We start from the raw sequence: 115343 nt of genomic DNA, 5'->3' as shown, positions 1-115343 counted from the left end.
GCCTCGGCGCTGCGCCGCACCGGGTCGCGGTCATAGCCGTCGAAAGCGATCGAGGGGATGCGCACGAGGTCCTTCAGGTCCTCGACCGCGGCCGGCAGCAGCGTCTCCAGCCGCGCGCGCAGCGTCTCCACCTCCTCGGCATCACCGAGTGGAACGAGGTCCTGGCGGGAGGGATCATGAGTGGTCATGCCCGTCACGGTACCGCCGGGATGGGCGTGCGCACGGTCGGCGCGACGTCGGCGAAGCAATGTCTCGGCTCACGCCGGAACCCGCCTTCGACGGAGTCCCAGGACCCGTCACCTAGACTGCCCTGGTGATCTTCCGCAAGTCCGAGACCCCCAGAACCCTGAGCCCGAGCTGCAGCCTGCGCGCCCCGGCTCCAAGGGACGACCCACCCGTACCCGCAAAGAGGCCGAGGCGGCCCGTCGCAGGCCGCTGGTGGTCGACGACCGCAAGGAGGCCCGCCGCCGGGACCGCGAGAAGGCGAGCCAGGAGCGGATGGAGGCCCAGCAGGCCCTGATGACGGGCGATGAGAAGAAGATGCCGCTCCAGCATCGGGGCCGGGAGCGCAGCTTCGTGCGCGATGTGGTCGACTCCCGTCGCAACGTCGCAGAGCTGTTCTTCCCGCTCGCCCTGATCTTCATGCTCGTCGCGCTGGTCCTCCCGCTGATCCGCCCGGACCTCACCACCCTGCTGAGCACCGGCATGATCATCGTGCTGTGGGGCGGCATCGCACTGTGCGTCGTCGACAGCATCTTCCTGCGCAAGCGCCTGCGCCATCAGCTCACCGAGCGTTTCGGTGGGGTGCAGCAGGGCCTGGTGGGCTACGGCATCATGCGGGCGATCCAGATCCGGCGCTTCCGTCTGCCCCGCGCGCAGATCAAGCACGGCGAGTCGCCCCGCTGAGCAGACCCGCGGCCCCCGCCCGAGCTGAATTCCGGGGATGACAGAACGGCCGACGCGAGAGATCGCGTCGGCCGTTCTCGTCTGTGGGGAACCGGTCAGGCGCCGGAGCCCTCGCCGGCGGCCTGCTTCGCCGCCTTCTCCTCGCGAGTGACAGGCTTGGCGTCGACCCCGGCCTCCTTGCGCTGCTGGGGCGTGATCGCCGCAGGCGCCGCGGTCAGCGGATCGTAGCCGTTGCCGGTCTTGGGGAAGGCGATGACCTCTCGGATCGACTCCTCCTTCGCCAGCAGGGCGACGATGCGGTCCCAGCCGAAGGCGATGCCACCATGCGGCGGGGCGCCGAACTGGAAGGCATCGAGCAGGAAGCCGAACTTCTCCTGCGACTCCTCCTCTCCGATCCCCATGACCTTGAACACGCGCTGCTGCACGGACTGGTCGTGGATACGGATCGAGCCGCCGCCGATCTCGTTGCCGTTGCACACGATGTCGTAGGCGTAGGCCAGCGCGGAGCCCGGGTCGGCGTCGAAGGTGTCCATGAATTCGGGCTTCGGGGAGGTGAAGGCGTGGTGGACCGCGGTCCACGAACCCTCGCCCACCGCGACGTCACCGGCGGCACGGGCATCAGCCGCGGGCTCGAACATCGGGGCGTCGACCACCCACACGAAGGCGAAGGCGTCATGGTCAATCAGGTCGAGGCGTTCGGCGATCTCGTTGCGGGCGGCGCCGAGCAGGGCACGAGAGGCCTTCGCCTCGCCGGCGGCGAAGAAGATGCAGTCGCCGGGGCTGGCACCGGTGGCCGCGAGCAGGCCGGCCTTCTCCGCGTCCGAGATGTTCTTCGAGACGGGGCCCGTGAAGGAGCCGTCCTCCTGGACCAGCACGTAGGCCAAGCCCTTGGCACCGCGCTGCTTGGCCCATTCCTGCCAGGCGTCCAGCTGGCGGCGGGGGCTGCGAGGCTCCGCCGGCCATCACGATCGCGCCGACGTACGGGGACTGGAACACGCGGAACGGCGTGTCCTGGAAGTACTCGGTCATCTCGACCAGTTCGAGGTCGAAGCGCAGATCCGGCTTGTCGGAGCCGTAGCGTCGCATCGACTCTGCATAGGTGATGCGCGGGAACGGCGTCGTGACCTGATGGCCGCCCTTGGCCCACACCGCGGTGAGGATCTCCTCGGCCAGGGAGAGGACGTCCTCCTGGTCCACGAAGCTCATCTCGACGTCGAGCTGGGTGAACTCGGGCTGACGGTCGGCGCGGAAGTCCTCGTCGCGGTAGCAGCGGGCGAGCTGGAAGTACTTCTCGACCCCGCCCACCATGAGCAGCTGCTTGAACAGCTGCGGGGACTGCGGCAATGCGTACCAGGAGCCGGGCGCGAGACGCGCGGGCACCAGGAAGTCGCGGGCGCCTTCGGGCGTGGAGCGGGTGAGGGTCGGGGTCTCGACCTCGAGGAAGCCCTGGTCCAGGAGGGTGTCGCGGGCGGCGCGGTTGACCTCGGAGCGCAGGCGGAGGGCCGCGGCGGGGCCCTGACGACGCAGATCGAGGTAGCGGTAGCGCAGTCGTGCCTCCTCACCGACCTCCGAGTGCTCGTCGAGCTGGAACGGCAGCGGCGCGGAGGCGCTCAGCACCTCGACCGTCTCGGCCGTGACCTCAATCTCACCGGTGGGCAGCAGCGGGTTCTCATTGCCTTCGGGGCGCTTCCCGACGATGCCCACGACCTTCAGCACGTACTCGTTGCGCAGGTGCATCGCCTCGTCCTCGCGGACCACCACCTGGGTGACGCCGCCCGCATCGCGCAGATCGAGGAACGTCACGCCGCCGTGGTCACGGCGACGGCCGATCCAGCCGGTGAGGGTGACGGTCTGTCCGATGTGCTCCTGGCGGAGCTCACCGGCGGTATGGGTGCGCAGCACGAGGTGTCCTTCTGAAGGGTTCGATGGGCACGGCTCTCCGGGCGCGGATGCGCTCGGCGGCCGTCACGCGGGTCGCGTGGAGGATCCAGCCTACCGCGCAGGGTGAGGGATATCGCCACCGTGGCACTGTTGCGGGGGCCATCACGCCCGTAGACTCGACAACGGTCCGACCTGCGAGATCGCAGGTCCGTTTCCGCCCGAGTTCGCCCGAGGCGCATCATGCCACCGCATGATCCTCGTTCCGCGAGATGTATGGGCGCCCACGCCCAATGACTGGGCAATCACGCCCTGCGACACGTTAGGGCTTGTTCACCCCCTGACTGTCGAAGGACAACATGACTGATTTCTCCCCTGCCTCCGATCCCGACACCAGCGTCGACGTCGACAGCACTGTCGCCCCCGACGCCGCTGTCGCTCCCGAGTCCGCTGTGACTCCTGAGGCCACCGCCGCTCCGGAGGCCACCGACTCCCCCGAGCCGGAGGCGCCCGCCGAGCCGGAGGCGCCCCTGCAGGCCCCAGCTTCGACGACATCGCTCTTCCCGCCCCGCTGCGCCGGGCGGTCGACGAGCTCGGCTTCACCACCCCGTCGGCGATCCAGGCCCAGGCCATCCCGCCGCTGCTCGAGGGTCGCGACGTGATCGGCGTCGCCCAGACCGGCACCGGCAAGACCGCCGCCTTCGGGCTCCCGCTGCTGGCCGCGATCGACCCGTCGCTGCGCCAGGTGCAGGCCCTGGTCCTCGCCCCCACCCGTGAGCTCGCGATGCAGGTGGCCGACGCCATCGCATCCTTCGCCACATCGATCGGCGGCCTCGACGTGGTCGCGCTCTACGGCGGCTCCCCCTACGGCCCGCAGGAGCGGGCGCTGGCGCGCGGCGCCCAGGTCGTGGTCGGCACCCCCGGCCGCGTGATGGACCACATGCGTCGCACGAACCTGCGCCTGGACACCATCCGCTTCGCCGTCCTGGATGAGGCTGATGAGATGCTGCGGATGGGCTTCGCGGAGGACGTCGAGGAAATCCTCTCCCACTCCCCGCCAGCCGTCAGGTGGCCCTGTTCTCCGCCACCATGCCCTCGGCCATCCAGCGGGTCGCCCAGACCCACATGAAGGACCCGGTGCGTGTGAGCGTGTCGCCGCAGTCCTCGACGGTCAAGAGCGTGACCCAGACCTACGCCGTGGTGCCGTTCCGGCACCGCACCGGTGCCCTCGCACGCGTGCTGGCGACCTCCAAAGCAGAGGCCGCGATCGTCTTCGTGCGCACCCGTGCCGCGGCGGAGGAGGTCGGCTCGGCGCTCGTCGCCCGCGGCCTGATCGCTTCCTCCATCAGCGGTGACGTGCCCCAGAAGGAGCGCGAGAAGATCGTCGAGCGGCTGCGCGACGGTTCGCTGCAGGTGCTGGTCGCCACCGATGTCGCCGCTCGCGGCCTCGACGTCGAGCGGATCGGCCTGGTCGTCAACTTCGACGTGCCCAAGGAAGCGGAGTCCTACGTCCACCGCATCGGTCGCACCGGCCGCGCGGGACGCTCCGGTGAGGCGCTGACCTTCATCGGCCCCCATGAGCGGCGGCAGCTGAAGAACATCGAGCGCGCCACCAAGCAGACGCTTGCCGAGGCGGTCATCCCCTCGCCCCGCGACGTGTCCAAGCACCGCCTAGCCGAACGCCTGGCACAGGTTCCGGACCGGATCGAGCGCGGCCGTCTCGAGCTCTACCGCGAGCTGATCGGCGAGTTCGTCACCGAGCAGGGTCTCGACCCGGCCGAGCTGGCCGCTGCGCTCGGCGCGATGATGGTCGGCGACGAGGGTCCCGGCACCGCGACCGAGGAAGAGGAGTTCACCGCGAAGCTCTCGGGCGATGACCGCCAGAGCGACCGCGGCCCGCGCGGCGAGCCGATGCAGACCGAGCGTGGATACACCTCGTACAAGGTCGGCGTGGGCCACACCCACGGCGCCCGTCCCCCGGCATCGTCGGTGCGATCACCGGCGAGGGCGGCCTGACCGGCAAGGACATCGGCAAGATCCAGATCTTCCCGAACTTCGCCCTGGTGCAGATCCGCGGGTCCCTCTCGACCGAGCAGATGGACCGGATCTCGCGCGCCAAGGTGGGCGGCCGCGAGCTGCGCATCGGCCCGGATCAGGGACCGCGCGGAGGCAAGGGCCCGCGCCGGGACGGCGATCGTCCGTTCCGTCGTGACGACCGCGGGAGCCGCCCCGACTCGAAGCGCCGCCCCTTCCGCCGCAACGAGGGCTGAGCCCGCGCGCTCCCCTGACAGAGAACGACCCCGCCACCGAGATCGGTGGCGGGGTCGTTCCGCGTCGAGCGGGTGGTTCAGTCCTGCTTCTCCTGGGCCTCGGCGTAGGCCTTGCGGACCTCGTCCATGTCCAGGTTCTTCACCTGGCCGATGAGGTCCTCGAGTGCGGACTGCGGGAGGGCGCCGGCCTGGGAGAACACCGGGATGCCCTCGCGGTAGGCGACCAGGGTCGGGATCGAGGTGACGCCGTAGCGCATCGCCAGATCCTGCTGGTCCTCGGTGTCGACCTTGGCGAAGGTGACGTCCTCGTGCGAGTCCGAGGCCTCCTCGAAGATGGGGGCAAAGCGCTGGCACGGCACGCACCAGCCCGCCCAGAAGTCGATCAGGACGATGCCGTCCTCGACGGTCGCGTCGTGGTTCTCAGTGGTCAGGGTGAGCGTAGCCATGACCGGTGGAACGCTGCGGCCCCGCGGAACATTCCCGCACGGCCGCAGCGTGACTCAGCTCACCGCCGGTTCACGGGGTCGCGGTCTGCTCCGCGGCTAGGACCCGCACGGTCCGATCCTCCGCCGGCGGCTCCCAGACCGTCGCCTCCGCGGCGGTCTGCTCGCCGCTGCGGATGTCTTTGACCTCGTCGGCCGCTCCTTCGCCGCCCGGGAACCAGATGAAGGGGATGCCGCGACGGTCCGCGTACCGGATCTGCTTGCCGAACTTCGCCGCGGTGGGCGCCACCTCGCAAGGGATCCCCCGGCTGCGCAGCGAGCGGGCGACGGCATCGCTGAGGTGGCGCTGCTCCTCGTCGGCGACGGAGACGAGCACGCAGGTGGGCACCTTGCGGCTCGGCCTGGCGAGACCTGCGGACAGGAGCCGGGAGACCAGGCGCGACAGGCCGATGGACAGGCCCACGCCCGGATAGGTGTGGCGGTTGTCCACGGCCAGCGAGTCATAGCGCCCGCCCGAGCAGATCGAGCCGAGCGATTCATGGCCGGTCACGAAGGTCTCGAAGACGGTGCCGGTGTAGTAGTCGAGCCCGCGTGCGATCGAGAGGTCGGCCATGATCACGCCGGGCACCGCGGCCTCGACCCGCTCGAGCACAGCGGTGAGCTCAGCGATGCCCTGCTCCACCATCTCGCCGCTGCCGCCGAGCTGCCTCACCTGCTCGGCGAAGGAGCCGTCGCGAGTGCGGATCGCGGCGAAGTCGAGGCAGGCCTGCGCCTGCTCCGGGGTCGCTCCGGTCTCGGCCAGCAGCAGCTCGCGCACCGCCTCCGCGCCGACCTTCGGGAGCTTGTCGAGGCTGCGCAGCACCGCGGTCTGGTCCTCGAGGCCGATAGAGCGGAAGAATCCCTCGGAGAGGCGGCGGGTGTTGGCGTGGATCGTGAACTGCGGCATCGGGAGCCGGTCGAGGATCTCGGCCATCACCGTGGCGACCTCGGCCTCGATGTGCCCGGGCAGGGTGTCCTGGCCGATCACGTCGAGGTCCGCCTGGTAGAACTCGCGGAAGCGGCCGTCCTGCGGGCGCTCGCCACGCCAGACCTTCTGGATCTGGAAGCGCCGCAGCGGGAAGGCGAGGTCGTTCTGGTGCTCGAGGACGTAGCGGGCCAGTGGAACGGTGAGGTCGAAGTGCAGCCCCAGGGTGCGCGACTGGTCGTTCCCGGTCTGTTCCGGGGCGTCCTCGCCCTCGGCGTGGAGGCGGCGCAGCACGTACACCTCCTTGTCGATCTCTCCCTTGCGCAGCAGCTGCTCGAGCGGTTCGACGGCGCGCGTCTCGATGCCCGAGAACCCATGCAGCTCGGCCACCTCGCGGAACACGTCGATCACGTGCTGTTCCACGAGACGCTCCGCGGGGAGCCACTCCGGGAAGCCTGACAGGGCGGCGATCTTCGCCATGCGGTGCACATCCTTCTGGTTCTTGGGCTGAGTGCCGGGGTCCATTATCCCCCCTGGGGTGCTTCGGGTATCGGGGGCAGGACCGGTCTGACGAGATGCGCCGGTCACTGTAGAGTTCCGTGACGTGGTTCTCCCCGTTCCCGGGGCAGTCCACGTGCCAGCCCGACCGCCGATCATGGCGGCAGTGTCCCGCCCTGCAGCGGATCCCTCCGAAGGAGCTCAATCGTGAGCGAGTCCGAGACTCCCGTCCCCGCGTCGATTTCCGCCGATCAGTCCCCTGAGACGGCCGCCGATCAGGCTCCTGATCAGGCCTCGACGCCCCCGACCGACTCCGCCCCCGAGCCGGCGGACGCCCCCACGGGCGCCGACGCCCCGACGGACGGCGCAGAGGCCGCCGCGCCGGCAGAGCAGGCGGAGGCCGAGCCTGCGCAGCCCGAAGGGGACGCCGGAGCATCCGACGCCGCCGCGGTGCCGAGCACGCCCGAGGCCGGCTCCGCCACGGACGAGACCGCGACGCCCGGTCCCGGAGCCCCCGCTCCGAAGCCGACGCCGGGGACGGTCCCCAAGCCCTCGATGCCCTCCCCCGCCGTTCTGGCGGCGAAGAAGCCCAGCGCCGCGCTGCTGCCGGTCGCTCCCCGGTCACCGAGTACTCCGCCGAGGAGCTCGCCACAGCGATCGCCTTCGGCACCGTCGCCGAGGACGGTGCCGTCACGGTCCAGGACGGGACCCAGGTGCGGACCGTCGGCACCACCACCGAGACGGATCACAGCAAGGCTCTGGAGCCCTTTGCGCGCGGCTATCTCGATCTGGTCGCCTTCCTCGACCTGACGCAGACCACGCTGAACGCTCCCGAGCACACGCAGAACGAGCTGAACCGCCTGCTGGAGAATCTGCGGAAGAACCTGAAGGAGCCCCAGGTCGTCGGGGATATCCCGGCGCTGCGGGCGCGGGCCGCGGATCTTCGCGAGCAGGCCAAGGAGAAGATCAAGGCACTCGAAGCCGAGCGCGCCGCCGGTCGCGAGGAGGCGTCCCGCCGTCGCACCGAGTTCGTCGAGTCCATCGAGGCCCTGGTCGCCACGGATCCGGAGCAGATCTCCTGGAAGAACGCCGGCGACACCATGCGCCAGATGGTGCCCACCTGGAAGCAGATGCAGAAGGAGGACGTGCCCCTGGACCGTCCCACCGAGGAGGCTCTGTGGAAGCGGCTCTCGGCGGCTCGCGCCACCTTCGACCGGATGCGCAAGCAGTTCTTCTCGCAGCTGGACTCCAAGCATTCCGAGGCCGCGGCGGTCAAGGAGGAGCTGATCACGCGCGCCGAAGCGATGCAGGAGTCCACCGACTGGGGCCCCACGGTCCGCGCCTACAAGGATCTGATGGCCGAGTGGCGCACCGCACCGCGCGGCAGCCGCAGAAGGATGACGCGCAGTGGAAGCGGTTCAAGGCCGCCCAGGACACCTTCTTCCAGGCACGCAACGCGGACCTCCACGAGACCGAGGAGGAGCAGCGCAAGAACCTCGAGGTCAAGGAGACGCTGCTGGCGGAGGCCGAGGCGATCGACCCGGCCAAGGACCTCGATGCGGCGAAGAAGGCCCTGCATTCCGTCCAGGACCGCTGGGAGGAGGCCGGCAAGGTCCCCCGGGGGACATGCGCCGCGTCGATGATCGTCTGCGCTCCGTGGAGCGTGCTGTGAAGGATGCCGAGCAGGACGAATGGCGTCGCACCGATCCGCGGACCAAGGCCCGTGTGGAGGGCGCCTCCTCGCAGCTGCATTCCGCGATCGCCTCCTACCAGGAGGCGTACGACAAGGCGGTCGCCGGCGGGAACCCGAAGAAGATCGCCGAGACGGAGGCTGCCCTCGAGGCCCGCAAGGAATGGCTCGCGGTGATCGAGCGCTCCGCGCGCGACCTCGGCTGACCTCCTGGAGTCCGCGGCCGCGCACGTCGTGGTCGACTTCTCCTCCACCGCCCCGTCTGTCCACAGTGGCAGGCGGGGCGTTTGCCATCCGGTCCCGGCCCGATCAGAGTCGGGACATGGAACAGCTCATCGCTCCGCGCCGCATCGTGCCGCTTCAGGCCACGGTGCCGCCACAATCGGAGCGGGCACAGGCGCAGGAGCTGGAGCTCCGTCACGTCGGCCCTCACGTCCCGTCGGATCCCGCGTCCGTCGGGCTCTGCGCGGTGTGGTCCCGTCACGCGGCGGAGCTCGCCGTCCCGCTCGGCGCCTCGCTCCAACGCTGGGACGAGACCCCTTCCACCCACGGGCTGGTCGTCGACGGCTATCTCCACCGGATCCTGCCAGGGATCTTCCTGCCCCCGATCTGCTGCGCAGCGCGGTGCAGCGGGCGCTCGCCCTGGGCTGCGCGCTCGGCGCGAATCTGCAGGCCCATCACGTCATCGCGGGTCCATCCGCGGCGTGGGTGGTGCTGGGAGGCATGCCGCCTCCGTACGCGGAGCTGCTCTCCCCTGCCCACCGGGGCGACCTGGCAGGGGTGGTCCTGCGCCACTCACGGATACTCCCGGACGACATCGAGACCATCGGCGGCGCTCCGATCACCGTCCCCGTGCGCACCGCATTGGATCTGCTGAGGTTCGCGCCGACCCGGATCGCAGGACCGGCACTGCACCAACTGGTCGACGGCGGCCATGCACAGGTGGAGGAGATCGGTCGGCGCCTGCGGCTGATGCACAGGTATCCGGGGGTGCACGCCGCGAGGAAACGGCTCGAGCAGATGCTGGGTGCTCAGCGCGTGGTCAGCGGTGCGCTCGTCCCCACCGGCTTGCCGTCGGCGGTCACCCGATAGACGTCATAGACGCCCTCGATGCGGCGCACCTGGGCGAGCACGGACTGCAGATGGGAGGGGTCGGCGAGCTCGAAGGAGAAGAATGTGGTGGCCAAGCGGTCCGTGTTCGAATGCGCGGACGCCGACTGCAGATTCACCTGCTGCTCGGAGATCACCAGGGCCAGGTCCGTCAGCAGGCGCGGCCGGTCGAGAGCCTCGACCTTGATATGCACTAGATAGGCCGTGCTGTGGCGACCCGACCATGCGACGTCGACGATCCGATCGGGCTGCTGCTCCTGCAGCTGGATCGCGTTCGCACAGGTCTCATGGTGGACGGAGATCCCGGAGCCGCGCGTGATGAAGCCGACGATCGGGTCTCCCGGCACCGGGGCGCAGCACTTCGCCAGCTTGACCCACAGGTCCGCGTGACCGTCCACGATGACGCCCTGATCGGTCTCGGAGGTGTGCCGTTCGGTGCGGCTGCCGCGCGGCCGCACCCGGGACGGCAGGGTGATCTCCGCCAGGTCCTCCGCGGCGCCGTCGGAGCCGCCGAAGGATGCGCGCAGCTTCTCGACGACATGCTGAGCGCCCGTGTGGTTCTCGCCTATCGAGGTGTACAGCGCATCGACGGAGGGGAGGTTGAGGTCGTCCGCGACGGTGGCGAGGGTCTCGTGGGTCAGCAGGCGCCGCATCGGCAGATCCTGGCGGCGCAGCGCCTTGGCCAGCTCCTCCTTGCCCTTCTCGAGCGCCTCCTCCCGGCGCTCCTTCGAGAACCAGTGACGGATCTTGTTCCGCGCACGGGGCGACTGGACGAAGCCGAGCCAGTCACGGCTCGGGCCGGCGTCCGCGGACTTCGAGGTGAAGACCTCGACCACATCCCCTGTGGACAGGGACGACTCGAGGGAGACCAGGCGTCCGTTCACCCGCGCGCCGATGGTGCGGTGCCCCACCTCGGTGTGCACCGAGTACGCGAAGTCGACGGGAGTGGCGCCCTGCGGGAGAGCCAGCACGTCACCCTTGGGGGTGAAGACGTAGACCTCCTGGGTGTTGATCTCGAAGCGCAGCGAGTCCAGGAACTCCCCGAGTCCGTGGTCTCCTTCTGCCAGTCCATGAGCTGTCGCAGCCAGGCCGCGTCGTTGGTGATCGGGGTCGAGTCCGTGCCCCCTGGCTGCCGGCCATCGCCTTGTACTTCCAGTGGGCCGCGACCCCGTACTCCGCCCGGCGGTGCATCTCCCGGGTGCGGATCTGGATCTCCACCGGTTTGCCGGTCGGCCCGATCACTGTGGTGTGCAGCGACTGGTACAGATTGAACTTCGGCAGTGCGATGTAATCCTTGAACCGGCCCTGCACCGGGGACCAGCGTGCGTGGAGGGTGCCCAGCACGCCGTAGCAGTCGCGCACGGTGTCCACCAGCACCCGCACCCCGACCAGGTCGTAGATGTCCGAGAAGTCGCGGCCGCGCACGATCATCTTCTGGTAGATCGAGTAGTAGTGCTTGGGCCGTCCGGTGACCTCGGCCTTGATCCGTGCCTTCTTCAGATCCTCCTGGATCCGCGAGGAGACGGTCGAGAGGTACTGCTCGCGCGCCGGGGCGTGCTGGGTGACCAGGGAGACGATCTCCTCGTACACCTTCGGGTAGAGCACCTGGAAGGAGCGGTCCTCGAGCTCCCACTTCATCGTGTTCAGGCCCAGGCGGTGCGCCAGCGGCGCGTAGATCTCGAGGGTCTCCTTCGCCTTCCGCTCGGCGGAGGCGGCAGGGACATATTTCCAGGTCCGCGCGTTGTGCAGGCGATCGGCCAGCTTGATCAGCAGCACTCGCACGTCGCGGCTCATCGCCACGATCATCTTGCGCACCGTCTCAGCCTGGGCCGCTTCGCCGTAGGTGACCTTGTCCAGTTTGGTGACCCCGTCGACCATCACGGCGATCACCTCGCCGAACTCGGAGCGGAGCCGCTCGAGCGAGTAGTCGGTGTCCTCCACGGTGTCGTGCAGCAGCGCGGCGGCGACCACTTCGGCCGGGGACCCCAGCTCGGCCAGGATCGTCGCGACCGAGACAGGATGGGTGATGTAGGGATCGCCGCTCTTGCGGGTCTGTCCGCGGTGCGCACGCTCGGCGACCGTGTACGCCCGCCGGACGATCTCCAGGTTCTCCTTCGGGCTGACCGCAGTCATCGTCTCCAGCAGCGGTGCCAGCAGAGGATCGACGGAGGACCCGGCGCGCGGGGAGAAGAAAGACAGCCGCGAGCGTGCCCGGCGCGGGGCCGGGGGCAGGGCCCGCGGGGTCGGTGCGGGCGTCGAGGAAGCGCTCTGATCGCCGGGCCGGGGAACATCGGCCTTCGCGGGCTGTGATCCGGGCTGCTGCGACATGTGCACCTCCTGGCTGGGAGGTTCCAGTCTACGCGCGGGTCACCGATGCGCGGGCCCCGTCCGCGCGCTCCCCCGGTGCGGCACTCGTCCTGCTCCGGAGCCGCCCCTCAGGGATTCAGCCCTCGATGCTCCAGACGGTCGTCAGCGGCACGCCGGGCAGCTGCTCACGCCCGCCGAGGCCCTCGAGCTCGATCAGGAAGGAGGCACCGAGGACCTCGACGTCGAAGCGGCGCGTGAGCTCGATCGTCGCCGCGGCGGTGCCGCCGGTGGCGAGCAGGTCGTCGACGATCAGCGTCCGGGCCCCTGCAGGAAGCGAGTTCTCGGGGATCTGGATCTCTGCGCTGCCGTACTCGAGGTCGTACTTCAGGCTGGCGGGCGTGCCGGGCAGCTTTCCCGCCTTGCGCACCGGGATGAACCCGGCCCCCATCTCGTAGGCCAGCGGAGCGCCCAGCACGAAGCCGCGTGCCTCGGTCCCCACGATGTACTCGATGTCCTCGGGGATCAGCGTGATCCAGTACTGGATCACCGCACGCAGGGCCGCAGCGTCACGCAGCAGCGGGGTGATGTCCCGGAACAGCACGCCCGGGGCCGGGAAATCGGGGTACTCGGCGATGTGCGAGTGCAGCATCGCCTCGATCTGCTCCGTGGTGGGCACGGGATCGGTCATCGGTGTCCTCGCTTGGGTGTGGTGCGCCGGCGGCGCGATGAGCGGCGCGGCTGATGACGCTCGGAACGAGCTGCGGGTGCGGTGGCCCCGTCGGCCTCGGGCTCCGTGTCGTGGTCCTCCACCGGGAGATCGTCCTCGGCGTCCTCCTCCGCATCCGCTGTCGCCGGCTCGCTCTCGTCCTCGGGGGTCTCCTCGGCGGTGGTGCGGGCGCGACGGCGACCCGGCGCCGGGGTGGCATCCTCTCCGCGACGCTCCCGGAGCACCTGCTCGGTGTGCGCGGCGATCTCGGGCTCGCGGCGACGCAGGTCCACCAGGAAGCCCGGTGCCAGGAAGATCGAGGAATAGGTACCGGCGATGATGCCGATGAACAGGGCCAGGGAGATGTCCTTGAGCGTGCCCGCGCCCAGCAGGAAGGCGCCGATCGCGAGGATCGAGCCGATCGGGAGCAGGGCCACCACCGAGGTGTTGATCGAGCGCACGAGGGTCTGGTTGGCCGCGAGCTGGACCTGGTCCGCGAAGGTGCTGCGCCGCTGGCGGGTGAGACCGTCGATGTTCTCGCGGACCTTGTCGAAGACGACGATCGTGTCGTACAGCGAGTAGCCCATGACGGTGAGGAAGCCGATCACCGTGCCCGGTGTGATCTCGAAGCCCACGACCAGGTAGATCCCCGCGGTGACGAGCATGTCGTGGACGAGCGCGCCCATCGCGGCGAGGGACGCCTTGAGGTCGCGGAAGTACAGGGCCATCATGCCGGCCACGAGCACGAGGAACACGACCACGCCGCGGAGCATCTTCTGGGTGACGTCGCCGCTCCACACCGGGCCGATGTACGAGGTGGAGATCGCCTCGGGCGAGACCGAGTAGGCGGCGGCGAGATCCTGGGCGAGGGCTGCGGTCTCGGTGGAGTCGAGCTGCTCGGTCTGGACCCGCACGGTGTCCTGTCCCAGCACGGTGATCTTGGGTTCGCGGTCGGGCAGGTGTTCGCGGACCACGTCGCGCGCCGAGGTCTGCTCGGTGTCTGCGACCCCGGCGACCTGGAACTCCGAGCCGCCGGTGAACTCGATACCGAGGTTCGGACCGCGCAGCACCGCCAGCCCCGCGAGCAGCACGATGCCGATCACGCTGAGCAGGTACCAGGTCCTGCGGCGGGTCACCAGCGGGATGATCCGCCGCCCGGCGTGGAGGTCGTTGCCGAACCGGGCGAAGGTCGCGCTCATCGGCTCTGCTCCTCGGAGTCGTCGTCACTGATGCCGGTCTGGTCGCCAGGCCTTTCGGCGGTCTTGGTCGAGGCGGTCTGTTCCGTCTCCGCGGAGGCGGCACGCTCCGCGGCCTCCCGCTCCAGGCGGGCTCGGCGCACCGCGATCGGTTCGCGGGCCTCCTCCTCCGCATCATCGCGGCCTCGTAGGCCACGCTCCCCGGCCACGCGCACCCGGCCGCGGCCGGCATAGGCGGGGACGTCACGATCCAGACGGGCGGGATCCAGCCCGCTCCAGGGGTGGCCCTTGCCGAAGAACCGGGTGCGCACCAGGGCCTGGAGCACGGGGTGGGTGAACAGGAAGACGATCACGAGGTCGAGCACCGTGGTCAGCCCCAGCACGAAGGCGAATCCGCGCACACCACCGGTGGACAGCACGTAGAGCACGACGGCCGCGATCAGGTTCACCATGTCGGAGGCGAGGATCGTGCGCTTGGCACGATCCCATCCATGGTCCACCGCCGCGACGATGCCTCGGCCGTCACGGATCTCGTCACGCACCCGTTCGAAGTACACGATGAACGAGTCCGCGGTGAAGGCGATCGCGACGATCAGGCCCACCACGCCGGCGAGGGAGAGCCGGTAGCCGATGTCGGGGATGTTGGACAGCACGGTGAGGGTGCCGTAGGTGAGCAGCCCCATGATGAACAGGCTCGACATGGTCACGATCGAGAGCAGTCGGTACTGCGCGAAGGCGTACAGCACCACCAGAGCCAGGCCGATGAGCCCCGCGATGAGCCCCATCTGGAGCTGATCCGCTCCGAGGGTCGCGGAGATCTGCTGCTCGGAGGCGACGTCGAACTCGAGGGGCAGGGCGCCGAAGCGCAGCTGATCGGAGAGCTGACCGGCCTCTTCCTGCGAGAAGTTCCCGGAGATCGAAGCTTCACCGCCCGGGGACGGCTCCTGCACCTCAGGGGCTGAGATGACCAGTCCGTCCAGCACGATGCCGAAGGCAGCGGTGGCGCCCTGGCCGTTGTAGAGGGCGGAGGTCATGCCCGAGAACGACTCCGCGGCATCCTCCGCGAAGCTCATGTTCACCACGTAGTAGCCGGTCGCCTGGCCGGTGGGGGTGACGTCAGCCGCCACTCCGGAGCTCTCGATCGCGGCGCCGGCGACCACTTCGGGACCGAGCAGGTACTTCGCTGTGCCGTCGGGGTCGCAGGCCACCACGGGTTCATCTGCAGAGGCTTCGGCGACCCTCTCCTGCTGGGCACGCGGGTCCACGCAGTCCGCCGCCATCAGCTCGGTCTGGATCTCGGGCGTGAGCCAGTCCATGGACCATGCGGGGTACGGGAGGTCGCCCTCTGCCGGCGCGGCCGGCGGCGCCATCGAGGAGTCGGAGCCGACGAGCCCGTCGAACAGCTGCTGGGACGGATCCGCGGGCGCGCTGGAAGTCTCCTCCGCACCCTCACCCTCGCTGCCTCCATCGGAGGCCTCGCCGCCGCCGTCGGAGGGCATCGCCTCGCCGCTCCCCTCAGGGGCGACCACGCCCAGCACCGGGCGGAACGACATCGCAGCGGTCTGGCGTACGGCCTCCGAGGTGGCCTGGTCCAGCTGACCGGGGACGTCGATGACGATGTTGGTGCCGCCCTGCACCGTGATCTCGGTCTCCGCCACGCCCATGGCGTTGACGCGCTGGCTCATGATCTGGCGCGCCTGCTCCATGGCGGCGGCGTCGATCGCGGAGCCGTCGCGGGACTGCGCCTGCAGGATGATCTGGGTGCCGCCCTCGAGGTCGAGGGCGAGCTTGGGTGCTGGCTGCCAGTCGCCCTTCCAGACCCCGGCGCCGATCCCGCCGCCGAGCAGCAGGATAAGCACCGCGAGGGCCGCGAGGGCAATGCGACGTGCGGGCATGGTGCGTATTTCCTCAGGACGGCGGACGAGCGGTGATCAGGTGGGCGGCCCTGGAACGGGCGCCCGGTACGAGGTCTGCGCTGCTCAGCGCTCGTCGCGGCGCTGGTCCTCGCCACGAGCGTCGTCCTCGGAGACGGTCACGCCGGGGATACCGCCCTCGCGCTCCAGATCGGAGTCCAGCTCCTGCTCCGAGCCCTCGACCTCATCGATGGGGTCGACGGCCTGGGAGATCGCCTGGCGGGCCCACTTGGTCTGGGCACCGTTCTCGGACTCGAGGATCACGACATCGTCGTAGGAGTCGATGATCAGGCCGTAGAAGCCGGAGTGCGTGCGGACCTCGTCGCCGACGCCCAGCTGCTTCACCAGCTCAGCCTGCTTCTGCTGCATCTTCTTCTGGCGGTTCGACATGAACAGCAGGGGCAGCATCATGACAGCGAAGATGAGCAGGAGAGGAAGAAGGGATTCCACGGAGTTCCTTTCGGCGGAGCCCCTCACGATGCTCCTGCACGGATCGGGTCCTGCCGCGGACGATTGACCGCCCCACTGTACCCGCCGAGCGGCCCCTCGCCTCTCAGGGTGATGCGTCGATCATCCTCGGCTCAGAAGCGGCCGAGCATCGGGGCGACGCCCTCGGGCCCCTCTGGAGCTTCGAGGCCGAGGTGCGTCCAGGCGGCGGGGGCCGCCGCGCGGCCGCGCGGGGTCCGCAGCAGGAACCCTTCGCGCACCAGGTACGGTTCGATCATGGTCTCGACGGTCTCGATCTCCTCGCCCACCGCGACGGCGAGGGTGGAGAGCCCCACGGGCCCGCCGGCGAAGCGTCCGCACAGCGCGGACAGCACTGCACGATCCAGGCGGTCGAGTCCCCGCTCGTCCACCTCGTAGACGCGCAGCGCCTCCTTCGCGGCGGCGAGGTCGAGCCGGCCGCTCCCCCGCACCTGGGCCCAGTCGCGCACGCGGCGCAGCAGCCGGTTGGCGATGCGCGGCGTGCCCCGTGAGCGGGAGGAGATCTCGACCGCCGCGGACTCCTCGAGCTCGATCTCGAGGCGTGAGGCAGAGCGCCGCACCACCTCGCGCAGCTCCTCGGCGCCGTAGAAGTCGAGATGGCCGATGAACCCGAAGCGGTCGCGCAGCGGTGCCGGAAGCAGGCCGGCGCGGGTGGTCGCCCCCACTACCGTGAAGGGCGGGAGATCCAGCGGGATCGACGTGGCGCCGACGCCCTTGCCGACGATGACGTCGACCCGGAAGTCTTCCATCGCGATGTACAGCATCTCCTCGACAGGACGGGCCAGCCGATGGATCTCATCGATGAAGAGCACCTCGCCCTCCTCGAGGGAGGAGAGGATCGCGGCGAGATCGCCGGCGTGCTGGACAGCCGGACCGGAGGTGATCCGCAGCGGGGTCGCCAGCTCTGCGGCGATGATCATCGCCAGCGTGGTCTTGCCCAGTCCGGGCGGACCCGACAGCAGCACATGCTCGGGGCACCTTCCTCGGGCGACCGCCGCATCGAGGACCAGCGAGAGCTGATCGCGCACCACCTTCTGGCCGACGAACTCGTCGAGCCGGCGCGGGCGCAGGGCGGCTTCGGCAGTGCGCTCCGGCGGGACCGCTTCCGCACTGGTCAGCGACGTGTCCTCGTCGCTCATCGGTGGCCCCCGAGGCCGCGCAGGGACTGCCGGAGCAGCTCGGCGGCGTCCAGCTGCGCGCCGCCGTCGGCGCGAGCGGCCTCGACCGCGCCGAGCGCGGCCTTCTCCGCCCAGCCCAGGCCCACGAGCGCCTCGACCACGTCAGCGTCCGGACCGCCGCTGGGGGCGGCAGGAGCGGGGACGGCGCCCTCGCCCGTGGCGATCATGGGTGCAGGCAGCTTGCCGTTGAGCTCGAGCAGCATGCGGCTGGCGACCTTCGGTCCGATGCCGGGGTGCGGGTGATGGTCTTCGCATCCTGTTCCGCGATCGCGCGCCGCAGCTCCTCGGGCTCGAGCACCCCAGCACCGCGAGGGCGGTGCGGGGGCCGATGCCGGAGACTGACTGGACGATGCGGAAGGTCTCGGCCTCGTCCGCGTGCGGGAAGCCGTAGAGCGTCATCGAGTCCTCGCGGACCACCAGCTCGGTGTGGAGGGTGAGCTCGGCGCCGTGGCGGGTGGCCATCAGCGCCTGCGGGGTGGTGCGGACGAGGTAGCCGATCCCACCTACCTCGAGCACGAGGGAGTCGAGGTCGATGCGGGCGACCTGCCCGGTCAGAGATGCGATCACGCGACCAGCCTAGAACACCTGTTCGATCAGTGTCGGGAGGTGGAGCGTTCCCGGGCGCGTCGGGCCTCGTGCTCGGCACGGGCCCAGACCGCCTGCGCGCTGGTGCGCGCTCCGCCCCCGAGTCGAGCGTGACCGGCCCCGGCCCGCGCCACAGCTGGGTCAGGGCGATCGCGACCGCGTCCGAGGCATCCGCCGGCTGCGGCGCGGAGTCCAGGCCGAGCAGCTTGACCAGCATGGTCTGGACCTGCTTCTTGTCCGCGCGGCCGCTGCCGGTCACCGCGGCCTTCACCTCGGACGGGGTGTGCATGGCGGTGGGGATCCCCCGCTCTGCCGCCTCCAGCAGCGCGATCCCGGAGACCTGCGCGGTGCCCATCACGGTGGAGATGTTGTTCTGGCTGAAGACCCGCTCGACCGCCACGGCGTCCGGCCCGAACTCCTCGAGCACGCCGCGCAGACCGCGCGCGATGGTCAGCAGCCTCTGATCCAGCGGAGCGTCGGAGTCGGACTGGATCACCCCGGCATGGATGAGCCTCGCCCGCCGCCCGCCCAAGGCATCGACGACACCGATCCCGCAACGGGTCAGCCCGGGGTCCACCCCGAGCACTCGCAGCGTCGTCATCGTCCGCGCACCGAAGTGGACGGAACGGCGCCGCCCACGCGGGTGGCGCCGTTCACGAGGTTCACTCGGCGTCCGCCAGCTGGGCGGCGACGTCGTCGGGGATGTCGAGGTTGGAGAAGACGTTCTGCACGTCGTCGCTGTCCTCGAGCGCCTCGATCAGACGCAGCGCCTTCTGGGCGCCGTCGAGGTCCACGGGGGTGCGCATGGTCGGTACGAACTGCGCCTCGGCGCTGTCGTAGTCGATGTCCGCCTCCTGCAGCGCGGTGCGCACGGCGACCACGTCGGTGGCCTCGGAGATGATCTCGAAGGTCTCACCCTCGTCGTTGATCTCCTCGGCCCCCGCCTCGAGCACCACCTCGAGCAGATCATCTTCGCTGTGCTCGCCCTTGGGGACCGCGACCACGCCCTTGCGCTCGAACAGGTACGCGACGGACCCGGAATCGGCCATGTTGCCGCCGTTGCGGTTGAAGGCGAGCCGGACCTCGGAGACGGCGCGGTTCTTGTTGTCGGTCAGGCACTCGACCAGGACGGCGACACCGCCGGGGGCGTAGCCCTCGTACATCAGCGTCTCGTAATCGACGCCGTCGCCCTCGAGGCCGCCGCCGCGCTTGACGGCGCGCTCGATGTTGTCGTTGGGGACGGAGGTCCTCTTCGCCTTCTGGATGGCGTCGAAGAGGGTGGGGTTGCCGACTGGGTCAGGACCACCCATCCGTGCAGCGACCTCGATGTTCTTGACCAGCTTGGCGAACAGCTTGCCTCGCCTGGCATCGATGACGGCCTTCTTGTGCTTCGTGGTCGCCCACTTGGAATGCCCTGCCATCTCTCTCCTCCCGACTCTGCCGCCGACCGACGGCGGATTGCCGACCCATTCTAGGCCAGCGGACGGGCGGGCCCGGGGTCAGGCCGGCGGGGGACGGTCGACGACCGCCCCGGCGGGCTCAGCCCCGCACGACGGGCGCGGTCAGCGAGCCGATCAGACGACGGTCGGCGGTGATCGATTCGAGCAGCTCGCGCTCGCGGTCACGGGTCTTCTTCGTCGGCTTCCCGAACAGCACGCTGTGCCGCTCCAGGCCCAGGGCGACCGCGGAACGGATCAGGTCGCGCATGCCCATCCTCGCCACGGCGCCGTGGCGCACTGCCCAGCGCTCCGCCCTGCGGCGCTTGCGCATCGAGACCAGCAGCTCCACCTCGGGGGCGAGAACCAGCCCGCCCTGCCGTACTCCGAGAGCTGCCGGCGCAGGATGCGCTTCTCGCGCAGCCGCAGAAAGAGCACGATCGCGACCAGCAGCACGAAGATCGGCACCTGCACGGTGACGTAGTAGCGGAGGAACCCGGCCAGCGGCGCCGCCGGGTCGACAGGGATGAAGAAGGTCGAGCCGTTCCACAGCGCGTGCAGCACCATACCGAGGGAGAGGCCGCCCACGCCGAGGCCGAAGTACAGCATCAGGGACCGCCGCTCCGCTGCGATTCCCAGGCCCAGACCGCACAGAGCGGTGAAGGAGACGTGCGCGAAGGGCGAGAGCAGGCCGCGCAGGAAGAACGTCTGCCAGAAGACGTCGACTTCGCCGGCGGCCTGCGACTGGTGGAAGGAGTTGCCGAAGTAGAGGATGTTCTCGGTGAAGGCGAAGCCGCCGCCGATCAGTGCGGCATAGACGACCCCGTCGATGGGCCCGGCGATGTACCGCCGGCCCCAGATCAGCAGCCCGATCAGCCCGGCGCTCTTCATGGCCTCCTCGACCACGGGCGCCTGGATCACGGTTCCGAGGAACGAATCGATCAGGGCGTCCGTCTCGGATGGGGAGATCCATGCTGTGAAGTGGCCGCCGAACCACAGTGTGAGCAGCACGGAGCCGATCGCTCCCCAGGCGAAGGCGTAGACCAGCGACATCCGGGGCTGAGGCGTGTACCGGTCGATCCACCACACCGCCGCCAGCACGATCGCCACCGGCACGAGCGCCGCGGTGAAGGCGACCAGTGAGGTGCCGAAGCCCAGCGGCAGGATGACGAAGAAGTAGAGCGCGAGCGCCGCGGCGGCGAGACACAGGAAGGACAGCGCGAACAGCGCCCATCGCACCCAGGGCCGCCTGCGGCGCCGGCGCCCGGCCCGGCCCGCGCCCATCCTCTCGGGGGCGCGCGGGTCCATCCGTTCCACGTCGTAGCCGTAGCCGTCGCGGGGCTCCTGCGGCGGGGCCGGGTGCGGCGGCGTTCCGGTCGTGCTCGTCACAGCCACTCCTGACTCTCCCCGGGTCGGTGCGGCCGTTCCCTCGGTGTCCGGAGACGTCGCGGATCACCGTCGAGGCGGCCTCGGTCATGCTAACTCAGGGCCAGGCGTCGGCGTACAGCGCGCGGGTGTCCGCGAGCAGTATCGGCACAGCCTTGGTGCGACCGATGATGGGCAGGAAGTTCGCGTCGCCCTGCCAGCGCGGCACCACGTGCTGATGGAGGTGCGCGGCGATGCCGGCCCCTGCGATCTCCCCTGGTTCATCCCGAGGTTGAACCCGGCCGGCCGCGACACCTCGCGGATCACCCGCATCGCGGTGCGCGTGAGCTCGGCGACCTCGAGCAGCTCTGCTTCGTCGAGGTCCGTGTAGTCGGAGACATGGCGGTACGGGCAGATCAGCAGGTGCCCTGCGTTGTACGGGTAGAGGTTGAGGATCACGTAGGCGGATTCACCTCGGTGGACGATCAGCGCGTCCTCGTCCCCTCGGCCCGGGGCGACGCAGAACGGGCACTGCGCGCCGTCGTGCGGGTCCTCCGGCTTGTTCTCCCCGCCGATGTAGGCCATCCGGTGCGGGGTCCACAGCCGCTGGGTGTCATCGGGGACGCCCGCGAAGTCGCGGGCGTCCTCGAGGGCAGGGCCCGCCGGGCCAGTGCCCTCGGCGGCGGGCCCGGCGTGCTCCTGCCCCTCGCTCACACCTGCGCCTTGTCCTTGATGGCGGTGACGATGCGCTCGACCGCCGCGTCGACGTCGATGCCGTTGTCCTGGCTGCCGTCGCGCATGCGGAAGGAGACCGCGCCGTTCTCCTGGTCCTCGCCGCCGGCGATGAGCAGGTAGGGCACCTTCTCCTTGGTGTGGGTGCGGATCTTCTTCTGCATGCGGTCGTCCGAGGAGTCGACCTCGACCCTCACGCCGTGGGCGCGGAGCTTCGCAGCGATCTCCTCGAGGTAGGGCACGTACTCGGCGGCCACCGGGACGCCGACGACCTGGACCGGCGCGAGCCAGACTGGGAAGGCGCCGGCGTAGTGCTCCAGCAGGACGCCGAAGAACCGCTCGATCGACCCGAACAGGGCGCGGTGGATCATCACCGGGCGCTGACGGGAGCCATCGGATGCCGTGTACTCGAGCTCGAACAGCTCGGGCTCGAAGAAGTCGAGCTGGATGGTGGACAGCTGCCAGGTGCGGCCGATCGCGTCCTTCGCCTGGACGGAGATCTTCGGGCCGTAGAAGGCGGCGCCGCCCGGGTCGGGGACCAGGTCGAGGCCGGAGGCGGTCGCGACCTCCTCGAGGGTGCGGGTGGCTTCCTCCCAGGTGGACTCGTCGCCGACGGACTTCTCGGGATCCCGGGTGGACAGCTCGAGGTAGAAGTCGTCCAGGCCGTAGTCCTTGAGCAGGCCCAGGACGAAGTCCAGGGTGCTGGAGATCTCCTCGCGCATCTGCTCGCGGGTGGTGTAGATGTGCGCATCGTCCTGGGTGAAGCCGCGGGCGCGGGTCAGGCCGTGCACCACGCCGGACTTCTCGTAGCGGTAGACGTGCCCGAACTCGAACAGTCGCAGCGGCAGCTCCCGGTAGGAGCGTCCGCGGGAGCTGTAGACGAGGTTGTGCATCGGGCAGTTCATGGGCTTGAGGTAGTAGTCCTGGCCCTGCTTGGTGACGTTGCCGTCGGCGTCCAACTCCTCGTCCACGTGCATCGGGGGTACATGCCCTCGGCGTACCACTCGAGGTGCTTCGAGGTCTCGAAGAGGTTCTTCTTGGTGATGTGCGGGGTGGAGACGAAGGAGTACCCGGCCTCGACGTGCCGGCGGCGGGAGTAGTCCTCCATCTCCATCTTGATCATGGCGCCCTTGGGGTGGAACACGGGCAGTCCGGAGCCGATCTCGTCCGGGAAGGAGAACAGGTCCAGCTCGCTGCCCAGGCGGCGGTGGTCGCGGCGCTCGGCCTCGGCGATGCGCTCCTGGTGGGCGCGCAGCTCGTCCTTCGACGGCCAGGCGGTGCCGTAGACGCGCTGCAGCATCGGGTTCTTCTCGCTGCCGCGCCAGTAGGCAGCTGCGGAACGGGTCAGGGCGAAGCCGTTGCCGATCAGCTTGGTGCTGGGCAGGTGCGGTCCGCGGCACAGGTCCGTCCAGACCACCTCGCCGCGACGGTCCACGTTGTCATACATGGTCAGCCCGCCCTCGCCGACCTCGACGCTGGCGCCCTCGGCGGCATCGTCGGCGCTGGACTTCAATCCGATCAGCTCGAGCTTGTACGGCTCGGAGGCCTCCTCGGCCCGGGCGGCGTCATCGGAGATCTCTCGGCGCACGAAGCGCTGACCGGACTTGATGATCCGGTTCATCTCCTTCTCGAGCGTCTTGAGGGACTCGGGGTGAACGGCTCGGCGACGTCGAAGTCGTAGTAGAAGCCATCGGTGATGGGCGGGCCGATGCCGAGCTTCGCCTCGGGGTTGGTCTTCTGGACCGCCTGCGCGAGGACGTGCGCGGCGCTGTGGCGCAGGATCGACAGCCCGTCGGGGCTGGAGATGTCGACGCCCTCGACGACCTGGCCCTCGGCGAGGGGCTGTACAGGTCGCACAGCTCGCCGTCGATGCGCAGGGCGATGATCGAGGCGGTGCCCGCGAAGAGCTCGGTGCCCGTGGTCCCCTCATCGATGTGCTGGGGTGATCCGTCGAGGGTGATGGCGATCTGAGCCACGGGGTCTCCTTCTGTTCGGGTCGAGCCGGCCGACGATGCCGGCTCCACGGATGATCGTATCGGCCGCCGCGAGGAGGTCCACCTCAGCGATGCCGCTGCAGGCGGGGAATGTCCTGGAGATCTCAGCGATGGCTCCACCCCGTCGGAGGCCTCGGCTCGCACGGGCTGACCGTCGGCGCGGAGGCAGAAGAGCCCCGGTCCGTGGGGACCGGGGCTCTTCGTGGTGGTGGGCGATACTGGGATCGAACCAGTGACCTCTTCCGTGTCAGGGAAGCGCGCTACCGCTGCGCCAATCGCCCGTGCCGCATGCCCGGGGGCCTGCGATGGAGGTGGGTACGGGATTCGAACCCGTGTACACGGCTTTGCAGGCCGTTGCCTAACCACTCGGCCAACCCACCGGGATGTGCCACACCAATGGAAAAGGCGCTCCCGACGATCGTCGGATGCGCCGCTCCCAGAGCGGACGACCGGATTCGAACCGGCGACCCTCACCTTGGCAAGGTGATGCTCTACCAACTGAGCTACGTCCGCATGACCGGATCCTGGGATCCTGCCGTGGGCGATACTGGGATCGAACCAGTGACCTCTTCCGTGTGAAGGAAGCGCGCTACCCCTGCGCCAATCGCCCGAAGGTGCTGGCCACTCACCTGAGTGGACTCGAAGAATCCTACATGGACTCCTGGGGAGTTCGCACCAATTCCAGTGTGACCTGCGTCCCTCTACTGAAAAGCAGTGCTCCTCGAGGTGGGCCGGCCGGGCTCGAAGCACTTCGCATCCCGCTCCCCGTGAAGCCCGACCGAGGATCGTCGCCCGACCGCCCCATGGCCGCCCCACCCCTGCATCTCCGCAGCCCCGCCGACACAGCGACCCGGCGGTGACCTCGGACACTGTGGGGCCGCAGCATTTGCGCCGATGCTCGGACCCGCATATCGTCTTCCCTCGTCGGCATGGCCGATGTGCGGACGTAGCTCAGTTGGTAGAGCATCACCTTGCCAAGGTGAGGGTCGCCGGTTCGAATCCGGTCGTCCGCTCCATCCCCTCCCCCGCGTCCTCGGACGCACCGGGCGATTGGCGCAGCGGTAGCGCGCTTCCCTGACACGGAAGAGGTCACTGGTTCGATCCCAGTATCGCCCACCACGCAAGGCCCCCTCGGAACATCGAGGGGCCTTCGTCATGTCAGCGCACCGTGGGCACGGACACGTGCGCCCGGTCATCAACCCGGTCCCGTCCGGGCGGGAGCCGACTACTCTGAGGCCATGCAGATCTGGCCCGGACAGTCCTACCCCCTGGGTGCCACCTTCGACGGCTCCGGCACCAACTTCGCGCTGTTCTCCGAAGTGGCCGAGAGGGTGGAGCTGTGCCTCATCGACGAGGACGGCTCCGAACGCCAGGTCGAGATCACCGAGGTTGACGCCTACGTGTGGCACATTTACCTGCCGTCGGTGCAGCCCGGGCAGCGGTACGGCTTCCGCGTGCACGGCCCCTACGATCCCTCCGCCGGCCATCGCTGCGATCCCTCGAAGCTGCTGCTGGACCCCTACGCCAAGGCGATCGCCGGGATGGCGAGCAACCACCCCTCGCTGTACAGCTACGACTTCGAGGCGCCGGAGGAGCGGAACACCGAGGACTCCGCGGAGCACACCATGCACTCCGTGGTGGTCTCCCCCTACTTCGACTGGGGCAACGACCATCCCCCGCCCACGAGTATCACGACACCGTGATCTACGAGGCGCACATCAAGGGTCTGACGATGCTCCACCCGGACATCGACGAGAACATCCGCGGCACCTATGTCGCGATGGGACATCCGGCAATCATCGAGCACCTCAAGGAGCTGGGCGTCACCGCCGTGGAGCTGATGCCGGTGCACCAGTTCGTGCAGGACGGCCACCTGGTCGAGAAGGGGATGCGCAACTACTGGGGCTACAACACCATCGGCTTCTTCGCCCCTCACAACGAGTACTCCTACTCCGGGCAGCTGGGCCAGCAGGTCCAGGAGTTCAAGCAGATGGTCAAGAATCTGCACGAGGCGGACATCGAGGTCATCCTCGACGTGGTCTACAACCACACCGCCGAAGGGAACCATCAGGGCCCCACCCTGTGCTTCCGGGGCATCGACAACGCCGCGTACTACCGGCTGGTCGAGGAGGACAAGACCCACTACTACGACACCACCGGCACCGGGAACTCGCTGCTGATGCGTACCCCCCGCACGTGCTGCAGCTGATCATGGACTCGCTGCGCTACTGGGTCACCGAGATGCACGTGGACGGGTTCCGCTTCGACCTGGCCTCCACCCTCGCTCGTGAGCTGCACGAGGTGGACCGGCTCTCCGCCTTCTTCGACATCATCCAGCAGGACCCGGTCATCTCGCAGGTCAAGCTCATCGCCGAGCCCTGGGACCTGGGCGAGGGCGGCTACCAGGTGGGCGGGTTCCCTCCGCTGTGGTCCGAGTGGAACGGGAAGTACCGCGACACGGCGCGGGACTTCCACCGCTCCGAGCCCGGCATCCTGGGTGACTTCACATCCCGCCTGGCGGGGAGCTCCGATCTCTATCAGCACACCGGGCGCACCCCGATCGCGTCGATCAACTTCGTCACCGCCCATGACGGATTCACCCTGCGCGACCTGGTCTCGTACAACGACCGCCATAACGAGGCCAATGGTGAGGACGGCAACGACGGCGAGAGCCACAACCGTTCCTGGAACTCCGGGGTCGAGGGGCCGACGGAGGATGCGGAGGTGCTGGACCTGCGGCTGCGCCGGATGAAGAACCTGATGGCCACGCTGCTGCTCAGCCAGGGCGTGCCGATGATCCTGCACGGCGACGAGATGGGTCGCACGCAGGACGGCAACAACAACACCTACTGCCAGGACAACGAGCTGTCGTGGGTCGACTGGGAGCTGGACCAGCACCAGATGGAGATGCTCTGGTTCACGCAGAGCATGATCGCCCTGCGCCGCGAGCACTCGATCTTCCGCCGTCGGCGCTTCCTGCGAGGGGTGGCCCGGGACGGTGCCGACTCTGCCCTGCCGGACGTCGAATGGCTCGGCACGGATGGGGCGCCGATGGCGGACGAGGCCTGGGAGGACGCGCAGAACAAGTGTCTGACGATGTTCCTCAACGGCTCGGCGATCCCCGAGCCGAACCTGCGCGGTGAGCGCATCGTCGGTCACTCCGCGCTGGTGATGTTCAACGCCTCCGGCAACCCCGTGGACTTCACCCTGCCGCCCGCCGATCACGGCGAGGCATGGAAGGTGGTCCTGGGTACCGGAGAGACGGTCGACGTCGGCGCCGTGCTCGAGGCCTCTCAGACCCTCTCCCGCCCCGGCCACTCGATCCTGGTCCTCATGCGTCCACCGATGGATGCCGAGGCCGAGAGCGGCGCTCGCGAGGACGAGGACCGGCCCGCCCGCGCCTGAGACCGATTCCCCGACCCCGGGGCCGCGACGAAGGAGTGCACCGACCGTTGAGCATCGATCCCGACCGCCGTTCCCCGGCGGTGCATCGCGAAGCCGCCACCACCACGGGGCGCTGCGCGCCATCCGCCCCGTGCCGACCTCCACCTACCGGCTGCAGCTGCACGAGGGCTTCACCGCTGATGACGCCGTCGCGGTGGTCCCGTACCTCGCAAGGCTCGGGGTGGGCCATCTCTTCTGCTCCCCCGTGCTGCAGGCGGCGCCCGGCTCGACCCACGGCTATGACGTGGTCGACCACACCCGGATCGGGGAGGAGATCGGCGGGGAGGAAGCGCTGCGGCGGCTCGCGGACACCGCCCATGCCCACGGTCTGGGGCTCATCGTCGACGTGGTGCCGAACCACATGGCGATCCCGACCCCGATCTGGCACAACCGGGCGCTGTGGTCGGTGCTGAGGGGCGGCCCCCGCTCCCCCTTCGCCGACTGGTTCGACCTGGACCCCTCGGCAGAGCTCTCCATCTTGGTGCCGGTGCTCGGCCGACCCATCGGAGCGGTCCTCTCAGACGGGGAGATCTCCGTGGGCCGTGAGTCCGTCCCGCGGGCGGACGGCACCACGGCGACGGAGACCGTGGTGCGCTATTACGATCACGTGCTGCCGGTCGCCGCCGGGACCGAGCATCTCGGCCTCGCCGACCTCCTGGATCGCCAGTGGTACCGCCTGGCGTACTGGAAGGTCTCCGACGAGGAGCTGAACTATCGCCGCTTCTTCGACGTGGACACCCTCGCCGGGCTCCAGGTGGAGCTGCCGCACGTCTTCACCGCGACGCATGACACGCTGCTGAGCCTGCAGGGCGAGGGCGTGATCGACGGATACCGCATCGACCACCCCGACGGTCTGGCCGATCCACGCGGCTACTTGCGGGACCTCGAACGCGCCACCGGGGGCGCCTGGACGGTGGTGGAGAAGATCCTCGAGGGCGAGGAGCAGCTGCCCGGCGACTTCTCCTGTGCCGGCACCACCGGCTACGACGCGCTCTGGCGGGTGGGCGGCCTGTTCCACGATCCGCACGGCGCCATCGGACTGACCCACCTGTGGCAGCGCCGCACCGGTGATCTGCGCCCCTTCGAGGAGGTCGCCGCGGAGTCGACGGACCAGATCATCTCCACCAGCCTGTGGGCGGAGATCGAACGCCTGACCACGCTGATCCATCGCATCTGCCAGGAGGACATCCGACTGCGCGACACCACTCGTCGGAATCTCCAGCGGACCGTGGTCGCGCTGCTGGGGTCGATGGACCGCTATCGCGCGTACATCGTGCCCGGGGAGACGGCGCCCGGTTCCGAGCGGGCCGTGATCGAGCAGGCGGCGGCGAGGGCACGACAGCGTCTGGGCGACGACGAGGACGTGGTGACGACCCTCGAGCTCGTGGTCGCGCTGGTCTGCGGGGATGAGGTGGGCAGCGCCGGTCGCACCCGCAGCGCGGACCGGGACGAGGTGGTGGTGCGCTTCGCACAGACCTGTGGCCCCGTCCACGCCAAGGGCCTCGAGGACACCGCCTTCTATCGCTACACCCGCTTCCTCGCCGTCAACGAGGTGGGCGCGGATCCGGACCGGATCGGGGTGGAGCCGGATCAGCTGCACGATCATGCCCAGTCGATGGTCCGTACCCGTCCCGACGCGATGACGACCCTGTCCACTCATGACACCAAGCGCAGCGAGGACGTTCGGGCACGTCTCGCAGTGCTCACCGAGCAGCCGCTCGAATGGGCGCTGACGGTGCAGGATCTCGACCGTGCCACCTCCGAGCACCGCGGCGACCGGGTCGACGGGGCGATCGAGCTGCTGCTGTGGCAGACCCTCGCCGGCTGCTGGGAGCTGCCGGGCTCCGCGGCCGCACCGCTCACGGCGGAGCGACTGGACGGCTACCTGCTGAAGGCCATGCGGGAGGCGAAGTCCTTCACGACCTGGACCGAGCAGGACGCCGAGTACGAGCAGCAGGTGCTGGCGCTGGGCCGGGCCGCGCTGGACTCCGCGGAGGTCGATCGGACCCTCAGCGGATGGACCCGCCGCACCGCCGCTGCGCAGCGCAGCGCGATCCTCGGGCAGAAGCTCGTGCAGCTGACGATGCCCGGGGTGCCGGATGTGTACCAGGGCAATGAGTCGATCGACCTCTCCCTCGTGGATCCGGACAATCGCCGCCCCGTGGACCATGCCGCCCATGAGGCACGGCTGGCACGCATGATCGAGGGCGCCGGGCCCGACGGGATCGGTGACGAGAAGCTCTGGCTCACCCATCGCACGCTGGTGCTGCGCAGAGAGCGCCCCGAGCTCTTCCAGGGCCGGGAGGCGAGCTATCGCCCCTTGCCCACCACCACGGGTCACGCAGTGGCCTTCGGGCGCGCGGTCGGCGAGGGCGAGGTCGAGACGGTCACCATCGTCACCCGCCTCGCGCACGGGCTCTCCCAGCGCGGCGGCTGGGGCGACAGCTGGATCGCGCTGCCGCCCGGCCGGTGGCGGGACGCGCTCAGCGGTGTCGAGTTCGAGGGCGGTCAGCTGTCGCTGGGCGAGCTGCTCGACGACTGGCCGGTGGCGCTGCTGGTGCGCACCGGCGCCAAGGAGGAGGCCCGATGACCGCTCCCGAGGCGGGCCGCCCGTCCGCCCGTGCCTACGACCGCTACGAGGTGTGGGCCCCCTCGGCGGGCAGCGTGAGCATCCGCATCGACGGCGTCGAGCATCCGATGAGCGCAGCGGAGGGCGGCTGGTTCCACCTTCCCGATGTCCCTGCCGTGCCCGGCGCACGCTACGCCTTCCGGCTCGACGACGCCGAGCTGTGGCTGCCTGATCCGCGCTCGCTCTCCCAGCCGGATGGGGTGCACGCCGACAGCGAGGTCGTCGATCCCCGCGCGCTGCGGGGCGATGACTCCTGGCCGAGCCGGGAGCTGCGCGGGAGGGTGCTCTACGAGCTGCATATCGGCACCTTCACCCCGGGCCCCGACGGCACGGGCGGCACCTTCGACTCTGCGATCGAGAGGCTCGACGAGCTGGTCGAGCTCGGGGTCGATGCCATCGAGCTGCTGCCGATCGCGACCTTCCCCGGCGAGCGCGGCTGGGGCTACGACGGGGTGGGGCTGTATGCCGTCCACGGCTCCTACGGCGGACCGGCGGGCCTGGCCCGTTTCGTCGCGGCCGCCCATGCGCGGGGCCTCGCCGTGGTGCTCGACGTGGTCCACAACCATCTGGGCCCCTCGGGCAACTATCTGGGCCAGTTCGGTCCGTACTTCACGCAGGAGCATGAGACCCCCTGGGGCTCGGCGGTGAACCTCGATCAGCCCGGCTCCCGGGAGGTCCGTGACTTCCTGCTGGGCAGCGTGCGCCAGTGGCTGGTCGACGTCGGGATCGACGGGCTGCGGCTGGATGCCGTGCATGAGCTGCGGGACGACTCCTCGCAGCATCTCCTGGCGGAGCTCGCCGACGCCGTCGCGGCGTGGAGCGCGCAGACGGGCCGTCCGCTGACCCTCATCGCGGAGTCCGACCGCAACCAGCCCGCCACCGTCACCCCCACCGCTGCGGGCGGCCTGGGCATGGACATGCAGTGGGCCGACGATGTCCATCACGGGGTGCACGCCTGGATCACCGGCGAGCGCGCGGGCTATTACGGGGACTTCGGCAGCGCCGAGGTGCTCGCCGCCGTGCTGCAGGGGTGTTCCTGCACACCGGCACCCACTCCACCTTCCGTGGCCGCGTGTGGGGTGCGCCCGTCGATCCCGCTTCGACGCAGTACGACGCGCACTCCTTCGTGACCTTCCTGCAGAACCACGACCAGGTGGGCAACCGGGCTGCCGGGGACCGGATCCATGCCGGGCTCGAGGCCGGCCAGCAGGCTGCGGCGATCGCGCTGATCCTGCTGGGCCCGGGCACGCCGATGCTCTTCCAGGGCGAGGAGTGGGCGGCCTCGACCCCTTCACCTACTTCACCGACCATGAGGGTGAGCTGGGCGAGCTCGTCAGCGCCGGCCGAGCGCGGGAGTTCGCCGCCATGGGGTGGGGCCAGACGGTGCCGGACCCGCAGAAGCGTGCGACCTTCGAATCCTCGATCCTGCGCTGGGAGGAGCGGGAACAGGGGGCGCATGCGCGGATGCTGGCGTGGTACCGCGCCCTGATCGCGCTGCGCCGTGAGCGCAGCGACCTCCACGATCCCGATCTGCGCCGCACCGAGGTGGAGGTGCTCGCCGAGGAGACGGTGCTTCTGCATCGCGGGGAGCTGACGGTGCTGGCGCACCGCGGGCCGGGCGAGATGGTGGACGGCCCGCGCGCCGCCGAGGTTCTCGCGGCCTTCGGGGAGCTCGAGCACGGTCCTGACGGCAGGCTCGCTCTCCGCGGCCCGGGTGCGGTGGTGCTGCGATCCGTCACCACCGCCTGAGACGGGCCCTCAGGAGGCGGCGTCGGCCGTCCCCTGGTGCAGGAGCTTGCCGCCGTCGTTCGCGAGCGAGGCGAGGCGGGACAGCGAGCGCAGGTACTTCTTGCGGTAGCCGCTGCGCAGCAGCTCCTCGGAGAACAGGTCTTCGAGGACCGCCGCCGGGGAGCTGCTTGCTTCCCCGTCGGCGCTGTCCGCGCGGAGCGAGACCAGCACCGGCACCTCGCGGTCGTAGAGACGGTCCACGAGCACCACGAATCGCAGCGCATCGTGGTGATGGGTCAGCCCGTGCATGCCGGTGAGGTGTGCGGCGGCGACCTCGTCGATCAGCGCCCCGTACCGGGAGGGGTGGACCTTGGTCAGATGTGCGAGCAACGGATCGAAGAGGTCGAGAGTCGCCTCCGGCATGGATTCGGCGTGCTCGCGCACCTCCGCCTCGGGCAGGGTGCGGATCTCGGTGACGCCGTCGCGTCGGCGGTAGTCCTCGCCGTCGACCCGCAGCACCTGGAACCGCTGGGCCATCGCCTGGATCTCGCGCAGGAAGTCCTGGGCGGCGAAGCGCCCCTCCCCGAGAGCATCCGGCAGGGTGTTGGAGGTGGCGACGATGGCGACCCCCGGTCCGACAGCTCCCGGATGAGCCGGGTCATCAGGAGGGTGTCACCCGGGTCGTCGAGCTCGAACTCGTCGATGCACACCAGCAGTGACTCTCCCAGCAGATCCACCGCCTTCTGGAAGCCGAGCGCTCCCACCAGGTCGGTGTACTCCACGAAAGTGCCGTACACGCGTTTGCCGCCGACCTCATGGAAGAGGGAGGTCAGCAGGTGGGTCTTGCCGACGCCGAACCCTCCGTCGAGGTAGATGCCGCGCGCCGGCTCTCGCTCTTGCGACGGAGGCGGGACAGCAGGCCGCCGCGCGGCCTGCCGAGCTCGGCGGCGAAGTCGGTGATCCGCTGCTTCGCCTCCTCCTGGGAGGGGTGCGCAGGATCGGGGACGTAGTTGTCCAGCCGCGCATCGGCGAACCGCGGCGGTGGCACCAGATCCGCGAGCATGCGCTCGAGGGACGGTTCCGGCCGGCGGTCGCTCAGTGCATCGGTCACGCCGGTCAGTGTAGGGGCCTGCGAGCCGGGGTCGCCGGTTCGACCGCGACTGGCCCGGTGGGCGATGATCGACCCCACACCCCGTTCCTCGATCCGCCTCGGAGGTCTGCCGTGCACCTGCTGATGAGAGAGGGTGTGCTGCTGCCCGCTCCCGCGCCGGTGACCGCTGACGCCGAGGGCGCGCGACTCGTGGCGGACCTCTACGCGGTGACTCCGCCTGCAGCCGGCGGTGCGCATGTGCGAGCGATGATGAACACCACGATCGACGGTGCGATCGTCGGGTCCGACGGGACCAGCGGCACCCTGCGCAATCCGGACGACTCCTTCGTCTTCGATGTGCTGCGCGCGCTGACGGACGTGGTCCTGGTCGGCGCCGAGACGGTGCGCACCGAGGACTACCGCCGCCCGCTGGGCCGCGACGATCTGCTGTCCCCCTCGCTTCGGCCCGGCGGGGCCGGGCGCCCCGCGCTGGCGATCTGGTCCCGCAGCGGCGAGCTCCCGGACACGATAGAGCCGGACTGGCCGACGTACCTGATCACTCCGCCGGGCGAGGCTCGGCGGGCTGCGGTGCGCTCCGGCATCCCCGTGGAGCAGGTGATCCTCGCCGAGACCCCGGCAGCTGCGGTGCAGAGCCTCGCCGAGCGAGGCCTCCGAGCGATCCAGGCGGAGGGCGGCCCGGCGGCGCTCGGTCGTCTGGCCGCCGCCGGTCTGCTCGACGAGCTGTGCTTCTCGACCACGCATCGCAGCGTCGGCGGCGACTCCTCACGGGTGCTGCGCGGCGCATCCCATGAGCAGGATTGGGATCTCAGCTCGCTGCTGGTGGGGAAGCACGCGACGATCTCCCGTCACGTCCGCGGCTGAGCCCGGCAGCTCAAGGCTTCCGGAGCCTCAGAGCCGCAGCCCTATCGACCCCTCCAGGGCGCGAGAGGCGGGGTCCCGCACCGGCACCTCGATGCTGCCCACCGATTCCTCCAGGTCCAGCACCCGCACCAGGTAGTCGGCGAGCAGCCGCTCGTAGCGGATCGGGTCGCGGTTCCACTCGCGGGTGTGCGACGCCCCCTCGAAGGGGACGAACTCGATGAGGTCGGGGCGCATCGCCGCGAGCTGCCGGCTGGGCTCCGGCGGGACCGTCTCGTCGTCGAGCGCGTGGAACAGCAGGGTGCGGTGGGTGAGGTGCTCGGCGTAGTACGGAGGGGTCATCTCGTGCAGTGCGAGCGGCTCGTGCAGGCGCACCATGCGGGCACCGAACTGCGAAGTCATCATCCACAGGGCCAGCTGCCGCATCGGGGCCGGTGCCCGGAGCGAGGTGGCGTGGTGGATCAGGATGTCCTGCCAGTCGATGGCTGGGGAGTCGAGGACCAGCGCGGCGATCCGGTCACGGTGGGCGGAGCGCACCGAGACGCGCAGCGCGATGCCGCCGCCCATCGACCACCCCATCAGCAGGATCCGGCGCGCGCCGCGAGCGACCGCCTCGTCGATCGCGGCCTCGGTGTCCTCCCACTCGGCGGAGCCGAGGTGGTGCATGCGGTCGGCGGAGGCCGGAGCACCGACATCGTTGCGGTACGTGATCGTCAGGCTCGTCAGCCCCAGCCGGTGCAGCAGCGGGATCACACGCAGCGCCTCTCCGCGGGCTGAGCCATGGCCGTGGATGAGGATCGCCCAGGTGTCCTCGTTCCCCGCCGCAGCACCCCGCAGGGGATCGGGCCGCACCAGCCAGGCCGGCATCCGTCCCACCGGGGACTCGATCTCGACGTCCTCGGTGGGCAGGCCGTGCGCGGTCTCTGGTGTTCCGGCCCAGAAGAAGCCGTTGCTGGAGGCGCTCTCCACCTCGAGGGGCTCCTCGGTGTCCGCGGCCCACAGCGGCCGGGAGACCGTCGTCGCAGTGGGGTGCCCCTGCACCGGCCCGAGCCGCACATGGGCCGCGCCCCCTCCCTGGCGCAGCGCGAGGACCCCGTCCCGGCGCGTGACCTTGGTGGCGTCCAGGTGCACCCGATCCGGGTGGACAGCGCGCAATGTCACGTCCTGCCGTCCCCGCAGGCTATCCCTCGGCACCAGCGGCAGGCGGGCCATCACCCGCGCGCCGACGGTCAGCAGCCCTCCGCTGAGCGCGAACATGGAGGCGGCGCCGACCGCGCCATACACCGCAACCACAGGCCATCGAGCCTGGTCAGGGCGGTGCGGTTGTGACAGGAGCCGCCGCAGTGAGGCGGTGGTCGAGCGGGTCCGGGAGAGGTCGCGCGTCATACCGCGCATCCTAGCCGGGGGCTAGGATCGAGTGTGTGAACACCTCGTTCTCCATCCACTGACGAGCGGATGCACGCTCGCGCGAGCGGCGCCCTTCGGCGTCGCAGAATCGGAGGCTCCCTGATGTCCACCGAACCCATCGGCTCCCGCCCATATCCCCTGACGATCAGCGACCTGGAGTGGCGTGAGCGCCTCACCCCCGCGGAGTACCAGGTGCTCCGTCAGGGTGGCACCGAGCGCCCCGGCACCGGCGAGTACGAGGAGGTGCGCCCGGCGGGCACCTACGCCTGCAAGGGCTGCGGCGCTGAGCTGTTCACCGCCACCACCCAGTTCGATGCCCACTGCGGGTGGCCCGCCTTCTACGCACCGACCGACTCCGATGCCGTCGACCTGCTCGAGGACACCTCGCTGGGCATGCGGCGCATCGAGGTGCGCTGTGCCGCATGCGGCTCCCATCTCGGCCACGTGTTCGAGGGCGAGGGCTTCTCGACCCCGACCGACCAGCGCTACTGCATCAACTCCATCAGCCTCGTCCACAGCGACGATGCCGCAGCGGACGGCGACAGCTCCCGCTGACCCGCGGGCCCGGTCCCGGGGCCCTCGGCGCGCCTGCCGGACATATGCTCGCCGCACGGATAATCTCCCTGCGTGTCCGTCCATCGAATCCGCTCCGGCGACGACACCTTCCGTGCCGCCGTCGACGCCATGACCAGCGCCCCGCAGCGCCCCGAGTTCATCTGGCGCACCATTCCCGCACCGTCGAGGATGGCCCCGTCGACCTGGGCGTGCACCGGAGAGATCCTGGTGCACGATGATGAGCTCGCCTCCGGGCGCCTGGTGATCCTCCACGACCCCGCCGGCCAGGAGTCATGGGACGGCACGTACCGGATGGTCGCGCTGGTCCAGGCTCAGCTCGAGGCCGAGTTCGCGGTCGAGTCGATGCTCGGCGACGTGGCCTGGTCCTGGGTCACCGAGTCGCTCGAGCTGCATGAGGCCGAGGCCCGTGAGCTGGGCTGCACCGCCACGCGCGTGGTCTCCCAGTCCTACGGCGCGCTCGCCTCGCGCCCCTCGACTGTGGACGTCGAGATGCGGGTGTCCTGGACACCGGAGCCGCTCGCCGCCACGGGCCCCGGCGGCGCCGAGGAACTGGGCGACTCGCCGGAGATCGACCTGGCACCCCATTTCGCGGCGTGGATCGCGATGCTCGCAGCCGCAGGCGGCCTGCCGCCGGCGCCGCCCCGCATCGCCCCGATCGCTCCCACCCACCATGCGAGGGCCCCGCGCCCCGAGGAAGCCGGTGACGCCCGGTGACGGACTCCCGTGAGCTCACCGACCTGAAGGCGCCGCGTGACGGTCTGGTGCCCGTGATCGATCGGCTCCAGCCGCTGCTCGCCTGGTGCGAGGCAGCCGCCGCTGCCCCTGAGGAGCCCGTCTCGGTCGATGCCGAACGCGCCTCCAGCTACCGCTACAGCTCTCGGGCCTACCTCGTGCAGCTGCGCACCGAGACCGCCGGGACCGCGCTGATCGACCCGCTGGCCTTCCCCATGCCCGGCACCCTGACCACGATGCTGCGCGCCCGCGAATGGGTGCTGCATGCCGCCGGGCAGGACCTGCCGAGCCTCGCGGAGATCGGCCTGCACCCGGGTTCGCTCTTCGACACCGAGCTCGCCGCCCGGTTGCTGGGCATGGAACGGGTGGGCCTCGGCGCTGTCGTCGAGGACACGCTCGGGCTGCGCCTCGCCAAGGAGCACTCCGCCGCCGACTGGTCCCGCCGCCCGCTGCCGGAGGGGTGGCTCAGCTACGCCGCCCTGGACGTCGAAGTGCTGGTGGAGGTCCGCGATGTCCTCATCGAGCGTCTGCGGGAAGCCGGGAAGGAGGAGTGGGCACGCCAGGAGTTCGAGCATGAGCGCACCCGCGAGCACGGCCCCACCCGCTCCTCGAGCTGGCGGGGGCTGCACGGTCTGGGAGCCCTGCGCTCCGCCAAGCAGCTCGCCGCCGCACGGGAGATGTGGACCCGGCGCGACGAGATCGCCGGTGCGGAGGACCCTCCCCGCACCGGGTGATCAAGGATCGCGACATCGTCGCCGCCGCGAAGGAGGCGACCCGCGGCCGCGACGCCTTCGACCGTGCCCTGCCCCCGAAGCTGCGCCGCAAGGACATCTGGTGGCAGGCGGCCCGCTCCGGGATCGAGCTGCCCGCCGCACACCTGCCCGAACGCAACGAGCGGTCCTATCCCCCGCCCCACAAGCTCTGGTCCAAGAAGTACCCCGAGGTCGCCGAGCGCTACCAGCAGGCGCGCACCGCCCTCGGTGAGCGCGCCGAGGACCTCGAGATGCCGCCGGAGAACCTCATGCAGCCGGCGCTGCTGCGCCAGTGGGTGTGGGAGCACGAGCAGGCCCCGGCCGAGCCGGAGCTCGCCGAGCAGCTCGCCGTGCTCGGCGCTCGACCCTGGCAGGTCGAGCAGAGCGCCCCGGTGATCCACCGGGCACTCACCGAACAGGACTGACCGCTCCCCCGCCGTATCGCCCGTCGCGAGGGCTCATCCCCTCCCGGGCCGCTGCATGAAGGGCGCATCGGCTGGGCGCAGCCGCACTGACCCCGAGCCCGGGCAGGCGCTGCGCAGCGCCTGCAGCGCGAGCAGGGCGGAGACGGTGGTGGCGTTGGTGATGCGCCCCTCGAGCACGGCGGTGACCGCCTCGGCCAGCGGCACCCAGCGAGGGATCAGCTCAGCCTCCTCGTCGGTGCGCTCGAACTCCTCCTCGCTCGCCCGCACCCCGGAGGCGAGGTAGACCCGGATCACCTCGTCGTTCCCCCGGGGCTGGGACGCAGGTCCACGAGGGTCTCCATCCGCTCCGGTGCGTACCCGGTCTCCTCGGCCAGCTCGCGGGCGGCGGCGAGGTGCGGCGGCTCTCCGTCCAGGTCCAGCAGGCCGGCGGGGATCTCCCAGAGGCTGTGCCCCACGGGATGGCGGTACTGACGGATCATCAGCACCCGGTCCCGGTCGTCGACGGCGAGCACCGCCACGGCACCCGTGTGCCAGACGTACTCGCGGTCGAAGCGCACCCCGTCGGCGAAGTCCACCGTGTCCCGCACCAGGTCCCACACCATGCCCTCATGCAGCAGGCGGCGGGCGGCGACGGGGCGCTGCTCGGCGAGGTCCTCCAGCGGCGGCTGCGGGAGGTCGTCCGCGGGCCCGATGCTGTGGTGGTTCATCTGCGTCACTCCTGCGTGGTGGGGTCGTCGAGGGGCTCGGCCTCAGCGGTCTCCGGGGGCACTTCGAGCAGCCGGGTCGCTTTCTGCAGCTCGACCGCCGCCCCGATCAGGCCGGCGAAGAGCGGATGGGCACGGGTGGGGCGCGACTTGAGCTCCGGATGGGCCTGGGTGCCCAGGTAGAAGGGGTGCACCTCGGGGTCGAGCTCGACGAATTCGATCAGACTGCCTCCGTCCTCGAGCTGCGAGGTCCCGGAGATGCGCAGTCCCGCCTGGGCGAGCTGCTCGCGGTAGGCGCCGTTGACCTCGTACCGGTGACGGTGGCGCTCCGAGACCTCCGTGGTGCCGTAGGCGGCTGCGGCGAGGGATCCCTCGGCCAGGAGATGGTCGTAGGAGCCCAGGCGCATGGTGCCGCCCAGGTCGCCGTGGCCGGAGACGATCTGCTCCTGCTCGGCCATGGTGGCGATGACAGGGTGCGGGGTGGCGGGGTCGAACTCGGTCGAGTGCGCCTCGGGGAGGCCGAGCTCGTGGCGGGCGTACTCGATCACCATCGACTGCATGCCCAGGCACAGCCCCAGGGCCGGGATGCGGTGGGTCCGGGCGTGGTGCAGGGCGCCGATCTTCCCGTCGACCCCGCGGATCCCGAACCCGCCGGGCACCACCACCGCGTCGACGTCCTTGAGCTGCTCGGCGGCGCCGGTCTCGCTCATGCACAGGTCCGCTTCGACCCAGCGCAGCTCGATCTTCGCGCTGTGGTGGAAGCCGCCGGCGCGCAGCGCCTCCGTCACCGAGAGATAGGCGTCGGGGAGGTCCACGTATTTGCCGACGATCGCGACGACGACCTCGTAGGCGGGATGCCTCACCCGGCGCAGCAGCTCCTCCCACTGTGTCCAGTCCACGTCATGGCTGAGCAGATCGAGGCGGCGGATCGCGTAGGCGTCGAGCCCCTCACTATGGAGGACCAGCGGGATCTCGTAGATCGACGGCGCATCCGCGCAGGTGACCACGGCGTCGAGGTCGACATCGCACATCGAGGAGATCTTCGTCTTGACGGAGGCGGGCAGCTCCCGATCGCTGCGCAGCACAATCGCATCGGGCTGGATGCCGATCGCGCGCAGCGCCGCCACGGAATGCTGCGTGGGTTTGGTCTTCAGCTCCTGGGACGGGCCGATGAACGGCACCAGCGAGACGTGCACGAAGAACACGCTCTCGCGCCCGAGGTCCTGACGCACCTGACGTGCGGCCTCGAGGAAGGGTTGGGATTCGATGTCGCCGACGGTCCCGCCGATCTCGGTGATGATCACGTCGATGTCATCGCCGGACTGGGAGCGCATCGAGTCCTTGATGGCGTCGGTGATGTGCGGGATGACCTGGACCGTGTCACCGAGGTACTCGCCGCGACGCTCCCTGGCGATCACCCCGGCGTAGACCTGGCCGGTGGTGACGTTCGCCTGCGCGGTGAGGTCCTCATCGAGAAAGCGCTCGTAATGGCCGATGTCGAGATCGGTCTCGGCACCGTCCTCGGTGATGAACACCTCGCCGTGCTGGAAGGGATCCATGGTGCCCGGGTCGACGTTGAGGTACGGGTCGAGCTTCTGCATCGTCACCCGCAGGCCACGGCTGCGCAGGAGCATCCCGAGCGAGGAGGCCGTCAGGCCCTTGCCGAGGCTCGAGACGACGCCGCCGGTGACGAAGATGTGCTTGGTGGTGCCGTGGTTCCGGAAAGGCTTGGCCGCAGTGGCCGCCCCGATCCGAGGGAGGGGGCCGGTGCCTGACTGAGGGATGCTCGCGCTGGTATCTGCCACGGACTGGCAACCTATCATCAGCGCGGGCTCGGGGCGAGGACCTCGTCGAGCTGGGCGAGGAGGTCGCCGGCCGTAGGGAGCTCGAGCGCTCGCCGTCGGGAGGCCTCCTCCGCGATGCGGCGTGCCGCGGGGTCGCGCAGAGCGGTGATGCCCGCCGCGAGCGCGGCGGGATCCCCCACGGGGACCAGGCGCGCGGCGTCGGCGGTGACCCAGCGGGTGCCACCTGCGTCGGTGGCCACGATCGCGCGGCCGGCCCGCAGCGCCTCCTGCAGTGAGACGGGCTGTCCCTCCCAGTGCGCGGCGGAGACCACCAGGTCGCAGGCCGCCAGCAGCTCGGGCACGTCGTGGCGCCTGCCCAGCAGCTCGACGGGGAGCTGTTCGCGGCGGATGCGTGCTTCGAGCTCGTCGTGCAGGGGCCCGTCCCCGGCCACTCTGATCCGGATGCTGTCGGGTTCCTCGAGCATGCCGGCGGCGTCGAGCAGGTCGTGCAGGCCCTTCTGCGGGGCCAGACGGGCGATCACGAGCACGTCGAGGCCCTCATGGACAGGACGAGGCGGCTGCGGCGGCGGCGAGGAGTCAGCCACGGGTGCGGGGATGATCGCGTGGCGCACGTCGCGGGCGCCGGCGGCCCGGGCGGTGTCCGCGAGGTCCGGGGAGACGGCCAGCACGGTGTCGGCGCCGCGGGCCAGCAGGCGCAGCAGTACGGCACCCACGGTCCGCGTGGTCCGGGAACCGATGGTGCGGTTGTGGAGCGTGACCACGAGACGGTGCCGACGGTGGCCGGGCATCGCTGCGGCGGCGAGTGCTCCGGCGCGCAGCCCGTGGGCGTGGAGCGTGACCGGGGCTTCTGCGAGGCGCAGCATGCTCCGCAGCGTGCGCACCGTGCGGAGATCCTCCACGGGGTCCGGTCGTTCACGGATCCTCACCGGCGCTTCGAGGACCTCCCTGCCGGCGGCCGACAGCAGCGCCAGCTCCTGGTCGACATGAGCGGCGAGACCACCGCTCGCGGCTGGGCGCACCAGCAGGACTCTCATGGCACGGTCCTCACCACACCGTGGCGTCCGGCTCGCAGGCGGCGCAGCGCCCTGCGGATCAGCTCGGGATCGGCGGCGGCCATCAGCGCGGTGGCGAGGACGGATGCCACCAGGGCGCAGAGGATGCCGATCAGCACCGATCCCGCCGCGCCCATCTCGGTGGTCACGAGCTGCCTGCCCAGCAGCAGTCCGGGGACGCCGCCGCCCAGCAGGGCGAGCGGCACGAACAGCGCTGTGCGCCGCACCGGCGCCAGGTGCCCGCCGTGCTCGAGCACATCGGCGATCCGTGCCAGGCCCACCAGCCCGGCCAGAGCCATGCCCACCGCCATCGACAGGCCGAAGGCGGTCGAGGCCTCTGCCGCGGAGCGCTCGGGGCTGGGCAGCACGATGATCAGGATGACGGTGCCGGCGATGAGCCACCCGACGGAGCCGACGAGCAGAGCATCTCGGGCGCGCAGCGCGGCGGCGAGGATGCGCGTGCACTGGGTGGCGACGGCGAAGCCCACCAGTCCCAGGGCGAGGCCGCCGGTGGTGGCCCCGACGCCGGTGGCCCCGGCGCGGTCGATCTGGCGGAAGAACTGCTCGAGCGCCGGGCCGGCGGCCAGCAGTGCCGAGGCACCGATCACGGAGACCACCATGACGGTGCGCACGGACGCCGCGGCGATCTTCGCGAATCCGGAGCGGTCACCGACCAGCCGCAGCTCGGAAAGGTGCGGGAACACCGAGGTCACCAGCGGCACCACGAGCACCGCATAAGGAAGCAGATACAGGGCCTGGGCGTATTGGAACACCGGCAGCGTGCCCACGCCGCCGGCCCTCATGGCGAGCACCATCACCAGAGCGAGCACCAGCTGCTGAGCGCCGACGGCGCCGAGCCCCGCCACGCCGAGCGCGAGCGCGCGCCGCCCGTAGCCCGACGGCATGCGCAGCGCCGGTCGCAGCCTCAGGCCCGAGCGGAGCGCCACGATCACCACGGGCAGCATCATCATCGCGACGCCGCCGGTGGTGCCCCAGCCGAGCCACCACACGGCGGGCTGCTCGATGGTCGTCGCGGTGGCCACCGGGGGACCAGGTGGGCGTACACCCGGTAGGCGATCATCACCGTGACCGAGGACAGCAGCGGCATCATCGCGGGCCAGAGGAACCGTTTGCGGGCCTGCAGGTAGGCGGCCAGCACCACGGACACTCCGTACAGCGGCAGCTGGAGGGCGAAGATGCGCAGCAGGGACGCGCCGAGCGGCACGCCCGCGGCACCCGGGGTCTCTGCGGCCAGCAGCAGCTGGGCGAGCGGGCCGGCCAGCACGATCACCAGGACCGCCAGCAACCCGGTGCCCAGCAGCGTCCAGGTCAGCAGGGCGGAGACGATGCGGTCGGCGAGCACGGCGCCCTCGACCGCGGTGCGTCCCTCTCCCGCGGCCCGCAGCTCCTCGACCTTCCGCGAGTCCACCGTCTCCTCGGAGACGACATGGTCCTCTGGATCCCCCTCGGGGGACCAGCCCCGCGATCAGGGGCACGACCACGGCGGCGAGCACGCCCCCGGCGACGACCTCGAACAGGACGTTGGGGAGCATGTTCGCGGTGGTGTAGACGGTGCCCACGTCCCCCGCACCGACGCTGGCGCCGAACACCAGGTAGCGCACGAAGCCGGCGATACGCGCGAAGACGGTCACCAGCAGGATCACCCCGGCGCCCCGCAGCACGGAGCGGGCGATGCCGCCTCGCCGGAGGCTCTGGGCGCGGACGGGCACTGCGGGCGTCGCGTTCATCGCTTGTCCTCGTCCCGCTCCAGAGACGGTCCGACAGGCGGTGCCGGGCGCCGTCCCAGACGGTCCAGGGCACGAAGCGTTCGCGTCGAGTCGATGACGGTGCTGAAGCTGATCTTCTCGCTGACGAGGGTGAGGGCGACAACGCCGGCCAGCAGCGAGAGTCTCGCAGGGGCGGGCAGGAGCCGCGTGGCCGCGCTTCCCGCTGCCGCTCCCAGGACGTTCGCCCCGGAGTCGCCGAGCATGCCGTGCTCGCGCAGGTCCGTCGGCATCGCCGCGGCCCCGGGGACCAGCGCTGCCAGTGCCAGGTGGCGCCCGGTCTCGGAACGAGGGGTCCCGGCGGGGGCGAGCATCAGCAGGGCGGCCGCGGGCAGTACGGCCTTGAGAGCCCGCCCGGGACGCAGATCCAGCAGGTTCGCGAGATTCGCGCATCCCGCGACCAGTGCCGCATCCACGAGGGCCATCGCCCCGCCGCGCGGCGAGGGAGCTGCCGCCGCACCGGCCAGCGAGAGCAGCGGGATCCCGAGCGCCTTGGCCGCGCCGGTGGTCAGGTGCCCCGTGCGCAGCGCGCCGAGGTGCCCTCGGAGCCCCTTGGAGACGGGACGGCCCGCACGGCGCTGACGCGGCTCGAGCAGGTCATCGACCAGGCCCAGCGCACCGATCCCGGCGAGGGTGAGCGGGTCTCCCCCTCGTCCCGTGCGTGTGGACAGCGCGACCACGCCGGCCACCACGAGCGCCCCTTCGGCGAGGCTGACGCTGCGTCCGGAGAAGTTGGTGCGGCGGAGCTCCGCGCCCAGGGTGCGGATCATTCCTCGCCCCCACCATCGGACGGCTGCGGCACGCTCTCCGAGTCTCCGGCCTGCTCCTCAAGGCCCCGCGTCTCAGGCAGTGCGGGCAGCCGCTCCTCGGCGTCGCCGGTGGTGCCGTACGCCCCGTTGCCGCCACGGGTCTGCTCGACCAGGGCCAGGACCGACAGCAGCGGGCCATCGGGCTCCTGGAGCCGGTCCGTGGTCGAGATCGCGTCGAAGCCTTCATCACCCCGCACAGTGCGCAGGACACCGGTGGAGGCATCGTTGCCGGGGGTCGCGGCGGAGACCACGGCGGGCAGACCGGTGCGGTCGAACTCTCCGAGCAGGCTGGTCTGGGCGGTGAGCAGCCCCTGCGCGCGCTCTGTCGCGACCAGTTCGTCCTCGTTCTCGTCGGCGAGCTCCTCAGGGGCGGCGCTCGCGTAGATCACGCCGTCGACCGCCGGCGGGCTCTCCCCCTCGACGCTGACCAGCTGATGGTCGATCAGCACCTGCCACAGCTGGGCACGCAGCTCGGGGGTGAGGCCGTCGTCGGTGTCACCGCTGAGCAGCATCGGGATCACCGCGGAGAGCAGCGCGGAGTCGGTGAGCTCGTCGTCGGGGTCCGCGGGCAGGACCGCCGGGGCGATTCCGCGGATGGACTGGAGGGCCTCGTCGCGGACCTGGGCCGAGTCGGGCGCCCACAGCGCGGGCAGCAGGTCGATCCGCACCGGCGCGTCGACGCCGGCCTCGTCCAACAGTTCCATGATCCGTTCGATGCCGGGGCGGGTGGAGCTGTCGTCGGTGAGCACCGCGACCTTGCGGCCCGCGAGCGTCTCCGCGACGAGCCCCGGTCCGAGCTCTGCGATGAAGGTCGCCAGCTGGTCGTTCTTCGCGGAGAGCTCCTCGGTCTCTCCGCGGAGCTGCTCCTGCTCGGTGCGCAGCTGTTCGACCTGGCCGGCGAGCTGGTCACCGAGGTTCTCGCGCAGCGGACCGGCGCCGAGCACGATGCCCACGGCCAGTGCCAGGAACACGGAGATCAGCGAGACGAGGTGGTAACGGAAATCGATCACGGGGTCGGGACCCTCCTACGACCCGGTGGCCCGGGGTGAGAACAGCAAGGTGAACCAGGACAGGATCCCATCCAGGCGGGCGCCGAGGATCTGGACCAGCGCCTGCCCTCCGGGAGTCGCCCAGAGGGCGACGGCGAGTGCGGCGAGTCCCGCCAGTGCGAGCAGCACCAGCTGGAAGGTGGAGATCCTCTGACGGTACAGGCGGGAGACGCCCTTGGCGTCCACCAGCTTCGAGCCGATGCGAAGCCGGGTCAGGAAGGTCGAGCTCATCCCGGCACGTCCCTTGTCGAGGAACTCCTCGAGGGTGCCATGGGTGCCGACGGCCACGATCACCGACGCGCCCTTCTCGTCGGCTAGCAGCATCGCGATGTCCTCGCTGGTGCCGGAGGCGGGGAAGGCGATCGCGTCCTCGTCCAGGCCCAGCTCGGCCAGCCGTTCCATACCGGGGGCGCGTCCATCGCGGTAGGCGTGGACCACGAGCTCGGAGCCGCTGCGCAGCGCTTTGTCGGAGACTGAATCCATATCACCGATGATCATGTCCGGGTGGAAGCCGGCGTCGATCACCGCATCCGCGCCGCCGTCCACGCCGATGATGATCGGCCGGTTCTCGCGGAGGAAGGGCTTGAGCGTCGCCAGATCCTCTTTGTAGTGGTAGCCGCGCACCACGATGAGCACGGGTCGGCCGTCCATGCGAGTGCGCACCTCGGGCGCGCCGATGCCGTCCAGCAGCAGGTCCCGCTCGCGCAGCATGTATTCCATGGTGTTCTGGGCGAACAGTTCGAGCTGCTCGGACAATCCCTCCCGCGCGATCTGGAGGGAGGCGGTGACGCTCTCATCGTCCTGCCAGGTGCCGGTGGAGATCGGGGTTCCCTCGAGCTGGACCTCGCCGCCGACGAGGGTGATGGTCTGGCCGTCGCGGATCCCTTCGAACACGGACTCGCCGAAGCTGTCGACCAGAGCGATTCCTGCGTCGATCAGGATTCTGGGGCCGGCGTTCGGGTACCGCCCGGAGGTCGACGCCGCGACGTTGAGCACTGCGGCCGGTTGCCGTTCGACCAGGGCTTCGGCGGCGACGCGGTCGATGTCCTCATGGTCGATGATCGCGATGTCGCCGGGCTGGAGCCGCTTGGTGAGGTCCTTGGTGCGCTTGCCGAGCCGGGCGGTCCCGGTCACGGCCGTGAGAGCGCTCATCGACGTGCCCGGGAGGCGGACTCGGGCGCTGCGACGGAGGCGCGGGCCTCGTCGAGGAGCTCCTCGGCGTGTGCGAGCGCGACATCCGACGCTGCGTCGCCGGCGAGCATCCGCGCCAGCTCCCGGATCCGTGCGGGACGATCGAGGTTCTCGACCGTGGAGCTGGTGGTCCCCTCGTAGGAGGACTTCACGATCTGCAGGTGTGTGCTGGCATGGGCGGCGACCTGGGGCAGGTGGGTGACCACGATGACCTGGGCATGGCGGGCGAGGCGGGCCAGGCGCTGCCCGACCGCGAGCGCGGCGCGGCCGCCGATGCCGGCATCGATCTCGTCGAACACGAAGACCGGGGCGGCGGAGCGGTCGCTGCGGGAGGAGGACAGCGCCACCTCTAGGGCGAGCATCACCCGGGAGAGCTCACCGCCGGAGGCGGCCTGACTCACCGGGAGGTGGTCTGCTCCGGGGTGCGGGGCCATCAGGATGGCGACGGCGTCGCGGCCATGGGAGCGGTGGGTCTGGTCGGTCACGTCGACCCGGATGTCGGCGTCGGGCATCTCGAGGTGGCGCAGCTCCTCCTGCACCGCCGTGGAGAGCGTCGATGCCGCAGCCCGGCGTGCCGTGCTGAGCGCTTCGGCGGCCTCGGCGAGCTGCTCCTCGAGGGCAGCGAGGCGCTCGGCGGTCTCGGCGCGTTCCTGCTCGGCGCCTTCGAAGCGGTCCAGGGCGACAGCCGCGGTGCGGGAGGTGGCCAGCAGCGTGGTGATGTCCTCGGCCGGTCCCGTCGGGCCGGCGAGCAGCGCGCCCAGGTCCCGGACCAGGAGGGTCAGCTCGTGGAGGCGCTCGTTGGCCTCCTCGATGCGGCTCGGGGAGGCGTCGATGCTGTCGGCGTAGCGGGAGACCTCTGCGGAGACGTCGGAGAGCTCGAGGCGCACCGCGTCCAACCTCTCCACCAGCGGGGTCAGGGTGGTGTCCGTGCGGGCCGCGCGGCCCAGAGTCTCGGCGGCGAGTGCCACCAGGGGGCCGGCGGCGGGTCCGTCGTCATCTCCGACCAGGGCCAGTGCGGCCTGTCCTGCGGCGCCCCGCAGCTCCTCCGAGTTGCCGAGGCGCTCGATCTCCGCGCGCAGCGCCTCGTCCTCGCCGTCCTGGGGGTCGGAGAGCTCGAGCCGTTCGAGGGCATCGCGCAGCTCGGTGCCTCGGCGGTCCCGCTCGCTCAGCAGCTCGTCCAGCTCCGCCAGGCGCTCGGTGAGGGCGGAGCGTTCGCGCCAGAGCGTGCGGTGCCGTTCGAGCAGCGGACCGATCTCGGCGACCGCGAACCGGTCCAGCGCCTCCCGCTGGGCCTCGAGGTCACGCAGCCGCTGCTGGTCGGACTGGCCGTGCACCGTGACGGCCGTGCCGACGAGGCGGGACAGGGTGCCGATGGGGACCGGGACACCGCCGAGCTGTGCGCGGGAGCGTCCATCGCGGGTGACCCGTCGGACGACGAGCACCTCGCCGTCGTCCTCGTCGGCGCCGAGCTCGTCGAGCGCGGCGGCGAGCTCGGTGTGACCGGTGAGGGCGAGCGTGCCGTCGACGGTGCTGGAGTCACGGGTGCGTCCGCGGTCCAGTCGGCCGCCGAGCAGCATGGTCAGCCCGGTGACGATCATGGTCTTGCCCGCTCCGGTCTCACCGGTCAGGGCGGTGAAGCCGGGACCGAACTCGAGCGTGGCGTCATCGATCACGCCGATGTGGCGGATGCGCAGGGTGGACAGCATGGTGATGCCTCGTGCCTTCAGCGGGTGCGGGGGCTGCGGCCGCGCCAGCCCACCACCGGCAGCTGGAACTTCTCGACCAGCCGGTCTGCGAAGGGGGTCGGGGCGAGGCGGGCGAGTCGCACGTAGCGCTCGGACAGCCGTGCCTCGATCCGCATGCCTGCGGTGATCTCCTCGGTGCGGCGCCCGTCGAGTGTGAGGATGCCGTCCTCACGGTTGTCGAGGGTCATCTCGATCGCGGCTTCGGAGGAGCGTCCCAGCACCAGCGGACGCGCGAAGAGGGCGTGGGCAGCGAGAGGGATCAGCATCATGGCGTCGACCTCGGGCCAGATCACCGGCCCGCCGGCGCTGAAGGCGTAGGCGGTGGAGCCGGTGGAGGTGGACAGCAGCACGCCGTCGGCCCCGAAGGAGGAGACGGGCCGGCCGTCGATCTCGATGGCGACGTTGATCATCTTCTGCCGGTCGGCCTTCTCGAGGGAGGCCTCGTTGAGCGCCCAGTGCTGGGAGACATGGCCATCGTCCGCGTCCAGCACTGTGATGTCGAGGGTGGAGCGCTTCTCGATGTCGTAGTCGCCGTCGAGCAGGCGGGAGACGGTGATCGAGAGGTCTTCGACCTCGCTCTCGGCGAGGAAGCCGACATGGCCGAGGTTCACGCCGTGGACGGGGATGCCGGCGTCGCGCACTGCTTCGAGGGCGCGCAGGATGGTGCCGTCGCCGCCGAGCACGATCCCGAGCTCGACCGAGTCCGCTGCGGAGACGGCGTCGAGCACGTCGACGGCGCCGTTGGTGAGGAAGGTCAGCAGCTTCGGTGGGGCCATGTCGTCTGGCAGGGCGAGGATCTCCTCGACCTGTTGGTCGACGACGATCGCGCGCACGCCGCGCACCCGGAGCTCCTCGAGCACGGAGAGCATCGCGCGCAGGGCGGCCCGTCGGCCCGTGTGGACGTACAGGAGGAACCGTCGCATCCTGGTCAGTCCTCCTTGCTGGTGTGCTGGTCGCGGCGTCGCCGCGGTCGGTTCCCGCTCACGGCCGACACGATCATGTCACAGGCCTCGGCGTCCAGCACGAACGCCGTGCCGTGGGGGCGCAGATGCAGGAAGTACTCCCGGTTGCCGTCCTGTCCCGGCAGGGCGCTGGGGCCGACGGCGGCGGTCAGGAGCCCCGACTGCGCGGCCGTCTCGGCCACACCGTGCACGGCCCCGATGCGCGCTTCGGGGTCGGAGACGACTCCGGTTCTGGGAAGTGCTGTCCGCCCCACCTCGAACTGCGGTTTCACCATCAGCAGCAGCTCTCCCCGGTCCGCACCACGGAGCCGAGCGCAGGCAGCACGGTGCGCAGGGAGATGAAGGAGAGGTCCGCGACGATCAGATCGACGACGCCCCCAGGAGCTCCGGGGTGAGGTCGCGCACGCTGGTGCCGTCACGGACGGTGACGCGAGAATCCCTCACGCACATGCGCGGCGAGCTGGTCGTGGCCGATGTCGACGGCGATCACCGAGGCTGCGCCGCGACGCAGCAGGACGTCGGTGAACCCGCCCGTGGAGGCACCGGCGTCCAGGCAGTGCAGGCCTGCGGGATCCAGGTCGAGCGCGTCGAGCGCTCCGGCGAGCTTGTGCGCGGCGCGGGAGGCGTACTCGATGCCGTCGGGGACATCCACGACGGCGAGCTCTGCACCTGGCGGGACGGCGGTGGCGGGGCGCGTCACCGGGCGGCCGTCCAGGCGGGCACGGCCCTCCTCGATGATGCGTCGGGCGTGGCTGCGGGACCGGGCGAGGCCGGCTGAGAGCAGCGCGACGTCGAGCCGATCGCCGCTCACCGGTCGGTGGGCCGCAGTGCGTTGCCGTCCTGGTCGCGGAGCTGGCCCTCCCAGGCGCGGTCGGCGCTGTGCACGGACAGCAGGGCGAGCACGGCCCGCAGCACGCGCGGGTCCTCGACCTCGCCGTGCACCTCGATGTCCCCGCCGCGCCAGGCGGCGCTCACGGCACCGCACCGGGCGCGGTCCCCGTCGACGACGGGCAGCGCGAAGGGGGCGGCGAGCTCGGCGAGGTCCGGCATGATGAAGGTGGGTCGACGCACGGGCTCCGCGCGCAGCGCGGATTCGATGCCGTCCACGCCGGTGAGCACCAGCAGGGAGTCCATCCCGGCGCGCACCGCCCCTTCGATGTCTGTGTCGAGGCGGTCGCCGATGATCAGCGGTCGGCGCGCGTCGTTCTCCTTCGCGGCCACCTCGAACATCCCGGGCTCGGGCTTGCCGGCGACTGCGGGCTCAGCTCCGGTGGCGTGCCGCAGCACTGCCACCATGGAGCCGTTGCCGGGCGCGAGGCCCCGCTCTGTGGGCAGCGTGGCGTCGATGTTGGTGGCCATCCAGTAGGCGCCGTGCCGGATCGCATAGGCACCCTCAGCCAGCAAGGACCAGTTCAGGTCCGGGGACCAGCCCTGGACCACTGCGGCGACGTCCTCGCTGTCCGTGTCCACGGGCTCGAGACCGACCTCGCGGATCTGGGCGGCGAGGCTGGGGCCGCCGACGATCAGCACCTTCGCGCCGGCCTCGAGCCGGTCCGCGAGCAGCCGCGAGGCAACCTGCGGGGAGGTCACGAACTCCTCAGGGCGCGCAGCGACCCCGACGACTGCGAGGTGGTCTGCGGCCTGCTGCGGGGTGCGGGAGGCGTTGTTGGTGGCGAAGACGACGGTGTTCCCCGCAGCACGCGCGATCTCGACCGCTTCGGCGGCATGCGGGATCGGCTGGGCGCCGTGCATCAGAGTGCCGTCTAGGTCCAGCAGCAGCGCGTCGTACAGGTCCAGGAGCGACGGATCGGGCCGACGGATCATGCCGACTCCTCCGACTCCTGGGACACCTCGGACTGCTCGCCCTCGGTGACCGGTGCGTCGACGATGGGTGCCTCGCCGATCTGCTGGTCCTCGGTGACCGGTGCGGCGACGGCGGGTGCCTCAGCGATCTGCTCGTCCTCGGTGACGGGGTGGAAGCATCGAGGACGTCCGCCGCAGCGGAGTCCGGCTCGGCCTCCCCGTCGGCCTCAAGAGCGGCGGGGGCGTCGGCGGCGTCAGCCGCCTGCTCGTCGTCGCTCTGGTCCTGGTCCTGGTCCTGGTCCTCAGCGTCAGCGTCAGCGTCAGCGTCAGCGTCAGCGTCAGCGTCAGCGTCAGCGTCAGCGTCAGCGTCAGCGTCAGCGTCAGCGTCAGCGTCAGCGTCAGCGTCAGCGTCAGCGTCAGCGTCAGCGTCAGCGTCAGCGTCAGCGTCAGCGTCAGCGTCAGCGTCAGCGTCAGCGTCAGCGTCAGCGTCAGGATCGTAGGCGTCCAGGACGGCGATCTGCTCGTCGTCGGCCCAGGTGGGCTCCTCCTGCGGCTGCGGAGCCGGGCGACCCAGCCGCTCGGCGGCATCCGTGAGCCCCTCGGTGTCGGCGTCCGCGGCCAGTGCGATCCAGCGCTTCGCCTCGTCCGGGCGGCCTGCACGGTCGAGGAGGTCTGCGTACGCCACCCAGAGGCGCACCTGCCACCGGCCGTCGACCTTGTGCCGCAGGGCGGGGATCTCGAGGGTCCGCAGCGCGGTCTCGATGTCGCCGGTGTCCGCGTAGGCGCCGGCGACCACGATGATCAGCTCGATCGCCGCGTCAACGCCGAGACCGGAGGCGTCCTCCGAGGAGGCGATGTCCAGTGCACGCTCGGGGCGGCCCAGGCCGCGCTCGGAGTCCGCGATCATCGGCAGCACGTCAGTGCGTCCGGTGATGCGCATCGAGGTGCGCAGCTCGCGAGAAGCAGTGCGGAAATCTCCGGCACGGTAGGCGATGACTCCGTGGAACTCCCGCACGGCACCGACACGGCCGCCGAGGCGAGCGGCGAAACGGGCGTGTGCCTGAGCAGTCTCGTTGTCGGACTCCTCGAGGAGCTGGGCCGCGACCATGTGGCGCCCGACGCGCTCCGCTGTCTCCTTGCTCAGACCCCGCAGCTCCGCCAGCACGTCCTTGTCGAGCTCGCGGCCCGTGATGCCCTCGGGCACGCGCGGCTCGATCGGGCGATCGGAGCGCGCTTCCTGGCCCGGCCGTGCATTGCGCTGGTCCTCGCGGTGCGCCGGTGCCGGGCGCTGACTGCGCTGATCCCGGTCGCGGCCACCGCGGGTGTCCCGGCCCTCGCGCGAGGGACGGTCGTCCCGGCGGGGCCGGTCATCGCGGCGCGGGCGGTCGTCATGTCGGGGGCGGTCGTCCCGGCGAGGCCGGTCATCGCGGGAGCGGTCCTCACGCGGACGGAAGTCCTTTCGATCCCGGCTCTCCCACGGACGATCATCGCGACGGCCACGCGAATCCGGACGGCCACCCTCGGGGCGACCACCGGTGCGGTCCTCACGCGGGCGGAACTCCCGATCCTCACGCGGACGCGAACCACGGTCATCACGCGGACGGGAACCCTTGCGATCCCGGTTCTCCCACGGACGATCATCACGACGGCCACGCGAATCCGGACGACCACCCTCAGGGCGACCACCGGTGCGAGCCTGGCGGGGACGTCCGTCATCCTGCCCGCTACGGGGCGCGCCGGAGCCGCCGTCGCGGCGGGGGCGCTGGGACCAGGTGGAGCTGCGGTCCTCACGACGGGGTCCGCTCTGGCCCCGGGAGTCATCGGACCGCGGTCGCCCGCGCTCATCGCTGGACGACGGACGGGAGTACGGCCTCGTCGATCGCTCGTCGCGCCGCTGGCCGCTCCGGCTCTTGTCGCCGTGGCCGCGGTCGCCCCTGTTGTTGCTGTCCTCAGCCACTTGGACCCGTCCGTCTCTGTCGTCTCGCGCTATGCCATTTTCGTCCAGAAGCCTAAGCGACCCACCACCGTTGACCCTCTAGTAATGCGCTGATCCGTGACTGCTTTCACCAGCCGGGGCACCCTCACGGGACCCGGTGGGGGCTCCGTCATCTGGACTATCTCTGGCCGCCGGGAGAGCAGATCACGAGGTCCTCGCCCGGCACATCGACGTCGCGGCCGTCCACGCGCACCCGGGCTGGTGCGCTGCCGTGGTTGAGGACCACGGCCGCGTCCCCGCGGCGGATCAGCTCCACCTGCTCGGGAAGCTCGACGAGCTGGATGCCTGCCGCGTCGGCGGCGCGCCCGATGATCGAGCCGAGCACGCGATCCTCGATCATGCCGCCGATGTACCAGACGGCGCCCTCCCCCAGCTCGCGGCACGTGATGACGGGCCTGCCCTGCAGCGGCCCCTCGCCCACGTCCCACAGATGCTCTGCAGCGGTGGAGCGGAGCACCTCGACGAACCGCGACGCCGCGGCGCTCTCCCCCGTGCCGTCATGGATCGTCAGCGCTGCTGCGAGCGGCCACGGCTCTTCACGGAACACTCCCGCCAGCTCGAGCAGGCCACCTCCGGTGCCGCCCAGGTGCGCCCGCACGTGCTGATCGACGACGCCGCTGTGAGGGCCGATCAGCAGCTGGCCCCCGTCACGCACGAAACGCTCGAGCACCGGCACCAGTTCGCTCCGCAGCAGGAACTGGGAAGCGAGGACCACCAGGTCGTAGCTGTCCTTCAGAGAACTTCCCGGCTCCACCGCGTCGCTGAGCAGAATGGTCGACGGCCCGATGTCGACCTGTTCCCCGGCTCGGAAGAACGGCGCGTAGAACCTCTCGTTCTGGGCGATCGGGTCCACGTCCCGGGAGACCTGCCCCGCGCCCACCGCAGCGCGCCACGAGTCCCAGTCGTGGACGAAGAACACCCGTGACCGCCCCGGCGCCGAGTCCGCGAGCGGGCTTAGGGTCAGCTCCCGACCCAGCTCGGTCACGGCCCGGAACCGCGACGTCCCGGCTCCGGCATGTGGCACCAGCGCCGAGTGGAAGACCTCGGGCCCGCTCGGCGCCTGGCGGAACTGGAAGTAGGAGATGACATCGGCCCCGCGCGCGTGGGCACGCCAGGAGTCGAGCCGGTTCTGCGCGAACGTCTTGGGCACGTTGTGCTCGCGCCAGTTCACCGCTCCTGCGGCCTGCTCCATCAGCACCCACGGCTCTCCCCGCCCAGGGTGCGCAGATAGGAGTGGGTCAGAGAGGCGGTCAGGCGTGTGCCGGGTTCCGCCGGATCTGTGTAGTGATCGTCGGCGAGCACATCGACGTGCTCGCTCCATGCTCCGTAGTCGACCAGCGGGAAGAACCCCATGAAGTTGGTGGTCACGAGCGCTTCGGGAGCTGCAGCGCGGATGATCCCGGCGAGATCGAGATAGCAGTCCAGGAGCTGGTCGGAACAGAAGCGGGCGTAGTCCAGTTCGAAGGCGGGGTTCAGGAGGTAGGGCGCTTCACGGGGCGGTATCACGTCGTCGAAGTCCCGCAGCCCCAGCGACCACACGCTGGTGCCCCACGCCTGGTTCAGGGAACCGATATCGCCATAGCGTTCACGCAGCCAGCCTCGGAAGGCGTGCGCCGCATGGTCGCCGTGGGAGAGCTGGCCGTACTCGTTGCCGACATGCCACATCGCGACCGCCGGATGATCGGCGTACCGCTCCACCATCATTCGCGTGATGCGTCGCGCGGCCTCGCGATAGGCGGGAGAGGACGGGTCGAACTGGTTGCGGGAACCCCACCACAGCGTGGTGCCCGAACGCGTCTGAGGCAGGGACTCCGGATGCATGACGCCCAGCCACGGCGGCGGGGAGGCGACCGGGATCGCGAGGTCCACGGCGACGCCGCGTGCGTGGAGGTCGTCGAGCACGGTATCGAGCCACTCGGTCTCGAAACGACCGGGCTCGGGCTCCACGCACGCCCAGGAGAAGACACCCACGGTCACGAACCCGACATGGGCGCGGCCCATCAGCTCAAGGTCCTCGGCGATCACCTCGGGCGGCCATTGCTCCGGGTTGTAATCCGCACCGAAGAGCGCCCCCTGCACACTGTGCTGGGCACGCAGGTGGGACAATGGTTCACGAGCTCGGGACATCGTTCTCCTCCTCATCATTCAAGTTCCTTCCTGCAGAGAGGCGCGGCCATGGCGACCATGTCGGACATCGCGCGCGAGGCCGGGGTCTCCCTGAGCACCGTCTCCTACGCGCTCAGCGGGAAGCGCGCGATCTCGGAGACGACCAGGGAGCGGATCAACGCCGCGATCACCCGCCTGAGCTACCACCCGCATGCCGGCGCACGTGCGCTCGCCTCGCAGCGAGCCGGTGCGATCGGACTGGCCGTCCCGCTGGCCGAAGACGTCGACGCGCACGTGGTGATGATGTTCGTCCGCTCGTTGATGCGCGCGGCGCACCAGGCCTCGCACGAGATCCTGCTGATCGCGGGTGAGGACCACGCGACCACGGCGCGGGTGCTGGCCGAGGGCAAGGTCGATGCTCTGGTCGTGATGGACGTGGTCGAGGATGATCCCCGCCTTCCCATCCTGGCCGAGGCTGTGCGCCCGGTGGTGCTGCTCGGCTACCCGAGCGAGGCGCATGGCATTCTCCGGGTCGACTTCGACTTCGAGCAGGCCTCCGCCCTGGCGGTGATGGAGCTCCACCGCCGGGGTGCCCGCCGACTGGTGATGATCGGATCGCCCTCGGTGACGCAGACCCGTCACGCCACCTACGCCGACCGCGCGACCCGGGGCTTCCGGACCACCTGTGAACAGCTCGGCCTGCAGGCCCGTCACGTCGTGCACGACCACGAGGTCGACTCCACCGGGCAGCTGGTCCGCGCCGTCCTGGCGCAGGACCGACCGGACGCACTGGTCATCCACAACGAGAGCGCGCTGCCGGCGATCCACCGCGCGCTCACGGAGGAAGGCATCTCGATGCCCTCGGATCTGCAGGTGGTGGCCATCGCCCCGCGGGAGACGGCTCTCCTCGGCACCGCGGAGTACACGGCCGTGGAGATTCCGGTCGAGCAGATCGGCCGGGCCGCAGTCACGACCGCGACCGATCTGATCGAGGGCCGCTCCGGTGTCGGCGACCAGCTGATCGCACCCTCCCTCATCGAACGAGACACCACTCATCCGCTACGGCCCTGACTCTCGCTCGCAGCACGTCGATCAGCCCTGCCTCAACCCCTGATCAGCCCTTGACCGCGCCGATCATGACGCCGGTCTTGAAGTGCCGCTGGATGAACGGGTAGACGATCACCACCGGCACCAGCGCGATCACCATCACCGCCATCTGCACCGCCAGCGTGGCCACCTGGCCGGAGCCCACGTCGACCTGACCCGGCACCGAGACGCCCTGCAGCACGAAGCTGCGCAGCACCACCTGCAGGGGCTGCTTGGCTGAGTCGTTGATGTACAGGACCGCGTTGAAGAACGCGTTCCAGTAGCCCACGGCGTAGAACAGCGCCACCACGGCGACGACCGCCTTCGACATCGGCAGCACCATCTGGAACAGGATCCGCCAGTCCGAGGCGCCGTCGATCCTGGCCGACTCGAGGATGCCCTGGTCGATGCCCTGGAAGAAGCCGCGCATGATCACGATGTTGAAGGCGGAGATGGCGCTGGGCAGGATCAGCGCCCAGTAGCTGTCGATCAGTCCGAGCCCCGAGACCAGCAGGTACATGGGGATCATGCCGGCGCCGAAGAACATCGTGCCGAGCATGAGGAACAGGATCGGTGTGTGCAGCAGGCTCCCCGGGCGGGAGAGCCCGTAGGCCGCCAGCACTGACACCGTCAGCGAGAGCGCGGTGCCCACCGCGGTGACGCCGAGGCTGACCATCACGGCGCGGGTGACGATCCCGCCGGAGAGGACCTGGCGGTATGCATCCAGGGTGAGTCCGTCGGGCAGCAGCACCAGACCGCCTGCCCTGGTGATCGCCGCCTGCGGGGAGAGGCTGGTGAGGATGATCGTGTACAGCGGGACCAGCACCACCAGACAGATCAGCACCAGCACGATCCCCTTGGTGCCCTGCGCGGCGAGCGAGGGGTCCTCGTCCCAGACGGGGCGGGCTGATCCCCGGCGTCTGCGGGAAGGCTGCTGGAGGTCGGCGACGACGCCGGTCGCGACTCCTTGGCGGACGGGTGCGCTGGTGTGGCTGGGCCCGGGCCCGATCGAGGTGCTCATGCCTTCTGATACACCCCCGCCTCACCGAACAGATGCGCGATCTTGTTGGCGCCGAGCACCAGGATCATGCTGACCACTCCCTTCAGGAGTCCAGCGGCAGCGGCATAGCTCCAATCCCCGTTCTGCACGCCCGTGTAGTAGACGAAGGTGTCCAGCACCTCTGCCCGTCCGGCACCGACCGCGTCCCTCTGCAGGATCAGTTGTTCGAAGCCGACGGTGAGGGCGTTGCCGAGGTTGAGGATCAGCAGCAGCACGATCACTGCGCGCATCCCCGGCAGGGTGATGTGCCAGATGCGGCGCCACTTCCCCGCACCGTCCATCGCCGCCGACTCGTACAGGGCCGGATCGATGGCGTTCAGCGCCGCAAGGAAGACGATGATCCCCCAGCCCGCGTCCTTCCAGACCACCTGCGAGGTGATCAGGAACAGGAACGTATCGGGGTCGGTCATGACGTTCACCGTGCCCAGCCCGAACTCACGGGTGAACTGATTCAGCAGCCCAGCACCTCCCAGGATCTGGTGGAAGATCGAGACCACCACCACCCAGGAGAAGAAATGCGGCAGGTACACGATCGACTGGATGACGGTGCGGACCCTCTCGTTGAGGATCGAGTTCAGCAGGATCGCCAGAATGATCGGGATCGGGAAGTAGAAGACCAGCTGGAACGCAGTGATCACGAGGGTGTTCTTGAGCGCGTTCCAGAACAGCGGATCCGTCAGCACCCGCTCGAACTGCTGCATTCCGGCCCAGGGGCTGTTCCGGATCCCGACGAACGGTGAGTAGTCCTGGAAGGCGATCACGTTCCCGAGGATCGGGATGTACGCAAACACCAGCAGCAGCACGACCATCGGCAGGGTCATGAGGATCAGTGAGCGGTCACGGCGCAGCCGGTTGACGAAGCTGACGGAGCGCCGGCCCTGACGGGCGGGCCCGCTCGCGCGGGATGCGCGAGGGGCCCTGCGTGGCCGCGAGGGCCGTGCGGTTTCGATGGACATGGGTTCCTCGGGTGGGGACGGACGGAGCTCGACGGGCACGACGCTCAGGACATGAAGTCGGCGTAGAAGTCGCGCAGCTTGTCGCCGCCCGCGCTGCGCCAGTTCTCCACCGCCGCGTCGAGCTCGCCGATGTCCTTGCGGCCACGGCTGATGTCCACCACCAGGTCGTCGAAGGGCTGTCCGAGCGAGCCGAACTCGGAGGGCTCCTGGATCTGGATGCCGTAGAACAGCGGGTCGACCACATGCTCGGACTGCCGCGCCATCCACTGCGTGGAGGCCTCCACGTAGTCCGGGAACTGCACCTTCGCGTTGACGATTCCGGGCTGCGCGAGGAACTGATACGTGGAAGTCACCTCGAGCCGGCCTTGGTCGCTCATCTGCGGGACCCCGTGCTCGTCACGCTCGAAGTGGGTGCCCTCGACGCCGTAGGTGTGAGCAGCTCGAACTCCTCGGAGCCGAACTGGGAGGCGCACCAGTCGGCAATGCGCAGCATCTCCCGCACCTGCTCCTCGTCGTCGTTCTTCTTCAGGAACGAGAAGATGTTCACCGGTGCGCCGCGGTACAGGGTGGGAGCTCCCCGTCGGGTGCGAACATGTCCATCGCCATCTGGTCGAAATCCGGGTTCGACGGTCGCACGCGGGTGAGCGCTTCATGCCAGCCGCCGACGCCGTCATTCATCACCAGGGTCTGGCCTGATTCGAAGCGGTCCTTCGCGGGGCCGTCGTTGCCGGCCACGGCATCGGGGTGCATCGCTCCGGATTCGACCACCTTGGTCAGCCAGGCGATGGCCTCCTTGAACTCCTCCATCTCGAAACGGTGGACCAGCTTCCCGTCGCGCTCGGCGAAGGTGGGCGGGATGGCATACATCAGCTGCGCGGTGTTCCAGAGGTTCTCGCAGCCCCAGCGGTTGGCGCCCTCGTCGGTGACCTCGCTGAGCACCGACAGGAAGGAATCCGCGCCGGTGGGCGGCTCGACACCGAGCTCCTCGAACAGATCCCGACGGTAGAAGACGGCGTCGGTGACCAGCTCCGAGGGGTACGGCAAGCCGTAGATGCGGCCGTTGAACATCGAGTACGCCCAGGCTGCGGGATCGAGCCTGGCCAGGTTGGGGTAGTCCAGGATGCCGTCGCCGGAGAGGTGATCGGTCAGGTCCTGGAAGACATTGCCGACCCCTTCGATGAAGCGCGGCGGGATGTTCCAGGACGGGATCACCATCCAGTCCGGGACGTTCTTCGGGGACGCGAGCACCGTCTGGACCTTGTCGGCATAGGTGTTGCCGTCCGAGACCTGGAACTCGAGGGTCGCTCCGAGCTGCTCGTTGACGGCCTCGTAGTAGGCGTTGTCGCCGAGGGTGGGAGGCGATGTCCACCAGGCGGGGCTCATCACGGTGTAGCTCCCGCCCGCGCCGGGCACCTCCTCAACGCCCTTGACCAACGATCAGGCATGGTCACATAGCCCGGGGTGGAGCCATTGACGCTCGGGAAGTCGGGCTCCACCAGGAACTCCAGGGTGCTGTTGGGCAGCGAGGCCTCGACCTCGGCGGCGAGTTCGGCGCCGGTCAGAACCCCGCTGGGGGCAGCTCCCGCGCCGGTCCCCCGGAGCCTCCGCAGGCTGCGAGGCCGAGGGTGCCTGCACCGATACCGAGGTATCCCAGCAGGCGTCGACGAGAGACGGCGTTGTCGATGCGGTTCATGATCCACTCACTTCCTTGTGACGGCAGGTGGGCGCCGGCATGGCGGCCACGGTCCTCTCCCCGTCGGCGGGGGATCTCATGGGACGAATCTTGCGCAATGACTAGCCAGTGTCGAAGCGCTTCGATAGGCTCGAAGAGTAGCCGTCGACCCGGGCTGTGGCAAGAGCCACGTCCAGAGCCCGGCGCCGCTGCCGCTGACACCGACCGTCGAAGAGGACCTCATGCCATACACCCCGCCGTCGATGTGGCTGGACGCTCGCGCGAGCCTCGAGCCTGCGGACACCGCACATCTCGCGCGCGCCCGCTCGCTGGTCGCCGCCATGACCGTCGAGGAGAAGCTCCCCTTCCTCCACCAGCACAGCCCCGGAATAGACCGCCTGGGCGTCGGCCCGTTCTCCACCGGCACCGAAGCACTGCACGGAGTGGCCTGGCGCGGGCCCGCCGTCACCTATCCCCAGCCGGTCGGTCTCGCCGCCACGTGGGATCCCCAGCTCCTCGAGGCGATCGGGGAGCAGATCGCCCAGGAGGTCCGCGTCCATCACGAGCACACGAAAGCGGCCAGCCTGAACGTGTGGGCCCCGGTCGTGAACGCGCTGCGGCATCCCCTGTGGGGGCGCAACGAGGAGGGACTGGCAGAGGATCCGCTGTTGAACGCCCAGCTGGGCGCAGCAATCGCGTGGGGCCTGCGCGGGCGGGACGAGGAGTGGACCACCGTGCCGACGCTCAAGCACTTCCTCGCTTACTCGAACGAGATCGATCGAGCGGCCACGTCCTCTTCGATGCCTCCTCGGGTGCTGCACGAGTACGAGCTGCCGGCCTTCGAGGAAGCCCTGGCAAATGGAGCTGCGGGCGCGGTGATGCTGGCCTACAACCTTGTCGATGGGGTGCCGGCCCACCTCTCACCCCTGGTGAACGAGCATCTGCGGAAGCTGATCGCCGACCCTGATCTCCTGTACGTGGTCAGCGACGCCGGCGCGCCGACGAATCTGTTCTCGATCCAGGACGCCGCGGCGGATCTCACCGAAGCCGTGGCCGCGATGCTCATGGCCGGAGTGGATTCCTTCACCGACCATGGTGAGGATCCCGAGCCCACGCTCCGAGCCGCCCGGACAGCCTTGGAGCGAGGCCTCATCGAAGAGCGGCACGTCGATCAGGCAGTGGTGCGACAGCTGGTCGCACGCGGCCGCACAGGCGAGTTCACGACCCGCGACTCCGCCGCGACCGCCCGCTCCGCCTTCGATCCTGTGGCAGCAATCGCCCTCTCCGAGGAGGGCGCCGGCAGGTCCGCAGTGCTGCTGCGCCATGCGTCCGGGGTGCTCCCGGCCAGGTCCGGGGAGAGGATCGCTGTGCTCGGGCACCTGGGAGGCACGGTGCTCACCGATTGGTACAGCGGGGAGCTGATCGATCCCGTGCCCCTCACAGCTGCATTGAACGGGGCTCATGACGGCGCGGTCGTCCACGCGCCGTGCCTGGATGTCGTCACTCTGGCCCTCGGCGACGCACCGGTGAGCCGCCGAGAGGATGGCCTGCTGCTGGTCGCGGACACCGCAGCCTCGGGCATCGCCACAGATCAAGCTACGTTCGAGATCATCGATCACGGTCTCGAGGTGATCACCTTCAGGGATGCCCTCACAGGGCGCCTCGTCGCGCCCGACGCAGCGGGCCATCTCGTGGCCTGCTCGGAGCGCATCGGCGGCTGGATAGTGCAGGAGACGTTCCGCCGGCGTGTGGACAGCGCGGGCCGGGTGCGCCTCCAGCATGTGGGCAGCGGGCGCTGGGTACGGCGCGAGCACCGCAGCGGCAAGCTGATCCTGGGCGGTTTCGACCCTCAGGAGGCAACGCGGTGGCAATGGCAGGTCACGAGCTCCCGCCGGGACCAGGCTGTTGAGGCGATCGCGGGCGCTGATCTCGTGATCGTGGTGGGCGGCAACGATCCGCACGTTCACGGCCGAGAGACCGAGGACAGGCCTTCGCTGTCGCTCATGGAGCCGGACCGTGAACTCCTGGAGCTGCTCCAGAGCTCAGGCACTGCGGCGCGGAGCGCTGCTGATGATCTCTTTCCTATCCTTACAACATCGCCGAGCATGCAGAGACGGCAGATGCAGTGGTGTGGAGCAGCCATGGCGGTGCTCGGATGGGGCCGGCTCTCGCCTCGCTGCTGCTGGGCCACCGAGAGTTCAGCGGACGCCTCGCGCAGGCGTGGATCCCGGAAGACTCTCTGACCGATATCCTCGACTACGACGTGATCGCATCCTCAGCGACCTATCTCTATGGGCAGGACGCGATCTTCCCCTTCGGGCATGGTCTCACCCTCTCCCCCACTCGGTGGGAGCAGCCTGCGATAACGCCGACAACGGAGGCCATCCACGCAGCGGTCACGCTCGAGCGCGACGCTGTCCTCTCGGCGCACGAGGTGGTCCAGGTCTATGCCTCCGTTGATGCCGATAGATATCCGGCCGGGATCGGTCGCGTGCCCTCGATGCGCCTCATCGGGTCGCAGGTTGCTGAGGTTCCTGCATCGGGATCGACGCAGCTCGAGCTTCTGATCCCCTGGACGAGGCTCCGGCTCTGGTCGGTCGAGGAGGAGCAGTTCGTCGCCCCCGAAGGAACCGTCACGATCCATCTGGCGCGATCGTCGAGGGACATCGTGGCTTCGCGGGAGCTCCTCGTGTCCCGCGAGTGAGACGGCGCGCCGTCGTTCGCTGCATGCTCCATTGAAGACGCACGCTGTATCCGGAGGCAGCGCCCTCCCCCGTCCGGTCGGCACTCCGCCGACGGGCAAACCCGATCGGCTCACCGAGGCCAAGAGTTGCGGGATGTCCCGAGCTGGCCATCGGGGAAGGCCGGCAAAGCTGCTGCCCGATTTTGGGCATGAAAAAGAGAGTGGGAGGAGCGAAACCCCTTAAAGGGTCTCAAGCTCACTCCCACTCCCCACAAAGATGTCCGGCGGCGACCTACTCTCCCACACCCTCCCGAGTGCAGTACCATCGGCGCAATCGAGCTTAGCTTCCGGGTTCGGAATGGAACCGGGCGTTTCCTCGACGCTATGACCGCCGTAACACAATGAGACAACCAGCCACCCAAAACACCCAAACCCCATCGGGATCCAAGTGTCCTCGGAGGTTGTTCCTCAAGAACCGCACAGTGGACGCAAACACGCATAAACAATAAAAATGTTGTAGTAAGTCATCGGCCATTAGTACCAGTCAGCTCCACACATTGCTGTGCTTCCACATCTGGCCTATCAACCCAGTGGTCTACTGGGGGCCTCTCACACCCCGAAGGGTGTATGGATATCTCATCTCGAAGCAGGCTTCCCGCTTAGATGCTTTCAGCGGTTATCCCTTCCCGACGTAGCCAACCAGCCATGCCCTTGGCAGAACAACTGGCACACCAGAGGTCAGTCCATCCCGGTCCTCTCGTACTAGGGACAGGACTTCTCAAATATCCAACGCGCGCAGCGGATAGGGACCGAACTGTCTCACGACGTTCTAAACCCAGCTCGCGTACCGCTTTAATAGGCGAACAGCCTAACCCTTGGGACCAACTCCAGCCCCAGGATGCGACGAGCCGACATCGAGGTGCCAAACCATGCCGTCGATATGAGCTCTTGGGCAAGATCAGCCTGTTATCCCCGGGGTACCTTTTATCCGTTGAGCGACACCCATTCCACAATGAGGTGCCGGATCACTAGTTCCTGCTTTCGCACCTGCCCGACTTGTCAGTCTCGCAGTCAAGCTCCCTTGTGCACTTACACTCGACACCTGATTGCCAACCAGGCTGAGGGAACCTTTGAGCGCCTCCGTTACTCTTTAGGAGGCAACCGCCCCAGTTAAACTACCCATCAGACACTGTCCCTGATCCGGATCACGGACCGAGGTTAGGAATCCAGAACGACCAGAGTGGTATTTCAACAATGACTCCACACCCACTGGCGTGAATGCTTCCAAGTCTCCCACCTATCCTACACAAGCCGTCCCGAACACCAATATCAAACTATAGTAAAGGTCCCGGGGTCTTTCCGTCCTGCTGCGCGTAACGAGCATCTTTACTCGTAATGCAATTTCGCCGAGTTCGCGGTTGAGACAGTGGAGAAGTCGTTACGCCATTCGTGCAGGTCGGAACTTACCCGACAAGGAATTTCGCTACCTTAGGATGGTTATAGTTACCACCGCCGTTTACTGGGGCTTAAATTCTCAGCTTCGAACTCCGAAGAGCTCTAACCGGTCCTCTTAACCTTCCAGCACCGGGCAGGCGTCAGTCCGTATACAGCGTCTTACGACTTCGCACGGACCTATGTTTTTAGTAAACAGTCGCTTCTCCCTGGTCTCTGCGGCCCTCACCGCTCTCACGGTTCGGGCCCCCTTCTCCCGAAGTTACGGGGGCATTTTGCCGAGTTCCTTAACCACGATTCTCTCGAACGCCTCGGTATTCTCTACCTGATCACCTGAGTCGGTTTAGGGTACGGGCGACCGTATTCGTCACGCCGGAACTTTTCTTGGCAGTACAGGATCACTCACCTACGCCCATACGGGATCCCCATCACGTCTGACCCTTATATGGCCCCAGCATTACCCGGGGCCGGGCTGCACGCTTAGACGGACTATTCCATTAAGTCCGCGGAAGCTACCTCTCTGCGTCATTCCTCGCGCTGACCTACTACAACCTTGGTTCCCAGCCTCGTCAACCTCCACACCCCGAAGGGCATGGGGAAAACTCGGGTGGTTAGCATCGACTGCCTCGGTATGGGTCCTCCTACGATCGGTTCGGGAATATCAACCCGATGTCCATCGACTACGCCTGTCGGCCTCGCCTTAGGTCCCGACTAACCCAGGGCGGATAAACCTGGCCCTGGAACCCTTGATCAATCGGCGGACGGGTTTCTCACCCGTCTTTCGCTACTCATGCCTGCATTCTCACTCGTACAGCCTCCACCACTGGGTTCCCCCGCAGCTTCGCTGGCTGTACGACGCTCCCCTACCCATCCAGCCACAAGGACTGAATGACACAGCTTCGGCGGTGTGCTTGAGCCCCGCTAAATTGTCGGCGCAGAATCACTTGACCAGTGAGCTATTACGCACTCTTTCAAGGGTGGCTGCTTCTAAGCCAACCTCCTGGTTGTCTCAGCAACTCCACATCCTTTTCCACTTAGCACACGCTTAGGGGCCTTAGCTGATGTTCTGGGCTGTTTCCCTCTCGACTATGAAGCTTATCCCCCACAGTCTCACTGCTACGCTCTCACGTACCGGCATTCGGAGTTTGGCTAAGGTCAGTAACCCGGTGGGGCCCATCGCCTATCCAGTGCTCTACCTCCGGCACGAAACACGTAACGCTGCACCTAAATGCATTTCGGGGAGAACCAGCTATCACGAAGTTTGATTGGCCTTTCACCCCTATCCACAGGTCATCCCCTCCATTTTCAACTGAAGTGGGTTCGCGCCTCCACGCGGTCTTACCCGCGCTTCACACTGCCCATGGATAGATCACTTCGCTTCGGGTCTAGAGCCGGCGACTGAACGCCCCGTTCAGACTCGCTTTCGCTACGGCTACCCCACACGGGTTAACCTCGCCACCGACCACTAACTCGCAGGCTCATTCTTCAAAAGGCACGCCGTCACCCCTAAAGGCTCCGACGGATTGTAAGCACACGGTTTCAGGTACTATTTCACTCCCCTCCCGGGGTGCTTTTCACCTTTCCCTCACGGTACTTGTCCGCTATCGGTCAAGAGGTAGTATTCAGGCTTACCAGGTGGTCCTGGCAGATTCACACCGGATTTCACGGGCCCGGTGCTACTCGGGAACAGCATCGCGCCGTACATCGATTTCGTCTACGGGGTCACACCCTCTACGCCGTCGCACTCAACACGACTTCGACTACCGCTGCACGTCCACGCTGAACCGCCGGCAGACGGTCCTGATGCGTCCCACAACCCCCAACCTGCAACCCCTGCCGGGTATCACACAGATCAGGTTTAGCCTCCTCCGCTTTCGCTCGCCACTACTCACGGAATCACTGTTGTTTTCTCTTCCTGCGGGTACTGAGATGTTTCACTTCCCCGCGTTCCCTCCACACCGCCTATACATTCAGCGGCGGGTACCACGACATGACTCGTGGTGGGTTTCCCCATTCGGACATCCTCGGATCACAGTTCGGTTGTCAACTCCCCGAGGCTTAACGCAGACTCCCACGTCCTTCTTCGGCTCCTCTTGCCAAGGCATCCACCGTGTGCCCTTTAAAACTTACGGCAACACACAAAGACACAAAATCTTCAAAATTGCTTACAAGATGCTCGCGTCCACTATGCAGTTCTCAAGAAACAACCCCACACCAACACCACCCACGCAATCACGGGGGCAGCATCAGGGAGGACCAGCCACACACCCCACAAAACCCCAGCCACCAAAGCGACCAGGGTCATGGGGCTGCGTGCAGCCTCACAACCCAATAGCGTGTCTCCACCTCAAACCACCCAGCAACCCACGTTCCACACCCCCAAGGGAGCTGTACTAGCAAGCCATACCGGCTGATGAAGTGCCTATTCGTTGATGTTCCACCCTTGAGCAACCACCCCCACCACACTCGGGCAGGAAAATGGCCACCATAATTGGTGATGCTCCTTAGAAAGGAGGTGATCCAGCCGCACCTTCCGGTACGGCTACCTTGTTACGACTTAGTCCCAATCACCGATCCCACCTTCGACAGCTCCCTCACGAGGATGGGCCACTGGCTTCGGGTGTTACCGACTTTCGTGACTTGACGGGCGGTGTGTACAAGGCCCGGGAACGTATTCACCGCAGCGTTGCTGATCTGCGATTACTAGCGACTCCGACTTCATGGGGTCGAGTTGCAGACCCCAATCCGAACTGAGGCCGGCTTTTTGGGATTCGCTCCACCTCACAGTTTCGCAACCCATTGTACCGACCATTGTAGCATGCTTGAAGCCCAAGACATAAGGGGCATGATGATTTGACGTCGTCCCCACCTTCCTCCGAGTTGACCCCGGCAGTCTCCTATGAGTCCCCACCATGACGTGCTGGCAACATAGAACAAGGGTTGCGCTCGTTGCGGGACTTAACCCAACATCTCACGACACGAGCTGACGACAACCATGCACCACCTGTGCACCAGTCCGAAGAAAGCCACATCTCTGCGGCCGTCCGGTGCATGTCAAGCCTTGGTAAGGTTCTTCGCGTTGCATCGAATTAATCAGCATGCTCCGCCGCTTGTGCGGGCCCCCGTCAATTCCTTTGAGTTTTAGCCTTGCGGCCGTACTCCCCAGGCGGGGCACTTAATGCGTTAGCTACGACGCGGAAAACGTGGAATGTCCCCCACATCTAGTGCCCAACGTTTACGGCATGGACTACCAGGGTATCTAATCCTGTTCGCTACCCATGCTTTCGCTCCTCAGTGTCAGTAATGGCCCAGAGACCTGCCTTCGCCATCGGTGTTCTTCCTGATATCTGCGCATTTCACCGCTACACCAGGAGTTCCAGTCTCCCCTACCACACTCTAGCCTGCCCGTACCCACCGCACGCCCGAGGTTGAGCCTCGGGTTTTCACGGCAGACGCGACAAGCCACCTACGAGCTCTTTACGCCCAATAATTCCGGACAACGCTTGCGCCCTACGTATTACCGCGGCTGCTGGCACGTAGTTAGCCGGCGCTTCTTCTGCAGGTACCGTCACTTTCGCTTCTTCCCTACTGAAAGAGGTTTACAACCCGAAGGCCGTCATCCCCCACGCGGCGTCGCTGCATCAGGCTTTCGCCCATTGTGCAATATTCCCCACTGCTGCCTCCCGTAGGAGTCTGGGCCGTGTCTCAGTCCCAGTGTGGCCGGTCGCCCTCTCAGGCCGGCTACCCGTCATCGTCTTGGTGAGCCATTACCTCACCAACAAACTGATAGGCCGCGAGTCCATCCTTCACCGATAAATCTTTCCAACCCCCACCATGCGACAAGGGTTCATATCCGGTATTAGCCACGATTTCCCGAGGTTATCCCGAAGTGAAGGGCAGGTTACTCACGTGTTACTCACCCGTTCGCCACTAATCGGGTGGTGCAAGCACCACCGTCATCGTTCGACTTGCATGTGTTAAGCACGCCGCCAGCGTTCGTCCTGAGCCAGGATCAAACTCTCCATGAAAAACATGAAAAACAGTATCCTGACAACATAAACAAACAACCAGCATATAACTGCTGTATCATCCGTATTATAATTGCCATTCAAAATAATGGCATCAAACAAACAGACACGCTATTGAGATATCAAGCAACACGCGCACTCAGTGCTACTGAACCCTTCCGAGTTCTTCGCTCCGAGGCAACTCCGCTAACTTACGGCTTCCGGTTCTCCGAGTCAAATCCGCGTGGTGTGATCCGCGCCGCAATCCTTCTTCGAGAGACCTGCCATGCCTGGTCAGAGTGGGAATCTCGGTCCGGCTCGCTGGCCTTCTCTCGTTCCCGTCCTCCTGGGCACAAGGAAGAACATTACGGGCCTGGCGCACCCCGGTCAAGCCAGAACAGCCATTTCAAGGGTGTCCTCGGCCACACAGTCGCTCCGGGCGCTATTCCTGCAGGTCACGCTCATCCCGAGCCGGCTCTAAGGCCTATCGGGCTCGAGAGCTGCCTCCGGGCCTCGGTTCTCAGGCGACCGGCACCAGGCCACGGTGCAGCGCGACGATGCCGCCGCTGAGGTTGCGGTACTGGGTCTGCTCGAGGCCCGCATCGATGAACCAGCGTCGCAGGCCTCCTGGTCCGGCCATTCGAGGATCGACTCTGCGAGGTACTCGTACGCGTCGACCGTCGTGGTGAGCTTCCCGGCGACGGCCGGCAGTGCGCGCAGCAGGTACTTCTCGTAGACAGTGCGGAACGGGCCCCAGCTCGGAGTCGAGAACTCGCAGACCACGACCCTCCCTCCGGGGCGGACCACTCTCACCATCTCGGCCAATGCCATGCGGGGCTCATGGACGTTGCGCAGCCCGAACGAGATGACCGCCGCGTCGAACGAGTCCGTGGCGAACGGCAGGTGCTGCCCGTCAGCTCCCACGAACGGCACCGGCGCTCCCCGGCGTCGCCCCTCGGACATCATCCCCAGCGAGAAATCTGCGGCGACAACTCGCGCCCCCTCCCGCGCGATCGCGGACGTAGAGGTGCCGGTGCCTGCGGCCAGGTCCATCACGGTGTCGCCCGGCTGGATCTGGAGCGCTTCGACCATGAGGTCGCGCCACATCCTGACCTGTCCCATGGCGGCGACATCGTTCATCAGGTCATAGCGCTTGGCGATGCCATCGAACATCGTCGCGACGTCGTACGGCTGCTTCTCGAGATCGGCACGGCTCATGCCCCGATCTTCCCACGCGGGCCGCCTCCCGTGGACCCCGGGTGCTCGGGCTCCTCTCCGCTGGGAGAATGGAGTCGGCGCCAGTACAGTCGGCGCCTCGGCCCACCCCTCAGGAGGAGACCCCGCATGACCGCAGCCAGCTCTGCACGTTCCGATGCCGTTCGCGCCCTGACCATCCCCCAGGAACTGCTGCCGGGCGATGGTCGATTCGGTTCCGGCCCCTCCCGCATCCGCGGTCAGCAGATGGAGGCGCTCCAGGCCGCTTCCCGCACGGTCATGGGCACTTCGCATCGGCAGGCTCCCGTGAAGGACGTCGTCGCCCGCGTGCGCGCGGGCATCGCTGAGCTGTTCTCTCTGCCCGAGGGATACGAGGTGGTGCTCGGCAACGGCGGCTCTACCGCGTTCTGGGATATGGCGGTGTTCGGTCTGATCGAGCGTCGGTCCCAGCATCTCGTGCTCGGCGAGTTCTCGCAGAAGTTCGCGTCCGAGGCGAAGGCGGCCCCGCATCTGGAGGAGCCCGAGATCCTGCGTTCCGAGCCGGGCGGTCTCCCCGTGGCGTCCGCCAACCCGGACGTCGATGCCTACGCATGGCCCCACAACGAGACGTCCACCGGCGTGATGGTGCCGGTGCAGCGGCCAGCCGGCGCCTCGCAGGACCAGCTGGTCCTGGTCGACGCGACGTCGGTGGCTGGGGCTGCCGCGGTGGATCTCTCCCAGACCGATGCGTACTACTTCGCTCCGCAGAAGGCCTTCGCCTCCGATGGCGGGCTCTGGCTGAGCGTCCTCTCCCCCGCCGCGATCGAGCGGGCCGAGCGCCTCGCCATCGCGAAGGATCGCTGGATACCCGCGTTCCTCTCGCTCACCAGCGCGCTGGAGAACTCCCGCAAGGACCAGACCCTCAACACCCCTGCGGTGGCCACGCTGGTGCTGCTGGCCGAGCAGATCGAGTGGATGCTCGACCAGGGTGGGCTGGCGTGGGCCGACGCTCGTACCAGGACCACCAGCGGCATGCTCCAGGACTGGGCTGCACGGCGCTCGGAGATCACGCCGTTCGTCTCCGAGCCGTCGGCCCGCTCCCAGGTGGTCACCACCCTGGACGTGGACGAGGCCATCGATGCCACGGCGATCACGTCGGTGCTGCGCGCCCACGGGGTCGTCGACATCGAGCCCTACCGGAAGCTCGGTCGCAACCAGCTGCGGATCGCGACCTTCCCCGCTGTCGGCGAGGACGATGTGGCGTCGCTGATCGCGGTGCTCGATCACGTCCTGGACACCACGTCCGACGCCTGAGGCTCACCTCCGCATGACGACGGCCGGACCACTGCGAGAAGTGGTCCGGCCGTCGTCATGTGCGGACTGCGCCGCAGTGCTCAGTCGCGCGGCGGGATGAGGATCGCGCGCAGCACGCGGGAGGCGTCGCGCAGCGCCGCCCTCTCCTCGGGAGGAGCCGCCTGGATACGGGTGCGGAGCCAGGCATCACGCTCGGCACGGCCTGCCAGCACCACTGCCTGTCCCTCTTCCGTGAGCGTCACCCTCACCTGTCGCCCATCGCCGGGGTGGGCGGCACGCTGCACGAGTCCGGCGTCCTCGAGCCGGCCCAGGATCCGGGTCATCACCGGCGGGGTGACGTGCTCGAAGTCCGCAAGCGCGCCCGGGGTGGACTCTCCAGCCCGCTGGAGGTAGGCGAGCACCGAGAACTGCGGTGCGGAGACGGCATCGGACGCGGTGTGGGAGCGCAAGATCCGGGAGGAGACGAGCAGCACCCGCTGCAGCTCGGCGGCGAGCTCCATGACCTCCTCCGAGTCTCCCTCGGAGCGCTCCTGTCCCGCTGCCCCCTCCCTCCCGGCGCCCTCTGTCACAGCAGCAGGCCCTCGATCGCTCCGCGCAGGAAGTATGCGACGAACATAAGAGCGATGAGGTACATCAGCCAGTGCACGTCACGGGCCTTGCCGCGTGCCACACGGATCAGCACGTACATCACGAAACCCGCGCCCATCCCGACGGTGATCGAGTAGGCGAAGGGCATGAGGATGATGGTGAGGAAGGCAGGCACCGCAATCTCGACATCGGAGAAGTCGATGTCGGTGATCTGGGTCATCATCAGGAACCCGACCATCACCAGAGCCGGGGTCGCCGCCTCGTAGGGGACCATCGCCACCAGCGGCGCGAAGAAGGTGGACAGCAGGAAGAGCGCACCCACCACGATCGCGGCCAGGCCGGTCCGGGCTCCCTCGGCCACGCCCGCGGTGGATTCGACGAAGCTCGTGTTGGAGGAGACGCCGCCGATGCCGCCCGCGATCGCCGCCGCGGAGTCGACCACCAGGATGCGCTGGGAATGGGGGATGTCGCCGTCCTCCTCCACGAGACCGGCGCCGGAGGCGACTCCGACCATGGTGCCCATGGTGTCGAAGAAGTCCGCCAGCAGCAGGGAGAAGACGATGACGGTCGCGCCGATCACGCCGGCGGCGGTGATGCCGCCGATCGGGTCGACCGTGAACAGGGTGGCGAAGTCGGGCAGCTGGATCGGGAACTCGGTGAGGGCCGGGACGTTCATCGCCCAGCCGCCGGGGTTGCCCTCGCCGGCGTCCCCTGGCGCGGTGAAGGCGCCCAGGTGCAGCACCCGCTCGATGACCATGGCCAGCACGGTCGCCGTGACGATCGCGATCAGGATCGCGCCGGGGACCTTGCGGATCCACAGCACGAACATCAGCAGCAGGCCGGTGACGAACACGAGCGTGGGCCAGCCGGTGAGGGAGCCGTCGTTGCCCAGCTGCACCGGGGTCCCGGCGGCAGTGGTCACGAACTTGGCGTTGAACAGGCCGAGGAAGGCGATGAACAGGCCGATGCCCACCGCGATGGCTGTCTTGAGGAAGGGCGGGACCGCGGCGAAGACCGCCTTGCGGAAGCCGGTGAGGACGAGGATCAGGATCACGACGCCCTCGAGCAGCACCATGCCCATGGCACCGCCCCAGGTCATGCCGGGCAGCGGTACGACGGAGTAGGCGAGGTACGCGTTCAGGCCCAGCCCCGCAGCGAGCGCGAGGGGGAACTTCGCCCACGCGCCCATGAAGATGCTCAGGATTCCCGCGATCAGCGCGGTGCCGGCGGCGACCGCCGGGAGGTTGGGCTCCGCACCACCGCCGAGGTACATGCCGGTCGAGTCGGGGACGGTGCCGATGATCAGCGGGTTCAGCACCACGATGTAGCACATCGAGAAGAACGTCACCAGACCGCCGCGGATCTCGCGGGAGACCGTCGAGCCGCGTTCGGAGATCTTGAAGTAGCGGTCCAGTCCGGAGCGCGGGGCCACGGCGGCCGGGGAGGAGGTCGAGGAGGGGGATCAGCCTGCTGCATGGGGGCGATCGTATCCGCACGCAGCCGGGGAGCGCCTCTCCGATCGCCTCACCTCAGCGCTGTGACGTGACCGGATTCTCGCTCTCGAGTGCACGGCTGTAGCGGTAGTAGTCGGCGAGCTCGAGCTTCGAGGCTGCGGCCTCATCCACGACCACGGTGACGTCGGGGTGGGTCTGCAGGACGGTGGCGGGCCAGCGCGCGCTGACCGCTCCTTCTGCGAGCTGAGCGATGGCGGTGGCCTTCCCCTCCCCGCAGGCGGTGAGCACGATGCTCCGCGCCTCGAGGATGGTGCCCAGGCCCTGGCTGAGGGCCCGCACCGGGACGTCGGACGCCGTGTCGAAGTAGCGCGCGTTGTCCTCGATGGTGGAGCGCGTCAGGCCCACCACGTGGGTGCGGGAGGCGAGGGAGCTGCCGGGCTCGTTGAACGCGATGTGCCCGTTGGAGCCGATCCCGAGGATCTGCAGGTCCACTCCCCGGCCTCGCGGATCCGGCGGTCGTATGCGGCGGCTTCGGCGACGGGGTCGGCGGCGGAGCCGTCCAGCGAGACGACGAGGCGGCATCATCGATGTCGACCTGTGACGTGAAGTTCTCGCGGATGAAGCGGTGATAGCTCTGCTCATGGCCGGCGGGCAGCCCCACGTACTCGTCGAGCAGGAAAGCACGGCTGGCCGCGAAGGACAGCCCGTCCTCCCGATGGCGGCGGATCAGCTCGGCATAGGCGGGGACCGGGGAGGATCCGGTCGCCAGGCCCAGCACGGCACCGGATTCGCCGGCCTCGCGCACAGTGTGCTCGAAGAGGTCGGCGACGACCTTCGCACCTGCATCGACGTCGGCGACGATGTGGATCTCCATGAATGCTGCCTTCCGGCTCGGTGCGCCGCTCTACGGGGGTCCGAGGATCGTTTCTGCTCTTTTCGGGAACTTCGATCCTAAACGGCTGCGCGTCACAGACGTGGCTCGACAGGCCGGGGAAGCAACGGACGCCGCCGCGCAGCCGCGCGACGGCGTCCGTTCCCTCACGGAAGCGCCTCAGCGGGCCGCTCCCGTACGGATCACTTCTTCTTGCCGGTGTTCGCGGCGTACTCGAACGCCGCGCGCGGGGTCTCGGTCTGCGGGATGCCGATGATGTCGCGACGCGAGATCAGGTTGGTGGCCCAGCCCGCGACGACGGAGGCCTTGCGACCGAAGGTCGGCATCGCGTAGACGTGGTACGCGCGAGCCATTGCCCAGGCCGGCAGGCCGCGGATGTCGAGCTCCTTGTCGCCCACCTGCAGGCGGCCGACGCCCTTGTACATGCCGAGCGTGGCCATCACACCGAGGTTGCGGTGGTAGTAGTCCACCAGCGGGCGACCCTGCACGGAGCGGGCGATGTTGTCCGCCAGACGCTTCGCCTGACGCACCGCGTGCTGGGCGTTGGGCGGGCAGAACTTGCCCTCGCCCGAGGCGAGGTCCGGCACTGCGGTGCAGTCGCCGGCGGCGAAGACGTTGTCCAGAGGGCCGTCGACACCGTTGACGCGCAGATCGGCCAGCGCCTCGAGCTTGCCCATCATGGGTCCGCGCTCGGTGACGACGGGGAGGTCGGAGGACTCCGCGTCCGAGAGCACCGGGGCGGGCTTCACGCCGGCGTTCCACACCAGCAGGTCGGACTCGAACTCGTCGCCGTCGCTGGTCTTGATCACGCCGTTCTCGGCGGAGTTCAGGAAGGTCTCGAGCTTGACCTCGATGCCGCGCTCGCGCAGCTGGTTGAGGACGTAGGCGCGCTGATCCTCGGTGAGCTCGGGGAAGATGAACGGTGCGCCGTCGACGAGCACGAAGCGGATGTCCGAGGCGTGCAGGTCGGGGTAGTAGCGCAGCGCGTCGCGGACCATGTCCTCGGTCTCTGCCACGGCCTCGCCGCCGGCGAAGCCGCCGCCGATGAAGGTGAAGGTGAGCAGACGCTTGCGGACGCTGGGGTCCTTGGTCGAGGCGGCCTCTGCGAGGTTCGCGAGGATGCGGTCGCGCACGGCCGCGGCCTCCTCGACCTGCTTGAAGCCGATGGCGTTCTCCGCGCGAGGCCCGGGATGGGCAGCAGGCGCGGCACCGCACCGAGGCCGACGACGAGGTAGTCGTAGGCGATCTCGAGCTGCTCGCCCTCTTCCATGTCCACCACGACGGTGTTCTCGGCGCTGCGGATCGCAGAGACCGCACCGGTGACGATCTTCGCGCCGGGGAGCACCTTGCGCAGCGGCGCGAGGACGTCACGGGGATGGATGCTGCCTGCGCCGACCTCGGGGAGGAACGGTGCGTAGGTCATGTAGGGACGCGGGTCGACGACCGTGATCGCGACCTCCGCACCGAGAGTCTTGCGCAGCTCGGATGCGGTCGTCAGGCCGACGGAACCGCCGCCGAGGATAAGAACGTGGGGCTTGCCGCCGAAAGTGTTGGTCATGCCCCCAGCCTAGAACCGCGGAGGCCCTGAGACAAAAGGCATGAGACGAATGCGGCCCTCCGTGAGACGCAGGTGCGCTCAGCAGGCCTGATCGAGCAGATCCAGCGCGATCCCGTCGAGGATGTCGTGCTCGCTCGTGCGCGTCTCGGCGATCCCTGCGGCAGCCGCCACGCGGGCGACGATCCGCGACCAGATCAGGGCTCCGGCGCCGATGACATCGATGCGACCAGGGTGGATGACCTGGTGCTGCGCTCGCTGTTCCCGGGTCTCGGCGAGCAGGGTGCGGCAGATCGCGGCGACCTCGTCGACGGTCAGAACAGCGCCATGGGTGACGTCGGGACGATAGTCCTGGATCCCGCTGGCGACGGCAGTGACGGTCGTCACTGTCCCGGCGACGCCGACCAGCGCAGCGGCCTCCGCGAGGGGCACGGCCGTCTCCGCCTCGTCGAGGAGTGCGTCTATATCTGCGGTGGCGGAGGCGACCTCGGCCGCGGTGGGCGGGTCCGAGACGAGATGACGCTCCGTGAGCCGCACCGAGCCGATGTCCATGCTGATGCGGTGGCTCGGGGTCTCGGTGCCGAGCACGAGCTCCGTGGAGCCGCCACCGATGTCGACCACCAGCCGAGGGCCCTCCGGAAGGTCCCACCGTGCTGACCGCGCCCCGGAAGGAGAGCGCCGCCTCCTCCTGTCCGCTGATGACCTCCGGCTCCACGCCGAGGATCTCCCGGATGCCGTCGATGAACAGGTCGCGGTTCGCGGCATCGCGGGTCGCGGAGGTCGCGACGAAGCGGATGTCCTGGCGCGCCACACCGTGGTGCTCGATCAGGTGCGGTAGCGGCGAGCGGCATCGAGGGTGCGTTCGACCGCCACCGGGTCGAACCGGCCGGTGCGATCCACTCCGAGACCGAGACGGACCATCTCCAGCCGGCGTTCGAGGTCGACCATCGCTCCGGTGGCCTCGTCGCGGCGTGCGATCAGCAGTCGGATCGAGTTGGTGCCGCAGTCGATCGCGGCGACGGGCGCGCTCATCGTCCCTCCGTCCCGTCCGTCGGGACGCTGTCGCAGCGGCACACCAGCTCGGGCGTCGCACCGTCGATGCCCGCCAGCACCTCGTCGGCGATCGGATTGATCCCGGGCCCCTCCGCGAGCGCCTGGCCCGCGACCGCGTGGAGGCACTTCACCCGAGTGGGCATGCCTCCCGCGCTGACGTGGTGGACCTCCTCGGCATCACCGAGCTCCTGCCGGCGCGTCAGATAGCGCTCGTGAGCGCGCCGGTAGGCGGCGGCGAGATCCTCCTCCTGCTCCAGGCGCGTGCTCAGCTCGGCCATCAGGCCGGCGGCCTCGAGACGGGAGAGCTCGAGAGTCAGCCAGGGAAGGGTCAGGTAGAGCGAGGTGGGGAACGGCGTCCCGTCCTCGAGGCGCGGCGCGGTGCGGACGACCGCGGGACGCCCGCAGCTGCAGCGGCGTGCGATGGAGACCACCCCACGCATGTCCCGGCCGAGCTGTTCACGCATGACATCGAGGTCATGCGGGGTGGCCGGGGAGTCGTAGGGCAGGGCGGGGAGTGTGGTCACTGATCGGGGTCCTGGTCGGTGGTGGTGTCGGCGGGGTCCTGCTCGGAGACGTCGTCGTCGGTCGACCCGGTCTCGTCGGGGATGTCTGCGGGGGTGAGGCGGCTGGAGCCCTCGACGCTCTCCCAGAGCACGGAGAACCATTCGCCCTCCTTCGCCTCCTCCGCGGCCTGCTCGGCCTCGGTGAGGGGAACGTCCTGGCCAGAGGTGTCGGTGAGCCGGTACTGGGTCTCCCCGGCATCGCGAACAGAAGTCGTTCACGGGCTCGTGCGGCGACGTAGGCCGGGTCCTCCCATCGCGCGACCTGGGTGCGCAGGTCCTCGACCTGCTGCTCCTGCTGCGAGACCTGCGTGCGCAGATCGGACAGCTGCTGTCGCTGCGCGACGTAGGAGTTGACGGTGGGCACCAGTGCGGCCAGAGCGACGACGACCAGCGCGATCAGTGCGAGCGTGCGCCGGGTGATGGTGATGCCGGGGCCGTCCTCCTCCGGGGCGCCCGTGCCGCCTGCCGCAGGGCGGGAGGCGGCAGCCGGGCCTCGGGAGCGGGTCGGGGAGCTGGTCTTGGTGCTCGTGCGGGAGCTGGTCGTCGCGGGGCCCGAAGAGGTCCGCGCCCCGGGGCGCCTGCCCCCGGACGCGGAGACCGGGCGCCTCGTCGATCGCGGGGCGCCCGGTCGTCTGCTGCTCATGCGACGAGGTTACAACCTCGTGCTGAGTTTTTCTCAGGCCTCTGATCGAGTGCCTGATCTCCTACCGCTGATGCTTCTCGTGCTTTTCAGTACGTCGATCAGGCGGTGAAGCGCGGGAAGGCGTCGGCGCCGGCGTAGCGCGCGGCCTCGCCGAGCTCCTCCTCGATGCGCAGCAGCTGGTTGTACTTCGCCACACGCTCGCCACGGGCCGGTGCGCCCGACTTGATCTGACCGCAGTTGGTGGCCACGGCGAGATCGGCGATGGTGGTGTCCTCGGTCTCACCGGAGCGGTGGGACATCATGGCCTTGAAGCCCGCACGGTGTGCGAGGTCCACGGCGTCGAGGGTCTCGGAGAGCGAGCCGATCTGGGTTGACCTTCACCAACAGCGCGTTCGCGGAGCCCTCGGCGATGCCGCGGCTGAGGCGCTCGGGGTTGGTGACGAACAGGTCGTCGCCCACCAGCTGGGTCTTGCTGCCGAGGCGGTCGTTCATCGCCTTCCAGCCCTCCCAGTCGTCCTCGTCCAGCGGATCCTCGATGGAGATCAGCGGGTAGGCGTCGACCAGCTCGGCGTAGTAGTCGACCATCTCGGCCGAGGTGCGGCTGGCACCCTCGAAGGTGTAGGTGCCGTCGGCGTAGAACTCGGTGGCGGCCACGTCCAGAGCGAGCGCGACCTCCTTGCCGACCTCGAAGCCCGCCTTGCCGATCGCCTCGACGATCAGGTCCAGTGCGGCGCGGTTGGAGTCGAGGTTCGGCGCGAAGCCGCCCTCGTCACCGAGACCGGTGGCCAGACCGCGCTCCTGGAGCACAGCCTTCAGCGCGTGGTAGACCTCGGCGCCGACCCGCATCGCCTCGGAGAAGGTCTCCGCACCGATCGGCGCGATCATGAACTCCTGGATGTCGACGTTGGAGTCCGCGTGCGAGCCGCCATTGAGGATGTTCATCATCGGCACCGGCAGGACGTGCGCGTTCGGGCCGCCGACGTACTGGTAGAGCGGGATCCCGGCGGAGTCCGCAGCGGCACGGGCCACGGCGAGCGAGACGCCGAGGATGGCGTTGGCGCCGACGGTGCCCTTGTTCTTGGTGCCGTCGAGCTCGAGCATCGCGGCATCGATCGCGCGCTGCTCCTGGACGTCCATGCCCAGGATCTTGGGCTGGATGTCGGCCACCACGGCGGCGACGGCGTCCAGGACGCCCTTGCCCAGGTAACGGGACTTGTCGCCGTCACGACGCTCGACGGCCTCGAAGGCGCCGGTGGAGGCGCCGGAGGGGACCGCGGCGCGGGCGAACGTGCCGTCGTCGAGCAGGATCTCCACCTCGACGGTGGGGTTTCCTCGGGAGTCGAGGATCTCGCGGGCGTGCAGGGGCGATCCAGAGCTGCCATGGGCTGTTCCTTCCGTCGGTTGAACTTCCGTCACGGCCGGTCGGCGCTGACCGTCCACCGGACAGTCTAGGCCGTGCGCCCCGGGTCACGGTCCCGGGCTCCTCCGGTGGCGACGTCCGGCGGCGTCTCCAGCGCATCGACGTGCGTGCGGGTCCTGGCCAGCAGGGCGCGCAGGGCGGTCTCCGGATCATCGTCCCGGGACTCCGCGGCGACCACGAGATCGAGCAGGGCGCGGGCGAGGTCCCCTCCCCACTGCGAGGCGTCCTGCGCCTCGGCGGCTTCGTCGGCGGCGGCGAGCAGCTCCTCGAGCCGTCCCTCGGAGCGGGCACGGTGGACCACCTTCGCGGCGCTCTGCAGCGCAGGCAGCTCGGCGGGGATCCCGTCGAACCAGCCCTTGCGCCGCCCGCCCTGCTCGGCGCGTTCCGCGGATTTGACCGCATGCCACTGGGCGATGATCTGATCGACGTCCTCGGGATCCTCGAGCGCTGCCCTCCCGCCCGGTCCCGAAGACGTGAGGGTTGCGCCGCTCCATCTTCTCGACGAAGGCGCGGGCGACGTCGTCCACATCCCAGGCCGGGTTCTCCTCCTGACCCACGCGGGCATGGAAGAGGATCTGGAACAGCAGGTCCCCGAGCTCGTCGGCGAGAGCCCCCGGGCCCTGGGCGTCCGGGTCGTCGATCACCTCGAGGACCTCGTGGGTCTCCTCCAGCAGGTACCGCGCGAGCGAGGCGTGGGTCTGCCGGTGCGTCCAGGCATCTCCGTCGGGCGCCCGCAGCGCCTCCATCACCTCCACCGCTCGCAGCAGCGCGCTGCCGCGAGGAGCGGAGGTCTCGGTATCGGATGGCCCGTCGTGCTCGGGGGCGTTCTCGGGGGCTGAGGGCTGCTGCGATCGGCTCACGGGTGCGAGGCTACTGCGCCGACGTCCTGGACGTGATCTGCTCAGCGGCTGCGGGCACCAGCGTGCGCAGGATCTCTCGGGCCCATTCGAGCAGCTCGTGGTCGCGCAGCTCGGTGCCGCCCAGGCGCGAGGTCATCGGCCGCGGCACCAGCACCTGCCGGGTGGCGGGCTTGAGCACCGTTCCCGGGTGGAGGCGCTTCATCCTCATCGCGGCGGAGTCCGGGACCTCGAGATGCGCGAAACGGATCATCTTGCCCTGCGCCTGGACCTCGTCGACCCCCGCCGCGCGGGCATCGATCCGGAATCGGGCCACGTCCAGCAGCACCTCGACCGAGGCCGGCGGTGCGCCGTAACGGTCGGAGAGCTCGGCACGGACCTGGTCGATCTCGGACACCTCGCGCACGGCGGCAAGCTTGGAGTAGGCCTCCAGGCGCAGGCGTTCGGAGCCGATGTAGTCGTGAGGGATGTGGGCGTCCAGCGGGAGCTCCACACGGATCTCCTTCTCCGGAGCCTTGCCCTCGCCGCGGAAGGCGGCGACCGCCTCGCCGACCATCCGTACGTACAGGTCGAAGCCAACCCCGGCGATGTGGCCCGACTGCTCCCCGCCCAGCAGGTTGCCCGCACCGCGGATCTCGAGGTCCTTCATCGCCACCTTCATGCCGGCACCGAGGTCGGTGTTGGTGGCCAGGGTGGTCAGGCGATCGTGCGCGAGCTCGGTGAGCGGCTTCGTCGCGTTGTAGAGGAAGTAGGAGTAGGCGCGCTCGCTCGAGCGGCCCACGCGTCCGCGCAGCTGATGCAGCTGGGAGAGCCCGAACTTGTCGGCGTTCTCGACGATGAGGGTGTTGGCGTTGGCGATGTCCAGCCCGGTCTCGACGATGGTGGTGCACACCAGCACGTCGAACTCACGCTCCCAGAAGTCGACGATCACTCGTTCCAGCTGGTGCTCGTTCATCTTGCCGTGGGCGACCTGCACCCGCGCATCGGGCACCAGCTCGCGCAGGTGAGCGGCGACCCGGTCGATGTCCTCGACCCGGTTGTGGATGTAGAACACCTGGCCCTCGCGCAGGAGCTCACGGCGGATGGCCGCGGTGACCTGCTTGTCCTCCTGGGCGCCGACGTAGGTCAGCACGGGATGGCGCTCCTCGGGCGGGGTGGCGAGGATGGACAGCTCGCGGATCCCGGTGACGGCCATCTCCAGCGTCCGCGGGATCGGGGTGGCGGACATCGAGAGCACATCCACGTTGGTGCGCAGCGCCTTGAGCGTCTCCTTGTGCTCGACGCCGAAGCGCTGCTCCTCGTCGATGATCAGCAGGCCCAGGTCCTTGAAGCGCACGTTGCCGGTGAGCAGGCGGTGGGTGCCGATGACGATGTCGACGCTGCCGTCGGCGATCCCCTCGACAGTGGCTTTGGAATCCGCTGGGTTCTGGAACCGGGACAGGCCCCGCACGGTGACCGGGAACCCGGTGTAGCGCTCGTTGAAGGTGTCCAGGTGCTGCTGGGCGAGCAGGGTGGTCGGGGCGAGCAGCGCGACCTGCTTGCCGTCCTGCACCGCCTTGAACGCGGCGCGCACCGCGATCTCGGTCTTGCCGTAGCCCGACGTCGCCGAGGATCAGACGGTCCATCGGCACCGCCTTCTCCATGTCACTCTTGACATCGTCGATGGTGACGAGCTGGTCGGGCGTCTCGACGAACTCGAAGGAGTCCTCGAGCTCGCGCTGCCAGGGGGTGTCAGGGCCGAAGGCATGGCCGGGAGCGGACTGGCGCGCGGAGTACAGGCGCACCAGCTCGTCGGCGATCTCGCGGATCGCCTTGCGGGCCTTGGACTTGGTCTTGGCCCAGTCGGCGCCGCCCATGCGGTTGACGCTCGGATCCTCGCCGCCGACGTACTTGGTGACCTGATCGAGCTGATCGCTGGGGACGTACAGCCGGTCCCCGGCTGGCCCTTCTTCGAGGGCGCGTATTCGATGACCAGGTACTCACGGGTGGCGCGCTTGGCGCCGGTTCCCACCGTGCGGCTGGTCATCTCCACGAAGCGGCCCACTCCGTGATGCGCGTGGACCACGTGGTCCCCGGGGCGCAGCTGGAGGGGTCGACGACGTTGCGGCGACGGGAGGGCATCTTGCGCTCCGCGCCGCGGCGCGCCCCGGACTTGCCGGTGAGGTCGCGCTCGGAGGTGAGCACGAGCCGCAGCTGCTCGTCGACCAGACCCTCGACGAACGGGCCGACGGTGACCACGGCCTCGCCCGGCATGACCGGGTCCTCCAGCTCGGGGGTGTAGACGGCGGGCAGCCCCTCGGCACGGAGGTTCTCCGCGACATGGCGGGCACCGCCGGACCCCGCCATGGTGGAGATGACGGACCAGCCCTCGAGCCGCCGACGCTCGAGGTCTTTCGCGGCGTCACCGGGTTTCCCGGAGTAGCCGGGGTGGGTGGTGGAGGAGGTGGTGAGGTCGACATCGGTGTCCAGTCCGAAGGCGGCCAGGGTGAACCAGGCACGGCCACCCTCGCGTGCATGGCCCTTCGCCTCGGACAGCGGGACGAAGCTCGCCGCCCCCACGTCGATCGGCAGTCCGCCGCCGGCGGCCGCGCTGGACCAGCCGCGGCGAGGAACTCGTCGGTGGTGGCGACCAGCTCGTCGGCTCGGGCCCGTGCCTTCTCGGGGTCCAGGACGAGGAACCGGGCACCGGAGGGGAGCACGTCGGCGACCTGCTCCATCCCATCCACCAGGACAGGGCTGAGGGACTCCATCCCGTCGGCGGCGATGCCGTCGGCGATCCGCAGCAGCAGGTCCCGCACTCCGGGAAGCTCCTCCGCCCGCGCGCGGGCACGTTCGCGCACTGCCGCCGTCAGGAGGATCTCGCGGCAGGGCGGGGCGTCGAGGCCGTGGGGTGCGGGGTCCAGGGAACGCTGATCGGCGACGGAGAAGTAGCGGACGTCGTCGATCTCGTCGCCGAACAGGTCCACGCGCACCGGATGCGGCTCGGTGGGCGGGAACACGTCGAGGATGCCGCCGCGGACGGCGAACTCACCGCGCTTCTCCACCATGTCCACGCGCACGTAGGCGGCGTCCACGAGGTCGCGCTCGATGTCTTCGAGCGCGTAGGTCTCCCCACCGCGGCACGCACCGGCCGCAGCTCGCCCAGGCCCTTCGCGATCGGCTGCAGCAGGGACCGCACGGGCATCAGCAGCACGTGCACCGGGGTCTCGGTCTCGGGGTGCGCGATACGGCGCAGGGTCGCCAGGCGCTTGGCGACCGTGTCCGCACGTGGCGAGAGCCGCTCGTGCGGGAGGGTCTCCCAGGCCGGGAGCTCGGCGAGGTGCTCGGTGCCCACCATCGCGGTCAGCGCGGCGCGCAGGTCCTCGGTGGCGCGGGTGGTGGCGGTGACCACGACCAGGGGCTGCTCGGCGCTGGCGCGGCGCGCGAGATCTGCGACCAGGAACGGGAACAGGCCGGTGGCGGCGACGATGCTGCCGCCCTCTCCGCTCTCGGAGCCCTCGAGGACGAGGTCGCGGACGGCGCTGAGGTCGCGTCCGGCGGCGAGCTGGTCCAGCAGGGTCCGCAGCGGAGGGTTCGCAGTGGTGGGGGCGGGGGCGGCGGTCTGCGTGGTCATCGGACCTCTCGGGTGTGGAAGCGCTGCTGGGCGGCGGTGAGGCCCTCGAGGATGACAGCCTCGACGGCGTCGGCCGCGTCCGAGATCAGCAGGTCAAGGGTCTTGCGCTCGGTCGCGGAGAACGGTGCGAGCACGTGATCGGCGGTATCGCGGCCGCCTGAGGGGCGTCCGACACCCGCACGCACCCGGAGGTAGTCCTTGGTACCGAGCGCCTTGGTGATGTCGCGCAGCCCGTTGTGGCCGCCTTCGCCGCCGCCGATCTTGAGCCGGATCGCGTCGAAGGGGATGTCGACCTCGTCGTGGACCACGACGGTCCGCTCGGGCGGGATGTCGTAGTACGCGGCCAGTGCTCTCACCGGTCCGCCGGAGACGTTCATGTAGGTGGTGGGCTTGGCGAGGATCACGCGCTCATCCGATCCCGGAAGGCCCAGCCGCCCCTCGAGCACCACTGCCTGGGCACGACGGGCCGTCGCGAAGCGCCCCCGGCGGAGGCCGCGATGTGGTCCAGGACCATCTGCCCGATGTTGTGACGCGTCGCGGCATACTTCGGGCCGGGATTGCCGAGCCCCACCACCAGGTACGGCCCGGGTCGGCGTTCGCTCACGGTCATGGGCTGCTCCTCGCTGCTGCCTCGGCGCCGCTCGTGCTGCGGACGGCGCGGACTGGTCCCGGTCGGCGCTGCCCGCTGGCCCCGTTCTGCACGGGGCGGGACCGCAGGAGGCGGTGCGCACGACCCCGAATACCGTACCGGGGCGCCGCGCACAGCGCGACGCCCCGGTGGGTGAGGTGTGAGCAACGGAGCGAGTCGGGGCAGAGGAACTGCCCCGACCCACCCCGGAGGAGGTCACTCGTTCTCGGTGGACTCCTCAGCGGACTCCTCGGCCGACTCTGCGTCCTCGTCATCGCTCTCGTCCACGCGCGGCAGGGCGACGCTGGCGACGATCAGCTCGACGTCGGAGACCAGCTCGCTGTCCTCGGGCAGGGTGACGTCGCCGGCGAAGACCTGGAAGCCGTCCTCGGAGCCCTCGACGTCGATCTCGACCTGCTCGGGCACGTTGAGCGCATCGACCAGGAGGGTCAGGGTCTGCAGCTCGACGAAGGCCGCGGCCGGGGCGACGGGCTCACCGGTGAGGACGACCGGGATCTCGACCTCGACCTTCTCGCCCTTGCGGACGATGATCAGGTCGAGGTGGTTCAGGGAGCGCTTCAGCGGGTGACGCTGGATCTCCTTGATGAGGGCGAGGTGCTTGGTGCCGTCCGGGAGGGACAGCTCGAGCAGCGCGTTGGAGTTACGGGCCGCCAGGGCGGTGTCGTGCCCGGGCAGCGAGAGGTGGAAGGGGTCCTGACCGTGCCCGTACAGGACGGCGGGGACGCGGCTCTCGGCGCGCAGGCGGCGGGATGCGCCCTTGCCGAAGTCCTCGCGCAGTTCGACGTTCAGCTTCTCAGCCATGGGGTGTGCTCCTCGTGGAGGGGTGGCTCGACGATGAGCGACGCCACGGGGCACAGGGAGCCTGATGCTCCCGGTTCTCCGCACCGCGTCGATCACGGAGGGGCATGTGCCCGCTCCCTCGCCGAAGTGACCAGGTGACCTTAACACGCACGGGCCCTGCGCACCGCTCTCGAGTGAGGGGTGCCGCACCAGCACCCGAACGCGCACCCGGCCGCCGCCGGGCTGGCTCGCGGACCGCCGATGCGTGCATCCGGCGGGACCTACGTCCCTGCAGGTCAGAGACCCGAATTGGTGACTTTGGTCCCCGCGGGAGCGGCCGCTGCGGACCTACTCTTTTCTTGTCCCATCCACACGACCCGCACCCCCAGGTCGTCCATCGAAAGACATCTCCCGTGACTGCCACCACCGCCATCCCCGCCACCGTCCCCGCCGCGGCCGCCCGCACCGCCACCGGTGCTGAGAAGAAAGGCTGGGGCTACACCGTTCTCGGCGTCGCCCGCCTGATGGTCGGCTTCACCTTCCTGTGGGCATTCCTGGACAAGACCTTCGGATTCGGCTTCTCCACCCCCACCGAGAGCTCGTGGTTGAACGGAGGCTCGCCCACCAGCGGCTTCCTCGGCGGTTCGATCGCGAGCGGCAACCCCTTCGCCAGCATCTGGGAGTTCTTCCTCTCGATCAATCCGCTCACCGATGCGCTGTTCATGCTCGGCCTGCTGGGCGTCGGCGCAGCGCTGATGCTGGGGATCGGCACCCGGGTGGCGGCGGCGTCGGCTGCGGCGATGTACACCCTGATGTACCTCGCCGCCTTCCCGATCGCCTCGAACCCGCTCTACGACACGCACCTGCTGATGGCCGTCGCCGTCATCGCCATGGCGGGACTCGCCGCAGGTGACCACGTGGGCCTTGGAAAGCAGTGGAACGGCCTGGTCAAGGGCAACCGCTTCCTGATCTGAGCCGACCGCCCCGCGACAGCACTGAGCCCCGCCATCCCTCGAGGGACGGCGGGGCTCAGTGCTGCAGTGCCGCGCCGCGCGGGCGCCGAGCGAGGGTTCCGCTCAGACCTCGCCGTCGAACAGGCTGGTGACCGAGCCATCATCGAAGACGGCGCGGATCGCCCGGGCCAGCAGGGGTGCGATCGACAGCTGAGTGAGCCGATCGAACTGCTTCTCGGGCGGGACCGGCAGCGTGTTGGTGCACACGATCTCGCGCACGGAGCTGTTCTTCAGCCGCTCGGTGGCCGGGTCGGAGAGGATCGGATGCGTCGTGGCGATGACGACCGAGTCCGCACCGCTCGCGAGCAGCGCGTCGGCCGCCTGCACGATGGTGCCGGCGGTGTCGATCATGTCGTCGACCAGGATGCAGGTCTTCCCCTCGACATCACCGATCACACGCTTCGCGATGGCCTGATTGGGGCGGTTGATGTCGCGAGACTTGTGGATGAAGGCGAGGTTCACCCCGCCGAGCTTCTTGGCCCACTGCTCCGCGACGCGGATGCGACCGGCATCCGGGGAGACCACGGCGATGTCCTCTTCGCCGTACTTCTCCTGGATGTACTCCGCGAGGATCGGAAGCGCCATCAGGTGGTCCACCGGACGGTTGAAGTAGCCCTGCACCTGCGGGGCGTGCAGATCCACCGAGATCATGCGATCCGCGCCGGCGGTCTCGTAGAGATCCGCGACCAGGCGCGCGGAGATCGGCTCGCGTCCGCGGTGCTTCTTGTCCTGACGTGCGTAGGGAAGCTCGGCGCGATCGCGGTGATCCGCTTGGCCGACGCGCGCTTGAGCGCGTCGATCATGATCAGATGCTCCATCACCCAGGTGTTGATCGGAGCGGGGTGGGACTGCAGGATGAAGACGTCGGTGCCGCGCACGGACTCGCCGTACCGCACGTAGATCTCCCCGTTCGCGAAGTCCCAGGCGTCCATCGGCAGGACTTCGACGCCGAGCTCGGCAGCGACCTCCTGTGCGAGGACGGGATGGGCCCGTCCGGAAGCGAGGACCAGACGCTTCTCCCCAGTGGTGACGATTTCGCTCATCGCTGCTCGTGCTCCTTGTGCTCTTCGGCGGCAGTTCCTGCAGGCGTCCTGTCAGCGGCCCCTTCTTCGGTGCCGAGGGCGGCACGTGCCGCATCCCCGGCGGCGGTCCCCGCACGGCGTCGCAGGGTCCATCCTTCCACGTTCCGCTGCGAGACCGCGCTGACGCCCAGGGCGCCCGGCGGCACGTCCTTGCGGACCGTGGTCCCGGCGCCGGTCGCGGCACCGTCCCCGATGGTGACGGGGGCCACCAGGATGTTGTCGGAGCCGACGCGCACATGCTTCCCGACGACGGTGCGGTGCTTGTTCACGCCGTCGTAGTTGGCGAAGATCGTGCCGGCACCGATGTTGCTGCCCTCACCGATCTCGGCGTCACCCACGTAGCTGAGGTGCGGCACCTTCGCGCCGTCGGCGATCACGGCGTTCTTGGTCTCGACGAAGCCGCCGATCTTGCCGTGCACGCCGAGGACCGTCCCGGCGCGCAGGTAGGAGAACGGGCCCGACGTTCGCGTTCGCGCCGATCACCGCGAGCAGTGCGTGGGATCGAAGCACCTCGGCCCCGGCACCCACCTCGGTGTCCCGCAGCGTGGTGTCCGGGCCGATCACGGCCTCCTCGCCGATGTCCGTCGCCCCGTGGAGCTGCACGCCCGGGAGGATGACGGCATCCTGCGCGATGGCGACGTCGGCGTCGATCCAGGTGGTGGCGGGATCCACGATGGTGACCCCGGCGCGCATATGACGCTCCAGGGTGCGGCGATTCATCTCCGCTCCGAGCTCGGCCAGCTGCACGCGGTCGTTGACTCCCTCGACCATCATCACGTCATCGGTGACGACCGCCCGCACCGAGCGACCGTCCTCGCGTGCGATCGAGAGCACATCGGTGAGGTACATCTCGCCCTGGGCGTTGTCGGTGCCGATGCGGCCCAGCGCGTCGCGCAGCACGGCCAGGTCGAAGGCGTAGATGCCGGAGTTGATCTCGTCGATCGCGCGCTGCGTCTCGTCGGCGTCCTTGTGCTCGACGATGCCGAGCACCTCCGATCCGTCCTCGCTGCGCAGGATGCGGCCGTAGCCGGTGGGATCGGGTACGCGGGCGCTCAGCACGGTGGCCGCAGCCGCGGCCCCCTCATGCGCGGACACCAGATCACGCAGGGTGGCAGGGTCCAGCAGCGGGACGTCACCGTAGGTGACCAGCACGGTGCCCTCGGTCGCGGTGACCTGCTCGAGGCCGCACTGGACGGCGCGCCCGGTGCCAGGGATCTCGTCCTGATCGGCGACGGCGACCTCGGAGGCGTGTTCGGCCAGATGCTCGGCGACCCGCTCCCTCTCATGCCGGAGCACGACCACCAGCTCGCCGGGACTCGCCCCCTCAGCGGCGGTGACGGCATGCACGAGCAGGGACCTTCCCCGATCTCGTGAAGCACCTTCGGCTTCCGGGACTTCATTCGGGTCCCGGCACCTGCGGCCAGGACGATGACGGCGGCGGGGGCAGTGGTCTCAGCGATTCCCACGTCAGCGGCTCCTCGGGATCGACGGGTGAGCTCTGCGGCACCGCCGCAGGGGCGGTGAGCGTTCCGCCATCAGGACTCGAACCTGAAACTTCAGAACCAAAATCTGAGGTGTTGCCGATTACACCATGGCGGATCGCGTCCGGTCGGGCATGCCGTCGGGCCGGTGGTGGGGTGTCCGTTACCGGCCGCGGCGCCGCGGGCGCGGCCTGATCCTACCGTCAGAGACGGGCCCCTCGGGCCCGCTCCCGGCTCTGCGCATGGACGGCCTGTCGCCCGAGCGATCGCGCTGCCGTCGACGACCGCTCGGTGACCGGTATGGGAGACTCCGGCCATGGTGGAGAACGGGGCGCCCCGCGGTCGGTCGACCCGCATGACGGGCAAGGAACGACGCGAGCAGCTGGTCTCGGTGGGGCGGCGCCTGTTCGCCGAGAAGGGCTTCGACATGACGACCGTCGAGGAGATCGCGGCACGCGCCAAGGTCTCCAAACCGCTCGTGTACGAGCACTTCGGTGGCAAGGAGGGGCTGTACGCGGTGGTCGTGGACCGCGAGGTCTCGACGCTGCTGGGAGAGCTGGAGAGTTCGCTGCAGAACCAGCGCGCCCACCCGCGGGTGCTGATGGAGCAGGCGGCGCTGTCCTTCCTCTCCTACATCGACGAGAACGAGGACGGGTTCCGGATCCTGGTGCGGGACTCCCCGGTCAGCCATGGCGTCGGCACCTTCTCCTCATTGCTCACCGACGTCGCCGGGCGGGTCGAGGACATCCTGGCCGCCCAGCTCACGCTCCACTCCTATCCTGCGCGCGATGCGACGCTGTATGCGCAGATGCTGGTGGGGATGGTCGCGTACACCGGTCAGTGGTGGCTGGAGACGCGCGAGCCCTCGAAGGAGATCGTCGCCGCGCGCATGATCAACCTCTCCTGGTACGGGCTCAGCGCCCTGCAGAAGGAGCCCGCGCTGCGCGGCAGCACCCGCGAGTGACGGGGGACCTAGACTCGGCTCATGCCCCTTTCGACTGAGGATGCCGACGCACCGCGCCACGACGAGGTCGACCGCATCGTCGCAGGCTGGCGTCGGGCGCGCAGCGACCTCGATGTCGCGCCTCTGACCGTGTTCTCCCGCATCTCCCGCCTCTCGAGGTATCTCGAGGTCGCGCGCCGCAGCGCCTTCACCGACGCCGGGCTCGAGGGCTGGGAGTTCGACATGCTCTCCGCGCTCCGCCGCAGCGGCGAGGACGCCCTCTCCCCCGGTGCGCTCATGCACGAGACCCTGGTGACCAGCGGCACCATGACCACGCGGATCGACAAGCTCGTGGCGCGCGGCCTGGTGAGCAAGAACCGCAGCCCCCATGACGGCCGCGCGGTCGAGGTGCGGCTGCGCGCCGACGGCGTCGCCCGCGTGGACGCGGCCATGGAGCGGCTGCTGGAGGCCGAGCAGGAGCTGCTCGAGCCGCTGGCCCCCGACGGGCGATCCGCCCTGGCCGACACCCTCCGCTCACTGCTCCTGACCTTCGAATCGGACGACCCGCTCACTACGTGAGGCTCAGCGGCGCACCGGCAGCAGCCGGCGGCCGCTCATCGTTCCGTCCACCACGCACCTTGAGGAACTTCATCGCATGGCCCATCTGCTAGGCACCCAGTCCCTGCACGTCGCACTGCCCGACCGCGTGCTCCTGGACGACATCACCGTCGGCATCGACGAGGGCGACCGCATCGGGGTGGTGGGACGCAACGGCGACGGGAAGTCCACGCTCCTGAACCTGCTCGCCCGCACCCGGGAGCCGGATGAGGGCCGGGTCACCGTGCGTGGCGGGATCCGGGTCGGCGTGCTGGACCAGCAGGATGAGGCCACCGCGAGCACCACTGTGCAGCAGCGGGTGCTCGGCGACCGGCCCGAGTTCGAGTGGGCCTCCGATCCACGGATCCGCGACGTGCTCGCCGGTCTGCTCGAGGGCATCTCTCTGGACGCGCCGCTCGACGGCCTCTCCGGCGGGCAGCTGCGACGCGTCCATCTCGCGGAGCTGCTGGTGGGCGACTGGGATGTGCTGCTGCTGGATGAGCCGACAAACCACCTGGACGTCGAGGGCATCGCCTGGCTCGCGGAGCACCTGCGTCGCCGCTGGAGCCCGAAGGATGGCGGGCTCGTGGTGATCACCCACGACCGCTGGTTCCTCGACGCTGTATGTACCCGGATGTGGGAGGTCCATGACGGAGTCGTCGATCCTTTCGAGGGCGGCTACGCAGCGTACGTGCTGCAGCGGGTCGAGCGTGACCGGCAAGCGGCGACGATCGAGTCGAAGCGCCAGAACCTGATGCGCAAGGAGCTGGCCTGGCTGCGGCGCGGCGCTCCCGCCAGGACCGCGAAGCCGAAGTTCCGCATCGATGCCGCCACCGAGCTGATCGCTGAGGAGCCGCCGGTGCGCAACACCGTCGAGCTGACGCAGCTGGCCACCTCGCGGCTGGGTCGCGATGTGCTCGACATTCTCGACGTCGATGCCGGCTACGGCGACCTCACCGTGCTGCGCGACGTGACTCTCCACATCGGGCCGGCGGACCGCATCGGCGTGCTCGGACCCAACGGTGCCGGGAAGTCGACGCTGCTCGCTCTGATCACCGGGAAGCTCGAGCCGCAGTCCGGACGAGTCAAGCGCGGCAAGACCGTGACGGTCCGGGAGGTGTCCCAGCGCCTGGAGGGCCTGGAGGAGCATCTGGATTCCCGCATCAGCGATGTGGTGGCGCGCTACCGCACCACGTTCCGCGCGGGTAAGGACGAAGTCTCCCCGGGCAGCTGCTGGAGCGTCTGGGCTTCACCACCGCGCATCAGAAGGTGAAGGTGGGGGCCCTCTCCGGCGGCCAGCAGCGTCGATTGAACCTGCTGTTCACGTTGCTCGAGGAGCCCAATGTGCTGGTGCTCGACGAGCCGACGAACGACATGGACACCGACATGCTCGCGGCGATGGAGGATCTCCTGGACACGTGGCCCGGTCCCCTGATCGTGGTCTCCCACGACCGGTATCTGCTGGAGCGTGTCACCGACACCCAGTACGCGGTGCTGGACGGGGCTGTACGGCACGTGCCGGGCGGGGTCGAGCAGTACCTCGCGCTACGCGCGGAGAGCACACAGGGAGCTGGCGGATCAGAGGGAGTTCGCACTGCTGGCGCGGGCTCGGCGGCCTCGGCCTCGACAGCCCCTGCTTCATCGCTCTCGGGCGCGGACTCGCATGCGGCGCAGAAGGAGCTCGGTGCGGCCGAGCGCCGGGTGCAGAAGCTGGAGAAGCAGAAGACTTCGCTGCATGCAGAGCTCGCAGCGCATGATCAGTCCGATTTCGTGGGGCTGCAGAAGATCACCGAGCGGCTCCGAACGATCGACGCTGAGATCGAGGAGCTCGAGGAGCGGTGGTTGGAGCTGTCCGAGCTCCTCGGCTGACGGCGGCGCCCGCTCAGCTCTCCTCGAGCACGCTCGCACCCGGCGCGGAGCCCCGCGCCACCAGGCACGTCTGGACCAGGGAGTCGCGCATCAGGCCTGCGGCGATCGATCGGGCCTGCGCCTCGTCCTCGACCAGCACCGCCACCGTCGGACCGGAGCCGCTGACCAGAGCGGCCTGTGCGCCGAGGAGCTCGGCGGCCTCCACGACGGGCTCCAGTCCCGGGTGCAGCTCGAAGGCGGCGATCTGCAGATCGTTGTGGAGGGTGTCCGCGAGCAGCTCGATGTTGCCGCCGCTGAGGGCCTGGAGCTGACGCTCGTCGAGCACCGGATGTTCGGCCAGCGGCCGACCGGAGGCGAGCGAGATCTCGTCGAACCGGCGGAAGACCTCGGGGGTGGAGAGGTGTCCGCCGGGGACGGCGAGCAGCCAGGTCCACTCCCCGTGGGTGAGCACCGTGGTGAGGTCCGTGCCGTTGCCGCTGCCGAGCGCGGTGTGGCCGAGCATCGCGAAGGGGACGTCAGCTCCGAGCCGTGCGCCGAGCTCGCGCAGGCGTTCGGCGTCCAGTCCGGTCCCCCCACAGCCGGTCGAGAGCGACGAGGGTCGCTGCGGCGTCGGCCGAGCCGCCGCCCATGCCTCCCGCGATCGGCACCTGCTTGTGGACGTGGAGCGCGGCACCGAGGCGCAGATCGCACTCCTCACGCAGCAGCTCTGCCGCCCTCAGCACGAGGTTGCTGCCGTCCAGCGGGAGCTCACCGGGGACATCGGAGGTCACCTGCAGGCTGAGGTCGTCGGCGCGGGTCGCGGTGACGGTCTCGTAGAGGTCCACTGCCTGGAACACCGTGGCCAGCGAGTGGTAGCCGCGGGAGTCGACGGCGCCGACCATCAGCGAGAGGTTGATCTTGCCCGGGGCGCGCACCACCACGCGCTGCAGTGCCGAGGTCATCCGGTGATCTCCTTCTCGGCGCGGGCGATCGCACGGAACTGCTCGATCTCCAGGGTCTCGCCGCGCGCCCCGGGGTCGATGCCGGCGGCGCGCAGGATCGCCTCGGATCGCGTCGGGGAGCCCGCCCATGCGGACAGTGCGGCGCGCAGGGTCTTGCGGCGCTGGGCGAAGGCGGCGTCGATGACGGCGAACACCGCCTCGCGCTCCTCGGAGCTGCCCAGCGGCTGCTGGTGACGGATCAGCTCCACCAGAGCGGAGTCGACGTTGGGGACGGGCCAGAAGATCTGTCGCGATATCCGCCCGGCGTGCACGGCCCGCCCGTACCAGGCGGCCTTCACACTGGGCCCGCCGTAGGTGCGTGAGCCCGGCCCGGCGGTGAGTCGGTCCACCACCTCGGACTGCACCATCACCAGGGCGCTGCGGAGGGAGTCGAAGCGCTCGAGCATCGTCAGCAGGATGGGGGTTGCCACGTTGTACGGCAGGTTCGCGACCAGCGCGGTGGGCTCCCCCGCTCGCGGGAGCGCAGGCAGCTCGGTGACCTGGAGCGCGTCGTCGTGCACCAGGCGGAAGCGGTCGGCGTCGACGCCGCGGGCCTCGAGGGTGAGCGGGAGCAGCTCGGCCAGGCCCCGGTCCAGCTCGACGGCGGCCACGTCGGCCCCCGCCTCGAGGAGGCCCAGAGTCAGAGAACCCAGCCCCGGGCCGACCTCGAGGACCGCCTGGCCCGGCTCCACATGCGCCCGGCCCACGATGGTGCGCACCGTGTTGGGATCCATCACGAAGTTCTGCCCGCGCTGCTTAGAGGGCCGGATCCCGGCGGCCTCAGCCAGCTCACGGATATCGCGGGCGGTCAGCAGCAGGCCTGCGTTCGAGGAGTCCTCGGCGTTCACGCGGCCACCCCCTCGGAGAAGCGGTAGACATCCTGGGTGGTGGCCCGGATGGTGCGGCAGGCCTGCTCGAGGCCGGTGCCGGTCACCTCGGCGATGGTCTGCATGGTGTGCGGGATCAGGTAGGAGGAGTTCGGGCGGCCGCGATAGGGCACGGGGGTGAGGAAGGGCGCGTCGGTCTCGACCATGATCTGGCCCAGGCCCACCTCTGCCAGCGCCGCGCGCAGGCCGCCGGCGTTCTTGAAGGTGACGGTGCCGGCGAAGGAAAGGTACCAGCCGCGGTCCACGCAGGTGCGCGCGAAGTCGGCGTCGCCGGAGAAGCAGTGGAAGACGGTGCGTTCGGGGGCGCCGTCCGCCTCGAGCACCTCGAGCACGTCGCGGTGGGCGTCCCGGTCATGGATCTGCAGCGGCAGATCCAGCTCCTTGGCAAGCGCGATGTGTGCACGGAAGGAGTCGATCTGGGCGTTGCGGGACTTCTCGTCGTCGCGCGAGGTGCGGAACCAGTCCAGCCCCGTCTCCCCCACCACCACCATCCCGGGGCCGCGCAGCAGCTCGGACACCTCCGCGATCGCCTCGTCGAGCCCCACCAGCTCACGGCCTTGAAGATCGTGGCCGCGGGCATGGAGCGCCGCCTCGTTCGGGTGCACGGCGACCCCGCCGCGCAGGGAGGCGGGGCAGTCCTCGGAGGCGAGCAGCGCCGCGGTCCAGCGCACGGCGTCGAGGTCCGAGCCGATGGTGATCTGCGCATCGACACCGGCGGCTGCAGCGCGGGCGACGTGGTCGTGCACGCTGAACTGCTCGTCGCCGTCGGCGAAGTCGAGGTGGCAGTGGTTGTCGATCACCGGGAAGGGCAGCGGCTCCGGGGCCGGGGGCCAGGAGCGGTCGCGCTTGCTGCCGCGCGGATCGATCTCCTCGCGGTCGCGCACCGGCGGCATGGGGGCGGCGCCGGACTGGTTCTGGGGCGATGACGGCATGCAACCATGGTAGGAGGGCCGAGGAGCACACCGGACCACCCTTGAGCCTGAGGGCATGAGCGTGACCCGACCGTGCTCGAGGGGCAGGTGAACGGCGTGAGCTGCGCCGCCCCAGCCGCTCGCGGTGTGATAGCTCACGGGCCCTGGGTGAGCGGCGGAGGCTCCGATATGGCAAGATGGGTCGTCGTTGCGCGTCCTTTCGTGCACCCGAGCGCCCCGATTCCTCAGGACCGGGTTCGGGTCGCTGCTCGGGACGGACGCCAGCGCCCGTTCATCCTCCGGACCGTCAAGGAGCATCCCATGGCAGTGCCCAAGTTCAAGATGTCCCGCTCGCGCACGCACTCCCGCCGCTCGCAGTGGAAGGCCAACAACGCCGACCTCGTGCAGGTGACGGTTCGCGGCCGTACCGCTTCCGTGCCGCGTCGCCTCGCGAAGGCGTACCAGCGCGGCCTCATCCAGATCGAGGACTGATCACCCCGCAGCGCGCTCGCGCTGCGCAGGAGATCAGCTGAGACTGACCTTCTGACCACGCCCCCGGCAGCTGCTGCCGGGGGCGTTGTCATGTCCGGACGGCGAAGCGCTCACCCGGAGCACCGCGGTTCAGCGACGGCGGCTCAGGGCGAGATCGTAGAGCTCGCTGGCTCCCACCCCGGGGTGGCTCCGGGCGATCTCCTTGGCCGCGTCCTTGAGCCGCGCCCCGGCCTCGGCGCGGGCCAGCACCTGGTCGACGAGGTCCTCCGCGCTCGCGGCGACAGGTTCCGCTCCGGCCACGACGAGCACCACCTCGCCCAGCACCTCCCCGCCCTCGGCCCAGTCCACGAGCTCCGCCAGGGAGCCGCGGACGATCTCCTCGTGGGTCTTGGTCAGCTCCCGCGCGACCGCGGCGCGGCGATCGGGCCCGAAGGCCTGGACCATCGCGGCGAGGGTCGCGGCGGTGCGGCGCGGGGACTCGAAGAACACCATCGTGCGCTGCTCGTCGATCAAAGGGTCCAGCGCCGTGGCCCGCCGCCCGTCGCGCCGGGGCGGGAAGCCCTCGAAGGTGAAGCGGTCCGGGGCGATGCCGGAGGCTGCGAGGGCGGTCAGCACCGCTGAGGGGCCGGGGATGACGGTGATCCGGAAGCCGGCCTCGGTCGCCGCGCGCACAGCCTGGAACCCGGGATCGGAGACCACGGGCATCCCGGCGTCCGTGACGATCAGGACCCGCTGCCCCGCGGCGAGGGCCTCGAGCAGCACTTCGGTGCGCTCGGCCTCGTTGTGCTCGTGGTAAGAGATGATCCGCCCGGTGGTCTCCACCTCGAGGTCTCGTACGAGCCGGGCCAGGCGCCGGGTGTCCTCGGCGGCGATCAGCTCCGCCTCGGACAGCGCCCGCATCAGACGCACCGAGGCATCCAGCGGGTTGCCGATCGGGGTGGCGGCGAGGGTGAGGACTCCGGGTTCGAGCATCCCGCCATGCTAGCCAGCCCGCGGCTCGGCGGCTCCGCAGGCCCCCGGTGTGGATGTCCTAGCATGTGCGAGTGCACACGGAGGAGGAAGCGACCCACCGCGCCGCCGTCAAGGACGAGCCGGGCGCGCTTCGCGCCTCCTACCGGCGGCGGCTGAAGACCTTCGATCTTCCTGCCTCGCGAGCAGCGTGGGCAGGGGCGATGGCGCTGCTCGGGCTCGCACTGGTGCTGCGGCTGTGGGGCCTGGGCGCGATCGAGGAGCTGATCTTCGACGAGACCTACTACGTCAAGGACGGCTACGCCATCACGCAGGAGGGCGTGGAGATGTCCCTGGCCCGAGGAGCCGGACGCGGCGTTCGAGGCCGGGGACATCGACTCCTACGAGGCGGACGGTGCGTATGTGGTCCATCCTCCGCTCGGCAAATGGCTGATCGGCGGCGGGATGACGCTGCTGGGGGCGGACAGCCCCTGGGGCTGGCGGCTCTCCTCAGCGCTGCTCGGCTCGCTGGCGGTGCTGCTGCTCGCACGGATCGGGCGCAGGCTGTTCCGCTCGACCACCGCAGGGCTGATCGCCGGGTTGCTGCTCGCGGTCGACGGGGTGACCCTGGTCCACTCCCGCACCAGCCTGCTGGATCCGTTCCTGATGTTCTTCGCCCTGGCCGCCTTCGGGGCGCTGCTGATCGATCGCGACCGTTTTCGTGAACGGCTCGCGCTGGCCGCTGCGCGGATGCACATGAGTGCAGAGGCCGCTCCTGCGCTCGGCGCCTCCGGCGGCTTGCGCCCGTGGCGGCTGCTGGCGGGGCTGCTGCTGGGCATGGCGTGCTCGGTGAAGTGGTCCGGGCTGTACTTCGTGGCGGTCTTCGGGATCATGACGGTGCTGTGGGACTGGTGGGCGCGCCACACGGCCGCACAGCGCGACTGGCTGCTCGGGGGCTCGTGCGGGATGCGATCCCCGCCTTCTTCGCGATCGTCGGCACTGCCCTGGTCACCTACGTGGTCTCGTTCGCCGGCTGGTTCGCGAGCGACACCGGCTACAACCGTCACGTCGCCGCGGAGAAGGGCCTGGGGACCGGGAACGGGCTGCTTGACTCGCTGCACTCGTTGTGGCTGTACCACGTCCAGGCCTACAGCTTCCACGTCGGTCTCGATTCCGAGCATCCCTACGAGGCGCATCCGGCGGGGTGGCTGCTGCAGCTGAGGCCCACGAACTTCTACTACCGCTCCTACGAATACGGTGAGCAGGGCTGCGAGGTCGCCAAGTGCGGGGCGCACATCCTCTCGGTGGGGAACCCCTGATCTGGTGGCTGGGGACCCTCGCCGTCGTGGTGACCGTGGTACTCGCGGTGCTGCGCCGGGACGGTCGTGCCTGGGCGGCGCTGTCAGGCCTGATCGCCGGGTACGTGCCGTGGCTGCTGTACACGGACCGGACGATCTTCACCTTCTACACGGTGGCCTTCGCCCCCTGGCTGATCCTGTGCCTGGCCTATGTGATGGCGCTGGTGATCGGTCCAGCGGGCGGCGACCGTGACCGGCGCCTGGCGGGCGGGCTGTTCGTCGGCTCCCTGCTGGTGCTGATCATCCTGGTCTCGGCGTTCTTCTGGCCGGTCTGGACGGGCCAGGTGATCGATGTGGAGCAGTGGAGCTACCGGATGTGGCTGCCCTCCTGGACCTGACCGTCCCCCTACGATGGCGACATGCCACACGGACTGAGTACTGCCCGGGAGGCCCGCTCCCGTCCCGCAGCCGGTGGGAGAGCCCGCTCGCCGGGCCGTTACGATTGCCGCATGGCCTCAGATTCCTCAATGCTGCGAGATCTCGCCCGCGACCTCGGCGTCAGCACCCAGTATTGGGGGTGGGACGGCACCCAGAAGGATGTCGCCGACGCCACCCTGCACGCGATCCTCGGCGCGCTCGGCGCGGAAGTGCGCTCCGAGCAGGACGTCGCCGCTGTCCGCGCCGCCCGCGAGCGTGAGCCATGGACCCGCACGCTCCCTCCTGTGACCGTGCTGCGAGAGGACCGCGCCTCGACCATTCCCGTCCATGTCGATGACGGTGCCTCCGTGCAGGTGCATCTGCGTTTCGAGGACGGCGATCGGCGCGATCTGGAGCAGGCCGAGGACCACACGCCGCCCTTCGACCTCGACGGGACGCTGCGCGGCCGTGCCCGCTTCCACCTCCCGGCAGGGCTCCCGCTGGGCTGGCATCGGCTGGTCGCCGAGACCGAGCAGGGCTGCTCCGAGGCCGATCTCGTGGTCACCCCCGCCCGGCTCACCGTCCATGAGGACTTCGCCTCGCGCCGCGCCTTCGGGCTGCAGGCACAGATGTACTCGGTGCGCTCGGAGCGCTCTTGGGGCATCGGCGATCTCGCCGACCTGCGGGATCTCGCCGCCATCAGCGGCGCCCGCCATGGCGCGGATTTCCTGCTGATCAACCCGCTGCACGCCTCGTACCCGACCGCTCCGGTCGAGCCCTCCCCCTACCTGCCGGTGACCCGCCGCTTCACCAGCGCGCTCTACCTGCGCATCGAGGACATCCCGGAGTACCGGGAGCTGCCCAGCTTCGCTCGCCAGCGCGTGGAGCTGCTGCGCGAGGGGTGCGCGGCTGGAACTCCCGCGTCGACCGCCTCGAACGCGATGAGGTCCTCTCCGCGAAGCTCGAGGCCCTCGAGGAGATCCTCGCCGTGCCGCTGACCGCGGGCCGTCGCGCCCTGCTGGACGCCTACCGCGCGCGTGAGGGTCGGGGGCTCGAGGACTTCGCGCTGTGGTCCGCGATCGCCGAGAGCGTGCACGGAACTGCCGACGAGGCCTGCCTGCAGAACCTCGACGAGGCCACGCTCGCACAGGCCCGCCGCGAGCTGGCCGACCGGATCGAGTTCCACCTCCGCGTGCAGTGGCTGCTGGACGAGCAGATGGGCGCGGCGCAGTCCGCGGCCCGGGACGCCGGGATGCGGATCGGGATCATGCACGACCTCGCCGTCGGCGTCGAACAGATCGGCGCGGATTCCTGGCGACTGCGCGATGTGCTCGCCGACGGCGTGGCCGTCGGCGCCCCCGCCGATCAGTACAACCAGCAGGGACAGAACTGGCATCAGCCGCCATGGCACCCGGAGCGCCTGCGCGACGCCTCCTACAAGCCCTGGCGCGACATGCTCCGCACCCTGATGCGGCACGCAGGCGCGCTGCGCATCGATCACGTGCTCGGCCTGTTCCGGCTGTGGTGGATCCCCGAGGGACAGGAGGCGGCCGACGGCGCCTACGTCTCCTACGACCACGAGGCGATGATCGGGATCCTGGTGCTGGAGGCCCAGCGCTCGGGCACCCTGGTGGTCGGTCGGTGAGGACCTCGGCACCTTCGAGCCCTGGGTGCGCGACTACCTGATCGATCGCGGGATCCTCGGCACTTCGATCCTGTGGTTCGAGTACGACGGGGAGCGCAGGCCCCTGCGCGCGGAGGACTACCGCACGCTGTGCATGGCCTCGGTGAACACCCATGACCTCCCGCCGACCGCCGGATACCTCCAGGGCGACCACGTGGCTCTGCGCCACGAGCTGGGCTTGCTCGAGCGCGAACTCGAACAGGAGCATGCGGCGGATGCAGCCGGCCGTGAACAGGTGCTGGACCTGCTGCGCGCCGAGGGGCTGCTGTCCGCGGGTGCGGACATCGAGGAGACGGTGATCGCGCTGCACCGACACCTGGCGCGCACCCCGTCGATGCTGCTGGGCGTCTCGCTCGTGGACTGCGTGGGAGAACGTCGGATCCAGAACCAGCCGGGCACCGACGAGGAGTACCCGAACTGGAGGATCCCGCTCGCGGACGCGCAGGGCGCGCCGGTCACGGTCGACGACATCGCGACCGATGCGCGCACCGCACGCCTGCTGACGGCGGTGCGCGAGGGGATCAGCTCACGCTGACCTGGTCCCACGCTGCGCGCTGATCGAGGAACTCGCGAGCAGCCCGGTGCGCGCCCTCGAGGGTGTGGTGGGCTCCCCAGCCGCACTGGATCTCGTTGGCGGCGGGCACCTCGCTCGCAGCGAGCAGATCGCGCAGCGTCGCCTCGAGGACGGGGGCGAAGCCCTCGACGGTGTGGTCCCCACCAGCAGCACATAGAAGCCGGTGCGGCAGCCCATCGGAGAGACGTCCAGGACGTCCCCGGAATGGTTGCGCATGTGCTCGGCCATCATGTGCTCGAGGGAGTGGACCGCCTCGGAGTCGAGGTGGGTGACGTTGGGCTGGGTGAAGCGCACGTCGAACTTCGTGAGCACATCACCTCCGGCGAGCTCCTTGCGGTCCGCGATGCGGAGGTACGGGGCGGCGACGGTGCGGTGGTCGAGGTTGAAGCTCTCGACGTTCATGTGGGGCTGCTCGGTCATGGAGGATGCTCCTTCGTGGTGCGGTCGGTGGCAGGCGTGCAGGGCGTGGCTGAAGCGCGCGGTCAGCGGCTGGAGCGGGCGGTGCGACCCCGGACGACGCCGACGAACTCCTGACGCACGGCGTCGTCGGCGGCCCGGGGCCAGGCGAGGGCGATGCGGGTCGGCTCCGCATCGCGCAGGATCCGCGAGGCTGCGTCCTTGCGGTGATGGAGCCGGGCGAGCGACAGCGGCATGCGGGTGTAGCCGATCCCGGTGGCGACGACGGCGACCCGCTCCGCAGCATCGTCGAGATGCGTCGAGGGGATCTCGGTCTCTCCCTCGAGATCGTCCTCGCCGATCTCGTCGAGCAGGCTGAGCGCGTTCTCGGTGCCGACGACGATCGCGGCGCGCTCCTCCCACAGCGGCACGAGGTGCAGGTCCTCGGAGGCGTGCGGGAGGCGGACGAAGCACATGTCGACCTCACCGTCCGTGAGCGCGGCGCCCTGACGGGAGAGCGGCACGGGGACCAGCTCGAGCCAGGCCTGCCGGCGGCCCGACTTCCAGCGGCGGAGGAAACGGTCGGGCTCGACGCCCGGGACGAAGCCGACGCGGAGGGTGGTGGTGTGCATGGCCCCAGCCTACGGCCCTTCCGGAGGCTTCCGCTGCTCGCGCTGGGTGCGGTCCAGGACCCGCAGCAGATCGGCGTTGAACCTCCCGGGCGCCACGAGGTTCACCATGTGGTTGCCGTACGGGAGCGTCTCCACGCGGCCCCGAGGCGCAGCTGCTGCGAAGATCCGCTCATGGGCGCGGAACTGGTCGCCGCGGCCGTGGAGGAAGGTCACGGGTGCCGCGATCCGGGCCAGGTCCGCGCGGAGGTCGAGCGAGGCGACCGCGGCGAAGGCAGGGGCGACCACGGACAGGTCGGCGCGGCCGCCGCGGAGGTAGGCGCGAGCACCGTCGGCCCCGAGCAGCCAGCGGAACATCCATCCGCCGTCGCGCATGCCGGGCACCGCCTCCGCCCAGCCGAACAGCTGCCCGTACAGCTGCGTTCCGCGAGGTCCCGGCTGCAGAGCGGCCCCGCAGGCGACCAGCCCGCCCAGGACGCCCGGTGACGTCTCGATCTCGGCGGCGGCTCGCATCGCGAGCATCCCGCCCAGCGAGCTGCCCACCAGATGCACGGGCAGGCCGCTGCCCGCATGGCTCCGGCGGACGGCCTGCTCGATGGTGGCCAGTGCTTCCTGGAGGGTGAAGGGCTCATCTCGCCGACTGCCGTGGCCGGGCAGATCCGGGGTCAGCACACGGTGGCCGGCCGCACGCAGGGACGGCAGCTGCAGATCCCATTGGCTGTGCGAGGTGCGGGTCCCGTGGATCAGGACCACCGGCCAGGGCTCGCCGACCCCGTCGCTGCTCATGCCGGGACGTCCTGCGTCACCGCGGCGGCCGCGCAGCGGCGCAGCAGCTTCGCGAAGCGCTTGGGGCGGGAGAGGTTCGCGATGTGCCCGGCGTCCTCGAGGATCACCAGCTCACCGTCCTCGGCGGCCTGGAGGAACAATCCCTCGTGGCGACGGAACGGATCATGCTCCCCGTTGACGAAGGTGACCGGGACGTCGATCGCGGCGACGTCGGCGAGCAGATCGAGGCCGCCGATGAAGCGCACCACGGACCGGACCACGCCATGGGCGCGGCCACCTCCGTAGTAGCGCTTGGCGGCCTTGCGGGTGTTCCGGCGGGCGAAGGCGCGGCTGACCCGGGCGTCGGAGTCGCCGGGGAGCCAGTCCTTCATCGAGATCCACAGCCCGTACAGGCGTGCCGTCGCCGGGCCCGGGACGATGGTGCAGCCGGCGGCGACGACGCCGGCCAGCCTGCCGGGGTGCGTCCCCGCCCAGTGAAGGGTCAGGTAGCCGCCCAGAGACAGTCCCACCAGCAGCGGCGGCTCCGCACAGGCGGCGACGGCCTCGTCGATCGTGGCCAGCGCCCCGGTGAGCGTGAACGGCTCCCCGCGGCGGCGGCCATGGCCCGGCAGATCCGGGGCGGTGACCTCGAACCCGCGCTCCCGCAGACGTCGCAGCTGGCCCTTCCACATGGTGCGCGAGGAGCGGACGGCGTGGATCAGCACGATGCTCTGCGTCATGGGTGGTCCCCTCCCCGTACGGCACGGCCAGCTCCCAGCAGGAGCGTACCGGCTGCGGCGGCTCCTCTGCCGGTCGCACGCCCGACAGACCCAAGGGCCTCCACGGCGTCAGTGCTGCGGGGCCCGCTGTGCCATGCGCGGATAGCCTTCCCCCATGCCCAGCTATCGCATGCACCTGCCGATCGGCGCGCTCCGCCGAGGATGCTCCCCGTCGATGTGATGGAGCAGGCCGTGCTCGCGCTCGGCACCCTGCACGTGGTCGAGCAACAGGACGTGGAGGCACCGACCGTGGGCGGCCGACGGGTGGGGCGGGTGGCGCTGCGCTTCGCGGTCGATGCGACCACCCACGACGCCGAGGATGCTGCCGCGCGCCACGCGCTCGCCGTGGTCATCGAGCACCTGGAGGACACCGCGGCGAGTGTCGGCCCGGGCGAGGCCGTGGTGCTCACGCGGGGTGCGGGAGGCCGGTTCCGACCGATCGCTCCACAGTGAGCGCCGCCGGCCCGCGACCGCTTCCATGACCTTCTCCTGGAAACAGAAGAACCCCCTGGCCAATTTCCTGACCAGGGGTTTTCGGTGGAGCTAGGGGGATTCGAACCCCCGACCTTCTCATTGCGAACGAGACGCGCTACCAACTGCGCCATAGCCCCATGTCGCGTGGCGACCACGACAGATTAGCACTGCTCAGGGGCTGCTGTCGCATGGGGTGGAGCGCCTTGACGAAGCTCACACAGCAGTGCTGCGCAGCTCCTGCAGCTCGCTGTGCAGCTCGTCGAGCACGCTGAGGCGTTCCTGGCCGGTGCAGGCCACGTAGGCGGGCTGCAGGTGATCGGCCTGCTCGATGCCGCCCTTCCCGGGCCAGGTGCGGATCGTGCCGCCGGCCTGACGCAGGATGTGGAAACCTGCCGCCACGTCCCAGGAGTTGATGCTGCCCAGGGAGGTCGCGTCGGCCCAGCCGGCGGCGACGTATGCGAGCTCGAGCGCTGCCGTGCCGAGGTGGCGCACGGAGGAGACCCCGTTGTCGAGCGCACGCTGGGCCCGGGCGGCGAAGTCGGGGAACTCGTTCCCGATCCGCTGCCCGGGGAAGCCGGAGAGCACCAGCGCGTCGGCGGCGGGGCGGGTGGAGCGTGGGCGCAGCGGGCGCCCGTTGAGGGTCGCTTCGCCGTCGGCCGCTGCGAAGACCTGACCCAGGATCGGCGCGTCGATCACACCGGCGACCAGCTCGTCATCGACGGTCACACCGATCGAGACGCAGAACAGCGGCAGGCCCGCCGCGAAGTTGCTGGTGCCGTCGATGGGGTCGACGTAGAAGCTGACCTCAGGTCCCTCGGTACCGGGGGCACGCTCCTCCGCGGGCCGCTCCCCGCCCTCCTCGCCGACGATGCGGGCGGTGGGCAGCAGGCGCCGCAGCTCGGAGACGATGATCTCCTCGCTCGCGCGGTCGTGCTCGGTGACGATGTCGTGGCTGGAGGTCTTGTACTCGCGGGCCATGCCATCGCGGTCCAGGCCGCGGATGTACTCGGCGGCGGCGAAGGCCGCGGTGGTCGCGATCTCCAGCAGCTGTGAGGGCGAGGGGACGGACGGGGACAGGGGCGCGGTGGTGTTCATCGCTGTCAGGCTAGCCGTCCCCGTGCGTGACGGGGCGTTCGCCTGCGGTGCGGACGCCTCAGCCACTGCGTGCTGCTTGCGATGCGGCGACCCGCGGCCATCTCAGGCTCGGCGGCGGGCGAGGATCTCGTCGAGCTGGAGATCCTGTGCCGGCGCGAAGCTCTCCTCGACGGCCTCGAGCTCTTCCACCTGCTCGCTCTCGAGCGGCACCGAGGTGGCCATGATGCTCTGGCGGTGGGCGGCGTGGCGGCTGGCGAGATCGTCCACCTCGCCGCGCAGTGCATAGGTGGGCCGGGGCACGGGCCGCGGGGTCCACTCCCCCGGGCGGGTGACCTGCTCGGCGGCGCGCTCGGCGCCCGTCTCGAGCCGCGTGGCCTCGTCCTGCGTGGTCGGCGCGGCGGTCTCGGGAGCAGCGGCCGGCGTGGCGGCGACCTGGCGGTCCGAGGCGGTGTCCCGTCGGCGGGCGGTCTCCTGCTCGGCGCGCTGCTGGCGGGCGAGGGTGGCGGCGCGGGTGATCCGGGCACGACGTTCGAGCTCGATGCGCCGCAGTCCCACGAGGTAGGCGGCGACTCCGATCAGAGCGACGCCCGGCAGCCACCAGCTGACGACCTGGGCGACGGCGAGGCCGAGGAGCGCCGCGGTCGAGGCCAGCAGCACCCCGAGCGCCACTCGGAGCAGCCGGCGCGAGCGGGCGCGCTCCTGGACGAGGTCGATGCGGGTCCCGGGCTCGGCATCGAAGCGGGGCCGACGCGTGGGGTCAGCGGGGCGCAGGAGCAGGCGGTCCTGGGACATGGGCGGGTTCACCTCGGCGGTAGGGCGGCGGGCGTGGACGGCCGCGGAGAGGTCCCGCGCCTGGGGGTCATCTCTGCATCGTCGGCGGCACGGGCACGGCCCATGACGTCACGACGGCTCGCGGTGCGCGGCAGCGCGTACGCCAGCCACAGCAGCAGCAGGATGCCGAAGAGGACGGCTCCGAGATTGATCGACTCCACACCGACACACTAGTGACACCGATGTGATTCCCCTGGTCACGTCACGGGCGTGTCGCCGGGAAACTCTCTGTGAAGTCGTCGCAGCACTCCTCGGCCATCATCTCCCGTGGCCACTTCCTCGGCGGTGAGCGCGAACACGAGGTGGTCACGCCAGGCACCATCGACGTGGATCGCCGCCTGCCGCATCCCCTCGGGGCGCAGGTGCAGCTTCTCGACCACGCGCAGGCTCGCGGCGTTCTCCGGGCGCACGGTGACCTCGATGCGGTGCAGACCGAGCTCGACGAAGAGGTGGTCGATCAGCAGCGCCGCGGCGCGCGGCACCACTCCCCTCCCGGCGGCCTCCCGGTCGACCCAGTAGCCCAGCACCGCTGAGCGCAGGGCGCCGTACTGGATGGGGCCGGCCGTGATCTGGCCGACCAGACGACCGTGCACCGTGATCACCAGCGGCAGATGGGTCCCCAGACGTGCCTGCGACTCGTTCCCCGGCGCAGCGCGCGGAAGGGCGGCATCCCGCGTCCGCTCGCGGGATCGATCGCGTCCCAGGGGCGCAGCCATTCGGCGTTGCGCACCCGCAACCCTTCGAAGGCCGCACGGTCGCGCCGGCGCAGCGGACGCAGTGCCAGCTCTCCGTCGCGCAGTGTCAGCGGCCACACGTGAACCATCGCGTCATAGTAGACGCCCGCGCACGGGCGCACCGTCCCGTCCGTCGACTCCTGCGGGGTTCGGCCGCGGAACAGGCCGTGCTGTGGGAGTCTGGCCCCATGGACCCGGAGATGACCGCAGCGAGGAAGCAGGAGCTGCGCAAGACCCTGCGAGCCCGACGAGCCGCCCGCTACAGCGGCGATGAAGGTGCCCAGCGCCGTGCCCAGGAGGCTCAGCGTCTCCTCGAGCACGCGGCCCCGCTGATCATCGCCGTCGAGAGGGCTGCGGCCTTCTCACGCTCCCAGGGCGCACCCGCCCCCTGGTCGCGGCGTATCACCCCACACCCACCGAGGCCGACATCATGCCGCTCGCCCGCCGGCTGGTGGAGGCGGGCGCCAGGCTCGTCTTCCCCGCCGCTGCCGGCGAGGAGCTGGAATGGATCTCCTGGGACGGCGCGAGCACCTTCCATCCCTCCCCGGGGCCGGCTTCGGCAGAGAGCCGCAGGGTGAGCGGCTGGGGACCGGCGCGCTCGGTGAGGCGATGCTCGTGCTGACCCCTGCTGTGGCCGTCGACCGTTCCCGCACCCGCATCGGGCACGGGGCGGGGTACTACGACCGCGCGCTGACCACGGTCCCCTCGAGCGCGATGGTGGTCGCCGTGGTCCACCCCGACGAGCTGCTCGAGAAGGGTGCGCTGGTGCGCGAGGAGCACGACGTGCCCATACCCGCCGTGCTCACGGCCGACGCGCTCGTCTCACTGGTCACCTCAGCGGGCTTCTGAGCTCATCGCGGTCGTAAGATGGTCGATGGTCGGCCCCGTGCACGACCTGCCCATCGATGACCCCGGAGGATCCGCGTGCCCACGTACGTCTATGCCTGCAAGAGCTGCGCACATCGTTTCGAGCAGTACCAGAGCTTCAGCGAGGACTCTCTGGTGACCTGTCCCGAGTGCACGCAGGACACGCTGCGCAAGGTCTTCGACTCCGTCGGCATCGTCTTCAAGGGCTCGGGCTTCTACTCCACGGATTCCGCGAGCTCCGGGTCCTCCACCGCGTCCGCGGGCTCTTCGAGCTCTTCCGGGGAAGCCTCCCCGAGCTCCTCGGAGCCGGCCGCCGCGAAGAGCGCCCCGTCCTCCTCCACGAGCGAGGGCTCCGCGACGTCCGCGAGCGCTCAGCCCGCCGCCGCAGCATCCTGAGCTGCTCGGTCCGGTAGATCCATAGATCCTCCACGGAGACACTGGGCAGCGGCGAGGACGGCCACGCCTCCGACACTGACTGTTCCTCCCCAGAGGGGCCTCATCCACCTAACTGGTGTGGGGATCCCGGAGCGCTCGTCGCCGCTCTAGCGTCGGCCGCATGCTCACCCGACTCCGCAGTCACCTGCCCGCCTGGCGCCGTGCCCTGCGTCGCCGCCGGCGGGTCCTCGCCGCCCTCGCGCTCGCTGCCATCGCCGCGACACTGCTTCCCACCCTTCTGCCGCCCTCGGTCCAGGGGGTCGAGGCGCTCGTCGTCACCGAGGACCTCCCGGCGGGCACCGAGCTGCTGCCCGAGCACCTTCGCACCGTCCGCGTCGCCGAGGAGCTCGTCCCCGCGGAGGCGCCGAATGCCCCCGAAGACGTGCTCGGGTCGGCCACCGCTCATCCGCTGCCGGCCGGGACCCCGCTGCTGCCCACCATGCTCGCCGGTCATGAAGAGACGATGCTCCCAGAGGGGACGGCGCTGATGGCTGTCCCCGTGTCCGAGGTGCTCCTGCCCCATCTGGCACCGGGAAGCAGGGTTGAGCTGTTCCCCACGGATGCCACTGCCGGGGCACGGGCCGGGATCACGGCCCAGGTCGTGGAGGGTGTCCCTCACGAGTCCTCGGGCGTCGCACTGGGCGGCTCCCCGGTGCATCGCCCGAGATCCTCGTCGCTGTGCCGCGTGCACACGCGGGAGAACTGGCTCACGCTCTCAGCGCAAGCGCCGTGGCCGTCTCGGTGATCGGTTAGAGTCCGTGCGGAACCGCTGCTGCGGTTCCTCCCCATCCCCGACCCGAGAAGGATTCCCCATGAAGGGTTTCAAAGACTTCGTCATGCAGGGCAATGTCATCGACCTGGCAGTCGGTGTCGTCATCGGCGGCGCTTTCACCGCGCTGATCGGCGCCTTCGTCGACAACCTGATCCAGCCGGTGATCAATGTCTTCGGCGGCAACAACGTGAACGGCCTCTCGTTCACGATCACGAACGAGGCCACCAGGGTCGATATCGGAGCGGTCCTCTCCGCGGTCATCGCCTTCCTGATCACGGCGGCCGTCGTCTACTTCGTCTTCGTGCTGCCGATCTCCAGCGCACGCAAGCTGGATCGCAAGCGCCGTGGCCTTCCCGAGGAGGAGGAGAGCGCAGTCTCCGAGGACATCGTCCTGCTCACCGAGATCCGCGACGCGCTCACCGCACAGCGCGGCGGCGCCGCCCCGTCCGGCGGCACCACGCCGCAGGTCTGAGCGATATGCGCGGTGCCTCGGCACCATCCCGCGGCGCGGGTCGGGACCACCAGGTCCCGGCCCGCGCCGCTCGTGATGCCCCTGAGGTGCCGGAGGCTGCTGTCTCCTGTGCCGATGAGGATGCCGTCGACGCGGTGATCTCATGGTTCGCCCACGCGGGCCGTGACCTCCCCTGGCGGCACGAGGGCGTCTCCGCCTGGGCGATCCTGGTCTCCGAGGTGATGCTCCAGCAGACCCCCGTGGTCCGCGTGCTGCCGCGCTGGCAGGAGTGGATGGAGCTCTGGCCCACCCCGGCCGACCTCGCCGACGCACCCGCAGCCGAGGTGCTGCGGCGCTGGGACCGGCTCGGCTATCCCCGGCGCGCGCTGCGGCTGCAGGAATGCGCCCGCGCCATCGTCCGCGAGCACGGCGGCGAGGTGCCCCGCGGGGAGGAGGCGCTGCGGGCGCTGCCCGGGATCGGCGAGTACACCGCCGCCGCGGTCACTGCCTTCGCCCACCACGGACGCGCCGTGGTGGTCGACACGAACATCCGGCGTGTGCTGGCCCGCTCCCGCACAGGTCATGCGCTGCCGGATCGCTCCTACAGCGCCGCTGAGCGCGGGCTCGCTGCGCGGAGCCTGCCCACGGAGCGCCTGAGGTCGGTCGCCTGGAACCAGGCGGTGATGGAGCTCGGCGCACTGGTATGCACAGCCCGCTCACCCCGCTGCGCGGACTGTCCGCTGGCCGCCGGCGGCTGCGCCTGGTTCGCCGCGGGCCGCCCGGCACCGGTCGAGGACACCCGGCGACGGCAGGCCTTCGAGGGGACGGATCGACAGATGCGCGGCCAGATCATGGCGCTGCTGCGCCGAGGCGGCTCGGTGAGCGATGAGCAGCTGCTCGACCTGGACCGCGAGGACGTGCCCCGGGTGCACCGCTGCTCCGCGTCGCTGGTCGCTGACGGGCTCGCCGTCCGTGAGGGTGGGAGTCTGCGTCTGCCCTGAGCGGCGGGGCGCCCCGAATCAGCTGCTGCGGTCGAGCAGCTTGATCATGCGCGTGTTCCCCAGAGTGTTCGGCTTGACCCGAGCGAGGTCGAGGAACTCGGCGATCCCCTCATCCGGTGAACGGAGCAGCTGGTTGTAGAGCTCGGGGTCAACGACCTCGCTCATCACCTCGAAGCCGTGGCGCGAGAAGAACTCGACCTCGAAGGTCAGGCAGAACACTCGCGAAAGGCCGAGCTGGACGGCCCGGTCCAGCAGGCAGTCCAGCAGACGGTGACCGAGCCCTGTCCCCCGCTGCTCATCGTGGACGGCCAGGGTCCGCACCTCGGCAAGGTCCTCCCACATCACGTGGAGGGCGCCGCAGCCGACCACCCGGCCCTCCTCATCGGTGGCGACGAGGAATTCCTGCACCGCCTCGTAGTAGGAGACCAGGTCCTTGCCGAGCAGCACCCCCGTGTGGGTCATGGGCTCGACCAGGGCGTTGATGCCTCGCACGTCGGCGGGCAGTGCGGGACGGATGGTGATGCTCATGTCGGGCTCTCTTCTCCGCGAGGTGTGCTCGGCGACTCGACGCCGCCGGTGGCGGCCGGTGAGGGCCGCTGATCCACGGGGCCGGGCTGCTGTCCGTCAGCGGCGGTCTCGCCCGCTCCCTGCTCGGTCGCAGGGCCTGCTCCTGTTGGTGCACGAGCGCCTGCTCCGCCTCACGCTGCTCCGCACGTCGGTCCAGGGCGCGGTGCCCTATCGAGATCATGCGCTCGAGCACGAGGGCCATCACCATGGCGGCGATCAGCGCGACCGTGATGCCGAGAAGGTGGTTGTGCTCGAACCATGCCCCGGCGAGGGCGCCGATCGCGCATGAGTACACCGCCCACACGAAGGTGGACAGCAGCGAGCGGGGCCAGAAACGGCTATGGGGGTAGTGGACGGCACCGGCGACGAGGTTGACCGCGGTCCGCCCGAAGGGGATGTATCGGGCCGTCATCAGGAACACCAGCGCCCGCTTCTGCAGGCCCCGGTCTGCGGCGTCGACCGCTCGGCGTCCCCGGCCTTCGCGCAGGAACTTGAAGCGCTCCCAGCCGATCTTGTTGCCGATCAGGTAGCCGATGTTGTCACCGGTCCACGCACCCAGCCAGGCGGCCAGGCCGATCAGGATGATCGAGGGGCTCCTCGAGGTCGACCACAGCGAGGAGAGCGTCACGATCGTCGACTCGCTGGGCACCGAGGGGAAGAAGCCGTCGAAGGCGGCGAACAGGTACACCACGAGATGGACCCACCAGGCATCTGCGAAGTTGAGGATCCAGCTCTCCAGCTGTCCTGTCAGGGACAGCAGCCAGTCGATGACGTCGACCATGCGTCCTCTCCATCGAAGGTCCCGGTGGACTGCCCGGGACCGGTGGGAAACCCCGGGTGGCGGCTCCCGGTGCGATCAGCTCGAGTCCGGGAACGCGCGCTCGGCCGTGATCGGCCGTTCGCGGCGACGGTGCCGGCCCCGCCTGAAAGACGGGGCCGGCACCGCTGGATCAGTTGGCGCTGGCTTCGGCGCTATCCGTGTCCGGTGCACCCGAACCATCGGTCCGGGTCACCTCCTCGGCACGGGCCTGGGTCATCGACTCGATGTCGATCACCTCGGGGATCGGCTCGAGCGTGCCGCCCTCGCCGGCGCGGCGGGAGAAGGTGAGCTCGCCGAGCAGGCCCTCCCCTTCCGCGTCGACGACGATCTGGTCGCCCACCTGGATCTGACCGAACAGGATCCGCTCGGAGAGGGTGTCCTCGATATCGCGCTGGATGGTGCGGCGCAGCGGCCGGGCCCCGAGCACGGGGTCGTAGCCCTTCTCCGCCAGCAGATCCTTCGCCACCGGGGTGAGCACGAGCGTCATGTCCTTGTCGAGCAGACGCTTCTCGAGCTTGGCGATCTCCAGATCCACGATCTGGACGATCTCCGCCATCGAGAGCTGCGGGAAGACCACCACGTCATCGACACGGTTGAGGAACTCGGGCTTGAAGTGCTGCTTGAGCTCCTCATGGACCTTCGACTTCATCCGCTCGTAATCGGTGGAGAGGTCGCCGCCCGCGGTGAAGCCCAGGGACACGCCCTTGGCGATGTCCCGGGTGCCGAGGTTGGTGGTCATGAGGATGATGGTGTTCTTGAAGTCGACGACGCGACCCTGCGAATCGGTGAGGCGGCCGTCCTCTAGGATCTGCAGGAGCGAGTTGAAGATGTCCACATGGGCCTTCTCCACCTCGTCGAACAGCACCACGCTGAACGGCTTGCGACGCACCTTCTCGGTGAGCTGACCGCCCTCGTCGTAGCCGACATAGCCGGGGGCGAGCCGAACAGCCGCGAAGCGGTGTGCTTCTCGCCGAACTCCGACATGTCGAGCTGGATGAGCGAATCCTCGTCACCGAAGAGGAACTCGGCCAGCGCCTTGGCGAGCTCGGTCTTGCCGACGCCCGTGGGGCCGGCGAAGATGAACGAGCCACCCGGACGCTTGGGATCCTTGAGCCCGGCACGGGTGCGACGGATCGCGCGGGAGATGGCCTTGATGGCCTCGTTCTGCCCGATGACGCGCTTGTGCAGCTCGTCCTCCATGTTGAGCAGCCGCGAGGACTCCTCCTCCGTGAGCTTCACGATCGGGATGCCCGTCGAGGCGGCCAGCACCTCGGCGATGACCTCCTCGCTCACGGTGGTGATGGCATCGGACTCGCCGTGGCGCCAGGCCTTCTCCTTCTCCTCGCGCTCCGTCTTGAGCTTCTGCTCCTCGTCCCGCAGGGAGGCGGCGAGCTCGAAGTCCTGCCCGTCGATCGCCTCCTCCTTCTTCTTGCGGGTCTCTCGATGCGCGCGTCGAACTCCTTGAGTTCGGGCGGCGCGGTGAGACGACGGATCCGCAGGCGAGCACCGGCCTCATCGATCAGGTCGATGGCCTTGTCCGGCAGGAAGCGGTCGTTGACGTAGCGATCGGCAAGGTTCGCGGCTGCCACCAGGGCCGCATCGGTGATGGTCACCTTGTGATGCGCCTCGTAGCGGTCCCGCAGACCCTTGAGGATCTCCACGGTGTGCGCCACCGACGGCTCGTCGACCTGGATCGGCTGGAAGCGGCGCTCGAGAGCGGCGTCCTTCTCGATGTGCTTGCGGTACTCCTCGAGGGTGGTCGCACCGATGGTCTGCAGCTCGCCGCGCGCGAGCATCGGCTTGAGGATGCTGGCCGCGTCGATCGCGCCTTCGGCGGCACCGGCACCCACGAGGGTGTGGATCTCGTCGATGAACAGGATGATGTCCCCGCGGGTGCGGATCTCCTTGAGCACCTTCTTCAGGCGCTCCTCGAAATCGCCGCGGTAGCGGGAGCCCGCGACCAGGGAGCCCAGATCCAGGGTGTAGATCTGCTTGTCCTTGAGCGTCTCGGGCACGTCGCCGGCGACGACGGACTGCGCGAGCCCCTCGACCACGGCGCTCTTGCCGACACCGGGCTCGCCGATCAGCACGGGGTTGTTCTTGGTGCGGCGCGAGAGGACCTGCATGACGCGCTCGGCCTCGTGGTCTCGCCCGATGACCGGGTCGAGCTTGCCGTCGCGGGCGGCCTGGGTGAGGTTGCGGCCGAACTGGTCCAGCACCAGCGATCCGGCGGGCTGACCCTCGGCGGGGCCGCCGGCGTTGGCCGGCTCCTTGCCCTGGTAGCCCGAGAGGCGCTCGATGACTTCCTGGCGCACGGCCGAAGGCTCTGCCTTCAGGCGCGAGAGCACCTTGACCGCGGTGCCCTCACCCTCGCGCAGCAGGCCGAGCAGGATGTGCTCGGTGCCGATGTAGTTGTGGCCCAGCTGCAGCGCCTCGCGCAGGCTCAGCTCAAGCACCTTCTTCGCACGCGGCGTGAAGGGGATGTGGCCGCTGGGGGTCTGATTGCCCTCGCCGATGATGTCGCGAACCTGCTCGCGCACGGCATCGAGGGTCACGCCGAGGGCTTCGAGCGCCTTCGCGCCGACCCCTTCGGCCTCGTGGATGAGTCCCAGCAGGATGTGCTCGGTGCCGATGTAGTTGTGATTCAGCAGCCGAGCTTCGTCCTGGGCCAGGACGACGACGCGACGGGCGCGATCGGTGAAGCGTTCGAACATGGTCCTCCCCGTCCGGTGGTGGTGATGGATCGAGACTACGCGGATTCGCAGCGGATTCGACGCCTGTTCGCCGCTGGCGTGACGCTGCCTCTCGGCCCTCCGCCCCGAGCTCGTCGAGGTGCACGTCGCCTCGACGCGGCGCCCCACGCCCCGGAACCGGCCCGGCCCCACGACCGGAGCGAGTAAGATGGCGTGCGTCACATTCGCACGCTCGGAAGGAGCACCCCATGGGCGCCATCGTCGGCGGCATCATCCTCTTCGTGCTCGGGGCCATTGCCCGTTTCGCACTCGAGTTCGACCTGCCCGGAGTGGACTCCGCGATGCTCGGCACCATCCTGATGGTCGCGGGAGCCGTGCTGTTCCTGGTGGGGCTGCTGCTCATGCTCCGCTCCCGCAAGACGGTCGTGAACACGCAGAACGCGCCGGGACGCTCGGTCTCCGAGCGTCGGGACCCGCCGCCCACCGTCTGAGCAGACCTCCGGGCGGCCGCCATGCACCGAGGCGACAGGCGATACCCTGGTCGCCACGGCCGCCCGTGCCGCGCGAGGCAAGCGCGGACCTCCGGGCGGATCCCGCGAACGCTCGAACGGAGAGACATGGCAGACCTGGATGTGACCCGTGCGGATGCGGTGCTGATCGGTGGCGGCATCGCCAGCGCGACGCTCGCCGCGATGCTCACCGAACTCGAGCCCAGCTGGAACATCGTGGTTCTCGAGCGGCTCCACACCCTCGGTGCGGAGTCCAGCGACGGATGGAACAACGCGGGCACGGGCCACAGCGCGCTGTGCGAGCTGAACTACACGCCGCAGGACGTGGACGGCTCCGTCAGCCCTGCCAAGGCGATCTCCATCAACGAGCAGTTCCAGGTCTCGCGGCAGTTCTGGGCCCATCTGGTGGAGAACGATCGCATCGGCGATCCCGCCGAGTTCATCCACACCGTCCCGCATATGAGCTTCGTGCACGGCGTGGAGAACGCCGACTACCTGCGTCGCCGCCACGAAGCGCTCGCGGCGAACCCGCTGTTCGACCGCATGGATTTCACCACGGAGCACGCTCAGCTGGCCGAGTGGGCGCCGCTGGTCGCCGAGGGCCGGCCGGTCACCGAGACGATCGCCGCGACCCGTTCCCCGACGGCACCGACGTCGACTTCGGCGCCCTGACCCGGCAGATGCTCGACTTCGCCTCCCGCACCGGCACCACGGTCGCCACCGGCTCCGAGGTCGTGGACCTGCGCCGCATGGGCGAGGACTGGGGCGTCATGGTGCGCTCCACGAAGGATGACTCGGTCCGGGTGGTGCGCGCGCCCTTCGTCTTCGTCGGCGCGGGCGGTTACGCCCTGCCGCTCCTGCAGAAGTCCGGAATCGAGGAGATCCGCGGCTTCGGCGGCTTCCCCATCTCAGGCCAGTGGCTGCGGTGCACGGACCCTGAGATCGTCGCCCGCCACGATGCGAAGGTCTACGGCAAGGCCGCCGTGGGCGCCCCGCCCATGAGCGTCCCCCATCTCGACACCCGCTACGTGGGCGGCAAGCGATCACTGATGTTCGGTCCGTACGCCGGTTGGACGCCGAAGTTCCTGAAGACCGGTCGCTACACCGATCTGTTCGAATCGATCAAGCCCTCGAACATCACCCAGATGCTGGCTGTCGCGCCGCCGAACCTCGACCTCATGGTCTACCTCGGCTCCCAGCTCGCGGCCACCCACCAGCAGCGCTTCGACGCACTGCTCGAGTACATGCCAGGCGCCCGGGCCTCCGAGTGGGAGGAGGTCACCGCCGGCCAGCGCGTGCAGGTGATCGCTCCTGACAAGAAGAAGCATGGCGTGCTCCAGTTCGGCACCCAGCTGATCACCGCTGCGGACGGCTCGATCGGCGGCATGCTCGGCGCCTCCCCGGCGCTCCACCGCCACCAGCATCATGCTGACCATGCTGGAGCGCATGTTCCCCCAGCGCATCGACGCCTGGCGGCCCGCTCTCACCCAGATGGTCCCGAGCTGGGGCCGGTCGCTGTCAGAGGAGGCCGACGAGGCGCACCGGACGCTCGCGCGCACGGCCGACGCCCTGGGACTGCACCACACCTGATCTCGAGGCAGGGTGCGGCTCCGCGCTCCGCGACCCCGCGCCTGCCCCGAGCGCATGACGAGGAAGAAGGACAGCAGATGCGCATCTCACTGATGACCACGTGCCTGGTGGATGTGATGGCCCCGGATGTGGCCCGCGCGACCGTCACGCTGCTGGAACGGCTCGGGCACCAGGTCGTGTTCGACAAGCGCCAGACCTGCTGCGGCCAGATGCACACCAACTCCGGCTACTACACGGAGGCCGCGCCGGTGGTGCGCTCCTTCGTGGACACCTTCGAGCCCTCGCTCGACGAAGTCGATGCGATCGTGATGCCCTCGGGCTCCTGCGCCGGCTGCGTGCGCGATCAGCACCAGCTGGTGGCCCGCCACCAGGGCGACAGCGAGCTCGAGGAGCGGGCCGCGGCCGTCTCGGCGAAGACCTATGAGCTGTCCGAGCTGCTGGTCGACGTGCTCAAGGTGACCGATGTGGGCGCCCACTTTCCCCCACTCCGTGACCTACCACCCGACCTGCCACTCGATGCGGTTCCTCAAGGTGGGTGCGCGGCCTCTCAAGCTGCTGCGCGCCGTCGACGGCATCGAGGTGAAGAACCTGCCCGAATCGGACACCTGCTGCGGGTTCGGCGGCACCTTCTCCGTGAAGAACGATGCGACGAGCGATGCGATGGTCACGGACAAGGCCGCCAACGTGGTCAGCAGCGGCGCCGACTTCGTGGTCGCCGGTGACGCCTCGTGCCTGATGAACATCGGTGGCAAGCTGCGTCGCACGGATGCGGCACCGCGCGTCATCCACCTGGCGCAGATCCTCGCCTCGACCCGCGAGGATCCCTTCATCCCGTCGGAGACCATTCTGGGGAGGGCGCTGTGAGCATCCGTGCCGGTAGACGAACTGCAAGGAACGAGCGGGAGGAGATGGACGTATGAACACAGTCGATCTCGGCATCCCG

85 protein-coding genes, 8 tRNA genes, 3 rRNA genes and 30 pseudogenes (2 of these 126 cut by a window edge) are annotated in these 115343 nt (G+C 69.4%); 42 read left to right on the top strand and 84 right to left on the bottom strand.

Features of this window, described 5'->3' with window-relative positions:
* A pseudogene (locus H3H54_RS08420) lies at positions 1-188 on the bottom strand (dipeptidase) (its annotated part extends 1209 nt beyond the left edge of the window); the annotation flags it as partial.
* Between the two features lie 250 nt (positions 189-438).
* Here H3H54_RS08420 and H3H54_RS08415 point away from each other — a divergent pair.
* A complete protein-coding gene (locus tag H3H54_RS08415; protein ID WP_262426237.1) occupies positions 439-906 on the top strand; it encodes a DUF3043 domain-containing protein in 468 nt (155 codons plus the stop codon).
* 95 nt (positions 907-1001) lie between these two features.
* Here the strand turns inward: H3H54_RS08415 and aspS are convergent.
* Positions 1002-2808, bottom strand: a pseudogene (gene aspS / locus H3H54_RS08410) (aspartate--tRNA ligase).
* A gap of 335 nt (positions 2809-3143) precedes the next feature.
* Here aspS and H3H54_RS08400 point away from each other — a divergent pair.
* A pseudogene (locus H3H54_RS08400) lies at positions 3144-5054 on the top strand (DEAD/DEAH box helicase).
* A 77-nt stretch (positions 5055-5131) separates the two neighbouring features.
* Here H3H54_RS08400 and trxA read toward each other — a convergent pair.
* Complete coding sequence (gene trxA / locus H3H54_RS08395; protein ID WP_262426235.1) at positions 5132-5500, bottom strand: thioredoxin; 369 nt, start codon at positions 5498-5500, stop codon at positions 5132-5134.
* 70 nt (positions 5501-5570) lie between these two features.
* Positions 5571-6941 carry a histidine--tRNA ligase gene (hisS, locus tag H3H54_RS08390; protein WP_262426436.1) on the bottom strand — a complete coding sequence of 457 codons (1371 nt, stop codon included), beginning with the start codon at positions 6939-6941 and terminating at the stop codon, positions 5571-5573.
* A 731-nt stretch (positions 6942-7672) separates the two neighbouring features.
* Between hisS and H3H54_RS08385 the strand changes: the two are divergent.
* The 4 genes and pseudogenes from H3H54_RS08385 to H3H54_RS08370 form a co-directional block, all read left to right on the top strand.
* Positions 7673-8281, top strand: a pseudogene (locus H3H54_RS08385) (DUF349 domain-containing protein); the annotation flags it as partial.
* 41 nt (positions 8282-8322) lie between these two features.
* Complete coding sequence (locus tag H3H54_RS08380) at positions 8323-8631, top strand: DUF349 domain-containing protein (RefSeq protein ID WP_262426234.1); 309 nt, start codon at positions 8323-8325, stop codon at positions 8629-8631.
* Entirely contained in the window at positions 8586-8855 is a 270-nt protein-coding gene (locus H3H54_RS08375) for a hypothetical protein (protein ID WP_262426572.1), read from the top strand. The genes H3H54_RS08380 and H3H54_RS08375 overlap by 46 nt, the downstream gene beginning before the upstream one ends.
* Positions 8856-9273: 418 nt before the next feature.
* On the top strand, positions 9274-9741 hold the full coding sequence (locus H3H54_RS08370) for a hypothetical protein (RefSeq protein WP_262426233.1): 468 nt from the start codon (positions 9274-9276) through the stop codon (positions 9739-9741).
* Here H3H54_RS08370 and H3H54_RS08365 read toward each other — a convergent pair.
* From H3H54_RS08365 to H3H54_RS08285, 17 genes and pseudogenes are all read right to left on the bottom strand, one after another.
* A pseudogene (locus H3H54_RS08365) lies at positions 9681-12087 on the bottom strand (RelA/SpoT family protein). The gene H3H54_RS08370 and the pseudogene H3H54_RS08365 sit on opposite strands and share 61 nt — an antisense overlap.
* A 115-nt stretch (positions 12088-12202) precedes the next feature.
* On the bottom strand, positions 12203-12754 hold the full coding sequence (locus tag H3H54_RS08360) for an adenine phosphoribosyltransferase (RefSeq protein ID WP_262426232.1): 552 nt from the start codon (positions 12752-12754) through the stop codon (positions 12203-12205).
* Positions 12751-13971 (bottom strand): protein translocase subunit SecF, encoded by a 1221-nt coding sequence (secF, locus tag H3H54_RS08355; protein ID WP_262426231.1) that lies wholly within the window; start codon positions 13969-13971, stop codon positions 12751-12753. The genes H3H54_RS08360 and secF overlap by 4 nt, the downstream gene beginning before the upstream one ends.
* Entirely contained in the window at positions 13968-15863 is a 1896-nt protein-coding gene (secD, locus tag H3H54_RS08350) for a protein translocase subunit SecD (RefSeq protein ID WP_262426230.1), read from the bottom strand. Before secD ends, secF begins: the two co-directional genes overlap by 4 nt.
* An 84-nt stretch (positions 15864-15947) precedes the next feature.
* A complete protein-coding gene (gene yajC, locus H3H54_RS08345) occupies positions 15948-16331 on the bottom strand; it encodes a preprotein translocase subunit YajC (RefSeq protein ID WP_262426229.1) in 384 nt (127 codons plus the stop codon).
* Between the two features lie 131 nt (positions 16332-16462).
* The gene (ruvB, locus tag H3H54_RS08340; protein WP_262426228.1) at positions 16463-17506 is read right to left on the bottom strand and encodes a Holliday junction branch migration DNA helicase RuvB; all 1044 of its coding nucleotides are present in this window, start codon (positions 17504-17506) and stop codon (positions 16463-16465) included.
* Positions 17503-18112, bottom strand: a pseudogene (ruvA, locus tag H3H54_RS08335) (Holliday junction branch migration protein RuvA). The gene ruvB and the pseudogene ruvA overlap by 4 nt, the downstream one beginning before the upstream one ends.
* 214 nt (positions 18113-18326) lie before the next feature.
* A pseudogene (locus H3H54_RS08330) lies at positions 18327-18731 on the bottom strand (crossover junction endodeoxyribonuclease RuvC); the annotation flags it as partial.
* Positions 18732-18792: 61 nt separating this feature from the next.
* A complete protein-coding gene (locus H3H54_RS08325; protein ID WP_262426227.1) occupies positions 18793-19551 on the bottom strand; it encodes a YebC/PmpR family DNA-binding transcriptional regulator in 759 nt (252 codons plus the stop codon).
* Positions 19552-19669: 118 nt separating this feature from the next.
* Positions 19670-19837: a hypothetical protein gene (locus tag H3H54_RS08320; protein ID WP_262426226.1), complete on the bottom strand. Its 168-nt coding sequence runs from the start codon at positions 19835-19837 to the stop codon at positions 19670-19672.
* Positions 19825-20955, bottom strand: coding sequence for a PrsW family intramembrane metalloprotease (locus tag H3H54_RS08315; protein WP_262426225.1), 1131 nt, complete (start codon positions 20953-20955; stop codon positions 19825-19827). Before H3H54_RS08315 ends, H3H54_RS08320 begins: the two co-directional genes overlap by 13 nt.
* Before the next feature lie 94 nt (positions 20956-21049).
* A pseudogene (locus H3H54_RS08310) lies at positions 21050-21645 on the bottom strand (HIT family protein).
* Positions 21642-23639 (bottom strand): annotated as a pseudogene (thrS, locus tag H3H54_RS08305) (threonine--tRNA ligase). The pseudogenes H3H54_RS08310 and thrS overlap by 4 nt, the downstream one beginning before the upstream one ends.
* Before the next feature lie 224 nt (positions 23640-23863).
* Positions 23864-23938 (bottom strand) — tRNA-Val (locus tag H3H54_RS08300).
* 25 nt (positions 23939-23963) lie between these two features.
* A tRNA-Cys gene (locus tag H3H54_RS08295) sits at positions 23964-24037 on the bottom strand.
* A gap of 60 nt (positions 24038-24097) precedes the next feature.
* Positions 24098-24170: transfer RNA gene (locus H3H54_RS08290), tRNA-Gly, on the bottom strand.
* A gap of 25 nt (positions 24171-24195) precedes the next feature.
* Positions 24196-24267: transfer RNA gene (locus H3H54_RS08285), tRNA-Val, on the bottom strand.
* 330 nt (positions 24268-24597) lie between these two features.
* Between H3H54_RS08285 and H3H54_RS08280 the strand changes: the two genes are divergently transcribed.
* The 6 genes and pseudogenes from H3H54_RS08280 (at position 24598) to H3H54_RS18860 (ending at position 31479) form a co-directional block, all read left to right on the top strand.
* A tRNA-Gly gene (locus tag H3H54_RS08280) sits at positions 24598-24673 on the top strand.
* A gap of 28 nt (positions 24674-24701) precedes the next feature.
* Positions 24702-24776 (top strand) — tRNA-Val (locus tag H3H54_RS08275).
* Positions 24777-24895: 119 nt separating this feature from the next.
* Positions 24896-27062 (top strand): annotated as a pseudogene (gene glgX, locus H3H54_RS08270) (glycogen debranching protein GlgX).
* Positions 27007-29691, top strand: coding sequence for a malto-oligosyltrehalose synthase (gene treY, locus H3H54_RS08265; RefSeq protein ID WP_395963623.1), 2685 nt, complete (start codon positions 27007-27009; stop codon positions 29689-29691). Before glgX ends, treY begins: the two are co-directional and overlap by 56 nt.
* Entirely contained in the window at positions 29688-30860 is a 1173-nt protein-coding gene (locus H3H54_RS08260) for an alpha-amylase family glycosyl hydrolase (RefSeq protein WP_316249173.1), read from the top strand. Before treY ends, H3H54_RS08260 begins: the two co-directional genes overlap by 4 nt.
* A 142-nt stretch (positions 30861-31002) precedes the next feature.
* Positions 31003-31479, top strand: a complete 477-nt coding sequence (locus H3H54_RS18860) for a DUF3459 domain-containing protein (RefSeq protein WP_316249172.1) — start codon at positions 31003-31005, stop codon at positions 31477-31479.
* A 9-nt stretch (positions 31480-31488) separates the two neighbouring features.
* Here H3H54_RS18860 and zapE read toward each other — a convergent pair.
* Positions 31489-32569 (bottom strand): annotated as a pseudogene (zapE, locus tag H3H54_RS08255) (cell division protein ZapE).
* Positions 32570-32626: 57 nt separating this feature from the next.
* Here zapE and H3H54_RS08250 point away from each other — a divergent pair.
* Positions 32627-33430, top strand: coding sequence for a dihydrofolate reductase family protein (locus H3H54_RS08250; protein WP_262426224.1), 804 nt, complete (start codon positions 32627-32629; stop codon positions 33428-33430).
* 27 nt (positions 33431-33457) lie between these two features.
* Here the strand turns inward: H3H54_RS08250 and H3H54_RS08245 are convergent, their stop codons facing one another.
* A complete protein-coding gene (locus tag H3H54_RS08245; protein WP_262426223.1) occupies positions 33458-34720 on the bottom strand; it encodes a S9 family peptidase in 1263 nt (420 codons plus the stop codon).
* Positions 34721-34936: 216 nt separating this feature from the next.
* Between H3H54_RS08245 and msrB the strand changes: the two genes are divergently transcribed.
* The 4 genes from msrB to H3H54_RS08225 all read left to right on the top strand — a co-directional run bounded on the left by msrB (position 34937) and on the right by H3H54_RS08225 (position 37319).
* Positions 34937-35389, top strand: coding sequence for a peptide-methionine (R)-S-oxide reductase MsrB (msrB, locus tag H3H54_RS08240; protein ID WP_262426222.1), 453 nt, complete (start codon positions 34937-34939; stop codon positions 35387-35389).
* Between the two features lie 72 nt (positions 35390-35461).
* Positions 35462-36124, top strand: coding sequence for a DUF3000 domain-containing protein (locus H3H54_RS08235; RefSeq protein WP_262426221.1), 663 nt, complete (start codon positions 35462-35464; stop codon positions 36122-36124).
* Complete coding sequence (locus H3H54_RS08230; RefSeq protein WP_262426220.1) at positions 36121-36876, top strand: ribonuclease D; 756 nt, start codon at positions 36121-36123, stop codon at positions 36874-36876. Before H3H54_RS08235 ends, H3H54_RS08230 begins: the two co-directional genes overlap by 4 nt.
* Complete coding sequence (locus tag H3H54_RS08225) at positions 36873-37319, top strand: hypothetical protein (protein ID WP_262426219.1); 447 nt, start codon at positions 36873-36875, stop codon at positions 37317-37319. Before H3H54_RS08230 ends, H3H54_RS08225 begins: the two co-directional genes overlap by 4 nt.
* A 33-nt stretch (positions 37320-37352) precedes the next feature.
* Here H3H54_RS08225 and H3H54_RS08220 read toward each other — a convergent pair whose 3' ends face one another.
* The 14 genes and pseudogenes from H3H54_RS08220 to H3H54_RS08155 all read right to left on the bottom strand — a co-directional run bounded on the left by H3H54_RS08220 (position 37353) and on the right by H3H54_RS08155 (position 50811).
* On the bottom strand, positions 37353-37613 hold the full coding sequence (locus H3H54_RS08220) for a hypothetical protein (RefSeq protein WP_262426218.1): 261 nt from the start codon (positions 37611-37613) through the stop codon (positions 37353-37355).
* Positions 37610-38026 carry an NUDIX domain-containing protein gene (locus tag H3H54_RS08215; protein WP_262426217.1) on the bottom strand — a complete coding sequence of 139 codons (417 nt, stop codon included), beginning with the start codon at positions 38024-38026 and terminating at the stop codon, positions 37610-37612. The genes H3H54_RS08220 and H3H54_RS08215 overlap by 4 nt, the downstream gene beginning before the upstream one ends.
* Positions 38027-38031: 5 nt before the next feature.
* A complete protein-coding gene (locus tag H3H54_RS08210) occupies positions 38032-39828 on the bottom strand; it encodes a CTP synthase (protein ID WP_316249171.1) in 1797 nt (598 codons plus the stop codon).
* 17 nt (positions 39829-39845) lie between these two features.
* A complete protein-coding gene (locus H3H54_RS08205) occupies positions 39846-40862 on the bottom strand; it encodes a glycosyltransferase (RefSeq protein ID WP_262426216.1) in 1017 nt (338 codons plus the stop codon).
* A complete protein-coding gene (locus H3H54_RS08200; RefSeq protein ID WP_262426215.1) occupies positions 40859-41923 on the bottom strand; it encodes a lipid II flippase MurJ in 1065 nt (354 codons plus the stop codon). Before H3H54_RS08200 ends, H3H54_RS08205 begins: the two co-directional genes overlap by 4 nt.
* The gene (locus tag H3H54_RS08195) at positions 41848-42309 is read right to left on the bottom strand and encodes a lipid II flippase MurJ (RefSeq protein ID WP_262426214.1); all 462 of its coding nucleotides are present in this window, start codon (positions 42307-42309) and stop codon (positions 41848-41850) included. The genes H3H54_RS08200 and H3H54_RS08195 overlap by 76 nt, the downstream gene beginning before the upstream one ends.
* Positions 42310-42624: 315 nt before the next feature.
* Complete coding sequence (locus tag H3H54_RS08190) at positions 42625-43434, bottom strand: hypothetical protein (protein WP_262426213.1); 810 nt, start codon at positions 43432-43434, stop codon at positions 42625-42627.
* The gene (locus H3H54_RS08185) at positions 43431-44483 is read right to left on the bottom strand and encodes a copper transporter (RefSeq protein ID WP_262426212.1); all 1053 of its coding nucleotides are present in this window, start codon (positions 44481-44483) and stop codon (positions 43431-43433) included. The genes H3H54_RS08190 and H3H54_RS08185 overlap by 4 nt, the downstream gene beginning before the upstream one ends.
* 15 nt (positions 44484-44498) lie before the next feature.
* The gene (steA, locus tag H3H54_RS08180) at positions 44499-45674 is read right to left on the bottom strand and encodes a putative cytokinetic ring protein SteA (protein ID WP_262426211.1); all 1176 of its coding nucleotides are present in this window, start codon (positions 45672-45674) and stop codon (positions 44499-44501) included.
* Entirely contained in the window at positions 45671-47419 is a 1749-nt protein-coding gene (recN, locus tag H3H54_RS08175) for a DNA repair protein RecN (protein WP_262426210.1), read from the bottom strand. Before recN ends, steA begins: the two co-directional genes overlap by 4 nt.
* A 17-nt stretch (positions 47420-47436) precedes the next feature.
* On the bottom strand, positions 47437-48381 hold the full coding sequence (locus H3H54_RS08170) for an NAD kinase (protein ID WP_262426209.1): 945 nt from the start codon (positions 48379-48381) through the stop codon (positions 47437-47439).
* Between the two features lie 5 nt (positions 48382-48386).
* Positions 48387-49231: pseudogene (locus tag H3H54_RS08165) on the bottom strand (TlyA family RNA methyltransferase).
* Entirely contained in the window at positions 49228-50244 is a 1017-nt protein-coding gene (locus H3H54_RS08160; RefSeq protein WP_262426208.1) for an HAD-IIA family hydrolase, read from the bottom strand. Before H3H54_RS08160 ends, H3H54_RS08165 begins: the two are co-directional and overlap by 4 nt.
* Before the next feature lie 120 nt (positions 50245-50364).
* Entirely contained in the window at positions 50365-50811 is a 447-nt protein-coding gene (locus tag H3H54_RS08155) for a hypothetical protein (RefSeq protein WP_262426207.1), read from the bottom strand.
* 412 nt (positions 50812-51223) lie between these two features.
* Between H3H54_RS08155 and H3H54_RS08150 the strand changes: the two genes are divergently transcribed.
* Positions 51224-52273, top strand: a complete 1050-nt coding sequence (locus tag H3H54_RS08150; protein ID WP_262426206.1) for a hypothetical protein — start codon at positions 51224-51226, stop codon at positions 52271-52273.
* 64 nt (positions 52274-52337) lie between these two features.
* On the opposite strand, the gene H3H54_RS08145 is transcribed toward H3H54_RS08150, so the two are convergent.
* A complete protein-coding gene (locus H3H54_RS08145; RefSeq protein WP_262426433.1) occupies positions 52338-53411 on the bottom strand; it encodes a beta-galactosidase trimerization domain-containing protein in 1074 nt (357 codons plus the stop codon).
* Entirely contained in the window at positions 53411-54298 is an 888-nt protein-coding gene (locus H3H54_RS08140; RefSeq protein ID WP_262426205.1) for a beta-galactosidase, read from the bottom strand. The genes H3H54_RS08145 and H3H54_RS08140 overlap by 1 nt, the downstream gene beginning before the upstream one ends.
* Before the next feature lie 96 nt (positions 54299-54394).
* Here H3H54_RS08140 and H3H54_RS08135 point away from each other — a divergent pair, with 96 nt between their 5' ends.
* Positions 54395-55396, top strand: coding sequence for a LacI family DNA-binding transcriptional regulator (locus H3H54_RS08135; protein ID WP_262426204.1), 1002 nt, complete (start codon positions 54395-54397; stop codon positions 55394-55396).
* 43 nt (positions 55397-55439) lie between these two features.
* Here H3H54_RS08135 and H3H54_RS08130 read toward each other — a convergent pair whose 3' ends face one another.
* The 6 genes from H3H54_RS08130 to H3H54_RS08105 all read right to left on the bottom strand — a co-directional run bounded on the left by H3H54_RS08130 (position 55440) and on the right by H3H54_RS08105 (position 59120).
* The gene (locus H3H54_RS08130) at positions 55440-56432 is read right to left on the bottom strand and encodes a carbohydrate ABC transporter permease (RefSeq protein WP_262426203.1); all 993 of its coding nucleotides are present in this window, start codon (positions 56430-56432) and stop codon (positions 55440-55442) included.
* Positions 56429-57427 carry a sugar ABC transporter permease gene (locus tag H3H54_RS08125; RefSeq protein WP_262426202.1) on the bottom strand — a complete coding sequence of 333 codons (999 nt, stop codon included), beginning with the start codon at positions 57425-57427 and terminating at the stop codon, positions 56429-56431. The genes H3H54_RS08130 and H3H54_RS08125 overlap by 4 nt, the downstream gene beginning before the upstream one ends.
* 44 nt (positions 57428-57471) lie before the next feature.
* Positions 57472-57804, bottom strand: coding sequence for a hypothetical protein (locus H3H54_RS08120; RefSeq protein WP_262426201.1), 333 nt, complete (start codon positions 57802-57804; stop codon positions 57472-57474).
* Positions 57801-57974: a hypothetical protein gene (locus tag H3H54_RS08115; protein ID WP_262426200.1), complete on the bottom strand. Its 174-nt coding sequence runs from the start codon at positions 57972-57974 to the stop codon at positions 57801-57803. The genes H3H54_RS08120 and H3H54_RS08115 overlap by 4 nt, the downstream gene beginning before the upstream one ends.
* Complete coding sequence (locus H3H54_RS08110; protein ID WP_262426199.1) at positions 57971-58840, bottom strand: ABC transporter substrate-binding protein; 870 nt, start codon at positions 58838-58840, stop codon at positions 57971-57973. The genes H3H54_RS08115 and H3H54_RS08110 overlap by 4 nt, the downstream gene beginning before the upstream one ends.
* 145 nt (positions 58841-58985) lie before the next feature.
* Positions 58986-59120: a twin-arginine translocation signal domain-containing protein gene (locus H3H54_RS08105; RefSeq protein WP_262426198.1), complete on the bottom strand. Its 135-nt coding sequence runs from the start codon at positions 59118-59120 to the stop codon at positions 58986-58988.
* A 221-nt stretch (positions 59121-59341) separates the two neighbouring features.
* Here H3H54_RS08105 and H3H54_RS08100 point away from each other — a divergent pair, with 221 nt between their 5' ends.
* Positions 59342-61342 (top strand): glycoside hydrolase family 3 N-terminal domain-containing protein, encoded by a 2001-nt coding sequence (locus tag H3H54_RS08100; RefSeq protein WP_262426197.1) that lies wholly within the window; start codon positions 59342-59344, stop codon positions 61340-61342.
* Positions 61225-61803 carry a fibronectin type III-like domain-contianing protein gene (locus H3H54_RS08095; RefSeq protein ID WP_316249170.1) on the top strand — a complete coding sequence of 193 codons (579 nt, stop codon included), beginning with the start codon at positions 61225-61227 and terminating at the stop codon, positions 61801-61803. Before H3H54_RS08100 ends, H3H54_RS08095 begins: the two co-directional genes overlap by 118 nt.
* Before the next feature lie 258 nt (positions 61804-62061).
* Here the strand turns inward: H3H54_RS08095 and rrf are convergent.
* From rrf to H3H54_RS08075, 4 genes and pseudogenes are all read right to left on the bottom strand, one after another.
* A 5S ribosomal RNA gene (rrf, locus tag H3H54_RS08090) occupies positions 62062-62178 on the bottom strand.
* Positions 62179-62297: 119 nt separating this feature from the next.
* Positions 62298-65366: ribosomal RNA gene (locus tag H3H54_RS08085) — 23S ribosomal RNA — on the bottom strand.
* 376 nt (positions 65367-65742) lie between these two features.
* Positions 65743-67262, bottom strand: a 16S ribosomal RNA gene (locus H3H54_RS08080).
* Together the 16S, 23S and 5S rRNA genes form the textbook arrangement of a ribosomal RNA operon.
* A 499-nt stretch (positions 67263-67761) precedes the next feature.
* Positions 67762-68459 (bottom strand): annotated as a pseudogene (locus tag H3H54_RS08075) (demethylmenaquinone methyltransferase).
* A gap of 126 nt (positions 68460-68585) precedes the next feature.
* On the opposite strand from H3H54_RS08075, the gene serC reads away from it, so the two are divergent.
* Positions 68586-69749 carry a phosphoserine transaminase gene (serC, locus tag H3H54_RS08070; RefSeq protein WP_262426195.1) on the top strand — a complete coding sequence of 388 codons (1164 nt, stop codon included), beginning with the start codon at positions 68586-68588 and terminating at the stop codon, positions 69747-69749.
* Positions 69750-69829: 80 nt separating this feature from the next.
* Here the strand turns inward: serC and H3H54_RS08065 are convergent, their stop codons facing one another.
* From H3H54_RS08065 to H3H54_RS08015, 11 genes and pseudogenes are all read right to left on the bottom strand, one after another.
* On the bottom strand, positions 69830-70249 hold the full coding sequence (locus H3H54_RS08065; RefSeq protein WP_262426194.1) for a MarR family winged helix-turn-helix transcriptional regulator: 420 nt from the start codon (positions 70247-70249) through the stop codon (positions 69830-69832).
* Between the two features lie 65 nt (positions 70250-70314).
* Positions 70315-71769 (bottom strand): NCS2 family permease, encoded by a 1455-nt coding sequence (locus H3H54_RS08060; protein WP_262426193.1) that lies wholly within the window; start codon positions 71767-71769, stop codon positions 70315-70317.
* Positions 71770-71866: 97 nt separating this feature from the next.
* Positions 71867-72665: pseudogene (nagB, locus tag H3H54_RS08055) on the bottom strand (glucosamine-6-phosphate deaminase).
* 200 nt (positions 72666-72865) lie between these two features.
* A complete protein-coding gene (locus H3H54_RS08050; RefSeq protein ID WP_262426192.1) occupies positions 72866-73816 on the bottom strand; it encodes an NAD(P)/FAD-dependent oxidoreductase in 951 nt (316 codons plus the stop codon).
* A gap of 104 nt (positions 73817-73920) precedes the next feature.
* Positions 73921-74241, bottom strand: a pseudogene (locus H3H54_RS08045) (NAD(P)/FAD-dependent oxidoreductase); the annotation flags it as partial.
* 78 nt (positions 74242-74319) lie between these two features.
* Positions 74320-75270 (bottom strand): annotated as a pseudogene (locus tag H3H54_RS08040) (exopolyphosphatase).
* Entirely contained in the window at positions 75267-75815 is a 549-nt protein-coding gene (locus H3H54_RS08035) for a DUF501 domain-containing protein (RefSeq protein WP_262426191.1), read from the bottom strand. Before H3H54_RS08035 ends, H3H54_RS08040 begins: the two are co-directional and overlap by 4 nt.
* Positions 75812-75946, bottom strand: coding sequence for a hypothetical protein (locus tag H3H54_RS08030; RefSeq protein WP_262426571.1), 135 nt, complete (start codon positions 75944-75946; stop codon positions 75812-75814). Before H3H54_RS08030 ends, H3H54_RS08035 begins: the two co-directional genes overlap by 4 nt.
* A gap of 158 nt (positions 75947-76104) precedes the next feature.
* A pseudogene (locus H3H54_RS08025) lies at positions 76105-76497 on the bottom strand (septum formation initiator family protein); the annotation flags it as partial.
* A gap of 98 nt (positions 76498-76595) precedes the next feature.
* A pseudogene (eno, locus tag H3H54_RS08020) lies at positions 76596-77859 on the bottom strand (phosphopyruvate hydratase).
* Between the two features lie 207 nt (positions 77860-78066).
* Positions 78067-78561, bottom strand: coding sequence for a MazG nucleotide pyrophosphohydrolase domain-containing protein (locus tag H3H54_RS08015; protein WP_262426432.1), 495 nt, complete (start codon positions 78559-78561; stop codon positions 78067-78069).
* Here H3H54_RS08015 and H3H54_RS08010 point away from each other — a divergent pair.
* Positions 78481-78756, top strand: a complete 276-nt coding sequence (locus H3H54_RS08010) for a hypothetical protein (RefSeq protein WP_262426570.1) — start codon at positions 78481-78483, stop codon at positions 78754-78756. The genes H3H54_RS08015 and H3H54_RS08010 overlap by 81 nt on opposite strands.
* A gap of 31 nt (positions 78757-78787) precedes the next feature.
* Here the strand turns inward: H3H54_RS08010 and mfd are convergent.
* From mfd to H3H54_RS07995, 3 genes and pseudogenes are all read right to left on the bottom strand, one after another.
* Positions 78788-82387 (bottom strand): annotated as a pseudogene (gene mfd, locus H3H54_RS08005) (transcription-repair coupling factor).
* A pseudogene (gene pth / locus H3H54_RS08000) lies at positions 82384-82997 on the bottom strand (aminoacyl-tRNA hydrolase). Before pth ends, mfd begins: the two co-directional pseudogenes overlap by 4 nt.
* Positions 82998-83231: 234 nt before the next feature.
* Positions 83232-83837 (bottom strand): 50S ribosomal protein L25/general stress protein Ctc, encoded by a 606-nt coding sequence (locus H3H54_RS07995; protein ID WP_262426190.1) that lies wholly within the window; start codon positions 83835-83837, stop codon positions 83232-83234.
* A 392-nt stretch (positions 83838-84229) separates the two neighbouring features.
* Between H3H54_RS07995 and H3H54_RS07990 the strand changes: the two genes are divergently transcribed.
* Positions 84230-84790: a hypothetical protein gene (locus tag H3H54_RS07990; protein WP_262426189.1), complete on the top strand. Its 561-nt coding sequence runs from the start codon at positions 84230-84232 to the stop codon at positions 84788-84790.
* Between the two features lie 102 nt (positions 84791-84892).
* Here H3H54_RS07990 and H3H54_RS07985 read toward each other — a convergent pair.
* From H3H54_RS07985 to H3H54_RS07975, 3 genes and pseudogenes are all read right to left on the bottom strand, one after another.
* Positions 84893-85872: pseudogene (locus H3H54_RS07985) on the bottom strand (ribose-phosphate diphosphokinase).
* Positions 85869-87311, bottom strand: a pseudogene (gene glmU / locus H3H54_RS07980) (bifunctional UDP-N-acetylglucosamine diphosphorylase/glucosamine-1-phosphate N-acetyltransferase GlmU). The pseudogenes H3H54_RS07985 and glmU overlap by 4 nt, the downstream one beginning before the upstream one ends.
* Positions 87312-87438: 127 nt before the next feature.
* Positions 87439-87510: transfer RNA gene (locus H3H54_RS07975), tRNA-Gln, on the bottom strand.
* A 198-nt stretch (positions 87511-87708) separates the two neighbouring features.
* Between H3H54_RS07975 and H3H54_RS07970 the strand changes: the two genes are divergently transcribed.
* The 3 genes and pseudogenes from H3H54_RS07970 (at position 87709) to H3H54_RS07960 (ending at position 90801) form a co-directional block, all read left to right on the top strand.
* The gene (locus H3H54_RS07970; protein ID WP_262426188.1) at positions 87709-88356 is read left to right on the top strand and encodes a TetR/AcrR family transcriptional regulator; all 648 of its coding nucleotides are present in this window, start codon (positions 87709-87711) and stop codon (positions 88354-88356) included.
* 21 nt (positions 88357-88377) lie between these two features.
* Positions 88378-88914, top strand: a complete 537-nt coding sequence (locus H3H54_RS07965) for a MarR family winged helix-turn-helix transcriptional regulator (protein WP_262426187.1) — start codon at positions 88378-88380, stop codon at positions 88912-88914.
* Positions 88915-88990: 76 nt separating this feature from the next.
* A pseudogene (locus H3H54_RS07960) lies at positions 88991-90801 on the top strand (ABC-F family ATP-binding cassette domain-containing protein).
* A gap of 13 nt (positions 90802-90814) precedes the next feature.
* Here H3H54_RS07960 and H3H54_RS07955 read toward each other — a convergent pair.
* The 4 genes from H3H54_RS07955 to H3H54_RS07940 are packed head-to-tail and all read right to left on the bottom strand — an operon-like array spanning position 90815 to position 93600.
* Positions 90815-91303: a hypothetical protein gene (locus H3H54_RS07955; RefSeq protein ID WP_262426186.1), complete on the bottom strand. Its 489-nt coding sequence runs from the start codon at positions 91301-91303 to the stop codon at positions 90815-90817.
* A gap of 13 nt (positions 91304-91316) precedes the next feature.
* Positions 91317-91742 (bottom strand): 4-(cytidine 5'-diphospho)-2-C-methyl-D-erythritol kinase, encoded by a 426-nt coding sequence (locus H3H54_RS07950; RefSeq protein ID WP_262426185.1) that lies wholly within the window; start codon positions 91740-91742, stop codon positions 91317-91319.
* Entirely contained in the window at positions 91739-92629 is an 891-nt protein-coding gene (gene rsmA, locus H3H54_RS07945) for a 16S rRNA (adenine(1518)-N(6)/adenine(1519)-N(6))-dimethyltransferase RsmA (protein WP_262426184.1), read from the bottom strand. Before rsmA ends, H3H54_RS07950 begins: the two co-directional genes overlap by 4 nt.
* A complete protein-coding gene (locus H3H54_RS07940) occupies positions 92626-93600 on the bottom strand; it encodes a TatD family hydrolase (RefSeq protein ID WP_262426183.1) in 975 nt (324 codons plus the stop codon). The genes rsmA and H3H54_RS07940 overlap by 4 nt, the downstream gene beginning before the upstream one ends.
* A gap of 300 nt (positions 93601-93900) precedes the next feature.
* Here H3H54_RS07940 and rpmF point away from each other — a divergent pair, with 300 nt between their 5' ends.
* Positions 93901-94071, top strand: coding sequence for a 50S ribosomal protein L32 (gene rpmF / locus H3H54_RS07935; protein WP_087483383.1), 171 nt, complete (start codon positions 93901-93903; stop codon positions 94069-94071).
* A gap of 129 nt (positions 94072-94200) precedes the next feature.
* Here the strand turns inward: rpmF and rsmI are convergent, their stop codons facing one another.
* Entirely contained in the window at positions 94201-95043 is an 843-nt protein-coding gene (rsmI, locus tag H3H54_RS07930; RefSeq protein WP_262426182.1) for a 16S rRNA (cytidine(1402)-2'-O)-methyltransferase, read from the bottom strand.
* 441 nt (positions 95044-95484) lie between these two features.
* Here rsmI and H3H54_RS07925 point away from each other — a divergent pair.
* From H3H54_RS07925 to malQ, 4 genes and pseudogenes are all read left to right on the top strand, one after another.
* A pseudogene (locus H3H54_RS07925) lies at positions 95485-95883 on the top strand (phospholipid carrier-dependent glycosyltransferase); the annotation flags it as partial.
* 95 nt (positions 95884-95978) lie between these two features.
* Positions 95979-96338, top strand: a complete 360-nt coding sequence (locus H3H54_RS07920) for a hypothetical protein (RefSeq protein WP_262426569.1) — start codon at positions 95979-95981, stop codon at positions 96336-96338.
* A gap of 29 nt (positions 96339-96367) precedes the next feature.
* Positions 96368-96715 (top strand): hypothetical protein, encoded by a 348-nt coding sequence (locus H3H54_RS07915; RefSeq protein ID WP_262426181.1) that lies wholly within the window; start codon positions 96368-96370, stop codon positions 96713-96715.
* Positions 96716-96826: 111 nt separating this feature from the next.
* A pseudogene (gene malQ, locus H3H54_RS19560) lies at positions 96827-98953 on the top strand (4-alpha-glucanotransferase).
* Here the strand turns inward: malQ and H3H54_RS07905 are convergent.
* From H3H54_RS07905 to H3H54_RS07890, 4 genes and pseudogenes are all read right to left on the bottom strand, one after another.
* Positions 98940-99412 (bottom strand): annotated as a pseudogene (locus H3H54_RS07905) (S-ribosylhomocysteine lyase). The pseudogenes malQ and H3H54_RS07905 overlap by 14 nt on opposite strands.
* A gap of 62 nt (positions 99413-99474) precedes the next feature.
* On the bottom strand, positions 99475-100020 hold the full coding sequence (locus H3H54_RS07900; RefSeq protein WP_262426180.1) for a LysR substrate-binding domain-containing protein: 546 nt from the start codon (positions 100018-100020) through the stop codon (positions 99475-99477).
* A 9-nt stretch (positions 100021-100029) separates the two neighbouring features.
* The gene (locus H3H54_RS07895) at positions 100030-100803 is read right to left on the bottom strand and encodes an alpha/beta fold hydrolase (protein ID WP_262426179.1); all 774 of its coding nucleotides are present in this window, start codon (positions 100801-100803) and stop codon (positions 100030-100032) included.
* The gene (locus H3H54_RS07890; protein WP_262426178.1) at positions 100800-101522 is read right to left on the bottom strand and encodes an alpha/beta fold hydrolase; all 723 of its coding nucleotides are present in this window, start codon (positions 101520-101522) and stop codon (positions 100800-100802) included. Before H3H54_RS07890 ends, H3H54_RS07895 begins: the two co-directional genes overlap by 4 nt.
* Before the next feature lie 201 nt (positions 101523-101723).
* Here H3H54_RS07890 and H3H54_RS07885 point away from each other — a divergent pair, with 201 nt between their 5' ends.
* Complete coding sequence (locus H3H54_RS07885; RefSeq protein WP_262426177.1) at positions 101724-102014, top strand: hypothetical protein; 291 nt, start codon at positions 101724-101726, stop codon at positions 102012-102014.
* 85 nt (positions 102015-102099) lie between these two features.
* Here H3H54_RS07885 and H3H54_RS07880 read toward each other — a convergent pair.
* The 6 genes from H3H54_RS07880 to H3H54_RS18840 all read right to left on the bottom strand — a co-directional run bounded on the left by H3H54_RS07880 (position 102100) and on the right by H3H54_RS18840 (position 105015).
* Positions 102100-102172 (bottom strand) — tRNA-Ala (locus tag H3H54_RS07880).
* A 76-nt stretch (positions 102173-102248) separates the two neighbouring features.
* Positions 102249-103130 (bottom strand): inositol monophosphatase family protein, encoded by an 882-nt coding sequence (locus tag H3H54_RS07875; RefSeq protein WP_262426176.1) that lies wholly within the window; start codon positions 103128-103130, stop codon positions 102249-102251.
* A 102-nt stretch (positions 103131-103232) separates the two neighbouring features.
* Positions 103233-103922 (bottom strand): hypothetical protein, encoded by a 690-nt coding sequence (locus H3H54_RS07870; protein WP_262426175.1) that lies wholly within the window; start codon positions 103920-103922, stop codon positions 103233-103235.
* Between the two features lie 8 nt (positions 103923-103930).
* Positions 103931-104122, bottom strand: coding sequence for a hypothetical protein (locus H3H54_RS07865; protein WP_262426174.1), 192 nt, complete (start codon positions 104120-104122; stop codon positions 103931-103933).
* A gap of 36 nt (positions 104123-104158) precedes the next feature.
* Positions 104159-104677 carry a GNAT family protein gene (locus tag H3H54_RS07860; RefSeq protein ID WP_316249165.1) on the bottom strand — a complete coding sequence of 173 codons (519 nt, stop codon included), beginning with the start codon at positions 104675-104677 and terminating at the stop codon, positions 104159-104161.
* The gene (locus H3H54_RS18840) at positions 104560-105015 is read right to left on the bottom strand and encodes a hypothetical protein (RefSeq protein ID WP_316249248.1); all 456 of its coding nucleotides are present in this window, start codon (positions 105013-105015) and stop codon (positions 104560-104562) included. The genes H3H54_RS07860 and H3H54_RS18840 overlap by 118 nt, the downstream gene beginning before the upstream one ends.
* A gap of 184 nt (positions 105016-105199) precedes the next feature.
* On the opposite strand from H3H54_RS18840, the gene H3H54_RS07855 reads away from it, so the two are divergent.
* The 5 genes from H3H54_RS07855 to H3H54_RS07835 all read left to right on the top strand — a co-directional run bounded on the left by H3H54_RS07855 (position 105200) and on the right by H3H54_RS07835 (position 108221).
* Positions 105200-105544: a 5-formyltetrahydrofolate cyclo-ligase gene (locus H3H54_RS07855; RefSeq protein WP_262426173.1), complete on the top strand. Its 345-nt coding sequence runs from the start codon at positions 105200-105202 to the stop codon at positions 105542-105544.
* A 75-nt stretch (positions 105545-105619) separates the two neighbouring features.
* Entirely contained in the window at positions 105620-105958 is a 339-nt protein-coding gene (locus tag H3H54_RS07850; RefSeq protein ID WP_262426172.1) for an FmdB family zinc ribbon protein, read from the top strand.
* Between the two features lie 160 nt (positions 105959-106118).
* Positions 106119-106742 carry an SAF domain-containing protein gene (locus tag H3H54_RS07845; RefSeq protein ID WP_262426171.1) on the top strand — a complete coding sequence of 208 codons (624 nt, stop codon included), beginning with the start codon at positions 106119-106121 and terminating at the stop codon, positions 106740-106742.
* Positions 106743-106809: 67 nt separating this feature from the next.
* Positions 106810-107241 (top strand): large conductance mechanosensitive channel protein MscL, encoded by a 432-nt coding sequence (gene mscL, locus H3H54_RS07840; protein WP_262426170.1) that lies wholly within the window; start codon positions 106810-106812, stop codon positions 107239-107241.
* A 134-nt stretch (positions 107242-107375) separates the two neighbouring features.
* Positions 107376-108221, top strand: a complete 846-nt coding sequence (locus H3H54_RS07835) for an A/G-specific adenine glycosylase (RefSeq protein ID WP_262426169.1) — start codon at positions 107376-107378, stop codon at positions 108219-108221.
* An 18-nt stretch (positions 108222-108239) separates the two neighbouring features.
* Here the strand turns inward: H3H54_RS07835 and H3H54_RS07830 are convergent, their stop codons facing one another.
* From H3H54_RS07830 to H3H54_RS07820, 3 genes and pseudogenes are all read right to left on the bottom strand, one after another.
* Complete coding sequence (locus tag H3H54_RS07830) at positions 108240-108713, bottom strand: amino-acid N-acetyltransferase (RefSeq protein WP_262426431.1); 474 nt, start codon at positions 108711-108713, stop codon at positions 108240-108242.
* Positions 108601-109569 carry a DedA family protein gene (locus H3H54_RS07825; protein ID WP_262426168.1) on the bottom strand — a complete coding sequence of 323 codons (969 nt, stop codon included), beginning with the start codon at positions 109567-109569 and terminating at the stop codon, positions 108601-108603. Before H3H54_RS07825 ends, H3H54_RS07830 begins: the two co-directional genes overlap by 113 nt.
* Before the next feature lie 169 nt (positions 109570-109738).
* Positions 109739-112322: pseudogene (locus H3H54_RS07820) on the bottom strand (ATP-dependent Clp protease ATP-binding subunit).
* Positions 112323-112549: 227 nt separating this feature from the next.
* On the opposite strand from H3H54_RS07820, the gene H3H54_RS07815 reads away from it, so the two are divergent.
* The 4 genes and pseudogenes from H3H54_RS07815 to H3H54_RS07800 all read left to right on the top strand — a co-directional run.
* Positions 112550-112792 carry a DUF6458 family protein gene (locus H3H54_RS07815; protein ID WP_262426167.1) on the top strand — a complete coding sequence of 81 codons (243 nt, stop codon included), beginning with the start codon at positions 112550-112552 and terminating at the stop codon, positions 112790-112792.
* 126 nt (positions 112793-112918) lie between these two features.
* A pseudogene (locus tag H3H54_RS07810) lies at positions 112919-114400 on the top strand (malate:quinone oxidoreductase).
* A gap of 77 nt (positions 114401-114477) precedes the next feature.
* Positions 114478-115264 (top strand): annotated as a pseudogene (locus H3H54_RS07805) ((Fe-S)-binding protein).
* Between the two features lie 52 nt (positions 115265-115316).
* Positions 115317-115343 (top strand): annotated as a pseudogene (locus tag H3H54_RS07800) (lactate utilization protein B) (it continues 1565 nt past the right edge of the window).

Origin of the sequence: Brachybacterium sp. Z12, from assembly GCF_014400405.1 — a bacterium.
In the GTDB taxonomy this organism is placed as follows: Bacteria; Actinomycetota; Actinomycetes; order Actinomycetales; family Dermabacteraceae; genus Brachybacterium.
The sequence above is the reverse complement of the archived record's forward strand: the minus strand, read 5'-3'. Positions and strand labels throughout refer to the sequence as shown.

Excerpts from the sequence above, each read along its gene's own strand:
- trxA (WP_262426235.1), bottom strand. The coding sequence starts at position 5,500 with ATGGCTACGCTCACCCTGACCACTGAGAACCACGACGCGACCGTCGAG.
- hisS (WP_262426436.1), bottom strand. The coding sequence starts at position 6,941 with ATGGCGAAGATCGCCGCCCTGTCAGGCTTCCCGGAGTGGCTCCCCGCG.
- H3H54_RS08375 (WP_262426572.1), top strand. The coding sequence starts at position 8,586 with ATGCGCCGCGTCGATGATCGTCTGCGCTCCGTGGAGCGTGCTGTGAAG.
- H3H54_RS08360 (WP_262426232.1), bottom strand. The coding sequence starts at position 12,754 with ATGACCGATCCCGTGCCCACCACGGAGCAGATCGAGGCGATGCTGCAC.
- secF (WP_262426231.1), bottom strand. The coding sequence starts at position 13,971 with ATGAGCGCGACCTTCGCCCGGTTCGGCAACGACCTCCACGCCGGGCGG.
- secD (WP_262426230.1), bottom strand. The coding sequence starts at position 15,863 with ATGCCCGCACGTCGCATTGCCCTCGCGGCCCTCGCGGTGCTTATCCTG.
- ruvB (WP_262426228.1), bottom strand. The coding sequence starts at position 17,506 with ATGAGCGACGAGGACACGTCGCTGACCAGTGCGGAAGCGGTCCCGCCG.
- H3H54_RS08325 (WP_262426227.1), bottom strand. The coding sequence starts at position 19,551 with ATGGCAGGGCATTCCAAGTGGGCGACCACGAAGCACAAGAAGGCCGTC.
- H3H54_RS08320 (WP_262426226.1), bottom strand. The coding sequence starts at position 19,837 with ATGCGCGACCTGATCCGTTCCGCGGTCGCCCTGGGCCTGGAGCGGCAC.
- treY (WP_395963623.1), top strand. The coding sequence starts at position 27,007 with ATGCCGAGGCCGAGAGCGGCGCTCGCGAGGACGAGGACCGGCCCGCCC.
- H3H54_RS08260 (WP_316249173.1), top strand. The coding sequence starts at position 29,688 with ATGACCGCTCCCGAGGCGGGCCGCCCGTCCGCCCGTGCCTACGACCGC.
- msrB (WP_262426222.1), top strand. The coding sequence starts at position 34,937 with ATGTCCACCGAACCCATCGGCTCCCGCCCATATCCCCTGACGATCAGC.
- H3H54_RS08215 (WP_262426217.1), bottom strand. The coding sequence starts at position 38,026 with ATGAACCACCACAGCATCGGGCCCGCGGACGACCTCCCGCAGCCGCCG.
- H3H54_RS08205 (WP_262426216.1), bottom strand. The coding sequence starts at position 40,862 with ATGAGAGTCCTGCTGGTGCGCCCAGCCGCGAGCGGTGGTCTCGCCGCT.
- H3H54_RS08190 (WP_262426213.1), bottom strand. The coding sequence starts at position 43,434 with ATGATCCGCACCCTGGGCGCGGAGCTCCGCCGCACCAACTTCTCCGGA.
- steA (WP_262426211.1), bottom strand. The coding sequence starts at position 45,674 with ATGAGCGCTCTCACGGCCGTGACCGGGACCGCCCGGCTCGGCAAGCGC.
- recN (WP_262426210.1), bottom strand. The coding sequence starts at position 47,419 with ATGCTGTCCACCCTGCGCATCCGCCACATCGGCGTGATCGATGACGCC.
- H3H54_RS08170 (WP_262426209.1), bottom strand. The coding sequence starts at position 48,381 with ATGCGACGGTTCCTCCTGTACGTCCACACGGGCCGACGGGCCGCCCTG.
- H3H54_RS08160 (WP_262426208.1), bottom strand. The coding sequence starts at position 50,244 with ATGATCCGTCGGCCCGATCCGTCGCTCCTGGACCTGTACGACGCGCTG.
- H3H54_RS08155 (WP_262426207.1), bottom strand. The coding sequence starts at position 50,811 with ATGCCGCCGAGCGGCTGGGTCGCCCGGCTCCGCAGCCGCAGGAGGAGC.
- H3H54_RS08145 (WP_262426433.1), bottom strand. The coding sequence starts at position 53,411 with ATGGAGCAGGCCGCAGGAGCGGTGAACTGGCGCGAGCACAACGTGCCC.
- H3H54_RS08135 (WP_262426204.1), top strand. The coding sequence starts at position 54,395 with ATGGCGACCATGTCGGACATCGCGCGCGAGGCCGGGGTCTCCCTGAGC.
- H3H54_RS08130 (WP_262426203.1), bottom strand. The coding sequence starts at position 56,432 with ATGAGCACCTCGATCGGGCCCGGGCCCAGCCACACCAGCGCACCCGTC.
- H3H54_RS08125 (WP_262426202.1), bottom strand. The coding sequence starts at position 57,427 with ATGTCCATCGAAACCGCACGGCCCTCGCGGCCACGCAGGGCCCCTCGC.
- H3H54_RS08120 (WP_262426201.1), bottom strand. The coding sequence starts at position 57,804 with ATGAGCGACCAAGGCCGGCTCGAGGTGACTTCCACGTATCAGTTCCTC.
- H3H54_RS08105 (WP_262426198.1), bottom strand. The coding sequence starts at position 59,120 with ATGAACCGCATCGACAACGCCGTCTCTCGTCGACGCCTGCTGGGATAC.
- H3H54_RS08100 (WP_262426197.1), top strand. The coding sequence starts at position 59,342 with ATGCCATACACCCCGCCGTCGATGTGGCTGGACGCTCGCGCGAGCCTC.
- serC (WP_262426195.1), top strand. The coding sequence starts at position 68,586 with ATGACCGCAGCCAGCTCTGCACGTTCCGATGCCGTTCGCGCCCTGACC.
- H3H54_RS08065 (WP_262426194.1), bottom strand. The coding sequence starts at position 70,249 with ATGGAGCTCGCCGCCGAGCTGCAGCGGGTGCTGCTCGTCTCCTCCCGG.
- H3H54_RS08010 (WP_262426570.1), top strand. The coding sequence starts at position 78,481 with ATGGAAGAGGATCTGGAACAGCAGGTCCCCGAGCTCGTCGGCGAGAGC.
- H3H54_RS07995 (WP_262426190.1), bottom strand. The coding sequence starts at position 83,837 with ATGGCTGAGAAGCTGAACGTCGAACTGCGCGAGGACTTCGGCAAGGGC.
- H3H54_RS07970 (WP_262426188.1), top strand. The coding sequence starts at position 87,709 with ATGGTGGAGAACGGGGCGCCCCGCGGTCGGTCGACCCGCATGACGGGC.
- H3H54_RS07965 (WP_262426187.1), top strand. The coding sequence starts at position 88,378 with ATGCCCCTTTCGACTGAGGATGCCGACGCACCGCGCCACGACGAGGTC.
- H3H54_RS07955 (WP_262426186.1), bottom strand. The coding sequence starts at position 91,303 with ATGCTCGGCCACACCGCGCTCGGCAGCGGCAACGGCACGGACCTCACC.
- H3H54_RS07950 (WP_262426185.1), bottom strand. The coding sequence starts at position 91,742 with ATGACCTCGGCACTGCAGCGCGTGGTGGTGCGCGCCCCGGGCAAGATC.
- H3H54_RS07940 (WP_262426183.1), bottom strand. The coding sequence starts at position 93,600 with ATGCCGTCATCGCCCCAGAACCAGTCCGGCGCCGCCCCCATGCCGCCG.
- rpmF (WP_087483383.1), top strand. The coding sequence starts at position 93,901 with ATGGCAGTGCCCAAGTTCAAGATGTCCCGCTCGCGCACGCACTCCCGC.
- rsmI (WP_262426182.1), bottom strand. The coding sequence starts at position 95,043 with ATGCTCGAACCCGGAGTCCTCACCCTCGCCGCCACCCCGATCGGCAAC.
- H3H54_RS07900 (WP_262426180.1), bottom strand. The coding sequence starts at position 100,020 with ATGCACACCACCACCCTCCGCGTCGGCTTCGTCCCGGGCGTCGAGCCC.
- H3H54_RS07895 (WP_262426179.1), bottom strand. The coding sequence starts at position 100,803 with ATGAGCAGCGACGGGGTCGGCGAGCCCTGGCCGGTGGTCCTGATCCAC.
- H3H54_RS07890 (WP_262426178.1), bottom strand. The coding sequence starts at position 101,522 with ATGACGCAGAGCATCGTGCTGATCCACGCCGTCCGCTCCTCGCGCACC.
- H3H54_RS07885 (WP_262426177.1), top strand. The coding sequence starts at position 101,724 with ATGCTCCCCGTCGATGTGATGGAGCAGGCCGTGCTCGCGCTCGGCACC.
- H3H54_RS07875 (WP_262426176.1), bottom strand. The coding sequence starts at position 103,130 with ATGAACACCACCGCGCCCCTGTCCCCGTCCGTCCCCTCGCCCTCACAG.
- H3H54_RS07870 (WP_262426175.1), bottom strand. The coding sequence starts at position 103,922 with ATGTCCCAGGACCGCCTGCTCCTGCGCCCCGCTGACCCCACGCGTCGG.
- H3H54_RS07860 (WP_316249165.1), bottom strand. The coding sequence starts at position 104,677 with ATGGCTGCGCCCCTGGGACGCGATCGATCCCGCGAGCGGACGCGGGAT.
- H3H54_RS07855 (WP_262426173.1), top strand. The coding sequence starts at position 105,200 with ATGGATCTCCTGGGACGGCGCGAGCACCTTCCATCCCTCCCCGGGGCC.
- H3H54_RS07845 (WP_262426171.1), top strand. The coding sequence starts at position 106,119 with ATGCTCACCCGACTCCGCAGTCACCTGCCCGCCTGGCGCCGTGCCCTG.
- mscL (WP_262426170.1), top strand. The coding sequence starts at position 106,810 with ATGAAGGGTTTCAAAGACTTCGTCATGCAGGGCAATGTCATCGACCTG.
- H3H54_RS07825 (WP_262426168.1), bottom strand. The coding sequence starts at position 109,569 with ATGGTCGACGTCATCGACTGGCTGCTGTCCCTGACAGGACAGCTGGAG.
- H3H54_RS07815 (WP_262426167.1), top strand. The coding sequence starts at position 112,550 with ATGGGCGCCATCGTCGGCGGCATCATCCTCTTCGTGCTCGGGGCCATT.